Raw genomic sequence first — 112,228 nt, forward strand, 5'->3', positions numbered from 1 at the left:
CACGCCGAACTCGTCCGGGACTCCTGCGGGTACGCGGTGCCGTACATGGCCTACGACACCGACCGCGACCTGCACGGAAGCCGCTTCGCGCGGGAGGACGACGCCACGCTGAGCGCCTACTTCGAGAAGAAGGACCACATCTCGACTAGCCTGGACGGCCTACCCGGGCTGCCGCTACCGCTCCCCCCGCTTAGCGTCTGAGGCATGCGCCCAGGTGTCCTCGTCGCCCTCGCCTCCCTCTCCCTCCTCGCGTTCGGCGCCCGTCCGGCCGACGCCACCACCCCGCTGCCCGCCCAGCTGGTGGACACCGGGGGCGGCACCCAGCTGATCACCGTGCAAGCGGTCGGCACCACCTCCACGACCGGCACACTCACCTGGTGGGACCGGCGCGGCGGACAGTGGGTGCAGGCCGGCACGGCACCGGCCCGGTTCGGCGCCCGTGGTCTCGTCGAGGGACTGTCCCGCGTCCAGGGCACGAACACGACGCCGACCGGGCTGTACGACCTGCCGTTCGGCTTCGGCATCAAGGCCGCGCCGAGCGGCACGAGGGTGCCGTACCGCCCGGTGCACGACAACTCGTACTGGTGCCAGGACATCAGATCGGCGTCCTACAACCGCTGGACCGAGCCCCTCCCGGCCGACTGCCGCGCCTCCCAGTCGGAGCACCTCGCGGCCTACGGCACCCAGTACGCCAACGCCCTCGTCATCGGCTTCAACTACGCGCACCCGGTGCGCGGACGCGGCGCCGGCATCTTCCTGCACGTCAACGGGAGCGGGTCGACGGCCGGCTGCGTCTCGGTGCCCGCGGACGCCATGCAGCGGATCCTCAAGTGGGCCGACCCGGCGGCGAAGCCGCACATCGCGATCGGAACGCAGACCGGAACGACGGCGATCGTCCGGTACTGACCCGGAACTGAACACTCACCGGTCGCGGCACGTATCTGTGGGCCAAGGGTCAAGTCCCACGGAGGAACCGTGACCACCACGATCGCAGGCGGCCGTGCCGCCCGCCGCCAGACGATGCGCCGCATCCGCCCGCGCCGCTCCCCGGCCGTACCGCTGCTGCTCGCCGTGTGGGCGGGTGCCGCGGCCGTGCTGTGGCTGTGGTGGCACAACACACCGTCCATCGCCGACAACAACGGAAAAATCCTGAACGCGGGCCGGATCACCGGACTGCTCGCCGGATACCTGATGGCGCTGGTGGTGCTCCAGATGGCCCGGGTGCCCGCCCTGGAGCGGCGGGTCGGCTCGGACCGGGTGGCCCGCTGGCACGCGATGAGCGGCCGCTACACCCTCTGCCTGGTCTTCGCGCACATCTTCCTGACCATGTGGGGATACGCGCTCCAGGCGGGCAAGTCGCTCGGCGACATCGTCCAGCAGACCATCGACTCGATCACCCAGCTGCCCGACATGGGCAAGGCCGCCATCGGCACGGGACTGTTCGTCGTCATCGGGCTGAGCTCGATCGGCGCGGTCCGGCGCAGGCTGCCGTACGACACCTGGTACCACATGCACCTGTTCACGTACGCGGCGGTGTTCCTGACGTTCTGGCACCAGATCACCAGCGGCAACGACTTCGCCGTCGAACCCTCCGCGAAGACGTTCTGGTACGGGCTGTACGGCGTGGTCACCGCGTTGGTGGTCTGGTACCGGATCCTCACCCCGGTCCGGCTGAACCTGCGTCACCGCATGCGGGTGGAGGCGGTCATCGAGGAGACGCCGGGCATCGTGTCGGTGCTGATCGGCGGCCGCAAGCTGCACCGGATCGGCGCGGAGGCCGGGCAGTTCTTCCGGTGGCGGTTCCTCGCGCCGGGCATGCGGTTCAGCTCGCACCCGTACTCGCTGTCGGCGGCGCCGCGCCCGGACATGCTGCGGATCACGGTGAAGGCGATCGGCGACCACAGCGCCAGGCTGCGCGAGCTGCGCCCCGGCACCCGGGTGTGGGCCGAGGGCCCCTACGGGGCGATGACCGCCTCCCGGCGCAGCCGCGGCAAGGTCCTGCTGGTGGCCGGCGGTGTCGGCATCACACCGATGCGCGCGCTGTTCGAGACGCTGCCCGCGGCGGCCGGCGACCTGACCCTGCTGTACCGGGCCAACACCACCCAGGACCTGGCTCTGTGGGACGAGCTGGCGCTGATCGCCAACGAGCGGGGTGCCCGGCTGATGTACGCGGTGAACAGCCCGGAGGGCGAGCGGCCGGACATCTCCGCCGACAGCCTCCAGCGGAAGATCCCGGACATCGACCGGCACGACGTCTTCATGTGCGGCCCGCCCGGGTTCGCGCAGCAGGTGTTCGAGGCGCTGCGCGGCGCGGGCGTACCCGCCCGCCGCATCCACCACGAGTCGTTCGAGATGTGACAGGAGCTCACAACAGATGCGGAAGAGCCACCCCATACGGCGCGTCGTACTGGCCACCGCGGCCACCGTGTCCGGTGTCGTACTGCTGCTGTCGCTGAAGCCGTCGACGGACTCCGCGTCCGCGGCGGGCGCGGTGCCACAGCAGCCCGTGGCGGGGCAGGAGGCGCCGCAGGGCGGCGTACAGGCCCCCGGCACGGGCACGGTCACCGGTGACGCGGCCAACACGCAGTACGGGGCCGTGCAGGTACGGCTGACCGTCAGCGACGGGAAGATCACCGGGGCCGAGGCTGTGCAGGCACCCAAGGGCGGCACCAGCGACCAGAAGACCGCACTCGCCGTACCCAGGCTCAACCAGGAGGCGGTCGCCAAGCAGGGCGTGGGCGTCGACTCCGTGTCCGGGGCCACCTACACCAGCACCGGCTACAAGCAGTCGCTCCAGTCCGCGCTGGACCGGATGAAGGCGTCCGCCGGATCCGGTGGCGCCCCGTCCGGTGCCGCCGGGCAGGCCGCCAGGACCGTGACCGGGCAGGTCGCGCAGACCCAGTACGGGCCGGTGCAGGTGCGGATCACGGTCGCCGGCGGGAAGATCACCAGGGCCGAGGCTGTGCAGGCACCCAAGGGCGGCACCAGCGACCAGAAGACCGCACTCGCCGTACCCAGGCTCAACCAGGAGGCGGTCGCCGCGGGCAACGCGCGGATCGACTCGGTGTCCGGCGCCACCTACACCAGCACCGGCTACAAGCAGTCGCTCCAGTCCGCCCTGGACCAGGCCGGTGGCTGAGGCCATGGCGGAGTCCGCGGAGGCGCCCGCCGCTGAGCGGCGGGTGGCGGAGGTCATGGGGACCGTCTTCTCCTTCGACGTCCGCGGCGGGGATCCGGACGCCGTGCGGCACGCCCTCGACGAGGCGATCGCCGGACTGCGCCGGGCCGACGACGTGTTCAGCACCTACCGCGAGGACAGCCAGATGTCCCGGCTGGCCCGGGGGGAACTGGGCGTGGCCGACTGCGATCCCGAGGTCGCCGAGGTGCTGGAGCTGGGCGCCGAGGCGGAGCGGGTGAGCGACGGCTGGTTCAGCATGCGCTACGGGGGGCGGCTCGACCCGACCGGGATCGTCAAGGGCTGGGCCACCGAGCGGGCCGCGCGCCGGATCGCGGCGGCCGGGGCGAGCGGCGTGAGCGTGAACGGCGGCGGTGACGTCCAGATGTACGGCGCGCCCGAGCCGCACCGGCCGTGGCGGGTCGGGGTGGCGGATCCGCTGCGGCCGGGCGGGCTTGCGGCGGTCATCTCGTCCGGCGGAGTGCCGGAACTGGCGGTCGCCACGTCCGGTACGGCGGAGCGCGGCGCGCACATCATGGATCCGCGCACCCGGAAGCCGGCGGTCACCGACCTGGTCGCGGTGACCGTGGTCGCACCAGGCCTCACCTGGGCGGACTGCTGGGCCACTGCGGCGTTCGCGATGGGGTCCCGGGCGGGGCTGGCGTGGCTGGAGTCCCTGCCGGACGTGGAGGCGCTGCTGCTCACCGCGGGCGACGAGGTGCGGTGCACCGGGGGGCTGGCGGCGCGGCTGGGGTGAGCCGTGCCGTGTCACGCCTCCTCAGTGGCCGTTCTGGGCCAATCGCAGCAGATGTTCCGCCAGCGCCTGCCCCCCGGACGGGTCCCGGCTGATCAGCATCACCGTGTCGTCACCGGCGATGGTGCCGAGGATGTCGTGCAGTTCGGCCTGGTCGATGGCCGAGGCCAGGAACTGCGCGGCTCCCGGCGGGGTGCGCAGGACCACGAGGTTGGCGGACGCCTCCGCGGAGATCAGCAGCTCCTGGGAGAGGCGCCGCATCCGCTCCTCCTTGGCAGACCCGCCGAGCGGTGCGCGGGGGGTGCGGAAGCCGCCCTCGCTCGGCACCGCGTAGATCAGCTCGCCGTCGGTGTTGCGGATCTTCACCGCGTTCAGCTCGTCCAGGTCCCGGGAGAGCGTCGCCTGAGTGACACTCAACCCGTCGTCGGCGAGCAGCTTCGCCAACTGGCTCTGCGAACGCACCGGTTGCCGGTTGAGGATGTCCACGATCCGGCGGTGGCGTGCGGTGCGGGTCTGCGGCACGGCGGGCCCCGCGTTCTGGTCGTGGTCCTGCGCTTGGCTCATCGTCGTCTCATTCCCCGGTTCGTCCTTCCCCGCCTGCTGGTTCGCCTGCCGCGTCGAGGATGCCGGGCAGCGCCCGGAGCAGCGTCCGCGCCTCGTCGTCGCGGAGGTTCAGCGGGGGCATGAGCCGTACGACGTCGGGGGCGGGCGCGTTCACCAGAAGGCCGGCGTCCTGAGCCGCCTGCTGCACCTGGGGCGCGAGCGGCTCGGTGAGCACGATACCCAGCAGGAGTCCGGCGCCCCGGACATGGGCGACCAACGGGTGGCCGAGGGACTCGATTCCCTCCCGCAGCGCGGCGCTCTGGCGCTTGACGTTGTCCAGCAGGCCGTCGTCGGCGATGGTGTCGAGTACGGCGAGTCCGGCAGCGCAGGCCACGGGGTTGCCGCCGAACGTCGTACCGTGCTGGCCGGGCGCGAGCAGTTCGGCGGCGCGGCCGAAGGCGACGGTGGCGCCGAGCGGCAGTCCGCCGCCCAGCCCCTTGGCCAGGGTCACGATGTCGGGCAGGACGCCCTCGTGGGCCTGGTACTCGAACCAGTTGCCGGTGCGCCCGACGCCGGTCTGCACCTCGTCCAGGACGAGCAGGGTTCCGGTGGCCGCGGTGATGGCGCGGGCCGCCTTCAGATAGCCGGCCGGGGGGACCACGACCCCGTTCTCGCCCTGCACGGGCTCGATGACGACGAGCGCGGTGTCCTCGGTGACCGCGGCCGCCAGGGCCTGGGCGTCGCCGTAGGGCACATGGGTGACGTCGCCGGGCAGCGGCAGGAACGGCTCCTGCTTGCCGGGCTGGCCGGTGAGCGCCAGGGCGCCCATGGTGCGGCCGTGGAAGCCGCCGTGGGTGGCGACCATGTGGGTGCGCCCGGTCAGCCGACCGATCTTGAAGGCGCCCTCGTTGGCCTCGGTACCGGAGTTGCAGAAGAAGACCTTGCCGCTGCGGCCGAAGAGCTGGAGGAGGCGTTCGGCGAGGGCGACGGGCGGTTCGGCGACGAAGAGGTTGGAGACATGGCCGAGGGAGGCGATCTGCCCGCTGACGGCCGCCACGACGGCCGGGTGGGCGTGACCGAGCGCGTTGACCGCGATACCGCCGACGAAGTCCAGGTACTCCCTGCCGTCGGCGTCCCACACCCGCGCACCCGCGCCGCGCACCAGGGGCAGCCGGGGGGTGCCGTAGTTGTTCATGAGAGCGCCCTGCCAGCGCCGGGTCAGCTCCTCGTTCGCGCTCATGCGCCGTCCCCCTCGTGCGTGTCGGGCACGACCATCGTGCCGATGCCCTCGTCGGTGAAGATCTCCAGCAGGATCGAGTGCTGGACTCGGCCGTCGATCACCCGGGCGGTGGTGACGCCGCCCCGGACGGCGTGCAGGCAGCCCTCCATCTTCGGGACCATGCCGGAGGACAGTTCGGGCAGGAGCTTCTCCAACTGGGAGGCGGTGAGCCGGCTGATCACCTCGTCGGAGCGCGGCCAGTCCTCGTAGAGGCCCTCGACGTCGGTGAGGACCATGAGGGTCTCGGCGCCCAGTGCCGCAGCGAGTGCCGCAGCCGCCGTATCAGCATTGACGTTGTAGACATGTCCGTCGTCCTGACTACGGGCGATCGAGGAGACGACCGGAATACGGCCGTCGGCGAGGAGTGCCTCGATCGCGCCCGTGTCGATCGAGGTGATCTCACCCACCCGCCCGATGTCGATCTGCTCGCCGTCGATCTCGGGCCGGTGCCTGGTGGCGGTGATGGTGTGCGCGTCCTCGCCCGTGAGGCCCACGGCGAACGGGCCGTGCTGGTTGAGCAGGCCGACCAGTTCGCGCTGCACCTGTCCGGCGAGCACCATGCGCACGACGTCCATGGCGTCCTCGGTGGTGACCCTCAGGCCCGCCTTGAACTCGCTGACGATGCCGTGCCGGTCGAGGGCCGCGCTGATCTGCGGGCCGCCGCCGTGCACGACGACGGGTTTGAGTCCGGCGTGCCGCAGGAAGACGACGTCCTGCGCGAAGGCGGCCTTGAGCTCCTCGTTCACCATGGCGTTGCCGCCGAACTTGATGACGACGATCTTGCCGTGGTGCCGGGTCAGCCAGGGCAGCGCCTCGATGAGGATCTGGGCCTTCGGCAGGGCGGTGTGCTTGCGGGTGGGGCCGGTGCTCATGAGGAGTACGCGCTGTTCTCGTGGACGTAGTCGGCGGTGAGGTCGTTGGTCCAGATGGTGGCGGTGTCGGAGCCCGCGGCGAGGTCGGCGACGATGTGCACCTCGCGGTAGCGCATGTCGACCAGTTCGCGGTCCTCGCCGACCCCGCCGTTCTTGCACACCCAGACGCCGTTGATGGCGACGTTCAGCTGGTCGGGCTCGAAGGCGGCCCGGGTGGTGCCGATGGCGGACAGGACCCGGCCCCAGTTGGGGTCCTCGCCGTGCACGGCGCACTTGAGCAGGTTGTTGCGGGCGATGGAGCGGCCCACCTCGACGGCGTCGTCCTCGGTCGCGGCGTTGATCACCTCGACCTTGATGTCCTTGCTCGCGCCCTCGGCGTCGCGGATGAGCTGCTGTCCGAGGTCGTCGCAGACGGCTCGTACGGCGTCGGCGAACTCGCCGGGTCCGGGGGTGATCCCGGCCGCGCCGGAGGCCAGCAGCAGCACGGTGTCGTTGGTGGACATGCAGCCGTCGGAGTCGACCCGGTCGAAGGTGACCCGGGTGGCGGCGCGCAGCGCGTTGTCGAGGCTCTCGTCGTCGAGGTCGGCGTCGGTGGTGAGCACGACCAGCATGGTGGCGAGGCCCGGCGCGAGCATGCCGGCGCCCTTGGCCATGCCGCCGACGGTCCAGCCGTCCTTCGTCACGACGGACGTCTTGTGGACGGTGTCGGTGGTCTTGATGGCGATGGCGGCCTTCTCACCGCCGTGCTCGGAGAGCTGTGCGGCGGCCGTCGCGACGCCCGGGAGCAGCTTGTCCATGGGCAGTGGCACGCCGATCAGGCCGGTGGAGCACACGGCGACCTCAATGGCGCCCCGGCCGAGGACCTCGGCGACCTTCTCGGCGGTGGCGTGGGTGTCCTGGAAGCCCTTCGGCCCGGTGCAGGCGTTGGCGCCGCCGGAGTTGAGGACCACGGCCGACACCTGACCGCTCTTGAGGACCTGCTCGGACCACAGTACGGGCGCGGCCTTCACACGGTTGGAGGTGAAGACGCCGGCGGCGGCGCGGCGGGGCCCGTTGTTGACCACGAGGGCCAGGTCCGGGTTGCCGTTCTCCTTGATTCCGGCGGCGATGCCCGCCGCCGTGAATCCTTTGGCTGCCGTGACGCTCACGGTGCGACTCCGATCGTGGAAAGCCCGGTGGTCTCGTCGAGACCGAGGGCGATGTTCATGCTCTGGAGGGCGCCGCCCGCGGTGCCCTTGGTCAGGTTGTCGATGGCGCTGATGGCGATGATGCGTCCCGCGGCCTCGTCGTACGCGACCTGTACCTGAACGGCGTTGGAACCGTGGACGGACGCCGTGGCGGGCCACTGTCCCTCGGGCAGCAGGTGGACGAAGGGTTCGCCGGAGAACGCCTTCTCGTAGGCGGTGCGCACCGTCTCGGCGGTGACCCCGTCACGGGCCTTCGCGTTGCAGGTGGCGAGGATTCCCCGGGACATCGGCGCGAGGGTGGGGGTGAAGGAGACGGTCACCCGCTCGCCGGCGGCGGCGCTCAGGTTCTGGATCATCTCCGGGGTGTGCCGGTGGAGTCCGCCGACGCCGTACGGCGACATGGAGCCCATGACCTCGCTGCCCAGCAGGTGCGCCTTGGGCGTCTTGCCGGCGCCGGAGGTGCCGGAGGCGGCGACGACCACGGCCTCGGGCTCGGCGATCCCGGCGGCGTAGGCGGGGAAGAGGGCGAGGGAGACCGCGGTCGGGTAGCAGCCGGGCACCGCGACACGCCTGGTGCCCGCCAGCGCCTCACGGGCTCCCGGGAGTTCGGGCAGGCCGTAGGGCCAGGTACCGGCGTGCGGGGTGCCGTAGAACCGCTCCCAGTCGGCGCGGTCCGTGAGCCGGAAGTCGGCGCCCATGTCGATGACCAGCACGTCCGGACCGAGTTGTGCGGCCACGGCGGCGGACTGTCCGTGCGGCAGGGCGAGAAGGACGACGTCGTGCCCGGCGAGCGCCTCTGGGCTGGTGTCCGTCAGTACACGGTCGGCCAGGGGCAGCAGATGTGGCTGGATCGTGCCGAGCCGTCGGCCCGCGTTGGAGTTGCCGGTCAGGGCCCCGATCTCGACCTCGGGGTGTGCGAGGAGCAGTCGCAGGATCTCTCCGCCCGCGTATCCGCTCGCTCCGGCCACCGCAGCTCGTACCGCCATGTCACCCTCCTCCTGGATGGCATGACTATACGTTTCGCTGCACGTTTATGCAATCCTAGGCGACGCCGCTCCGGCGGGCGGCCCCCGGCAGCATGATCCAGCGGGAGACGAGGAAGGTCACCGGGATCGCCGCCGCGTAGGCGATCAGCGGGGCGAGCCGGCCGCCTCCGTGCAGGACGGTGACGATCACATACAAACCCAGGGTGATGATCAGGAAACTGACGGCGTTACTCAGGGGAAAGAGCAGGAATTTGCGCCAGGTCGGCCGTGTCCGGTAGGTGAAGCGGGCGTTCAGGAAAAAGGAGCCGGTCATGCTGAGTGTGAACGCGAGAACATGGGCGCACAGATAGGGAAAGGGGATGAGGAAAAGAAGATAGAGGCCGTAGTAGGTGCCCGTGTTGACCGCACCGACCGCGATGAAGGTCAGCATCTGCCTGGACATCAGGCGCGTCGTCGCGCTGGCCATCAGGGAATCAGGTCCTTCGTTCGTTCCACGTTGGTCGCTTTCACGAGAAAGTGCGGCCGTCTCTTCACCTCGTAGTAGATACGGCCGGTGTATTCCCCGATCACCCCGAGCATGACCATCTGGATCCCCGCGACGGCCGTGACGGCGGTGACGATGGTGACGTATCCGGGCGCCTGCACCCCGTTCACCAGCGCCGCGCCCACGATCCACGCCGTGTAGAGCATCGCGCAGGACAGCAGGGCCAGTCCCAGGTAGAGGGCGGCCCGCAGCGGCCGGTTGTTGAACGACAGCAGCCCGTCGAGCGCGTAGTTGAGCAGACCCCGCAGGCTCCAGGAACTGCGGCCGTGCTCACGGGCGGCGTTCTCGTACTCGAAGGTGGCGCTGGGAAAGCCCACCCACGCGAACAGGCCCTTGGAGAAGCGGTTGCACTCGGCCAGCGACACGACCGCGTCCACCGCCCGGCGCGACAGCATCCGGAAGTCGCCCACCCCGTCGATGAGCTCCACGTCGACCAGCCGGTTGACCAGCCGGTAGTACAGGCGGGCGGTGAAGGTACGGGTGATGGGATCCCCGTTCCTGGTACGCCTGGCGATGACCTGGTCATGCCCCTCGTCCAGCAGCTCCACCATGCGCGTGATCAGCTCCGGCGGATGCTGCAGATCCGAGTCCATGACCACCACCGAGTCCCCCGAGGCGTTGCGCAGCCCGGCCAGCAGCGCCGCCTCCTTGCCGAAGTTCCGGCTGAAGGAGACGTACCGCACGCGCGAATCCAGGTCTGCGAGCCGCTTCAGCACGGCGAGGGTGCGGTCGCAGCTGCCGTCGTCCACGTACACGAACTCCATGTCGTGCCCCTGCGGCAGGAGCCCCTCCGCCACCTGCTGGACACGCTGGTGGAAGTGCTCGATGACGGCTTCCTCGTTGTAGCAGGGCGCGACGACCGAGATGAGCATGGGTTCTCCCTGCGGCTGGGTTCTCCCGCGAAACCTAGTTCCCCCGCGCACCGCGCCCGCGTCGCCCCGGCCGGGACGGTCACCCGGGCGGCCCGCCGGCGCTGAGCCGTTCGGGTCAAGGCCATCACCCGTCCCGGAGGTTCCGAAAGCGCATCCGGTGTGGCGACGGACGGTTTTGCGAAGGCTCCATATTCTCGCTTCCGCCTTTGTCGGCGTCATGCAGCACCATTCGTCCCAGGCTGGAGAAACACGGTGGCGTTCGAATCCGCTCGACTGCGGTATGAATCCGAGATGAGTACGGCAGTGGGCCGCTTCCTCGAACCTCGCAGCGCGGAGTGTCCGTGGTGTGCCTCCACAAAGCTACGTGTCCTGCTGCGCAGCCCTGACGTCGTCCAGCAGAAGCCCGGGCTTTTCACGCTCGAGGAATGCGGGAGTTGCCGTCATGTTTTCCAGAATCCGCGGCTCACCTCGGAAGGTCTGGAGTTCTACTACCGCGACTGCTACGACGGCTACCAGGAAGCTCTCCGGGAGCGCATGTTCAAGCTCCAGCAGGCCACCTACCAGGGGCGCATCGCCTTCCTAGGCGGCCACACCACCCCCAGGGCATGGCTGGACGTGGGAGCCGGGCACGGGCACTTCTGCAGGGCGGCACGTACCCGGTGGCCGGACGCCGCCTTCGACGGTCTCGACTTCGGAGACGGGATCGACAAGGCGGTGGAGCGCGGCTGGGTGGACCGTGCCCACCGCGGCGCCTTCCCCGACATGGCCCCGGACCTCACGGGACGCTATGACGTGGTGAGCATGCACCACTACCTGGAGCACACCGTCGACCCCTTCGCGGAACTGGAGGCCGCCGCCCGGGTCCTGCGCCCCGGAGGGCATCTGCTGATCGAGGTGCCGGACCCCGAGTGGCCGCTGAGCCGGGCCATGGGATGGCGCTGGAACCCGTGGGGCCAGCCCCAGCACCTGCACATGTTCCCCATCAGGAACCTCAGAAGGGCCCTGCACGACAAGGGCCTCCACCTGGTGGCCCAGCAGCGGGGAGCGGCACACCAGGTCGGGGCCGACATCCTCATGACGACGGTGCGCGCCTGGAACACCCTGCTGCCCGACCCGGACGCCCCCTGGCTGCCGCGCCGCGGCACGCGCTACCGCCTCGTACGCAAGGCGTCATTCGCCGTGCAGGCTCCGACTCTCGCCCTGGCGGGCTTCCTCGATGTGCTGGTCCTGCTGGCGGCGCGAACGGCCAACCTCGGAAACGCCTATCGCGTGCTGGCGCGGAAGGCGCCCTGAGACGCCCCCCGGGCGCTCGTCTCCCGGGGCGCCCAGTTCGGGGACCATGATCCAGCGGGAGACCACGAAGGTCACCGGGATCGCCGCCGCGGAGGCGATCAGCGGGGCGAACCGGCTGCCCCCGTGCATGACGTCGACGATCACGTACACACCCACCGTGGTGATCACGAAATTGGCGGCATTCGTCAGCGGGAACAGCAGGAATTTACGCAGGGTCGGTCGTATCCGGTAGGTGAAGCGCGCGTTCAGGAAGAACGATCCGGTCATGCTCAGCAGAAACGCGAGAACGTGAGCGGCGAGGTAGGGGAAAGGAATGAGGAACAGGAGGTAAAGACCGTAGTAGGTGGCCGTGTTGATCACGCCGACCGCCGCGAAGGTGAGTATCTGCCTCGGCAGCGGACGGGTCGTCGCGGTGGTCGTCGCGGTGGGCATCAGGAGATCAGGTCTTTCGTCAGTTCCACGTTGGTCGCCTTCACCAGGAAGTGCGGACGCCTCTTCACCTCGTAGTAGATGCGGCCGGTGTACTCCCCGATCACTCCCAGCATGGTCATCTGAGCACCGGCGAAGGCCGTGATGGCGGTGATGATCGTCACGTAGCCGGGCGTCTCCACTCCGGTGACGAGTGCCGCGCCCACGATCCACGCCGTGTAGAGCCCCGCGCACGACAGCAGGGCCATACCCAGGTAGAGGGCGGCGCGCAGCGGCCGGTTGTTGAACGACAGCAGTCCGTCGAGCGCGTAGTTGAGCAGACCCCGCAGGCTCCACGAGCTGCGGCCGTGCTCGCGCACGGCGTTCTCGTACTCGAACGTGGTGCTCGGGAACCCCACCCATGCGAAGAGGCCCTTGGAGAAGCGGTTGTACTCGGTGAGGGCCAGTACCGCGTCCACCACCCGGCGGGACAGCAGCCGGAAGTCGCCGACCCCGTCCATCAGCTCCACGTCGACCAGACGGTTGACGAGCCGGTAGTACAGCCTGGCGGTAAGGGTGCGGGTGATCGGGTCACCGTTCCTGGTGCGCCTGGCTATGACCTGGTCGTGTCCCTGCCCGTGCAGTTCCACCATGCGTGTGATCAGCTCCGGCGGGTGCTGGAGGTCCGAGTCCATGACGACCACGGAGTCTCCCGCAGCATGCCGCAGCCCGGCCAGCAGCGCCGCCTCCTTGCCGAAGTTGCGGCTGAAGGAGACGTACCGCACACGCGCGTCGCGGTCGGCGAGCCGCTTCAGGGCGGCCAGCGTGCCGTCCCGGCTGCCGTCGTCGACGTAGACGAACTCCATGTCGTGGCCGAGTGGCAGCAGATCCTCCGCCACCTGCTGGACGTGGTGGTGGAAGAGCTCGATGACGGCTTCCTCGTTGTAGCAGGGCGCGACGATCGAGATGAGCATGGGATCTCCCTCTGGGGATCGGCCGGGGACGCGGGTCACGTGGTCGCGCGGTCGCGTGGACGGGCGGTGGGGGCGGGTGCCGGAGTGCGCCGTCTGCGGACGACCGGGACCACCCCGAGCAGGGTCAGCGCCAGCAGTGAGGCGCCGCCGACGGCGGCGCCGAGCCGCAGTCCGGGTGGATGGAACGTGCAGGTGACCCTGGTCGTGGCGCCGTCGAGCGGTACCGCCACCAGGCCGTAGAACTGGGCGGCCGGGGCGGCCCGGGCGTCGCCCGCGGCACAGCGCCAGCCGGCGATCCGGGGCACGGCGACCACCGCCGTTCCCCTGGTGCCCGTGGGGAACCGGGCGTGGATCGTGCCGTCCGAGACGCTCACCCGGACGGCGCCGGTGGTCTTCAGACGTGCCGCCGCCGTGCGCAGCCTGACGGTGTCCAGGCAGCCGACCGCCTCGTCCGGGACGATGCTCGCGGTGTCCGGGGCCAGGTAGACCCGCAGCCGTCCGGAGGCCGGCACCCGGCCCAGCGGCTCCATGGCAGCGATCTTGTTGACCTGCCGGTCGTAGTGGAACCGGCCCGTCGGGGCGTCGGCCGGGGCCTCGGCGAGGCGCGCGGTGCCCGAGAAGTACGGCGCCCACAGGTACACCTCGTTGCCGGCCGGGCAGGCGGCCGTGATGGTCGGCCCGGGTACGCCGGTCCCGGCGCGGAGGGCGGCGAGCCGCACACCGGCACGCCGGGCGGCCGCGCGGTGCGGGGTCGTGCCCTCGGCGGTGCGCACGGTCAGCGAGGGCACGGTGTAGACCTGGGCGCCCAGCACCAGTTCCTGGTTGCGGTAGGGCGAACGTCCGAAGGCGGAGACACCGGTGAGGCCCGCGGCGGCGGTGCCGGCCGGGCGCACGGTGACCAGGGGAGGTACGTCGCGGCGGGTGACGGACGTGACGCTGCCGTCCTGCGGATACCGGTTCTGGTGCGGGTCCGGCGGGGAGTGCAGACGGGCGCCGACGGAGAAGATCACGTCGGTGACCGCGTTGTCCAGGCTCTGCAGGTTGCGGGCTCGTGAGGTCCAGCCGCCGCCGAGGGCGGTGAGCAGCCGGCTGAGGACGTCGGAGGTGAGGCTGCTGTAGTACTGGGCGCCCTGGCCGCCCACCTCCAGCGGGTCGTTGCCGACGGTCTGCTCCCGGCCGGGGTCGGTGCGGTACCGGGGCCAGCCGTCGGCGTCGGCGATCAGCTCCGACTGCCGCTGCTGCCGGGGGCCCCAGGGCGCGTAGTGGTCCATGTGCCCGTACCGCTGCCGGGCCGCGACCGCGGAGTTCGCGGCGGCCTCGCCGAACTGCCCGCCGAGCAGCAGGGCCACGGCGAGCCAGACCGGCGCGGCGCGGCGCGCGCCGCCCGCGCGGGCCAGCAGGGCGAGACCGGCCAGCGCGGCCGCCGCGGCGAACAGCGTGACCAGCACGGTGAGCGGACGGTGGGTCAGCAGGCTGCCGCTCGCGAGGGCGGCGAGCAGCGCGAACAGCCCGGCCGCAGCGGCCAGCGCGCGAAGGTCCGGCGGGCCGTACGACACCGAGGTCCACGCGGCCGTCACCAGCAGCCCGCACAGCACGAAGGCCTGCCGGTACGGGCTGCCCTGCGGGGTGGCGAAGGCGTGCCAGAGCAAATGGGTCGGCTGCCACTGCATGGACAGCAGTACGGCGGCGACCAGCAGGGTCCATCCGGCGCGCACCGACCGGGGCACCGCCCGGTGGAAGGGCAGGGCGAGAGCGAGCAGCAGGGCCGCGGTCCCGACGTAGACGGCCGGGCTGGCGTAGCTGTATGTCGTCGGCAGCAGACGGGCCAGCAGGTCGTCGGTGCCGACCGGGGCGAACGGCCAGGCCCGGCCCGGGTAGGCGTGCTTGGTCCCGAAGTACACGACCGTCACCAGCGGCGCGGCCAGCCCGATGCCGAGAGTGGTGGTCAGCCCGGCCCGGCCCGCCGCCGCGAGGCGCCGACCGCGGGTGAGGTCGGACAGGAGGAGCCGGAGCAGCAGCACCAGGCCGGCGCCGAGGGTGGCCATGTAGGCCGTGTAGAAGTTGGCGATCCAGGCGACCGCCACGACCAGCGCCCCGGCGACCGGCCGCCGTCCGCTGATCGCCCACTCGCCGGTCAGGCACAGCAGCGGCAGGGCGATGAGCCCGTCCAGCCACATCGGGTTGACCGAGGCCATCGCCACGCTCCAGCCGCACAGCGCGTAGGAGGCGCCGAGGAGCCCTCCCGCCCACCAGCGGCCCGGGCGCAGGGTGAGCAGCAGCCACGCCATGGCCGCGGCGGCGCAGGCCGTCTTCAGAACGGTGATCGCATAGACGGCGAGGTCGATCTCGTCCCTCGGGAACACCGCGACGAGCAGCGCGAACGGGCTGCCGAGGTAGGTGCCGAGGTCGGGCAGGAAGCCGGCGCCGAAGCCGGACTGCCAGTTGATCAGGAGGCCACCGTCGGCCCTGCCGTGCAGCAGGTCCCACAGGTGGGCGTGGAAGGGCACGTACTGGTTGCCCAGGTCGTTGATGTCGCGTGTGCGGGGCCCGAAGGGGTAGCTGCGCGCCGCGGCGTCGCCGGCGCAGAAGGCCATGGCGGTGACTGCGGCGGCGAGCAGGGCCGCGGCCGGCCGTGGGCCGACCGACCGGGGGACCGAACGGATTCTGTATTTCACAACCTGTTCCTGTACGCCTCAAGAAACGGCGTTGGACTGATTATCGAATATCCACCGCCCTAGACAGTCCACGCCCCCGAATGGTTGCACCACTGTCCGGAAGAGAAATGAGAACAGGAATTCAGTGAACGAAAGCGAAACGGGAATTGTCTTTCATGTAATTCAAGGGTGGCGTAGGGTCGACGCCTGAAGTGATGACCAAGGGATGACGATGGGTGAGTTCTGGCCCGTGCCGGACGTGCTGGCGCATCTGGCCGGGCGCTGGAGCGCCGAGCGCCGCGTGCGGGACCTGGCGAGCGGCCATGTGGGCAGGTTCGAGGGCGTGACCGCCTTCACCCCGCTGGACGGGGGCGGACTGCTGCACGAGGAGTCCGGCACCTTCACCTGGCAGGGGGTGTCCCGGCCCGCCGTGCGGACGCTGCGGTTCCTGCCGGGGGACTCACCGGCCACGGCCGACGTCCGCTTCGCCGACGGACGGCCCTTCCACGGCCTCGACCTGTCCCGCGGGCACCACATCGCCGAGCACCCGTGTGCCGCCGACCTCTACCGGGGTGAGTTCACCGTCCGGGACCGGGACCACTGGCGGAGCGTGTGGCGGATCGGCGGCCCCGCGAAGGACCTCGTACTGACCACCGACTACGCGCGCGTGGGCTGAGGGCAGGCCCGGTCGAAGCGGAGGTTCCAGCGGCCCGCCCGGCCCATGACGGTGGTCGTGGACAGCGGACGGACGTCGATGTTCCAGTACGTCGCGGGCGGCGCCTTCAGCACGTACACGACGGCGGCCCGGATCACCGAGGGCTCCGCCACCGCGACGATGTGCCCGCCGTCCTCGGCGGGGCGGGTGTCGAGCCAGCCGCCGACCCGGGTGATGAACGAGAACAGGGACTCGCCCCCGTACGGCGTGGCCAGCGGGTCGGCGAGCCAGGCGTCGACCGACTCCGGCTCACGGGCCATCGCCTCGCCCAGCGTGAGTCCGCGCCAGCGGCCCATGTCGCAGTCCCGGAGGGCCGGCTGCACCAGTGGGGCGAAGCCCAGGGCGTCGCCGGTGGCGCGACTGCGCGGCGTCGGCGAGCAGTAGCGGAGCTCGGCCGCGGCCAGCGGCAGCAGCTCCCCCGCGGCACGCTGCACCTCGTCCCAGCCCGCCTGGTCGAGCGGCCGGTCGTCCTCGAAGCGCTCCGCGAGCCGCGGGGAGCTGCGCGCGGCGGCGACGAAGGTGAGCCGAAGTTGCATGCGGTGATGGTGTGCCGCGCGGATGGCCCGGTCAAGAGTCGTTGCCCGGGCGTTATCCGAATTTGCGCATCCTTGCCGGAAGGTCAGGATCAGCCGGACAAGCCACCCGAAAAGCGCCCGACTCCGGTTCACGGACTTCATGGAACGGATTACTCCGCTTTGCCGGAGCATCTCACCCTGGTCACCCGGGGCGGATCACCTCCTCGTACGCCGCCCGTAGCCGTCGCACCCCCTCGGCGATCTCCCCGGTCCCGGCGACCGCCGCGAAGCTCAACCGGATGTGGGCGGCCGGGGGTTCGGCGCTGAAGTACGGGCGACCGGGGGTGATCGCGACGCCCGCACGCAGGGCCGCGGCGGTCAGCGCGGTCTCCGTCACGCCCTCGGGAAGGCGGAGCCAGAGCTGGTAGCCGCCGGACGGCACATGGGGCAGGTCGACTTCCTGCAGGGACAGGCGCAGCGCGGTGACCATCGCCTCGCGCCGGGTCCGCAACTCGGCCGACACGGTCCGCAGATGGCGTGGCCAGGCGGGCGAACCGACGAGCTCGAGCGCGGCCTCCTGGAGCGGCCGCGGGACGAAGAAGCTGTCCACGACCTGGATGGCGCGCAGCCGTTCCAGCACGGGTCCGCGGGCGGCCAGGGCGCTGACCCGGAAGCTGGGCGAGGTCGCCTTGGTGAGCGAGCCGACGTGGATCACGACGCCGTCCGTGTCGTCGGCGGCCAGCGGCCGGGGCAGCGGGCCCGCGTCCGCGTGCACCAGACGCCGTACGAAGTCGTCCTCGACCACGAAGGCGCCCGCCGCACGGGCGATGCTCAGCACCTCGGCGCGCCGGTCCGGGGCGAGGACGGCGCCGGTCGGGTTCTGGAACAGGGGCTGGCAGACGAACACCCGGGCGCCGGTGGCCCGGAAGGCGTCCGCCAGCAGCTCGGGCCGTACCCCCTCGGCGTCGACCGGTACGGGCACCGGGCGCAGTCCGGCCGCGCGGGCGAGCGCCAGCATGCCGGGGTAGGTCGGCGACTCGACCAGCACCGGCGCGCCCGGCGGGGCGAGCGCGCGCAGGGCGGTGGCCAGCGCGGACTGCCCGCCCGCCGCGATCAGCACGTCGGCCGCGCCGACGGAGCCGCCGATGCTCCGCGCGAACCACTCGCGCAGTTCGGGCAGCCCCTCCAGGGGTGGGCGTCCCCACGCGCCGGGGCGTCGTCCGGCGCGGGCCAGGGCCGCGGCCATCGCGCGCTCGGGCTGGAGCGACGGGTGCAGATAGCCGCCGCTCAGCTCCAGCACACCGGGTGGCGGGGCCGCGAGTGAGACCGTCACCCCGGAGGCGTCCACGGTGCGCGGTACGAGGTCGGCCACACCGTCGGCGCTGAGGGCGACCTCCTGCCACGAGGTGTCGCCCGCCGGAGCGGTGGCTGGAGGCCGGGCGCGGAAGGCGCCGGCACCGGGGCGGGTGACCACCTGTCCCTCGGCGGCCAGCTGGGCCAGGGCGCGCGAGACGGTCACCGGGCTCACCCGGAACCGCTCGACCAGCGTCCGGCTCGACGGGAGCTTCTCACCAGGTGAGTAGCGGTCAAGCTCCTGCCTCAAGTATTTCACCAGTTCGGCGACGCTGCTACTCTCATGCATGAGAGTACAGAGTAGCGCTACTACCGAGGCCCCGATAGCGGTCACCGCCCGCCGGGCCCGCCGCCCCGACGCTGTCGGCGTCGGTACGCTCCAGGCCGCCCTCGGCGTCATCGCCTTCTCGCTGACCTTTCCGGCCACCGCGTGGGGCCTGGAGAGCTTCGGCCCATGGTCGCTCGTGGCCGTGCGCAGCGCGCTCGCGGCGCTGATCGCGGGCTGTTGTCTGCTCGCCTCGCGGGTGCGGCCGCCCGAGCGTCGGCACCTGGCGGGGCTGGCCGTGGTCGCCGCCGGAGTGGTGCTCGGCTTCCCGATGCTGACCACGCTCGCCCTGCGGACCTCGACCACCGCGCACGCCGCGGTCGTCGTGGGCCTGCTGCCGCTGACCACGGCACTCTGCTCCGCGCTGCGCATGGGCACCCGGCCCTCGCGCACCTTCTGGGCGGCGGCCCTCGCGGGCGCCGCCGCGGTACTCGCCTTCACCGTGCGGCAGAGCGGCGGCGCGCTCACGGCCGCCGACGGATATCTGTTCGCCGCGCTGCTGGTGTGCGCGGCCGGCTACACCGAGGGCGGCCGACTGGCCCGGGTCATGCCCGGCTGGCAGGTCATCGGCTGGGCCCTGGTGCTGTGTCTGCCGCTCAGCGTGCCGGCGGCCGCACTGGCGCTGTCGTACGAGCCGGTACGGCTGTCCGCGCACGGCGTGGCCGGGGTGCTCTGGGTGGCGGCCGGATCGCAGTTCCTCGGTCTGGTCGTCTGGTACCGGGGCATGGCGGCCATCGGCATACCCCGGGCCAGCCAGTTGCAGTTGGCTCAGCCGCTGCTCACACTGGTGTGGTCGGTGCTGCTGCTGGACGAGCACCTCACGGCGGCCGCTCCGCTGACCGCCGCCGCTGTGCTCGTGTGCATCGCCGTCACCCAACGTTCGCGTTCGTGAGGAGGCCCACAGATGCGCGCAACCGTGGGCGACCAGCTTGTCCAGCACGGCAGGGTGGTCGGACAGCATGACCAGGTCACCGAAGTCGTCGAGGTCATAGGCAGCGAGGGCAACCCGCCCTACCGCGTGCGCTTCGCGGACGGCCGAGAGGCCGTCATGTCCCCCGGCCCGGACTGCGAGGTCCGCCACCACCAGCAACAGGAGAGGTGAGTCGGCGCGGGGGATTCGCCGGCTGCCCGTAGTGGTCGGCGATCACCCGTGACATCGCCCCCAGCGGGTCCCTCGCGACGTCCCCGGCGGCGAAGAAGACATGACCGCTCACCTCGGGGTGGGCCGCGGCGGAGGTGAGATGGCGGGACAACTCGGCCGGGTCCTGCCATGCCTCGGGCTGGCCCGCCGCACCCGCCTTGTAAAGGGCCTCTCCCACATACAGCCTGGTCCCCGTCCCGCGGACCGTCCGAGCCCACCAGCGCACCAGCTCGGCGTAGTCGGCGAGGGCGAAGCCGAGGTGCCAGTAGACCTGTGGGACCACGTAGTCGATCCAGTGCTCACGGACCCAGGTCCGGGTGTCCGCGTGCAGGTCGTCGTACGTCTGCACACCGGCCTGTGTGACGGAGCCGCGCGGATCGGCGGCCGCGTTGCGCCACACCCCGAAGGGGCTGATCCCGAACTGGGTGCCGGGCCGGATCCGCCTGATCCGGGCGGCCGTCTCGCGCACCAGCCGGTCGATGTTGTCGCGGCGCCAGGCGGCCCGGTCCGCGAAGCCGCCGCCATGGGCGGCGTAGGCGGCGGTGTCGTCGAAGCTCTGGCCGGCGACCGGGTAGGGGTAGAAGTAGTCGTCGAAGTGAACGCCGTCGACCGGGTACTTGGCCACCGCGTCGAGCATCGCGTCCTGAACGAAGGCCCGGACCTCCGGCAGGCCCGGGTTGTAGTAGAGCCTCCCGCCGTACGGCACCACCCAGTCCGGGTGCCGCCGCGCCGGATGTCCGGCGGCGAGTCGCGACAGGTCGGCGTGCTGGGCGATGCGGAACGGGTTGAACCAGGCGTGCAACTGGAGCCCACGGGCGTGGGCCTCGGTCACGGCGGTGCCCAGCGGGTCCCAGCCCGGGGAACGCCCCTGGGTGCCGGTGAGGTACTCCGACCACGGCTCGTACGGGGAGGGCCACAGGGCATCGGCCGTCGGCCGCACCTGGAAGATCACCGTGTTGAGCCGGGCGCCGGCCGCCCGGTCGAGGTGGTCGGTCAGCTCCGCGCGCTGCTGCTCGGCGGACAGGCCGGACCGGGAGGGCCAGTCACGGTTCTGCACGGTCGCCAGCCACATGCCCCGCATCTCGGTCACCGCACGTGCGGAGCCCGGTCCCGGGAAGCCCGGTCTCGCCACGGCGCCCCGGGCCGCGCCCAGCGTGGCGAGCGCCGCCAGGGCGAAGGTACGCCGTGCCAGTCGCCCCATCCGGGCTCTCCTGTACGCTCCGGATCCGCTCCGTCACGGATCTTCCCGGGCACTAGGATGCCCCCACCCGGGCGATCGATCATCGATACCTGGGGGTAACGTGCACGATCGGAGCAGGCGCCGGGGCCCGCAGGTCACGCGTCGGTAGTGGATCAGCGAAGGGGACGATGTGACGGACATCCCTGCAGGAGACATCGCCCGCGTAGGCGTCGTGGGCTGCGGCCAGATGGGAGCGGGTATCGCCGAGGTGTGCGCCCGCTCCGGACTGGATGTGAGGGTCGCCGAGACGACCGGCGAGGCCCTGGAGTTCGGCCGCACCCGGTTGTTCAACTCCCTGGACAAGGCCGCCGAGCGCGGCAAGATCAGCGAGGCCGAGCGGGACGAGACGCTGGCGCGTCTCAGCTTCACCACCGACCTCGGTGAGTTCGCGGACCGCGACCTGACCATCGAGGCCGTGGTCGAGAACGAGCAGGTGAAGACGGAGATCTTCCAGGTGCTCGACCAGGTGATCACCCGGCCCGACGCGATCCTGGCCTCGAACACCTCGTCCATCCCGCTGGTGAAGCTGGCGGTCTCCACCTCTCGCCCGGACCACGTGGTCGGCATCCACTTCTTCAACCCGGCGCCGGTGCAGAAGCTCGTCGAGCTGATCCCGGCGCTCACCACCTCCGACGAGACCCTCGCCCGCGCCCAGCTCTTCGCCGAGAAGCTGCTCGGCAAGCACGCCATCCGCGCCCAGGACCGCTCGGGCTTCGTGGTGAACGCGCTGCTCGTGCCGTATCTGCTGTCCGCGATCCGGATGTTCGAGTCGGGCATCGCCGGCCGCGAGGACATCGACAACGGCATGGAGATGGGCTGCGCCCACCCGATGGGCCCGCTGAAGCTGTCCGACCTGATCGGCCTGGACACCATCGTGTCGATCGCCAACAGCATGTACGCGGAGTACAAGGAGCCGCTGTACGCCGCTCCCCCGCTTCTCCAGCGCATGGTCGAGGCGGGCCGGCTCGGCCGCAAGACCGGCTCGGGCTTCTACACCTACAGCTGACTACGCCAGGTAGTAACCCCGCCTCGCACGGGCCCGGCACCGGACATCGGTGCCGGGCCCGCGGCATTCACACACCGTGTGCACGCCGGGCCCGCATATGCCCTTCGCACACGCTCCCCACGTGCCCACCAGGCGAGTTGACTCTCACGCGCATGCAAGGGATGAGAGAGAACTACGGAAAGGAGCGGACTCGTGACCGCCGATCCCGAGCATCCCGTGGTCCATGGGGAACTCGCAGAGTTACGACGCCGTCTCGACGTGGCGTACGCACGTGTCGAGGGCGGACTGGCACTGCTCAGTCATCGCACCAAGGAGACCGCCAGGGAACTGGACGAGCTCAACACCCGCATGTCCTCCCTGGAGCACACGCGCTGGCCACTGCCCTCGGTCGCCGCGCTCACGGCCCTCGGGGCACTGATCGTGACGATCTGGCAGGCGTTGGGCCGCTAGCTCCTGTCGTCCGGCCCTAGACATCGGTGAGCCTGAGATGGTGCAGCAGCAGTAACGCGGCCGCCATGTTGGCGGCCGGGACCTCGCCGCGGGCGATGAGGTCGGGGACGAGCTTGAGGGGGACCCATTCCCGGCGGTCCGACTCGAAGTCGTCCACGGGATGTCCGAGGTACTCCCCGTCGTCGGCCCAGTAGATGTGGTGCCGTGCGTCGGTGAGGCCGTTGGACGGCTCCACGCTCATGAGATGGTGCAGAGGCCCCGGCCGCCAGCCGGTCTCCTCCTCGAGTTCCCTGGCGGCCGCGTCGGCGATGTCCTCGCCGTCCTCCACGACGCCGGCGGCGAGTTCCCACCCCCAGCTGTCCGTGATGAAGCGGTGCCGCCACAGCAGGAGAACCTCGTTGGCGTCGTTCACCACCGTGGCCACGGCCACCGGCCGCAGCCTGATCAGGAAGTGGTCGAGGTGCCGCCCGTCAGGCAGCTCGACATCTGCGAGATTGACGCTGAACCAGCGGTTTTCATACACAGTTTGTTCGTTCTGCTTCGTCCACTGCACGGTTCTGCCACCTTCCGCTGAGTAAGTGGCAATATCGCAGCAGGGAGGCAGGAGGCCCACAGGGCGCTTTCGAGGCGGCTACAGCGGCACGCGCAGAGCCCCGTCGATGAGTTCGGCGGCCTCGGCGGTTCCGGCGCAACCACTGCGCACCAGATACTCACGCACCGCCCGGAGTCTGTCGCGCAGCCGCTGGGACTCCATACCGCGGGCCTGTTCGGCCATCTGCACGGCCGTGGCCACCGCTTTGTCCGCGTTTCCCTGGCGGAGCTCGATCGTGCTGAGCATGGCGAGCCGGTGCACCCGGCCCCGGTCATGGGCGGGGTTGTCCACGGCGGCCGCGGCGTGCATCCGGGCGGCCGCCAGCTCCCCGAGGCTGAGCAGCGCCTCGGCCACCTGGACGTTGACCAGTCCGGGCTGGACATAGCCGGTCTCGTCGGGCTCGTATCCGCGCCGGATACGTTCGGCGGCCACCTCGGCACGCCGGATGCAGGACAGTGCGCTCGTGCCGTCACCGAGGTGCGCGTACGCCTTCGCCTGCATCGCGTACAGGTCGGACGCGAGAGCCGGGGTGATGTGCTTGCCCGCCGCCCGCAGCGCGGCCTCCGCGAAGGCGACGGCCTGACGGTACTCCCTCATGAACAGCGCCTGGTTGACCAGCAGCGCTATCACATACGCGCCGAGTCCCCGGTCCCCGCTGGCCTTCGCCAGCCGCAGCGCCTGGTGGAAGTAGCGCTGCGCGAGACCGTGCGCGTCGGAGTCGTAGGCACAGATGCCCGCGATCGCCACCAGCCCGCCCGTGGCACGGTGCAGTTGACGGCCCGTCGCGTCGGTGTATCTGCCGCGCAGCAGCGGGGCCGCCTCGGTGTTGAGGAAGCCGACGATGCGGGTGCGCATCGCCACACCGCCCGCCTTGCGGTACATCTGCTCGTAGTGGGCGCGGGCGGCGCGCAGCGTCTCGAGGTCGGCCGAGGTGACCCGGTGCCGGCCACCGCGCGAGACGTCCACGTCCTCCGGCGGGTTCTCCCACTCCCACACCGGCATCACGGCGGGGGTGCCGGTGACGGCGGGGGCGCCCAGGATGTGCGGGCGCTGCTGCTCGTCCGAGCGCCACAGCGCGGTGGCACGCTCCACGAACCCTGACAGCGAGGTGCCGTTCGGGGCCGCGGGCTCGCCGGGGACGCCCAGGCCGATGTCGTCGAGGGTGACGTGCCGGTGCAGCCGGGCCGCGAGTACCTCGCAGATCAGGTCCGGCACCTGGCCGCGCGGCCGCTGCCCCTTCAGCCAGCGCGCCACGGCGGTGTGCTCGTAACGGAGTGCGAGACCCCGCGCCCGGCCCGCCTGGTTCACATGTGCGGCGAGACCGGCGTGCGAGATGCCGGCCTCGTCCAGGATCGCGTCGAGCAGAGTGTTGGGCTGCATGGATGCCCCCCGATGGCCTGGTGACGCCAGACTAGTGGGGGTGGGTTCACACGGGGTGTGAACCGAGTACGCGAATCCGGCCCGTGTGCACGCTGTCGCACACAGTTCGCGGCCGGTTGACTGAAATGCCTCGCAAGAGGCCGGCCGGGCCGCCCGCTCCCCCTCGTACAGTGCGGTGGCCCGGCCGTCGGCCACGGCGGGGCGGCCGCTTCCGGATGTACGGACCGGAGGTACGAACACGAAAAGGGAGGGTGCCGGCCGGCGACACCCTCCCCCTGTCGGCACCTAGCTGCGCAGTGCCGCTCCGGTCCGCTCGGTGGCCAGGGCCACCGCCGCGTCGCGGGCCGCGGAGGCCTCGTCCACGGTGAGCGTGCGGTCGGCGGCACGGAAGCGGAGCGCGTAGGCGAGCGACTTCTTCTCGCCGCCCAGCTGCTCGGCGTTCTCGTACACGTCGAACAGCCGGATCGCCTCCAGCAGTTCACCGGCGCCCTCGCGCAGCGCGGCCTCGACGTCGGCGTGCGGGACCGACTTGTCGACGACCAGGGCGACGTCCTGGGTGGCGACCGGGAACGTGGAGATGCGCGGTGCCCGCACCATGCCGTTGCCGGCCTCCTCCAGCGCGTCCAGGTCGACTTCCATCGCGCAGGTGCGGTCGGGCAGCCCGAGTGCCTTCAGGACGCGCGGGTGCAGTTCGCCCGCGTGGCCCACGACCCGCTCGGTGCCGTCGGCGACGACCACCAGCTCGGCGGCGCGGCCCGGGTGCCACGGCCCGTACTGACCGCCCCGGACGACCAGCTCGGTGCCCGCCTCGCGGGCGACCGTGCGGGCGGCCTCGATCGCGTCGGCCCAGTCGGCCGGACGGCCCCTGCCCCACCAGCCGGCCTGCTCGCGGGCGCCGGTGAGGACGACGGCGACGTGGCGCGGCTGCTCGGGCAGTGCGGCGTCGAGCCCGGCCAGCTCCTCGTCGGTCGGGCGACGGTCGACGGGCAGGTTCGCGGCGACCCGCCGCTCCTCGCGCGGGTGGAAGACCAGGCCGGTCTCGAACAGCGCCTGGTCGTGCGCGCCCCGGCCGTCGTTGCGGCGCAGCGCGGCGAGCAGGCCGGGCAGCAGCGTCGTACGGAGGGCGGGCTCCTCGTCGTTGAGCGGGTTCGTCAGCCGGACGACACGGCGGGCCGGGTCGTCGGCGTCCAGGTTGAGCTGGTCGAAGACCTGCTCACCGACGAAGGGGTAGTTCGGTGCCTCCACATAGCCCGCGCCCGCCAGGGCGCGGCCGACGCGGCGGTGCAGCCGCTGCCGGTGGGTCAGGCCACGGCCCGCGGGGGGCCGGGGCAGCGTGGAGGGCAGGTTCTCGTAGCCCTCCAGGCGGATGACCTCCTCCGCCAGGTCGTTCGGCTCGGTGAGGTCGGGGCGCCAGGTCGGCACGGTGACGGTCAGCTCGTCCTGCCCGTACGCGTCGCAGCCGATCTCCTGGAGACGGCGTACGACCGTCTCGCGGCCGTAGTCGACACCCGCGACCCGGTCCGGATGGTCGGCCGGGATGGTGATGGTGCGGGGTGCGGCCGCGGCGGCCACCTCGGTGACGCCCGCGTCCGCCGTGCCCCCGGCGAGCAGCACCAGCAGGTCGACGGTGCGCTGGGCGGCGGCGGAGGCGGCCTGCGGGTCGACGCCGCGCTCGAAGCGGCGGGACGCCTCGGAGGACAGCTTGTGACGGCGGGCGGTGCGCGCGATGGAGATCTGGTCGAAGTGGGCGGCCTCGATGACGACCTCGGTGGTCGCGTTCTCGACGTCGTCGTGGTCGGCGATCTCGGTGTTGGCGCCGCCCATGACACCGGCCAGGCCGATCGGGCCGCGGTCGTCGGTGATCACCAGGTCCTCGGCGTGCAGCACCCGCTCGGTCCCGTCGAGGGTGACGAGCTTCTCGCCCTCCTGGGCGCGGCGCACCCCGATGGTGCCCTGGACCAGCTTGCGGTCGTAGGCGTGCAGCGGCTGGCCGAGCTCCATCATCACGTAGTTGGTGACGTCGACGGCGAGCGAGATCGGGCGCATGCCGACCTTCTGGAGCCGGCGCTGCAGCCAGATCGGGGAGCGTGCCTCGGGAGCCAGACCGGTGACGGTGCGGGCGGTGAAGCGGTCGCAGCCGAACGCGTCGGAGATCTGCACCGGGTAGCCGAAGGCGTTCGGGGCGGGCACGTCGATCAGCGCCGGGTCGCGCAGCGGCAGGCCGTAGGCGATGGCGGTCTCGCGGGCGACGCCGCGGATCGACAGGCAGTCGCCGCGGTTGGCGGTGACGGCGATGTCGAGGACCTCGTCGACCAGCTCGAGCAGCTCGATGGCGTCCTTGCCGATCTCGGTCTCCGGCGGCAGCACGATGATGCCGCCCGCGCCGTCGTCGCCCATGCCCAGCTCGTCGCTGGAGCAGATCATGCCGTGGGAGGTCTTGCCGTACGTCTTGCGCGCGGCGATCGCGAAACCGCCGGGCAGCACGGCGCCCGGCAGCACCACGACGACCTTGTCGCCGACGGAGAAGTTGCGGGCGCCGCAGACGATCTCCTGCGGTTCGCCGGTGCCGTTGGCGGTGCCGACGTCGACGGTGCAGAAGCGGATGGGCTTCTTGAAGCCCTCCAGCTCCTCGATGGTCAGTACCTGACCCACCACCAGCGGGCCCTTGAGGCCGTCGCCGAGCTGCTCGACGGTCTCGACCTCCAGGCCGCTGGACACGATCTTGGCCTGGACGTCACGGCCGGTTTCGGTCGCCGGCAGGTCGACGTACTCCCGCAGCCAGGAAAGCGGGACCCGCATCAGATCTCCATCCCGAACGGCCGGGTGAACCGGATGTCACCCTCGACCATGTCTCGCATGTCTTCGACGTTGTGGCGGAACATCAGCATCCGTTCGATGCCGAACCCGAAGGCGAACCCGCTGTACCTGGCGGGGTCGACGCCGCAGGCGGCCAGCACCTTGGGGTTGACCATGCCGCAGCCGCCCAGCTCGATCCAGCCCTCGGACGAACAGGTGCGGCAGGGGCGGTCGGGGTTGCCGACGGACTCGCCGCGGCAGACGTAGCAGACCATGTCCATCTCGGCGGACGGCTCGGTGAACGGGAAGAAGTTCGGCCGCAGCCGGGTCTTCATGTCCGCGCCGAACAGCGACTGGACCATGTGGTCCAGGGTGCCCTTGAGGTCGGCCATGGTGAGGCCCTCGTCCACGGCGAGCAGCTCGACCTGGTGGAAGACCGGGGTGTGGGTGGCGTCCAGCTCGTCGGTGCGGTACACGCGGCCGGGGCAGATCACGTACACCGGCAGCTCGCGGCCGAGCAGGGAACGGATCTGGACGGGCGAGGTGTGGGTGCGCAGCACGACACCGGACTCGGTGCCGCCCTCCGGGCCCTCCACGAAGAAGGTGTCGGCCTCGCCGCGGGCCGGGTGGTCCGGGCCGATGTTGAGGGCGTCGAAGTTGAACCACTCGGCCTCGGCCTGCGGGCCCTCGGCGACCTCGTAGCCCATGGCCACGAAGATGTCCTCGATGCGCTCCGAGAGCGTGGTCAGCGGGTGGCGGGCGCCGGCGGGCACGCGGTCGTGGGGCAGCGTGACGTCCACTGCCTCCTCGACCAGCACGCGCGCGTCGCGCTCGGTCTCCAGCTCGGTCTGGCGGGCGGCGAGGCCCTTGTTCACGGCGCTGCGGGCCTGGCCGACCAGCTTGCCCGCGGCGGCCTTGGCGTGCGGTGGCAGGGCGCCGATCTCGCGGTTGGCGAGGGCCAGCGGGGAGGCGGGGCCGGTGTGGGCGACCTTGGCCTCGTGGAGCGCGTCGAGCGAGTCCGCGGCGGCGAACGCGGCGAACGCCTCGTCCCGCATGCGCTCGATCACTTCCGGTTTCAACGCCTCGACCTCTACAGGGTCGTACGACTTATTCGGTGCCGACATCTCTTCCCGTGCTTCCGATTGGCTGGCGGATGTGGTCCCCGTGACCGGCTGAGGGCCGTGTGCAGGACACAAAGGTGCCAAAGGCCGAGTCTATCGGGGTTGAGGTGCTCGAAGGCGCCCGTGGGCCGTCAGGCGAGATACGCCGGTGTGGCCACGGGCAGGGTAAATCGGAACTCGGCGCCACCGCCGACGGCGCGTCCGACCGTGATGGTGCCGCCGTGGGCCTCCACGATGCCCTTGACGATGTAGAGCCCGAGGCCGGTGCCACCGCGCTTGCTGCCCCGCCAGAAGCGGGTGAAGACGCGGTTCATGGATTCCTCCGGGATGCCGGGTCCTTCGTCGCTCACCGTGACCGACGTACCGGTGTCCTCCCCCTCCCGGGGTGACGCCGACGGCGTGATGTCGATGGTGACGGTTCCCTCGCCGTGCCGCACGGCATTTTCGATCAGGTTGCTGAGGACCTGGTCGACCTTGTCGGGGTCGGCCCACAGGGCGGGCAGCGGCTGCTCGACGCGCAGCAGGAACCGGCCGGCGCACTGTCCGGCCGCGACGTACGCCTGGATGTGCCGGCCGACGGCGGCTCCCATGTCCACCGGCTGACGGCGCACCTCGAGGCGTCCGGAGTCGATCCGGGAGATGTCGAGCAGCTCGGCGATCAGCCGGGTGACCCGGTCGGCGTCTGCGTCGACGGTCTCCAGCATCAGCCGCTTCTGGTCGTCGGTGAACCGCTCCCACTTGGCGAGGAGGGTGGCGGTGAAGCCCTTGACCGAGGTGAGCGGGGAGCGCAGCTCGTGCGCGACGGTGGCGATCAGTTCGGCGTGGCTGCGCTCGGTGCGGCGCCGGGCCTCGGTGTCGCGGAGCGACACGACGACCCGGCGGACCGGTCCGGTGGGTCTGGTGCGTACGTACCGGGCCGACACCAGGAGCTCCCGGCCACCGGGCAGCAGCAGGTTCCGTTCGGGCTGTCCGGCGCGTATGGCGAGGCCGCCGTAGGGGTCGGTCAGCTGCCACCAGCGCCGGCCCTCCAGGTCCTCTAACGGCAGGGCCTTCTCCAGACGCCTGCCGAGGGCGTCGGCGGTGGGGAGGGCGGTGATCCGGGCGGCCGCCGCGTTGAAGCAGATCACGCGGCCGTGCTCGTCGGCGACCACCAGGCCGTCGGGCAGTTCGTCGGGGTCGACACCGAGTCCGGTCCCGGCGTGGTCGCCGGACCGGGGCCCGGGCAGCGGGCGTGCGTCCCGTTCCTCCGGCGCACCGCTCGTGCCGACCACACTCATCCCCGTACCCCACCTCTCAGACGGCGCAGGGCCCCCGAGTGGGTCACCTTACTAGTTCGTGGTGACGGAGCGGCACCCTCCGGGGGCGCGCTGTGCGCGGGCCGATGCGTAGAGACATACGGCGGCGGCGGTGGCGAGGTTCAGGCTCTCGGCCCTGCCGTGGATGGGGACGCTCACGACGGCGTCGGCGAGGGCGCGGGTCTCCTCGGGCAGCCCCCAGGCCTCGTTGCCGAACACCCAGGCGGTGGGCCCGCCCATGGTGCCCTTGTCGAGTTCCTCGTCCAGGTCGCGGTCTCCGGCCCCGTCGGCGGCGAGGATCCGCACCCCGGCGTCCTTGAGTGCCGCGACGGCTCGCTCGACGGGCACACCGACGGCGACCGGGAGGTGGAACAGGGAGCCGACGGAGGCGCGTACGGCCTTGGGGTTGTACAGGTCGACGGAGGCGTCGGTGAGGACGACGGCCTCGGCACCGGCGGCGTCGGCGCAGCGCAGCACGGTTCCGGCGTTGCCCGGGTCGCGGACGTGGGCGAGTACCGCGACGAGCTTGGGGCGGGCGGCGAGCACGTCCTCGAACGAGGTGTCCAGGAACCGGCAGACACCGACCAGCCCCTGCGGGGTGACGGTGGTGGAGACGTCGGCGATGACCTCTTCGGTGGCGAGGTGCACCCGGGCGCCCGCGTCACGGGCCTCCCCGACGATGTCGGCGTACCGCTCGGCCGCCTCCACTGTGGCGAACAGCTCGACCAGGGTCGCCTGCCCGTCGGACCGGTGCCCGGCGGCCTCCCGTACGGCCTGCGGCCCCTCGGCGAGGAACAGCCGGTCCTTGCCCCGGAAGTTCCGCTTGGCGAGCCGGCGCGCGGCGGCCACACGGGCGGAGCGGGGGGAGACGAGGTCTGGGGTGGCCGGGGGCATGCTCTTCACCTTCAGCAGTACGTTCACACACAGACAGCAGACACACGGACAACAAGCACACGGGCCACAGACACACGGGCAACAGACAACGGACCCGCAGGCCGGGAAGACCTACGGGTCCGTGCAGTCACGTCGGCCCGAAGCCGGCGCAGGCGTCAGGCGGCCTTCGGCGCGTTGACGTCCGACGGCAGCGCCTTCTGCGCGACCTCGACGAGCGCGGCGAACGCACCCGCGTCGTTGACGGCCAGCTCGGCCAGGATCTTGCGGTCGACCTCGACGTTCGCGGCCTTCAGACCCTGGATGAAGCGGTTGTACGTCATGCCGTTGGCGCGGGCAGCGGCGTTGATGCGCTGGATCCACAGCTGACGGAAGTCGCCCTTGCGCTTCTTGCGGTCGTTGTAGTTGTAGACCAGCGAGTGGGTGACCTGCTCCTTGGCCTTGCGGTACAGGCGCGAACGCTGACCGCGGTAGCCGGAGGCCGCCTCGAGGATCGCCCGGCGCTTCTTGTGGGCGTTGACTGCCCGCTTGACGCGTGCCACTTGTTTAACTCCTTGTAGCGGGGCCGCGGTTGTCCTCACGCGGCCCGGAAACGATTGGGTCCCGGTCCTGACGTACGGCGCAGATCGAGGGGACGATCAGACGCCGGTGCGTCACTTGCCGAGAAGCTTCTTGATCTTCGCGGCGTCGCCCGGGGCCATCTCGGCGTTGCCGGTGAGGCGGCGCGTCACGCGGGACGACTTGTGCTCAAGCAGGTGGCGCTTGCCGGCGCGCTCACGGAGCACCTTGCCGGAGCCGGTGATCTTGAAGCGCTTGCTGGCACCGCTGTGCGACTTGTTCTTCGGCATAGCGCCGTATCTCCTCGTCGGTGGCGCCCCGGTGCCCGGTCGCGAAAACCGGGCACATTGGAGCGTCGCTCTTGTTTCGGTTACTGCCTGGGGACTCGCGTCCCCCGGGATCACGCCTCGGCAGGGGCCTCGGGGGCCTCGGCGGGCTCAGCGTGCTCGAGGTCGGCGGCGTGCTCGAGGTCGGTGCCCTCGAGGTCCGTGCCCTCAAGATCCGCGGCGTTCTGCGAGCGGCCGGGGTTGGCCTTCGCTTCGGCCTTGCGGGCTTCCTGCGCCTGGCGGGCCTCGGCCATCGCCTCGGTCTTCTTCTTGTGCGGACCGAGAACCATGATCATGTTTCGGCCGTCCTGCTTCGGGTTCGACTCGACGAAACCGAGGTCCTGGACGTCCTCCGCGAGACGCTGAAGCAGTCGGTAGCCCAGCTCGGGCCGGGACTGCTCGCGACCACGGAACATGATCGTGATCTTGACCTTGTCGCCCTGCTTGAGGAACCGAACGACGTGACCCTTCTTGGTGTCATAGTCGTGCGGGTCGATCTTCGGCCGGAGCTTCATCTCCTTGATGACCGTGTGCGCCTGGTTCTTGCGCGCCTCACGGGCCTTCATGGCCGACTCGTACTTGAACTTCCCGTAGTCCATGAGCTTGCACACGGGCGGACGGGCGGTCGCCGCCACCTCGACCAGGTCCAAGTCGTACTCCTGCGCAAGCTCCAGTGCCTTGGCCAGCGGGACAATGCCCACCTGCTCGCCACTGGGACCGACAAGTCGCACCTCGGGAACGCGAATCCGGTCGTTGATGCGGGGCTCGGCGCTGATGGATCCTCCTCGGTTAGCACCACACGGCGGTCTGGCGGACAGCCGCGTATGTCTCTTATTCCGTAGACCTAACCGCGCCGGCGCATGAAAAATGCCCCGGACGATCACAGACGGGGCTCCAAAACACTGCCGGAGCACCGCCGCGAAAATCGCGGGGCGCGCATTCGGGCGACTCCACCGTCCGTACGGAACGGTGGTGGCCGCCTGACCGGGGTGACCCGCCGTCCCGGAAGACGGTCGGGTGGGAGATCGGAGCCTCCACTTGTGGGCCGGGCCTGCTCGCCGTATGGCACGCCTGTCCGGCCGGTCGTCACACAAGGTTAGCAGCATCGCGCGGGCAGGGCCAATCAGGGCCGAATGGGGCCGCCGCCCGTGGGACGCCTATCGTGTGGGCATGAGTGAGACCCCCGCCGAGCGCCCCGCCGACTTCGACGCCATGACCCGCGACATCGCCGAGGTCCCCGCTGTCGAGGTGATCGTGACGGTCGCCGTCAACCTGATGAGCGCCGCTGCCGTGAAGCTCGGACTGACCGAGGAGGGCGACAAGCACAAGGACCTGGACGAGGCCCGCAAGCTGGTGACCGCCCTCGCCGGTCTGCTGGACGCGAGCACCACCGAGATCAGCTCCTTCCACGCCGCCCCGCTGCGCGACGGCCTGAAGTCCCTCCAGCTCGCGTTCCGCGAGGCGTCGATCGTGCCGGACGAGCCGGGCCAGGGGCCCGGGGAGAAGTACACCGGTCCCGTCTACGGCTAAGTCCCCCCACCCGCACTCACCCGCGCACGTACAGGGCCTCGCCCGGAGGTGTCGTTCCGGTCGGCAGCACCGCCAGGTCGAGGCCGCGCACCAGGCGGGCCCTGAGTGTTTCGTCGGCGGCGAGGCGGGCGGCCACCGCGCGGGCGGCGTCCGCGGGCGCCGCGGCGGGGTCGAGCACCAGGGCGAGGGTGCCGTCGGCCCGGCCGGGACCGAGGTGGGCGCGGAGCACGGCGGGCTCCACGGCGACGGCGGCGCGGACCGCTTCCCGGACGGCCGGGTCGGCCAGCGGGTCGGTCGTCGTACGGCCCTCGGCGAGCGCGAGCAGCGCGGGGCCGGTCAGCTCGAACGCCACCGGGCCGGACATGTCCAGCACGACGGTGTCCGCCTTCTCGTGCGCGGCCGCCTGCAGGGCCTGGTGCAGCGGTACGGCGACGGGCCTGGCCTCCGGATCCCATCGGGCCAGTGACTCGGTGGACGTGAAGGCGGGCAGGGCGGTCCGAGAGCCCGCCTTGAGGGTGGGGACGGCCATGTCGCTGGTCTTCTCGCGGCGCAACCCGTTCTCGTCCACCTCGACCTCACCCAGCACGGCCACCACCGGTACCAGCAGCCGGGCGCCCCTGAGCGCCTCCAGAACGGGGCCCACAGCGGTGCGGTCCTCGGCCCAGGCGGCGAGCGCGGCGCTCAGCCGGGGGTCGGCGGAGCCGTCGTCGTCGGAGAAGCCGGGGTCGGGAATGTTCTTGTTCACCACGGTCACGACCCTATCGGGGCCGTATCCTCGACGGTCAGGGAGGAAGAGGATTCGGTGGCGCCCGTGACGGAACCCGCGGTGGACCGCACCGCCCTGCTGACCAGGGCCATGGCGTCGGTGAGCGTGCCGGGCTCCGCGAAGGTGTCGGCCGCGGTGCTGAACCTCGCCTCCGGTGAGAGCGCGGTCCACGGCGACGCGGCCTTCGAGACGGCGAGCATCGTCAAGGTCGACATCCTGGCGGCGCTGCTGCTCCAGGCGCAGGACGCCGGGCGGCGACTGACGGCGGCCGAGGAGTCGTACGCCAGGAAGATGATCGAGCACAGCGACAACGCCTCCGCCTCCGCACTGTGGGACACCGTCGGCCGGGCGGCCGGGCTCGACGCGGCCAACCGTCGCTTCGGGCTCACGGAGACGTCGGGCGGTGACGGCACCCTGTGGGGGCTGACCCGGACCACGGCGGCCGATCAGCTCGTACTGCTTTGGCAGGTGTTCGGGGATGACTCGAAGCTGAGCCGTGCCTCCCGGGCCTTTCTCCGGGGCCTTATGGAGGACGTCGAGGCCGGCCAACGCTGGGGGGTCTCGGCCGTGCACGGCGCTTGCCGCCCGGCGCTCAAGAACGGCTGGCTGCCGCGCAGCACGACCGGCCTGTGGGTCGTCAACAGCGTCGGGCGGGTGACGGTCGGCGACACGGACCATCTGGTGGCCGTCCTGTCGAACGGCAGCGCTTCCCAGGCCGGGGGCATCTCCCTGGTGGAGTCGGCGGCACGGGCGGCCGTGTCGGTGTTCACCGGTGTCGCCGACCGCGACGGCGACACCGTGCCCGGGTCCGGCTGACCGGGCTCAGCCGTTCCGGCCGCGGTTCAACCGTTCCGGCCGCGGTTCAACCGTTCCGGCCGCGGTTCAACCGTTCCGGCCGCCGTATCCGGCGGTGCTGTCGCGACGGCGTCCCCGCCACAGCACCACGGCGACGACCAGCAGCACGCCGCCGGTGCCGCCTGCGAGCGGACCGACCCAGCCGGCGGTGCCCCCGCTCGCCCGCGCCGCGTCGGGGCCGGGACCGAAGTACTTCTCGCCGTAACCGGCGGACTGGAGGCCCTGCGGCTTGAGGCGGCCGGCCGCCTTGATGGCGGCGGCCGGGTCCACGAGGCCGAAGCCCCGTGAGTCGTCGCGGCCGCCGCTCGGCGCGTTCCGGGCGGTGTCCTCCAGGAGCTTCTTGATCTGGGCCGGGGTCAGCCCGGGGTTGGCCGCCCTGACCAGTGCCACCGTGCCGGAGACGAAGGCGGAGGCGGCGCTCGTGCCCCAGCCCTCGTAGTACTTGTGGTCGGGGTCGGCGATCACGATGTCGACGCCGGGTGCGCTGACCGTCGCGTACCAGCGGCGGGTGGAGAAGGAGCCGCGGGTGCCGTACCGGTCGACGGCGGTGGCGGCGATGACGCCGGGGTAGGCGGCCGGATAGGAGATGTGGTCGCCCAGTTCGCCGCCGTTGCCCGCGGAGGCGACGACGACGGTGCCCTTCCTGAGCGCGTACTGCACGGCCTCGTCCTCGCTCGATTCCGGGTGCGCGGAGGAGGAGTCGTCGCCGAGGGACAGGTTGATGACGTCGGCGCCGTGGTCGGCGGCCCAGCGGATGCCCTCGGCGAGGGCGCTGCCGCGCGTCTTGCGGGCCTTGCCGCGGGCGGTGTCGCCGTCTTCGAGGATCACCCGCACGGGAAGGATCTTCGCCTCGGGCGCGATGCCCATGACTCCGTCGGCGGCGCCGGTTCCGTGGCCGTGTCCGGCGATGATGCCGGCCATGGCGGTCCCGTGCCGGGCCCAGGAGCGGTCGCCGGGCCGCGCGCCGAAGCCGATGAAGTCCTTGCCGGTCAGGACGTTTCCGACGAGGTCGGGGTGGTCGGACTCCACCCCGGTGTCCAGGACGGCGACGGTGATGCCCCGGCCCTTGGTGGTCCGCCAGGCCTCCTCGGTGCGCAGGGCGGACAGGGCCCACTGCTTGGCGCGGATGCCGTCGGCGTAGGCCGTGGTGGAGGGCAGCAGGGCCAGTGAGCCGGCCAGGAGGAGGCTCAGGGCCGCGCCGGTCCGTCGGCGGGTCATGACGGCGGCTCCGTGGCCGGGCGGACGGTCTTGCGCAGGCCGCGCTGTACACGGTCGGCGAGCCCCTGGGCCTCCTGGCCGAGGCCCGCCTGTGCGGGGGCCGTGGTGGCACCGGAGCGGATGGCGTCCGCGGCGGGCTGCGGGGTGTCGACGGTACGGCCGTCGGCCCAGCCGGACACCGCGTACGCGACGACCGGGGCGTCGGTGAGGACCGAGATGGTCCAGGAGGCGCGTTGCCGGTTGCCGAAGTCCGCGGCGACGGTGTGTTCGGCGGCGTACGGGCGGGGCATCAGGTCGGTACGGCGGTCCAGGCCCTCTTTCTTGAAGCGGGTGGCGAGGGCGGACATGGCGGCGGGGTCGGTCCTGGTGAAGAGCAGTCCGACGGTGGTCACATAGCTCTGAGTGGCGTCGGTGTAGGTGGCACGCAGCAGCCGGCGGCAGCCGGCCGGGGCGAGTACCTTGCGCAGCAGCGGGTCGAAGGCGTTCACGCAGCCGCCGTCGGGGGCGACGGCGATCCGGGTCCATGTGCGGTCGGCGCCGCCGGGTCCGGCGCCGGCGCCCTGCACGGTGGGCGGGAACAGTTCGTCGACCGGCACGCTGTGCCAGAGCCCGGCGGCCGCGGCGAAGCCGCTCACGGTCTGCCGGTCGTCGGCGTCACCGACGAGCCAACTCCCGGTCACGGCACCGCCGATGAGCCCCATCCCGAGCACGGCACAGGCCGCGGCGGTGAGGGTCCGGGCCCGTACCCGTACCCCCGGCGACCTCTGGTCGGCCTCCTCGGGCTCCCCATACGACACGACCGGCCGGACCGCGCTCCAGGAGAGCGCCGGATCGGGAGAGACGGCTGCCCCGTCCCTCGCGGCACCCGGGAACGCCACGGTGGTCACCGGCGGGACGGCCGGACGGGGCGGCACCACCTGTGCGCTGCGCGGCGAGGCCGCCTGGGCAGGCACACCGGCGGCCCGGGGCGGAGCCTCACCGCCCGCGCGCGACGAAGGCACCGGGCCCGGCACGGCCGCAGGCCGAGGCGGAATGCCGTCCACCGGGCGCGGCAGGTCGACACCCTCCGCCCTCCGCGCAGGCGCCACGACCGGCGTACCCGCGGGCCGGGGCGGCACGGCGCGCGTGGGGCGGGGCGCGGGCTGCTGGGCGGGCGCACCGGTGGGGCGGGGCGGAGCGTCACCGGCCGCGCGGGGCGAAGGAGTCGGAGTCGGCGTACCGACGCGTGATGCCGCACCTGACGTCGGTTCGGCGACCTGCTCACGGGTTCCCGGGGCTCCGGATCCGCCCGGTCGTGGCGGGGTGTCGGGAAGACGGGCCGAGGCGGAGGGCGGGGGTGCGGGCCGGGGCAGGCGGAACGGGCGCAGGGGCGGGAAGCGGGGCGGGGAGTCCTGGGTGGCGGGGCCGCCGGTGCGCGATGCGTCCTGCCCGGGCGGCGGGGTGGTGGGGCGGGGCGGCACGGGGGCCTGCCGAGCGTCACTGCTCATGCGCCCCCCGTTTCCTGGTGCCCCCGGGCCGTGCCGTTCCGTCGTGCCTGAGCGTCACTTTACGGCGTGCCGCCGGTCGAACGGGAACCAGTCCAGGAGCCTGCGGCATCTGCCCGGTACGTCCCTCTACCCTGCGGTAACCCGGTCTGGCAGGCTGCACGCATGACTGAGCGCGCCGCCGACCGGGCTCGTTACGACCGGGCCACCGCACATCTCGACGCCCCCCTCGCCATCGTGGATCTGGACGCCTTCGACGCCAACGCGGACGATCTGGTCCGCCGGGCCGGCGGGAAGCCGATCAGGGTCGCCAGCAAGTCCGTACGCTGCCGCGCCCTGCTGGAACGCGTGCTGGCCAGGGACGGCTTCGCGGGCATCATGTCCTTCACCCTCGCCGAGTCGCTGTGGCTGGCCCGCTCCGGCTTCGACGACGTACTGCTCGCCTATCCGTCGGCCGACCGCGCCGGCTATGCCGAGCTGACCGGTGATCCGAAGCTCGCGGCCGCCGTGACCGTCATGATCGACGACCCCGCCCAGCTCGAACTGATCGACGCCGCGCGCCATGGTGGCGGTGAAGTGGTGCGCGTGTGCCTGGAGTTGGACACCTCACTGAAGCTGCTCGGCGGCCGGATACGGGTGGGCGCGCGCCGTTCGCCGCTGCACTCCCCCGCCCAGGTCGCGGAGCTGGCGCGGGCGGTGGCCCGGCGCCCGGGTTTCCGGCTGGTGGGGATCATGGCGTACGAGGGGCACATCGCGGGAGTCGGTGACGCGGTCGCCGGGCGGCCGCTGCGTTCCCGCGCCGTACGTCTGATGCAGTCGGCCGCCCGCCGGGAGCTTGCCGAGCGGCGCGCGGCGGTGGTGCGGGCGGTACGGGCGGTGGCGCCGGATCTGGAGTTCGTCAACGGCGGTGGCACGGGCAGTGTGCAGCACACGGCGGCCGAGGACTCCGTCACGGAGATAGCCGCGGGTTCCGGACTGTACGTGCCTCGTCTCTTCGACAACTACACGTCGTTCACGGGCCGGCCGGCCGCCCTGTTCGCGCTGCCCGTGGTGCGGCGCCCCGGGGTGGGGGTGGTGACCGTGCTGGGCGGTGGCTATCCGGCCTCCGGCGCGGCCGGCGCGGACCGGCTGCCGGTGCCGTACCTCCCGCAGGGGCTGCGGTACGACCCGCAGGAGCAGGCCGGCGAGGTGCAGACCCCGCTGCTCGGCATGCCCGCCGACGACCTGCTCATCGGCGACCGGGTGTGGTTCCGGCACGCCAAGGCCGGTGAGCTGTGCGAGCGGTTCGACGCGCTGCACCTGGTCCAGGGCGACGCGGTGACGGCGACCGTGCCCACGTACCGGGGCGAGGGACGGACCTTCCTGTGAGGCCCGAAGGGCCGTCCCCGCGCCGGTGGCGTCCTACAGCGGCGTGACGTACGCCCCCGAGATACCGCCGTCCACCAGGAAGTCGGTGGCGTTGACGAAGGAGGAGTCGTCGCTGGCCAGGAAGGCGACGGCGGCGGCGATCTCCTCGGACTCGGCGAACCGGCCGACGGGGATGTGCACGAGGCGGCGTGCGGCCCGCTCCGGGTCCTTGGCGAACAGCTCCTGGAGCAGGGGCGTGTTGACCGGGCCGGGGCACAGGGCGTTGACCCGGATGCCCTCGCGGGCGAACTGCACGCCCAGTTCGCGGGACATCGCGAGGACGCCGCCCTTGGAGGCGGTGTACGAGATCTGCGAGGTGGCCGCGCCCATGCGGGCCACGAAGGACGCCGTGTTGATGATGGAGCCCTTGCCCTGACGGCGCATGTAGGGGATGGCGGCCTTGCAGCACAGGTAGACGGAGGTCAGGTTGACCTCCTGGACACGCTTCCAGGCCTCCAGGCCGGTCTCCAGGATGGAGTCGTCGTCCGGCGGGGAGATGCCCGCGTTGTTGAAGGCGATGTCGACGCTGCCGTAGGTGTCGAACGCGGTCTTGAACAGGGCTTCGACCTGCTCGGGGTCGGTGACGTCGACCTTGACGAAGAGGCCGGCGACCTCCTCGGCGGCGGCCTTGCCCCGGGCCTCGTCGACGTCCGCGCAGACGACGTTCGCGCCCTCGGAGGCGAGTCGTCGCGCGGTGGCCAGGCCGATGCCGCTGCCGGCTCCGGTGATGACGGCGGTGCGGCCGACGAGACGCCGGCACAGGTTCTCTGCGGTCACAGTGCGGGACCCTCCGTGCTGATGAAGACGTTCTTGGTTTCGGTGAAGGCGGTCAGGGCGTCCGGGCCCAGTTCGCGGCCGAGGCCGGACTGCTTGAACCCGCCGAACGGGGTCGAGTAGCGGACACTGGAGTGGGAGTTGACGGACAGGTTGCCGGCGCGCACGGCCCGGGAGACGCGCAGGGCGCGGCCCAGGTCGTGGGTCCACAGGGAGCCGGCGAGACCGTACGGGGTGTCGTTGGCGAGGCGGATCGCGTCCGCCTCGTCGGTGAAGGGCAGGAGCACGGCGACCGGGCCGAAGATCTCTTCGCGGGCCGCCTCGGAGTCGGGCCGCTCCCCCGTGAGTACGGTCGGCGCGAACCAGAACCCGGGCCCGTCGGGCGCGCTGCCGCGCAGTGCCTGGGCGCCGTCCGGCACGAAGGACCGTACGCGGTCCCGTTGCTGAGCGGAGATCAGCGGGCCCATCTGGGTCTTCTCGTCGGCCGGGTCGCCCACCACCACGGCGGACAGCGCGTCGGCGAGCAGGGCGTGGACCTCGTCGTACACGGACTCCTGGACGAGGATCCGGGTGCGCGCGCAGCAGTCCTGGCCGGAGTTGTCGAGGAAGGAGAAGGGGTCGACGGCGGTCTTGAGGTCGGCGTCGGCGAAGACGATGTTGGGGCTCTTGCCGCCGAGTTCGAGGGTGACCGGCTTGACCTGTCGGGAGCAGCGCTCCATGACCTCGCGGCCGGTACGGGTGGAGCCGGTGAACACGATCTTCGCGACGTCCGGGTGGTCGACCAGGGCGCGGCCGGCGACCGCGCCGTATCCGGGCAGGACCTGGAAGAGGTGCTCGGGCAGACCGGCTTCCAGGGCGAGTTCGGCGAGGCGGAGCGCGGTGAGCGGGGTGGTCTCGGCGGGCTTGAGGACGACGGCGTTGCCGGCGGCGAGGGCCGGGAAGGAGCCCCAGGCGGCGATGGGCATCGGGAAGTTCCAGGGGGCGATCACCCCGACCACGCCGAGGGGTTCCTGGAAGGTGACGTCCCAGCCGCCCGGCACGGGGATCTGCTTGCCGAGGAGGCGTTCGGCGCCGCCGGCCGAGTACAGCAGCAGGTCGCGGGCGTTGCCGGCCTCCCAGCGGGCGTTACCGAGGAGGTGGCCGGCCTCGCGGACCTCCAGCTGTGCGAGTTCGTCGACGTGGCCGTCGACGACGTCGGCGAAGCGGCGCAGCAGACGGGCCCGGTCGGCGGGAGCGGCGGCGGCCCAGGACCGCTGGGCGGCCGCCGCGCGGGCGACGGCGCGGTCCACTTCGGCCGCGTCGGCGGCGGGGACGGTGGCGACGATCTCCTCGGTGGCGGGGTTGAGGACCGTCAGCTCGTGCTGGTCGGACACGTGATGACCTTTCACAGGCGTTCGAAGGAGCGGCGCAGCTCCCAGTCGGTGACCGCGGCGTCGAAGGCCTGGAGCTCGACGCGTGCCATGTTGCGGTAGTGCGCGACGACCTCGTCGCCGAAGGCGGCCTTGGCGATGGGGCTGTTCTCCCACAGTTCGGCGGCTTCGCGCAGGGTGGTGGGCACGTGGTCGAACTCGGCGGTGTAGGCGTTGCCGGGGCAGGGTTCGGGCAGTTCCAGCTTCTGCTCGATGCCGTACAGGCCCGCGGCGACCAGTCCGGCGACGGCCAGGTGCGGGTTGACGTCGCCGCCGGGCAGCCGGTTCTCGAAGCGCAGGGAGCGGCCGTGGCCGACGACCCGCAGCGCGCAGGTGCGGTTGTCGTGGCCCCAGGCGACGGCGGTCGGGGCGAAGGAGCCGGGCTGGAACCGCTTGTAGGAGTTGATGTTGGGGGCGTAGAGGAGCGAGAAGTCCCGAAGGGCCGCCAGCTGCCCGGCGAGGAAGTGCCGCATCACGTCGCTCATGCCGTCGGGTCCGGCCATGGCGTTGTGGCCGTCGGCGTCGGCGAGGGAGAGGTGGATGTGGCAGGAGTTGCCCTCGCGCTCGTTGTACTTCGCCATGAAGGTGAGGGACACGCCCTCCTGCGCGGCGATCTCCTTGGCGCCCGTCTTGTAGATCGCGTGCTGGTCGCAGGTGACCAGGGCCTCGTCGTAGCGGAAGGCGATCTCGTGCTGGCCCGGGTTGCACTCGCCCTTGGCGGACTCGACGGTGAGTCCGGCGCTCGCCATCTCGTTGCGGATGCGGCGCAGCAGGGGTTCGATGCGGCCGGTGCCGAGCACCGAGTAGTCGATGTTGTACTGGTTGGCCGGGGTGAGGTTCCGGTAGTTGGCGTCCCAGGCGTGCTCGTAGGTGTCCTTGAAGACGATGAACTCCAGCTCGGTGCCGACCTGGGCGGTGTAGCCGAGTTCGGCGAGCCGTTCCAGCTGGCGGCGCAGGATCTGACGGGGGGCGGCGACCACCGGGGAGCCGTCGCTCCAGGCGAGGTCGGCGATGAGCATGGCGGTGCCGGCGTTCCACGGCACACGGCGCAGGGTGGTCAGGTCGGGGTGCATGGCGAAGTCGCCGTAGCCGCGGTCCCATGAGGACATGGCGTAGCCGTCGACGGTGTTCATCTCGGTGTCGACGGCGAGCAGGTAGTTGCATCCCTCGGTGCCGTGGTCGAGGACTTCGTCGAGGAAGAAGCGGGCGGCGAAGCGCTTGCCCTGGAGGCGCCCTTGCATATCGGGGAAGGCCAGGACGACAGTGTCGATCTCACCGCTTGCGACGAGGGTGTGCAGTTCCTCGACGGTCAGCGGGGGCGTGCGGTCTGCCACAGGGGGCTCCTTCAGCTGCTTGGCGCTGTTTCGGCCGGGCCGGCAGCCATAAGGTATGCCGGAGAACCATTGATTGGGAAGGGGGTACGGCCGGATGTCGCAGGACATGGAGCCGGACAGACTCGGCGACACCCTCGCGCCGGTGCTGCGACCGGTGCGCGCGGGGAACGGCTTCGAGGAGGCGCTGGAGCAGATCCTCCAGGTCGTACGGCTCGGCCTGGTGCCGGGCGGGGAGCGGCTGCCGGCCGAGCGGGAGCTGGCCGAGCGGCTCGGGATCAGCCGGGTGACGCTGCGCGAGGTGCTCAAGGTGCTCCAGGACCAGGGGCTGGTGGAGTCACGGCGCGGGCGCTACGGCGGCACCTTCGTCCTGCCGCGCACGGACGCGGGCGGCGAGGACGAGCTGCGGCGGCGGATCACCGAGGTCGACATCGAGGACGTACTGCGGTTCCGGGAGGTCCTGGAGGTGGGCGCGGCCGGTCTGTGCGCGGCACACGGGCTGACGGGTGAGCAGGCGGAGCGGCTGCGCGAGGCGCTGGCCCGGACGCACGACGCGCCGCTCGCCGACTACCGGCGACTGGACACGCTGCTCCATCTCACCCTGGCCGAGCTGTGCGGCTCGCCGACCCTGACCGCGCAGTACGCGGCGGTCCGCGCGGGCCTGAACGACCTGCTGGACTGCATCCCGCTGCTGGTGCGCAACCTGGAGCACTCGCAGCGGCAGCACATCGCCCTGGTGGAGGCCGTGCTGGACGGGGACGCGGACGGGGCGCGGGAGATGATGCGGGAGCACTGCGCGGGCACGGCCGCGCTGCTGCGGGGCTTCCTGGGGTGAGGGCTTGCACCGGAACACGGAAGCCGTAAAGGTATTCACGAACACCTTTGAGGGAGGACCCGTGACCGGACGGCCGCTGATCGGCATCAGTACGTACCTGGAGTCCCGGGCGCGCTGGGGCGTGTGGGAGCTGCCCGCGGCGCTGCTGCCCGTCGGATACCCGCGGCTGGTGCAGCAGGCGGGCGGGCTCGCCGCGATGCTGCCGCCGGACGGGCCCGAGTCGGCCGCGGCGGCCGTCGCCCGGCTGGACGGTCTGGTGATCGCCGGGGGGCCGGACGTCGAGCCGGTGCACTACGGCGCGGAGCGCGACCCACGCACCGGGCCGCCCGCCGCCGAGCGCGACGCCTGGGAACTCGCCCTGATCGACGCGGCACTGGCCGTGGGCACACCGCTGCTCGGCATCTGCCGGGGCATGCAACTGCTGAACGTCGCCCTCGGCGGCACGCTCGCCCAGCACATCGACGGCCACACCGAGGCCGTCGGCACCTTCGGACGGCACCCGGTCAAGCCGGTGCCGGGGACCCTGTACGAGAGGGCAGTACCGGAGGAGACCGCCGTACCCACCTACCACCACCAGGCAGTCGACCGGCTCGGCTCCGGCCTCGTGGCCTCCGCCCACGCCGGGGACGGCACGGTGGAGGCGATCGAGCTGCCGACCGCGACGGGATGGGTGCTCGGCGTGCAGTGGCATCCCGAGATGGGCGAGGACCTCCGGGTCATGCGCGAGCTGGTGGCAGCCGCCGCGCGCAGCCGCCCCGGCGGGGCCGCGGCACCCGGTCCGCAGGGCTGAGCGAGCCCGGCACGACCGAGCCCGCGACGGCGCTCACCCCCGGGTCAGCGACAGCAGCTCCCGGGCGGGCCCCGTCGGCCGGTGGCCCGTGGGCCAGACGGCGCGCAGGTCCCTGGCCAGGGACACCTCGTCGACCGGTACCTCGACCAGGCGGCGCAGTGCCAGTTCCTCGCGGACGGCGAGCTCGCTGAGCACCGCCGGGCCCGCGCCGCTGACCGCGGAGGCCTTGACGGCCGTGGTGGAGGACAGCTCGATGAGGGGGCGGGCGAGACCGCCGAGGGCCGTGTCGAGCACCTGGCGGGTGCCGGAGCCGCGCTCCCGCAGGATGAGGGGGGTGGCCGCCAGCTCGGCGGCCGGGAGGGGACGGGTGCGGCGGGCCCACGGGTGGGCCGGGGCCGTGACCACGATCAGGCGGTCGCGCGCGATCACCGCCGAGTCCAGGCCCGGGGGCACGGTGAGCCCCTCCACGAACCCCAGATCCGCCTCGCCCGCCAGCAGCCGCTCCGCCACCGCGGCCGAGTTCCCCGCCAGCAGGGACACCGCCGTGTCGGGGCGTTCGGCCCGCAGGGCCAGCAGCCAGCCGGGCAGCAGATACTCGGCGATGGTCATACTGGCCGCGACCCGCAGCCGCGAGTCACGGCGGTCCCGAAGTGCCTGAGCTCCCGCGTCGAAGGCTTCCGCCGCCTCCACGACCCGTCTCGCCCAGTCCGTCACCAGCGCCCCGGCGTCGGTGAGCCGGGAGCCACGCGGCGAGCGGTCCACCAGCGCCACGCCCAGCTGGCGCTCCATGGAGCGGATCCGGCTGCTGGCGGCCGGCTGGGTGATGCCGAGTGCTCGCGCGGCCGCTCCGAGACTGCCCAGCCTTGCCACCGCCAGCAGCAGTTCCAGCGCCCCCAGGTCCGGCACCCGGTGCGCCAGCGTGCCGTTCCCTCGCCGCTCCTCCATCTCGCTCATAAGACCAGCTTATGTCCCCATAGGAACAGACTCCCTGGTCACGGGCGCCCGCACGCGCGACGGTGGAGTCATGATCAGCGCAGCCGTCCGTCATCTGGGCCCCAACTGGTACGCCTCCGTCATGGGCACGGCGATCGTGGCGAGCACCGGTGCCGCGCTCCCGCCGGCCGACGGCGTCCCGCGCACCGCGTGTGCCGCCGTCTGGGCGCTGTCGTGCGCGCTGCTCGTGACCCTCCTCGCCGCACGCGCCCTGCACTGGACCCACCACCGCGACCAGGCCCGCGCCCATCTCCGCGACCCGGCGATGGTTCCCTTCTACGGCTGTCTGGCCATGGCCCTGCTGGCCGTCGGCGGCGGAACCATGACCGTCGGCCGGGACTGGACCGGAAGCGGTGCGGCGGTCGTCCTCGGCGGCGTGCTGTTCGCCGCCGGTACGGCCGTCGGGCTGGCGGCCGCCGTGGCCGTGCCGTACCTCATGGCCGTGCGCCGGCGGCTCGACCCGGCACAGGCCACGCCGGTCTGGCTGCTGCCGCTGGTCGCCCCGATGGTGTCCGCCGCCGTCGGCCCCGCCCTGGTACCGCAGCTGCCGGCCGGGCAGCCCCGCGCAACCCTGCTGTACGCCTGCTTCGCCCTGTTCGGACTCAGCCTGCTCGGCACCGCGCTGATGCTTCCGCTGGTCTTCGCGCGACTGCTCTTCCACGGGCCCCTCCCGCTCGCGCTCACCCCGACGCTGTTCCTGGTCCTCGGGCCGCTCGGGCAGTCCACCACCGCGGTCGGCAGGTTCGCCGACGTGGCGTCGGGGGTCGTCCCCGCCTCCTACGCCCGGGGCTTCGACACGCTCGCCGTGCTCTACGGCGTGCCGGCCATGGGCTTCGCGCTGCTGTGGCTCGCCCTGGCCACCGCGCACACGGTGCGGGCCCGGCGGCGCGGTATGGGGTTCACGATGACGTGGTGGGCGTTCACCTTCCCGGTGGGCACCTGTGTCACCGGGTGCGCGGCGCTCGCCCGGCGCACGGGGCTCGCCGCCTACGACTGGCTCGCGGTGGCGCTGTACGGCGTGCTCGTCCTCGCCTGGGCGGCGGCGGCCACCGGGACCGTCCGCGGACTGATCAGCGGCGAGCTGCTCGCAGCGCCTCGGACAGCACCCGCGGCGCCTCGGCCAGCGACGGTCCGTACCAGGTCAGGTGCCGTCCACTGACCAGTGCACAGCTCAACCCCGGGAACGCCTCCGGTCCGTCGTCGGACGTGAAGCGGTACGGCTCGTCCGGGAGGACGACGAGGTCCGGGGCGGCCGCCCGCAGCTCGTCGAGCGGGACCCGCGGATAGCGATCGGAATGGCCCGCGTAGAGGTGGTCGACGCCCAGGCGGGACAGGACATCGCCCGCGAAGGTGTCCCGGCCGAGCACCATCCAGGGGCGCCGCCAGATCGGTACGACCGTCGAGGCGCGGTGCCCGGGCTCCGGCAGCTCGGCCCAGGCCCGCTCCGCCCGCTCCAGCCAGCCGGGACGGGCGGGCGCGCCGCACGCGGCCAGCACCCGGGACAGCTCCGGGAAGGCCTGCGGCACCTCCCGCACCTCGGTGACCAGCACCTCCAGCCCGGCCGCCCGCAGGGCGTCCACGTCGGCGGCCCGGTTCTCCTCCTCGTTGGCGATCACCAGGTCCGGGGCGAGGGCCACGATCCGGTCGACCGCGGGATTCTTGGTGCCGCCGACCCGCACGACGTCCAGGCCGGCCGGGTGGACGCACCAGTCGGTCGCGCCGACCAGGACGCCCGGCGCGGTCACGGCCACCGTCTCGGTGAGCGAGGGAACCAGCGAGACGACCCGCGTTGTTGCCTGCCGGGGCACTAGCGAGCCCGGTCCTGGACCGCCTCGATGTGCTCGGCCACCGCCACGACGACCACCCGGGTGTCGGGCACCGTGGCCCGCCACCGGTGCCGGACGCCACCCGTGAGGTAGAGGGTGTCACCGCGGCCCAGCCGGTAGGCGCGGCCCTCCGCCTCGACCTCCACGGCACCGTCGGCGACGTACATCAACTCGTCGTTGCGGTGCTGAAATTCACGGCCGGGGTCGTGGTCGCCGGTGAACTCCGAGGCGTGCAACTGGTGGTGACCGCGCACCAGGGAGCGCACCCGGGGCGTGAAGTCCTGCTCGGCGGTGTCACCGCGCACCAGGTCGACGCTGCACGCGGGGTCCGCAGCGGCGAGCAGTTCCACGGCCGTGGTGCGCAGCGCGTCGGCCACCTTCTCCAGGGAGCTTCTGCTGGGCCGGGCCCGGTCGTTCTCGATCTGGCTGAGGAAGGGCACCGACAGCCCGCTGCGCTCGGCGACGGCGGCGAGGGTGAGCTCCAGCGCACGGCGTCGCCGCCGAACGGCCGCGCCCACCCGTACGGGCTGCTGTTCTTTGTGGTCGCCCATCGCTCCGGCTCCCTCCTTAGCTCGTCGTCCGCCGCCGGTGTGTCCACTGCCGGGGCACACCGCTCCCGATGCGTTCTCTGCACCCTACGCATGTTCGGCAAGCCGTTTCATGCGGCCGTTCACATCCATGTCCCTTCTCGTGTGTACGACCTCACGGTTCACGCCAGTGCACAGGGCACCCTCGCCCGACGCTACGCGGAAGCGCGGCCGGGTGCCGCCCGGGCGGCACGGCGCGCGATCAGCCGCTCCGGACGGCGGCCGCGGGAACCCGGGCAACGACGTAGCGCTGTGTGGTTGGCCGGATTCCGTTCGTGGCGGCCCCACCGGTCCGGCCGCCGTGTGCGTGTCGGAGCGGTGCGGCATGATGCCAGGCGTGACCGGACGACTGATGCTCCTCGACACCGCTTCCCTGTACTTCCGCGCCTACTTCGGCGTACCGGACTCCGTGAAGGCACCCGACGGCACACCGGTGAACGCGGTGCGCGGACTGCTGGACTTCATCGACCGGCTCGTCAAGGACCACCACCCGGACCGGCTGGTGGCCTGCATGGACGCCGACTGGCGGCCGCGCTGGCGGGTCGACCTCATCCCCTCCTACAAGTCGCACCGGGTGGCCGAGGAGCGCGCGTCCGGACCGGACGAGGAGGAGGTGCCCGACACACTCTCCCCGCAGGTCCCGGTCATCGAGGAGGTGCTCGACGCGGTCGGCATCGCCCGGGTCGGGGTCGCCGGATACGAGGCCGACGACGTGATCGGCACGCTCACCGCGCACGCCCGCGGTCCGGTGGACATCGTCACCGGCGACCGGGACCTGTACCAGCTGGTGGACGACGCGCGCGAAGTGCGGGTGCTGTACCCGGTCAAGGGCGTGGGGACCCTGCAGATGACCGACGAGGCCGTGCTCCGCGAGAAGTACGGCGTCGACGGGAGCGGATACGCGGACCTGGCACTGCTGCGCGGCGACCCCAGCGACGGACTGCCCGGCGTGCCAGGTATCGGCGAGAAGACGGCCGCCAAGCTGCTGGCCGAGTTCGGCAACCTGGACGGGATCATGGCCGCGCTCGACGACCCGGAGGCCAGGCTCACGCCCTCGCAGCGCAAGCGGCTGGACGAGGCCCGGCCGTATGTCGCCGTCGCGCCGAAGGTCGTACGGGTCGCCGCGGACGTCCCCCTGCCGGACGTCGACACCGCCCTTCCGCGGCTGCCGCGCGATCCGGCACGGCTCGACGAACTGGCGGCCCGCTGGGGCCTGGGCGGCTCCCTGCACCGGCTGCTGGCGACGCTGGGGGCTTGAGCCGGGCAAGCGCTTTTTCAGCAGGCTTGGCCTGGGCAGGTTTTTTTCCGGCAAAACACGTTCACCCGCTCCTGGTGAGGGGGGTGTTGACCCAGAAGGGATGCTAACTTAGGTAAACCTAACCAATGGAGTATGGAGGCCGTCATGGCAGAGCGCCCGGGAGGCAGGTCGCGGAAGCCACATTCCGCCCAGGTAGTTCGCACGGAACGGCTCACTCCGCATATGCAGCGAGTGGTTCTCGGCGGCGCCGGCCTCGCCGACTTCTCCGCCGACACCTGCACCGACCACTACGTGAAGCTCCTGTTCGGCGCCGAAGGCGTCACCTACCCGGAGCCCTACGACCTCCAGCGGATCCGCGAGGAGTTCCCGCGCGAGCAGTGGCCGGTGACCCGGACCTACACCGTGCGGAACTGGGACGCCGAGACCCGCGAGCTGACCCTGGACTTCGTGGTCCACGGCGACGAGGGCCTGGCCGGCCCCTGGGCGCTGCGGGCCCGGCCCGGCGACACCCTGCACTTCATCGGCCCCGGCGGCGCCTACGCTCCCGACGCGAGCGCCGACTGGCACCTCCTGGTCGGTGACGAGAGCGCGCTGCCCGCGATCGTCCGCTCCCTGGAGGCTCTGCCCAAGGGCTCGAAGGCCGTCGCCTTCGTGGAGGTCGCCGACGCCCGGGAGGAGCAGAAGATCGACTGCGACGTGGACGTCGTCTGGCTGCACCGCGGCGACCGGCGCTACGGCGAGGCGCTGGTCGAGGCCGTACGGGCGCTGGACTTCCCGGAGGGCCGGGTGCAGGCGTTCGTACACGGCGAGGCGGGCTTCGTGAAGGAACTGCGGCGCATGCTGCGCGTCGAGCGCCAGATCCCGCGCGAGGACCTGTCGATCTCCGGCTACTGGCGCCTGGGCCACAACGAGGACGGCTGGCAGGCCTCCAAGCAGGAGTGGAACGCCCGAATCGAAGCGGAGCAGGAGGGCGGCACCCAGGCCGCCGCCTGACCCGACGGCGCTCCCCCCGCCCCGGGTCCGCCGCGTGATCCAAACGCGACGGGCCCTACTCTGGGCCTGATGAGACGCAAGACCCGCATCCCGCCCCCTCCCCTGCCCCAGCGGCACGGGGTGGACCCGGTACGCGTGCGGCTGCCCATGGCCGGGCCGTGGTCCACGGTGGGCGAGCACCTGGTGGAGCGGCTCTCCGGGGCCGGGCCCGGGGAGGTCGAGGCGATGCTGGACGCCGGCCGGGTCGTCGCGGCCGACGGCCGGCCGGTCGCCTCCGGCGCCGCCTACGTGCCGGGAATGTTCCTCTGGTTCCACCGGGACCTGCCCGACGAGGTGCCGGTGCCGTTCCCCCTCACGGTGGTGTACCGCGACGAGCACATCGTCGTGGCCGACAAGCCGCACTTCCTCGCCACCACCCCGCGCGGCGGACACATCACCGAGACCGCGCTGGCCCGGCTCCGCCGGGACCTCGGCGTGCCCACCCTGACCGCCGCGCACCGCCTGGACCGGCTCACGGCCGGACTGGTGCTGTTCACGGTACGGCCCGAGGAGCGCGGCGCCTACCAGACCCTGTTCCGCGACCGGCTGGTGCGCAAGGAGTACGAGGCCGTGGCCCCGCACTCACCCGCGGTCGCCCTCCCGCGCACGGTGCGCAGCCGGATCCTGAAGGAGCGCGGGGTGCCGGCCGCACGGGAGGTGGCGGGCGAGCCCAACGCGGTCACCCGCGTCGAGCTGACCGACCACCGCGACAGCGACGGCCTCGCGCGCTACCGGCTCGCCCCGGCCACCGGGCAGACCCACCAGTTGCGGGTCCACATGAGCACCCTGGGCATGCCCATCCTCGGCGACCCGCTCTACCCGGAGCCGACCGCGCCCGTCCCTCCGGGCGACTTCCGCCGGCCGCTGCAACTGCTGGCACGGGGGCTGGAGTTCACCGACCCGGTGACCGGGGTGGAGCACGGGTTCACCAGCGGACGGACGCTGGAGGCCTGGTACTCACCCACCCGGTGGTCCAACGGTGTGGTCAGTGACCACGCCACCAGCGCTTGAGGCGCTGCCAGACGCCCACGGGCGGTGCCTGCGGCGACTCCGACCGCTCCGGCGGGGCGCTGACCGTCTCCGGAACCGGTGCCGGTGCGGGCTGTGCGTCTCTCACCGACGGGGCGGTGGCCGGGACCGAGCCCACGCCCACCTGCCAGTCGCTGCGCTGGGGCGGGATGGGGGCGGACGTGGGCTTGAGGCTGACGTCCTGCTGGAGCGCCGGTCCGAACCGCACCGGCAGTTCCACCAGGTGCCGCGAGGCGATGGACGCCCGCCAGCGCAACTCGTGCTCCTCGCAGTCCAGCTGAATGTCCGGCAGCCGGGTCAGCAGGGCGTCCACACCGACGTCGGCGATGGCACGCCCGAGGTCCTGGCCGGGGCATTCGTGCGGGCCGCCGCCGAAGGCGAGGTGCGAACGGTTGCCCTGCATGTTGGCCGACAGGTCCGGCCGCACCCGTGGGTCGAGATTGCCCGGGGCGGGCGCGAACAGCAGCCCGTCTCCCTTGCGGATGCGCTGGCCGCCCAGTTCCGTGTCCTGCTTGGCGAAGTAGCCGAACACCGTGCTGAACGGCGGCTCGTCCCACAGCGACTGCTCGACCGCCTCCGGCACCGTCATCTGGCCGCCGTTGAGCTGGGCGCGGAAGCCGGGCTCGGTGAGGACCATGCGCAGCGCGTTGGCGAGGAGGTTGGCGGTGGCCTCGTAGGCGGCGATCAGGACGACTCTGAGGTGCTGGCCGATCTCGTCGTCGGACAGGCGTGCCGGGTGGTTCAGGAGGTGGCTGGTGAAGTCCTCCTCGGGCCGGACCCGGCGGCGGGCGGTGAGCCGCATCAGGCAGCCCATGATGTACTCGTTGCTCGCGATCGCGGTCTCGGTGCCCTTGAGCATGTCGCGGGCGGCCTGCACGATCCGGTCGTTGTACTCCTCGGGCATGCCGAGGACCTCGCACATCACCGCCATCGGCAGGTGCTCCGCGAACTGCGAGACCAGGTCGGCCCGGCCCTTCTCGCAGAACTCGTTCACCAGGCGCTGGGTGTAGCGGCCGATGTGCCTGCGGATGCCCCGGTGGTCGATGGTCGAGATGGCGCCGGTGACCGCCGCCCGCAGCCGCTGGTGCTCGTCGCCCTCGGCGTGGGAACAGATGGGCTGCCAGGCGATGTGCGGCATGAGCGGATGGTCGGGCTTGACCATCCCTTCGAGCAGCGGGCTCCAGATGCGGCTGTCCCGGGTGTACTGCGAGGGGGTGCGCACCAGGTGCAGGTTCTCGGTGTACCCGAGGACCACCCACATGGGCACGTCGTCGTGCAGCAGCACGGGGGCCACCGGGCCGTACTTGTCCCGCAGCATCTCGTACAGGTCGCCCAGGTCGTCCGCCTCCGGGCCGTACAGCCGGTGCAGTCCGCCGGGACCGATGCCGTGGGCCGGGCAGCCTGGCGGCGCAGCCGTCACCGGGCCGTCCGCACTCGTACCTGTGCCTGTATCTGTATCTGTATCTGTATCTGTATCTGTCGGGAAGTGGGAGTCACGCGTCACAGGGTCGCTCCGAAGCTGAGGGGATCCGGGTTCCGTGGGGTCAGGCGAGCACGCCCTGCATGGCCAGCGAGTGCAGGAAGCGCATCAGGGTCATCAGGACGTCGCGGCTGGACGCCCGGCGCCGCGCGTCGCACTCCACGATGGGGATTTCCGGGGACAGGTCGAGCGCCGCACGCAGTTCCTCGATCGGGTGACGGGGCCCGTCCGGGAAGGAGTTGACGGCGACGACGAAGGGCACGCCGCGCTCTTCGAGACGCCCCACGGCGTCGAAGCTGACGTCCAGGCGGCGGGTGTCGACCAGCACGACCGCGCCGAGAGCGCCCTCGAACAACCCGTTCCACAGGAACCAGAAGCGTTCCTGGCCAGGAGTGCCGAAGAGGTAGAGCACGAGTCTCTCGGTGATGCTGATGCGACCGAAGTCCATGGCGACGGTGGTCGCCGTCTTGGAGTCGGAGCCGTAGTTGTCGTCGATCCCGACACCGGCCTCGGTCATGGTCTCCTCGGTGGTCAGCGGTCTGATCTCACTGACCGAGCCGACCATGGTGGTCTTGCCGACTCCGAAGCCGCCCACGATCACGATCTTCACCGCGGCCTGAGCCGTCTGCGGCAGGTGGTCCTCGGCCCGTGGACCGGGGACGGTGTCAGAGTTTTTGAAGTCCATGCATCACCGCTTCGAGGAGTGAACGGTCGGGGAGCGCCTGGCGGACGATAGGGACCCGTACCTGTACCAGTTCGGCCGTGATCAGCTCGGTGATCAGCACGGTCATCGCGCTGAACGGCAGATGGAGATAGGCCGAGAGCTCGGCCACCGAGAGGGGGGAGGTACAGAGCCGGAGCAGTGCGGCCTGCTCCGGGGGGACGGACGGCGGCGGGTCGGCCCCGGCCACGATGAGCGTGACCAGGTCGAGTTCGGCGCGCCCTCCGTCGGCGGCACCGGTGATGACGTACAGCCGTTCGGGATTCTTCTCGGTCTTGCCGGGTTCGCCCTGTGCGGCCTCCCCCGCCATGGGGGGCGGCGGGGGCGGTGCCGGTTGGGGGTGTTGCCGTTTGCGTTGCGGAGCGGTCATACGGTCTGCCCGTTCCGCCTGGGTGGACTCGTGAGGTGGGCACCGATACGGACGACGAGGTCACGCATCCGGCCGCTCATCCGGCCGGGCTCGCAGAGCACGTCGGCGAGCACCGCGAGATAGGCGTTGGCACCCGCCGACATCAGGTAGAAGTAGCCGCCGTCGATCTCGATGACGACCAGCTTCATGTCACCGCTGCTGCCGGGGAGCTCCTGGGCCACGGCGCCCGCCAGGCTCTGCACGCCGGCACAGGCGGCGGCGAGACGGTCGGCGGAGTCGGGGTCGCCGCCGTGGCGGGCGATGCGCAGTCCGTCGGAGGAGAGCACCACGATCATCTCGATGCCCGGAACGCCGTCGGCGAGGTCCTTGAGCATCCAATCGAAGTTGGTTCGCTGCTGGATCACTTGGGGTTCCCCTCGTCGTCGGCCTCGGTGCGGGCCGGCTTCTCGATCAGGTGCAGGTACGCGGTCGGGTTCCGGGTGAAGTCGGTCGGATCCGCGGCCGGGTTGCCTTCCTTGAGGCCGTCCCAGAACGCCTCGACCCACATGCCGGGCTCACGGTCCAACAGTTTCTGCCGCTCGGGGTCGATCTCCGGCTCGGGTTCCGGCTCGGGTTTGTGCTGCGACCAGATGGTCGGTCTGCCCTCGCGTTCGGCCTGGTCGATGGCGGCCTGCTCGGCGATCCGCTGCGCCAGCGAGGTCTTGATCTTCCGGCGCCGCTGGGGCAGGCCGTTCGCCGTCCACTCGGTGACCTCGGGGGCGTCGTCCTCCATGGAGATCCCGGCGGGGATGCGCGGGCTGGTGGGGCGTCGCTTCTTGGGCGGCCGCTTGGGGCCCTCCAGCGCGCCGAGTTCGGCCTTGGGGACACCGGTGGCGCCGATGCCGTGGGCGAGGCCGGGGGCGGGCTCGGTGGTCATCATGTTGCTGGGCACGACGAGGACGGCACGGACCCCTCCGTAGGCCGAGGCGCGCAGCGAGACCTGCATGTTGTATGTGGAGCAGAGGCGGCCGACGACGGCGAGGCCGAGGCGCGGGCTCTCACCGAGGTTGTCGAGGTCGACGCCGGCCTTGGCGCGCTCCAGCATGTTCTCGACCCGGGCGCGGGCCTCCTCGCTGAGGCTGACGCCGCCGTCCTCGATCTCGATGGCCACTCCGGTCTGCACCTCGGTGGCGGTGACGTGCACCTTGGTGTTCGGCGGCGAGTAGCGGGTGGCGTTGTCGAGGAGTTCGGCGGCGGCGTGGATGACCGGCTCGACGCAGGTGCCCTTGATGTTGACCTTGGCGATGGAGGACAGGTCGATGCGCCGGTACTCCAGGATCCGGGACATGGCGCCGCGCAGCACGCTGTAGAGGGCGACGGGGTTGGGCCACTGGCGCCCCGGGCGGCCGCCGCCGATGACGGAGATGGAGTCGGCGAGACGGCCGATCAGCGCGGTGCCGTGGTCGAGACGCAGCAGGTCGTCGAAGACCTCGGGGTTGCGGCCGTGGTCCTCCTCCATTTCCCGGAGCTCGTCCGCCTGCTGGTGGACGATCGCCTGGACACGCTGGGCGATGTTGACGAAGGAGCGCTGTGCCGCGTCCCGCGTGGACTCCTCGTCATCCACGATCTTGAGGATGAGACGGACCAAGTCACGCTGTGCGTCGGGGAGGTGCCTCAGTGCGGGGTCGGAGTCGAAGACCGTGTGCATCACCTCGCGAGGGGACTGCCCGCGACGCAGGTGACGGAGGGCGGTCGGCACGATGTCCTTGCCGAGCCGGACGATCTCCTCGTCGTGGGCGGCGAGCCGCCCCTCCAGATACGTGGTGTGACGGGCGTGCTCGGCGCGCAGGTCCGCCAGGTGACGTCCGCGCCGTACCGCCTGCGCCGCGGCGGCGGCCACCAGCAGGGTGGCGACGGCGCCGCACAGGCCTACGGCGGTCCGGGCGGACTCCGCCACCAGGGCGACGGCGGTCCCGGTCACCGCGGCCATCGCTATGGCCGGCAGCAACAGCGCACGCGCATAAAGAAGTTCACGACCGTCGGGGGGCGATTGAACACTCACCATGTGTATGCCCTCTGAGATGGATCGGCTGGGTGTCGTGGAGTGGGTGGGGGGTTGGGTGTGGGGGGTGGCGTTGAGGGGAAGAGTTCCGAAGTTGTCAGGATCTTCGTAATTTTTGCGAACAAGCGCACGATTTCACCTCAACTCGGTGCGCCGCGGGCGAGCTTAGTCCGACCGGATCATCGCCGTGTCATATTCGGGAAGCACCTGAAATCGTCCGCGCCCCAGGGGTACCCTCGGCTCCATTTGCACGCTCAGACAACATTCGCACACAGCGAGTAGCGGTGCACAGACGTGCGAAGGTAACTCACCGTTACGAGTGAGAGGGGGGCGTCGGATTGACGCCCCCCTCACGTTCCTGCCAGGTCCCGCATCACCCCACGGACGAGTACGCGACCACACCCCGCAGCAACTGATCGACCGCCTTGCGCGCGGTCCTGGCCACGGTCGAGCCCTCCGTGGCAGGGGCCGCCGCCGAGATCTGCCCCAGTACGTCGATCACCTGCTTGCACCACCGGACGAAGTCGCCGGCCGGCATCTCCGCCTCGCGCAGCACCTCGTCGAGTCCCTTGTCCGACGCCCACATGTACGCGGCCCAGGCGAAGCCGAGGTCGGGCTCACGCTGGCCCACGCCCTCGGTCTGGCTGATCCGGAAGTCTTCCTCCAGGCCGTCGAGCCGGCCCCAGATACGGACCATCTCGCCGAGCGCGGCCTTCGCCTTGCCGGAGGGCAGCTTCGGCGCCATGGCGTCGTCGCCGACCCGGGACTCGTACACCAAAGCGGAGACGCAGGCGGCGAGTTCGGCGGGTGCCAGGCCCTCCCAGACACCGTCGCGCAGACACTCGCTCGCCAGCAGGTCCAGCTCGCCGTACAGCCGGGCGAGCCGCTTGCCGTGCTCGGTGACCTCGTCGCCGCGCAGGTAGTCGAGTTCGGTCAGCAGCGCCACGATCCGGTCGAAGGTGCGCGCGATCGTGTTCGTGCGGCCTTCGATGCGCCGCTCCAGCTGCGAGGTGTCGCGCAGCAGCCGGTGGTAGCGCTCGGCCCAGCGGGCGTGGTCCTCACGGTCGTTGCAACCGTGGCAGGGGTGGGCGCGCAGGGCGGTGCGCAGCCGGGCGATCTCCCGGTCGTCGGCGGCCTGCGCCCGCTTCTTGCGAGCGCGCTCCGGCGGAATGTGCCCGGCCTTGGCGCGCAGCGCGGAGGCCAGGTCCCGGCGGGACTGCGGGGAGCGCGGGTTGAAGGACTTCGGGATCCTCATCCGCTCCAGCGGTTCGACGGGCACCGGGAAGTCCATCGCGGCGAGCCGCTTGACCTGCCGCTCGGCGGTCAGCACCAGCGGGCGCGGCCCGTCGTGCTGCTCGAAGCCGCGGTGTCCGTTGGAACGCCCGGCGGGCAGGCCCGGGTCCAGCACCAGGGCCAGGCCCGCGTACTTCCCGGTGGGCACGTGGATGACGTCGCCCGGCTTCAGCCTCTCCAGCGCCACCGCGGCCTCCGCACGCCGCTGCGTGACTCCCTGCCGGGCCAGTTCGGTCTCCCGGTCCTTGAGCTCACGGCGCAGCCGCGCGTACTCCTCGAAGTCGCCGAGGTGGCAGGTCATCGACTCCTGGTAGCCCGACAGCCCCTCCTCGTTGCGCTGCACCTGCCGGGAGATCCCGACCACCGATCTGTCGGCCTGGAACTGCGCGAAGGACGTCTCCAGCAGTTCGCGCGAGCGGTGCCGCCCGAACTGGTCGACCAGGTTGACCGCCATGTTGTACGACGGCTTGAAGCTGGAGCGCAGCGGATACGTACGGGTGCCGGCGAGTCCCGCGAGGTGCTCGGGGCTCATGCCGCGCTGCCACAGCACCACGGCGTGGCCCTCGACGTCGATGCCGCGCCGGCCCGCGCGGCCGGTCAACTGCGTGTACTCGCCGGGGGTGATGTCGGCGTGCTGCTCGCCGTTCCACTTGACCAGTTTCTCCAGCACCACGGAACGGGCCGGCATGTTGATGCCCAGCGCGAGCGTCTCGGTGGCGAAGACCGCCTTCACCAGGCCGCGGACGAAGAGTTCCTCGACGACCTCCTTGAAGGTCGGGAGCATGCCCGCGTGGTGGGCGGCGATGCCGCGCTCCAGGCCCTCCAGCCACTCGTAGTAGCCGAGAACATGCAGGTCCTCGGTGGGAATGGCGGCGGTGCGCTCCTCGACGAGGGCACGGACCTTGTCCCGCGCCTGCTCGTCGTTGAGTCGCAGACCCGCGTACAGGCACTGCTGAACGGCGGCCTCGCAGGCCGCGCGGCTGAAGATGAAGGTGATGGCGGGCAGCAGGCCTTCGGCGTCGAGCCGCTCGATGACCTCGGGCCGGCCGGGCGTCCACACCCGCGAGCGCTGTCTGCGCTCCCGCTCGCGGTCGGCCTCGCGCATCGCGCGGCCGCGCCTGCGGTCCTGGAACGACGGACGGCTCGCCTCCATGCGGGCCAGCCGCACGAGGTCGGGGTTGACGGCCTTCTTGTGGCCCTCGCCCTCCTCGAACAGGTCGTACATCCGGCGTCCGGCGAGCACGTGCTGGAACAGCGGGACCGGCCGGTGCTCGGAGACGATCACCTCGGTGTCACCGCGGACGGTGTCCAGCCAGTCGCCGAACTCCTCCGCATTGGACACGGTCGCCGACAGTGACACGAGGGTCACCGACTCGGGCAGGTGGATGATCACCTCCTCCCAGACGGCGCCGCGGAAGCGGTCGGAGAGGTAGTGCACCTCGTCCATGACCACGTAGCCGAGGCCGAGAAGGGTCTGTGAGCCCGCGTAGAGCATGTTCCGCAGGACCTCGGTGGTCATCACGACCACCGGGGCGTCGGAGTTGACGCTGTTGTCGCCGGTGAGCAGGCCCACCTTGTCCGAGCCGTAGCGGCGGCACAGGTCGGCGTACTTCTGGTTCGACAGCGCCTTGATGGGTGTCGTGTAGAAGCACTTCTTGCCCTGCCCGAGGGCGAGGTGCACGGCGAACTCGCCGACGATCGTCTTGCCTGAGCCGGTGGGGGCGGCCACCAGCACGCCCTTCCCCGCTTCGAGCGCCTGGCAGGCCTCGATCTGGAAGGGGTCGAGGCCGAAGTCGTACATCTCGCGAAAGGAGGCGAGCGCGGTGGCCTGCTCGGCTGCCCGCCTGCGGGCTGCCGCGTACCGCTCGGCCGGTGAGAGATCCTCTGTCATCGTGCTTTCGAGCGTACCGGGCCACACTGACAACAGGACGATCATTATCCCAGGAGACGACAAAGACCGGGTGCCCCCGTCCCGGTGGGACAGGGGCACCTGTTCGGCGTGTGGCGACGTGGGGTCAGGTCACGTCGTCGTATCCGTTGACCCGGTCCGTGCTCGACTGTGCGGGCAGCGCCCGGCCGGCCGGGACGGCCTCCACCGTGCCGATGTCCTCGGGGGTGAGATCCAGGTCGGACGCCTCGTCGTCGCCCGGGCCGTCGGCCTCCCGGCGGCGCCTGCGCTTGTCGTTCACCAGCGAGAAGGCGACCGCGCCGAAGTACAGCACGCAGATCGGACCGGCCAGCGCCAGCATGGACAGCGGGTCGGTGCTCGGCGTGGCCACGGCGGCGAAGATCGTGATGCCGAGGATCATGCCGCGCCACCAGCCGAGCATGCGCCGGCCCGTGATCACTCCGGTGAGGTTGAGCATGACGAGCAGCAGGGGAAGCTCGAACGAGATTCCGAAGACGAGCACCATCCGGGTGACCAGCTGAAGCAGGTCGTCGAGCGGCAGCAGGTTGGTGATTCTGACGTTCGGCGTGAACTGGATCAGTACCTCGGCCGTGGTCGGCAGCACCGCGTAGGCGAAGTAGGCGCCGCCGAGGAAGAGCGGGACTCCGGTGAAGACGAAGGCGTACGCGTACTTCTTCTCGTGCCGGTGCAGACCCGGCGCGACGAAGGCCCACAGCTGGTAGAGCCAGACCGGCGAGGCGAACACGACGCCGGCCGTCAGGGACACCTGGAGAGCCAGCGTGAACGGCGCGAGCAGACCGTTGATGGTGATCTGCGCGCACTTCTTGTCGTCACCCCCCTGGGCCAGCTCCGAGAAGGTCTTGTGACACCCGACCGAGTCCAGGATCGGCTTGGTCAGGTAGTTGATGATGTCGTTGTAGAAGAAGGCGGCGAGGATCGTCACGACGACGATGGCCAGCATCGCCTTCGCGAGCCGGTTGCGGAGCTCGCGAAGATGATCCGCGAGGGGCATCCGCCCCTCGGGATCCCTCTCCTGCTTGCGGGCAGACTTGAGCAACCCACGTCCTCATCTCGTGCGGCAGGCCGGGGCTACCGGCCGTGCGTCAGCGCTGGGTGGTGTCCGACGGCTCGTTGACCGGGCGTGAGCTGTTCACGTCGCCGGGAGACGCCTGGATGGTGCGCTGCGCCGGGGGCTGCTCGCCGGGGTTCGGCGGACCTGCCGGAGCCGAGGTGTGGCTGTCTTCCTTCATCGCCTTGGCCTCGCTCTTGAGGATGCGAGCGGACTTGCCGAGCGAGCGGGCCATGTCCGGAAGCTTCTTCGCGCCGAACAGCAGAACGATGACGACGAGGATGAGAATGATCTCGGGAGCGCCGAGCCTTCCGAACATAAGTCTTTACCTTCTCACCGAGGCGGCTGGGTGGGGTGCTGTCCGATCAGTCGGACATATGCCCGAGTGATGGTACTGACAGCGATCGTAACGCTCGGGGGTAAACGAGAAGCAATCCCCATGCGTACTCCCGGTCAGCTGCGCGGGCCTCGTTTTCCGCGCCGCGAACAGCAGCGTACCTGCCGGGACAGTCAGCATGACAGGGCGAAGTCACGCAAAACGCCATTCACAGCGCGTCCGCGGCACGCGCCACGCTGACGGACGCCCGCTCCAGGTCCTCGGCCGCGCGGTTGATGCGCCGCGCGGAGTCCGCGACCTGCGCACCCAGGCGCCGCGCCTCGAGGAAGACCCGCACCGCGAGCACACCGAGCACGGCGAGACCCACGAAACCCACAGCTACCGCGAACATCGGCCAGAACATGACGCCGAGCCTAGTGCCCCGGGCCCTGTGCACCGGCGGGGCGGTGGCGCACCCGACGCCCTCAGGCGGTGGAGTGCAGCCGCAGTGTTCTGACCCCGCCCCCGGTCAGCAGCTCCACGATGCGCTCACCGGCGGGTTTGCGGACCGTGGTCCCGCAGTCCGGGCAGGCGAAGGAGTAGAAGGTCGTACGGCTGCTGCCGCCGATGGCGAGCCGCAGTGCGCTCGCGGAGAGCTCGAAGCGTCCGCGGCAGTCCGGGCAGCCGGCCCGGAACACCACGGGGACCACGGACCGCATACCCGCGAACGCCGCCGCGACCGTCATGTCCCGCACACCGGACACCGGAGACTCGCTCAAAGCCCTCGCTCCTCTTCTTCTGGTCGTCCACCGCTCTTCGGGGCACCGCTCTTCGAGGCACCGCGGCCGGAGTCACCGCCGGGGTGGTTCACTCCGGCGTGCCGTCGGCCCCGCCCGTGTCCCCGACGCCACGCACCGCAGCCGCCTCCACCCCGTCATACGCGGCGAGCGCCTCCCGGGCGGCCCGGCGCGCGCTGTCGGCCAGCTCGGGCGGCGAGACGATCCGGCCCTCACGGCCCAGACGCAGCGCCAGCCTTCTGAGCGAGGCCGGGTCGGGGGTGCGCAGGGTGATCCGCAGCCCGCCGTCGGGGAGCTCGTCCGCGCTGTCGTGCGGGTAGTACTCCGCCACCCAGCGACCGCCGGGGCCGACCTCGACGACGACCTCCGGGTCCTCGGCGGCCGGCTGCACCAGTGCCTCGGACAGGTCCCGCGGCTCGATCTCGGGTGGTGCCGACGGCTCGTCCAGGATCCGGATCTCCGCGACCCGGTCCAGCCGGAAGGTGCGCCGCGCCTCGGACCGGCGGCACCAGGCCTCCACATAGGTGTGTCCGACGCTGACCAGGCGGATCGGGTCGATCTCGCGCTCGGTGACCTCGTCGCGGGCGGGCGAGTAGTAGCGGATCCACAGGCGGCGGCGCTCGGAGATCGCCCGGTCGACATCGGCGAAGACACCACCCTCGGACTCGAAGGTCACCGACAGACGCGAGCTGGCACCCGCCGCCTCGCCGGCCGCCGTCTCGACCTTGGCCGTCGCCCGCAGCAGCGCCTGCCGGTCACCCTCCCGCAGTCCCGGCAGCGTCGCCACGGCTCGGGCGGCCACCAGCAGTGCGGTCGCCTCGTCGGCGGCCAGCCTGAGCGGCTCGGCGGCCTCCGCGCCGAGCGCGGCCGGGTTGTGCCACCAGATCCGCTCACCGTCGGTGTCGATGTCCAGCAGATCACCGCCGCGGAAGCTGGTGCCGCACATGGGCAGCACGTCGAGGTCGGAGACCAGCTCGTCCTCGGTGATGCCGAAGGCGCGCGCGACGTCCGCGACCCGGGCGCCGGGGCGCTCCCTCAGATAGGTCACCAGGGACAGCATCCGCCGGGTCTGGTCGATGGCGTTCACTGCCCTGGCCGGTTTTCCTGCCACAGTCTTGCTCCGCTCCCCCTCAGCCCTTGGCCACGGCACACAGCCGGTCCACCACGTCCGCACGCAGCTCGGCCGGCTCCAGGACCACCACGTCGGGCCCGAACTCCACCAGCCATGCGTCCAGGCCGTGCCCGTACGGAATCTCCAACTCGTCCCAGCCGTCACCGAGTTCCCGGACCGAGGTGGCCTTCGCCCGAAGGGGGTATCCGGCGTCCGAGCGCAGCCGGATCAACGCCGAGCGGTCGGTGATCTCCCCCGCCCAGCCCGCGACCGTCTCGCGCACGGTGACCACGTCCGGCACCGGGACGGTGAAACCCGTCCCCCGGGAACGAACCTTCCCGGTGATCCTGGACAGCCTGAAGACCCGCTCGGCGCCCCGGTCGCGGTCCCAGCCCGCCAGGTACCAGTGGCCGCGCCAGCATTCGAGCGCCCACGGTTCGACATGCCGGACCTCGGGGTGGGCGGCGCTCGCCTTGCGGTAGTCGAAGACCACCGGACGGCGGTCACGGCAGGCCAGCATCAGCGGTTCGAACGCGGCCTCGTGCACCGGGATGCGCGGCTCCAGGGCGCCGTGCGCCTCATAGGGGTCGACGTCCTCGGGCAGCCCGGCCGCGCGCAGCTTCTGCAGGGCGCCACTGGCCGCACCCGCCAGCCGGGCCTGCTGCCAGACCTTCGCGGCCAGCCCCAGCGCGGCGGCCTCCTCGGCGTCCAGGGTGATGGCCGGGAGCCGGTTGCTGTCGCGGCGGGCCAGGTAACCGACCTCGCCCTCCAGGTTCTCGACGGTCTCGATGACCAGGCCCAGCTCGCGCAGATCGTCCTTGTCGCGCTCGAACATCCGGTTGAAGGAGTCGTCCCCGCCCGCATCGAGGTACGCCTCGATGGACTCGCGCAGCTCCCGCTTGCTGAGCGGTCGCCGCGTCCCCAGCAGACACAGCGCCAGGTTCATCAGCCGCTCAGCCTTGGCAATGGCCATCGACGCCCTTCGCCTTCCTGTGGTGCTTACGATCGTTGACCGTACCGTCCCGCGGTGGCGCGGCAAAAGCCGAGGGCCCATGCCCGGACAGGCATGGGCCCCGGCTGATCAACTCCGGTCGGCCTGCGATCAGACCGCGAGCAGGTCCACAACGAAGATCAGCGTCTCGCCGGCCTGGATCGCCGGCGTCGGGCTCTGGTTGCCGTAGGCGAGGTGGGCCGGGATGGTCAGCTGGCGACGGCCGCCGACCTTCATGCCCTGCACACCCTGGTCCCAGCCCTTGATGACGCGGCCGCCACCCAGCGGGAAGCGGAACGGCGTGCCCCGGTTCCAGCTGGCGTCGAACTCCTCGCCCGTGCTGAAAGCGACACCCACGTAGTGCACGGTGACGGTCTGACCCGCCTGCGCGACCTCGCCGTCACCCTCCCAGATGTCCTTGATCTCAAGGTCGGCCGGGGGCTCGCCGCCCGGGAAGTCGATCTCGGGCTTGTCGATGCTCACGTCTCTAGCTCCTGCTTGTGTACGACACGGAACCCGGACAGTCTTTCATCCCCGGCCGCCCCCACCCGCCGCGGCGGGCCGGACGCGCTGCGGCCCGGACGGCCTCTGCTACATCGCCGCCAGGATGTCCACGGAGAACACCAGCGTGGACCCCTTCTTCACCGGTCCACCGCTCGGCGGGTTGTCCCCGTAGGCCAGGTCCGGAGGCACCACGATCAGCACCCGGCTGCCGACCTTCTTGCCGGTCACACCCTGTGCCAGACCCTTGATGATCTGCTCCATCTGCGGCACCGCGAACTGGCTGAGCTTCCCCGAGCCATACGTCTCCTGGAACGTCGTACCGCCGTCCCAGACCACACCCTTGAACTGGCACAGAATCGACTGGTCCGCTGCGACCTCGGGGCCGTCGCCCTCGAGCACGTAGTTCGACACCAGCTTCTTCGGGGGGTCCGACTTCGGAATGTCGATGGACGGGGACTTGGCGTCGGTGTTGGTGCCCACCTTCGGCAGGGCCGCGTCGTCCTGCGGGACCGCCTTGCCCTGGGACGAGCTCTTGGCGTTGAAGACGTCGAGCACATCGATGACGAACACCAGCGTGTCGGTGCCCTTGATGCCCGCCTTCTCGTTGCCCGACGGGCCGTAACCCCAGGTCGGAGGAACCGCGAGCTCAACACGGCTGCCGACCTTCTTGCCCGTCAGGCCGTACCGCCAGCCGTCGATGATGCTGCCCTGAGCCAGCTGGATGAGCAGCGGCTTCTTCCGGTCGTACGAGTTGTCGAAGACCTTGGCGGTGTCCCAGATCTGGCCCAGGTAGTTCGCCTGGATGAAGTCGTTCTCCGCGACCGTCTGCCCGTTGCCCGCGATCACCGTCTTGACCGCGAGATCCGGCGACGGCTTCCCCGGACCCTTGGCGACCGTCGGCTTCTCGTTGAACTTCGTCCCCGCCGTGATGGCCGGCAGCGGCCCGTCGACGATCTTCGGCGGCGGCGGCGCGGAGGGCGAGGCGGACCCCGACGCCGACGGCGAGGCACTCGCCTTGCTGGAATCGGACTTGTCGTCACCGCATCCGGCGAGAGCAACCAGTCCGGTGGGTACGGCGGCAAGTAGAAGTGAGCGTCGGCGCACGGTCGGGCCTCGTAATCCGTCGATCTTGCAGTTGGCGTGCGCGCAACTCTACGACTTGGAAAGGGCGCCGTACGGGAAACGTACGGCGCCCGTGTGGCGTCCGCGCACTCGGGCGCACGAACGTTCCACTCTCCACACTCCGGTCACATTCCGGCGATCAGCTTCTCCACCCGGTCGTCCACCGAACGGAACGGGTCCTTGCACAACACCGTGCGCTGTGCCTGGTCGTTCAGCTTCAGATGCACCCAGTCCACCGTGAAGTCGCGGCGCTGCTCCTGCGCACGGCGGATGAAGTCACCGCGCAACCGCGCCCTAGTCGTCTGCGGCGGAACCGACTTGCCCTCGAAGATCTTCAAGTCGTTGCAGATCCGCGCCGCTTGGCCCTTCCGCTCCAGCAGGTAGTACAGGCCACGACGACGGTGGATGTCGTGGTAAGCGAGGTCTATCTGCGCGACACGCGGATGAGACATCGTCATGTTGTGCTTGGCCCGGTACCGCTCGATGAGCTTGTACTTCATCACCCAGTCGATCTCGGTGCCGATCCGGTCCAGGTCCTCGGACTCGATCGCGTCCAGCGTCCGGCCCCACAGCTCCAGGACCTGTTCCACGGTGCCGGTGCGGATTCCCCGGCGCTCGCAGAAGTCCACCGCCTTCTCGTAGTACTCCCGCTGCACCTCCAGCGCCGACGCCTCCCGGCCGCTGGCCAGGCGCACCTTGCGGCGGCCCGTGATGTCGTGGCTGACCTCGCGGATCGCCCGGATCGGGTTCTCCAGGGTCAGGTCGCGCATCACCGTGCCCGCCTCGATCATGCGCAGCACCAGGTCGGTCGCGCCGACCTTCAGCAGCATCGTCGTCTCGGACATGTTCGAATCGCCCACGATGACGTGCAGCCGCCGGTAGCGCTCCGCGTCCGCGTGCGGTTCGTCCCGGGTGTTGATGATCGGCCGGGAACGGGTCGTCGCCGAGGAGACGCCCTCCCAGATGTGCTCCGCCCGCTGACTGACGCAGTACACCGCGCCACGCGGCGTCTGGAGCACCTTGCCCGCGCCGCACAGCAGCTGCCGGGTCACCAGGAACGGAATGAGGATGTCCGCGAGCCGGGAGAACTCCCCGTGCCGCGCGACCAGATAGTTCTCGTGGCAACCGTAGGAGTTGCCCGCCGAGTCCGTGTTGTTCTTGAAGAGGTAGACGTCGCCCGCGATTCCCTCCTCGTGCAGGCGTCGCTCCGCGTCCACCAGAAGTCCTTCGAGAATGCGCTCGCCGGCCTTGTCGTGGGTGACCAATTCGATCACATTGTCACATTCGGGTGTCGCGTATTCCGGATGTGACCCCACGTCAAGATAGAGACGGGCGCCATTGCGCAGAAAGACATTGCTGCTACGGCCCCATGACACGACACGGCGGAAGAGGTACCGCGCCACCTCGTCAGGCGACAGGCGGCGCTGTCCCCTGAACGTGCACGTGACGCCGTACTCGTTCTCCAGCCCGAAAATGCGGCGGTCCATGACTGAACATTACGCCCGATCCCCTGAGCTGAAACGGGGTTCGACAGCACGATTTGGATCAGTTTCCGATGAAGCCGCAACCACCCCGCCCCCAGCGGGAGCTGCGAGGACCCGACCGGTGGCCAGCAACACCAGCAACGACACCGCACCGGCCGCCCCCGGCAGGACGAAACCCCACAGCGCGCCACCCGCCTGGACCACCGGCCCCGCCACGCCGGTTCCCACCGACGCGCCCACCGTGAACGTCGTCACGAACCACGAGAACGCCTCGGTGACCGTGCCGCCCGGCGCGTGCCGGTCCACCAGTACGAAGGCACAGGCGATCGCGGGTGCCAGAAACAGACCGGCCACCACCGAGAGCAACACCATCGGCACCGCACCCGGCATGAGCGTCAGCGGCAGGTAACACACCGCCAGGAAGCCCACCAGCACCCGCAGTCGCCGCTCCGGCGCGCCCGACCACCGCCGCGCGCCGTACACCGTGCCGCCCAGCAGCGCGCCCAGGCCCAGCCCCGCCATCAGCCAGCCGTACACCGCGTCGCCGCCATGGTCGTCGGCGTACGGCACGGAGGCCACCGTGATGGCACCCATCGCCATGCCCACGAACAGGAACGCCGCGAGCAGCACCAGCAGGCCCGGCGACCGCAGCGCGCCCAGCCAGTGCGCCTCGCGCGGTGCCGAACGCCAGGCACGCGAGGGCGGCGAGAGGACCACGGACAGCGCCCCCAGCACACCGACGGCGCTCAGCACCAGCAGCGCGGCCCGCTCGGACCACAGCGACACGCAGAGCGTCACGAGCAACGGCCCCACGGTGTACATCACTTCCTGGGCGACCGCGTCCATGGCGTACGCCGTGTGCAGCCGGTCGTCCTCGTCCCCGTCCCGCAGCACCGACGGCCACAGCGCACGCAGACCGCCCTCCAGCGGCGGCGTGAACAGACCGGCCGCCGCGATGGCCGCGTAGGCGAGCGGCAGCGGGTCGGTGCCGACGCAGGCGAAGAGGGTCATCGCCAGGGCGGCCAGTACCGCGGCGGGCAGCTGCACCCGCGGCTGTCCGTGCAGGTCCACCAGCCGCCCCAGCACGGGCTGCCCCACCGCGTTGGCCACCCCGTAGACGGCCGCGAGCGCCCCGGCGAGGCTGTAGCTGCCGCCTTCCGCGCGGACGAACAGCAGCAGCGCGATCGCGGCCGTGGCGTTCGGCAGCCGTCCCACCAGCGTGCCCACCAGCAGCCGGGCCGCATGTCTGGTCCTGAGGATCTCCAGGTATCCCGCGGCCATGTCCCACCTTCACGTGTTACGTATAACGTCCACTCCCATACGTACCATGTGCGCTGTTCACCAGTCCAGACGGCGAACCCCACAGCACCGCACGAAGGAGCACCCCACGGTGGCACGCAGCAGCACGCGCCCGACAAGCCGGGACGTCGCACAGGCCGCCGGCGTGTCCCAGGCCGCCGTCTCCCTCGTCCTCGGCGACAAATGGCGCGGCCGCGTCTCACAGGCCACCGCCGAACGCGTCCGCGAAGCCGCCCGCGACCTCGGCTACCGCCCCAACCTCGCCGCCCGCAACCTGCGCCTCGGCCGCACCCGCACCGTCCTGCTCGTCGTCCCCGCGCTCACCACCGAGTTCTTCGCGGGCGTCTACACCGGCGCCGCCCGCGTCGCCGCCCAGCACGGCTTCGGCGTCGTCCTGTACCCCTCGCCCGAAGGCATCGGCCCCGCCCGGGACCCCTTCGCCTCCGCCCAGGCCGCCCTCGACGGCGTCATCGCCTCCTCCATGGCCGCCGACGCCCTCACCGCCATCCGCGGCGACCAGCTCCCCCTCGTCATGCTCGACAGCGACCCCGCCGGCAGCCTCGGCGCCGCCACCGTCAACCTCGACATCGCCGACGGCGTCCGCCAGGTCGCCGACCACCTCCTCGGCCTCGGGCACCGCCGCTTCCTGCACCTCGCCGCCGATGTGGCCTCCTGGACCTTCGAGGTACGCACCCACGAACTGGCCGCACGGCTCGAGCCCGTCCCCGGCACACACATCCGCACCGTGCGCGCCCCCATCTCCATCGAAGGCGCCCGCACCGCCACCGAGGCGGCGCTCGCCGCACCCGGCCCCCGCCCCACCGCACTCGTCTGCGACGACGACAAACTCGCCGCCGGCGCCTACAAGGCCCTCCGCCGGCTCGGGCTGCGCGTCCCCGACGACATCTCCGTCACCGGCCTCGACGACCTCGCCCTCGCGACCGCCATCGACCCCGAACTCACGACCGTACGTCTCGACGCGGAGCTCTTCGGTGAACGCGGCATGGAAGCCCTCCTGGCCGTCCTGGAAGCCCGCGAGCCCCAGCACGGGGACATCCCCGTCGAACTCGTCGTACGAGGCTCCACAGCGCCGCCACCGGCCTCCTGACCCCGGAAAGACCGAACCCCGGCCGGTGGCAACCGGCCGGGGCACACAGCACGCGGACCACGCGATACGACGGACTACTCCTCCTCGGAGCTCTCCGCCTCGGTCGCCGCCCCGTCCGCCTCCAGCAGACGCGCCAGCTGACGGCCCACGATCCGCTTGAACTTACGCTTCTGCGGCCGCGTCCGGTCCAGCACGGCGACCTCCAGCCGCTCCGCGGGGATCTCCCGCTCCGTACCGTTCGTGTCCCGCGACAGGGCCTGTACCGCCAGCTTCAGCGCCTCCGCGAGACTCATTCCGTCCCGATGCCGCTGATCGAGGAAGCCACTGATCTGCTCGGCGTTGCCGCCCACCGCGACCGAACCGTGCTCGTCCACGATCGACCCGTCGTGCGGCAGCCGGTAGATCTGGTCGCCCTCCGGGGTGTCACCGACCTCCGCCACGACCAGCTCCACCTCGTACGGCTTCTCGGCCGCGCTGGAGAAGATCGTGCCCAGCGTCTGGGCATAGACGTTGGCCAGACCGCGGGCGGTCACATCGTCCCGGTCGTAGGTGTAACCACGCAGATCGGCGTAGCGCACACCGCCGATGCGCAGATTCTCGTACTCGTTGTACTTACCTGCCGCCGCGAAACCGATCCGGTCATAGATCTCGCTGAACTTGTGCAGCGCGCGGGACGGGTTCTCACCGACGAACACAATGCCGTCGGCATACTGGAGCACAACCAGGCTCCGGCCACGGGCGATGCCCTTGCGGGCGTACTCCGCCCGGTCGGCCATCGCCTGCTGAGGTGAGACATAGAACGGCGTCGACACCGGTTATCCGTCCCTTTCTGTCGAGGTCACTGCGATCACCTGCACAAACCGACTCCGGTACTACAGAAGCGCGGCCCGCGGGCCGTCCGGCTCCTCCAGACGCCGCGCCAGCACCGCACGGGCGATCTCGGACGACTCGTCCTCGGTCAGCCGGCGGAAACCGTCCTCGGTGATCACGGTGACGATCGGGTAGATCCGGCGGGCGACATCGGGACCACCGGTCGCCGAGTCGTCGTCTGCCGCGTCGTAGAGAGCCTGCACCACCAGGGTCAGCGCCTGGTCCTCGGTCAGGTCGTCACGGAACAGCTTCTTCATCGCACCGCGCGCGAACAGCGAGCCCGAACCCGTCGCCGCGTAGCCGTGCTCCTCGGAGCGGCCGCCCGTCACGTCGTACGAGAAGATCCGCCCCTTGTCGCGGTCGACGTCGAACCCGGCGAACAGCGGGACGACCGCCAGGCCCTGCATGGCCATCCCCAGGTTGGACCGGATCATGGTCGACAGGCGGTTCGCCTTGCCCTCGAGTGACAGCTGCGCGCCTTCGACCTTCTCGAAGTGCTCCAGCTCCAGCTGGAAGAGCTTGACCATCTCCACGGCCAGACCCGCCGTGCCGGCGATGCCCACCGCCGAGTACTCGTCCGCGGGGAACACCTTCTCGATGTCCCGCTGGGCGATGATGTTGCCCATGGTGGCCCGGCGGTCACCGGCGAGCACGACGCCGCCCGGGAAGGTCACGGCGACGATGGTCGTGCCGTGGGGCGCCTCGATCACACCCTGGGTGGGTGGCAGCTGCCGCTTGCCGGGCAGCAGCTCGGGCTGGTGCTCGGCGAGAAAGTCCATGAATGAAGCAGACCCTGGCGTCAGGAAGGCAGCTGGTAGACGCCCGGTGCCACGAGTATTGGCTTCCACGAGGTTCCTTCCGGATAGGCGGCGGCCCGGCGGACGGCGTCGGGACTGTCACCCAACTTGCCGATGGCCGAATTGCAGTTGAAGCACAGTACGCCACGGACCCTACCCGTCTTGTGGCAGTGATCCACGTGCACGGGAGAAGCAGCCGGACAGTTCACGCAAGCCGCGTCCGGGAGGCGACACGGCGGCGCGCTCGGCCTCGGTGAGGCCTCGGTCGCGCTTCGGGTGGCGCGCGCCCCTCACCGATTCGCGAACGCTGCCCGCGGCTTGTGCTCCCTGCACCGCGAGCAACGCTTCACACCCTCTTCGTTTTCCAGCCCAGGGCCGGCCCGCCGAGTGACCTTCGATCCGAAGGCTACTCGCCCCCCTTCTGAACGAATCCACGCACGAAGTCCTCGGCGTTCTCCTCCAGGACATCGTCGATCTCGTCCAGAACGGAGTCCACGTCGTCGCTCAGCTTCTCGTGGCGCTCCTTGAGGTCCTCGGAAGCCTGTGCGTCCTGTGTCTGCTCCTCGACCTCTTCCGTGGTGCGCGTCGCCTTCTGCTGGCCGCCCTCGGTGTCCTTGGTCGCCATAACCCTCACCCCGCTCAGTTCGCCCGACATGGTCGACAGGTCGGCATTTCTGCCGATCGGTGATGATCAGACCCTACAAGCCAGGTCCGACATCGGCCCCGCAGTTCGTGCAACGTGCGGGGGCCACCTCGATGATTCCCGGACGCCGGGATTTCCACCCTCGCGCCCGCCGCGCCCCGGATGCCCGCTCAGCCTCCGGAGAGGACCTTGACCAGGTCTTCCGCCGTGCGACAGCGGTCCAGGAGCTCCTTGACGTGATTTCGCGTTCCGCGTAGTGGTTCCAGGGTTGGGACGCGCTGGAGGCTGTCGCGTCCGGGGAGGTCGAAAATGACCGAATCCCAGGAGGCCGCGGCGACGTCGTCGGCGTACTGCTCGAGGCAGCGGCCGCGGAAGTAGGCGCGGGTGTCCTCCGGGGGCTTTGTGCGGGCCCGCTCGACCTCGGTCTCGTCCAGGAGCCGCTTGATGCGTCCGCGGGCCGCCAGACGGTTGTAGAGGCCCTTGTCGGCCCGTACGTCGGCGTACTGAAGGTCGACCAGGTGCAGCCGGGCGGCGTCCCAGTCGAGGCCGTCGCGGCGGCGGTAGCCCTCCATGAGTTCCCGTTTCGCCACCCAGTCCAGTTCCCCGGCCAGGCTCATCGGGTCGTTCTCCAGCCGGTTCAGGGTGTCCTCCCAGCGCGCGAGGACGTCCTTCGTCTGTTCGTCGGCGTCGGCGCCGTAGCGCTCCTCGACGTACTTGCGGGACAGCTCGAAGTACTCCATCTGCAGCTGGATCGCGGTGAGCGTCCGGCCGCTGCGGAGGGTGACCAGGCGCTTGAGGGAGGGGTCGTGGGAGACCTGGTGGAGGGTGCGTACCGGCTGGTCGACGGCCAGGTCGACGGCGATGAAGCCGTCCTCGATCATGGACAGGACCAGCGCGGTGGTGCCGAGCTTCAGATAGGTCGAGATCTCGGAGAGGTTGGCGTCGCCGATGATCACGTGGAGCCGGCGGTACTTCTCGGCGTCGGCGTGGGGCTCGTCGCGGGTGTTGATGATGGGCCGCTTGAGAGTGGTCTCCAGGCCGACCTCGACCTCGAAGTAGTCGGCGCGCTGGCTGAGCTGGAAGCCGTGTTCGTGGCCGTCCTGGCCGATGCCGACGCGGCCGGCTCCGGCGAAGACCTGGCGGGAGACGAAGAAGGGCGTCAGGTGGCGCACGATGTCCGAGAAGGGGGTCTCCCGCTTCATCAGGTAGTTCTCGTGTGTGCCGTAGGAGGCGCCCTTGTTGTCGGTGTTGTTCTTGTAGAGGTGGATGGGCTGGGCGCCGGGGAGCTGGGCGGCTCGCTCGGCGGCTTCCGCCATGATGCGTTCGCCGGCCTTGTCCCAGAGGACGGCGTCACGCGGGTTGGTGACCTCGGGAGCGCTGTATTCGGGGTGTGCGTGGTCCACGTAGAGCCGGGCGCCGTTGGTGAGGATCACGTTGGCGAGGCCGATGTCCTCGTCGGTGAGCTGGCTCGAGTCGGCGGCCTCACGGGCGAGGTCGAAGCCGCGGGCGTCCCGCAGCGGGTTCTCCTCCTCGAAGTCCCAGCGGGCCCGGCGGGCCCGGTGCATCGCCGCCGCGTAGGCGTTGACGATCTGGGACGAGGTGAGCATGGCATTGGCGTTGGGGTGGCCGGGGACGGAGATCCCGTACTCCGTCTCGATGCCCATTACTCGCCGTACGGTCATGCGGCCCTCCTTGCCCGGCGGCGCCCTCGGTCATGGGTGCCGCTCAAGTACCGCTGGCGCTCCGGTGCGTGTGCGGTGCCCGTCCCCGCACTGCGCGACTCGGCGGTAGGAAAGAGCCTAGAACGCCTCTGCGCCGGTGGGGAGATCATTTGCGTCATTGCGTGGTCCGGCGGTGACCGGGGAAAGCAATCGGCTGCGGGTACCCGGTGGGGACCCGCAGCCGACCTGCGTCTTACAGGTACTGGCCGGTGTTGGCCACCGTGTCGATGGAACGTCCGGTGTCGGCGCCCTGCTTTCCGGTGATCAGGGTGCGGATGTAGACGATCCGTTCGCCCTTCTTTCCGGAGATGCGGGCCCAGTCGTCCGGGTTGGTGGTGTTGGGCAGGTCCTCGTTCTCCTTGAACTCGTCCACACAGGCTTGGAGCAGGTGGGAGACGCGGAGACCCTTTTGTTCGTGTTCCAGGAAGTCCTTGATGGCCATTTTCTTGGCGCGTCCGACAATGTTTTCGATCATGGCGCCGGAGTTGAAGTCCTTGAAGTACAGGACTTCCTTGTCACCGTTGGCGTACGTCACCTCGAGGAAGCGGTTTTCCTCGGATTCCGTGTACATGTGCTCGACCGCGGTCTGAATCATGCTCTGGACGGTGACGCCCTTGTCGCCGCCGTGCTCGCCGAGGTCGTCGGAGTGCAGCGGAAGGCGTTCGGTGAGGTATTTGCCGAAGATGTCCTTGGCCGCTTCGGCGTCCGGGCGCTCGATCTTGATCTTCACGTCGAGGCGGCCGGGGCGCAGGATGGCCGGGTCGATCATGTCCTCGCGGTTCGAGGCGCCGATGACGACCACGTTCTGGAGGCCCTCGACACCGTCGATCTCGGCGAGCAGCTGGGGGACGATGGTGTTCTCGACGTCCGAGCTGACGCCGCTGCCGCGGGTCCGGAAGAGCGATTCCATCTCGTCGAAGAAGACGATCACGGGGGTGCCCTCGCTGGCCTTCTCCCGTGCGCGCTGGAAGACGAGGCGGATCTGCCGCTCGGTCTCGCCGACGTACTTGTTCAGGAGCTCGGGGCCCTTGATGTTGAGGAAGAAGCTCTTGCCCTGGGCCTGGCCGGTCACCTCGGCGACCTTCTTGGCCAGCGAGTTGGCCACGGCCTTGGCGATGAGCGTCTTTCCGCATCCGGGAGGCCCGTACAGCAGGACGCCCTTGGGCGGCCGCAGTTCGTGCTCCTTGAACAGGTCGGGGTAGAGATACGGGAGCTCGACCGCGTCGCGGATGGCCTCGATCTGGTTGCCGAGGCCGCCGATCTGCTCGTATCCGATGTCGGGGACTTCTTCGAGGACGAGTTCCTCGACCTCGCTCTTGGGCACGACCTCGTAGACGTAGCCGGAGCGGGGTTCGAGCAGGAGGGCATCGCCGGGACGGATGGTGACGTCCAGCAGCGGCTCGGCGAGCCGCACCACCCGTTCCTCGTCGGTGTGCCCGAGCACCAGGGCGCGCTCGCCGTCCTCAAGGATCTCCTTGAGGGTGACGATGTCCCCGACCCGCTCGTACTGCATGGCCTCGACCACGTTGAGGGCCTCGTTGAGCATGACTTCCTGGCCGCGCCGGAGGTCCTCGAGGTCAACGCTGGGGCTGACGTTCACCCGGAGCTTGCGGCCCCCGGTGAAGATGTCGGCCGTGCCGTCCTCGATGGCCTGCAGGAAGACTCCGAAGCCGGCCGGCGGCTGAGCGAGGCGGTCAACCTCTTCCTTGAGGGCCACGATCTGGTCTCGGGCCTCGCGGAGAGTATTGGCGAGTCGCTCGTTCTGGGCGGATACGCCGGCCAGATTCGTCTGCAGCTCGACGATCCGCTCTTCGAGAATCCTCGTGTGTCGCGGAGAGTCGGCGAGCTTGCGTCGCAGGACGGCGATCTCCTGCTCAAGGTAGGCGATCTGCCCGGCGGGGTCGTCGGACCCTCGTCCCGGGCGGATGCCGCGGTTCATGTCGTCGTCGTGGGCTGCCACGGTCCTCACCTCCTCCAAGGGGAGCTGGACGCTTCCAGACCCTACCTGGGTGGGTGTCGATTGAAACCCCTAGATCACAAAGACTGTCAAGGAGTGTCCGATCTTCACCCTTGCGCTCTCCCTCACGCCAGGGGAATACCCACCGAACATGATTGGAAAGCCGCCGGAGGTAGGCTCAACTTGTTCAACACCCGTCAGAGCTGGCCGGATTCCCGTCGGCTCGGACAGATACGGCAGGAGAGGTGACCGTGCGGCAGGAGGCCCCGACCGGCGCGGAGGCGCTGGAGGTCTGGATCGATCAGGACCTGTGTACGGGCGACGGGATCTGCGCCCAGTACGCGCCCGAGGTGTTCGAGCTGGACATCGACGGGCTGGCGTACGTGAAGGCGGCGGACGACGTGCTGTTGCAGGACAAAGGGGCTGTGACGCCCGTGCCGTTGCCCCTTCTGACGGATGTGGTGGACTCGGTTCGGGAGTGTCCGGGCGAGTGCATTCACGTGCGTCGGATTTCGGACCGGGTGGAGGTCTACGGCCCGGACGCGGACGCGGAGTGACTTTCCGACCACCTGTCGTGATGGTTGTCTGCTTCCTCACACACTGTGAGCGTCTGCGGGGGTGGAGCGGACGAACGCGCCGCCCTTCCAGTGCCACTTGGCCTGGGTCCTGAGGTCGGGACAGCAACTGGGCACGTCGGCCGAGGAGTAGCCGAGGAGGGTCGCGGTGACGGCTCCGGCACGGACGGTGAAGTCGGTGACGTTGAGCCGGTCCTCGGGGTCGACGAGGGTGGCGACTATTCGGGCACGGCCGGTGTCGGCGGCGCGGGTGAGGATGTAGACACCGTCGGGCGGGGTGCCCATGGGGGCGTCGCAGCGTACGACGGCGACCGTCTCCGGCCGGCCGTCGCCGTCGAGGTCACCGGTGGCCTGCTTCTGGACCCTGACCTTCTGGGGGCCGCAGTTCAGGGGGAAGTGGACGTCCGTGGTGGCGGGCGGTGCGACGGCCGCGGGCGCGGATCTCGCCTCGGTGCCGGCGGCGGGCTGGGCGGCGGTGGCCGAGCCGGGCTGGACGACGGAGGAGAGCGCCACGACGCCGGCGACAGCTGTCGCGGTGGCGAGCCAGTGGATGGGGTGGGTGTGCGTGTGTGCAAGTTCCGGGACCGCGGGGTGCTGCACTAGGAGTGTCTCCTGTGATGGCTGTGCCGGTGTGCCGAGGGGGGGTGGCCAGCATGGTGCCACACGTCACAGCGCGGGGGAACGGGGGGGTGGGAATCCCTGCGGGCGGCGGGACGGTGGTGGGCGTGCGGTCGTGCGGCGCGGCCGCGGCGGGGTGGGCTCGCCCGGGACCGCGCTGGGCAGCGTTGCCGCGTCGGACTGGTCGCGCCGAGGGGAGCCCTGTCAACACGGCGGCGCCGCGGCCCAGTTCCGGAGTGGTCCGGGAACTCGACGGCGGCGCCGGAGCGTTGTGTTTCGCACACGCCCGTGGACGGCGTGGCGGGGTGGTGCCTAGCGGGCGGCGCCTCCGTCGGCGTTGGGGCCTGCGTAGTCCTCGCCGTAGGCGCCCTTGGCCGGGCGGCGACGGCGCATCGGGGGCTCGACACCGTCGGCGAGGCGGCGGGCGGTGAGGAGGAAGCCGGTGTGGCCGATCATCCGGTGGTCGGGGCGGACTGCCAGGCCCTCGATGTGCCAGTTCCGGATCATCGACTCCCAGGCGGTCGGCTCGTTGAAGCAGCCGATCTCCCGGATGGACTCGACGGTGCGGGCGAGCTGGGTGGTGGTGGCGACGTAGCAGCAGAGGATGCCGCCCGGCACCAGTGCCTTGGAGACGGCCTCCAGGCATTCCCAGGGAGCGAGCATGTCGAGGATGACTCGGTCGACGTCGGTGTCGGACAGGTTGTCCTGGAGGTCGCCGACGGTGAGCTGCCAGGCCGGGTGGGAGCCGCCGAAGTACCGCTCGACGTTCTGCCGGGCGATGTCTGCGAAGTCCTCGCGGCGCTCGTAGGAGTGCAGCATGCCCTGGTCCCCGATGGCCCTCAGCAGGAAGCTGCTGAGCGAGCCGGAGCCGACACCGGCCTCCACGACGCGCGCGCCGGGGAAGATGTCGGCGAAGGCGAGGATCTGCCCCGCGTCCTTCGGGTAGACGACGGCTGCCCCGCGGGGCATGGACAGGACGTAGTCGGGGAGCAGGGGGCGCAGCGCGAGGTAGGCGACGTTTCCGGTGGTGCGGACAACGCTGCCCTCGGGAGCGCCGATCAGTTCGTCGTGCGGGAAGGATCCCTTGTGGGTGTGGAAGTTCTTCCCGGCTTCGAGCGTGAACGTGTAGTGGCGGCCCTTGGGGTCGGTCAGCTGTACCTGGTCCCCGACCTTGAAGGGCCCGCGCCTGCGGGCGGCACCGGTCGGTTCGGACATGTGAACAGCCTACCGGCGTTTTGGGAGGCCGCCGACCATGGTGGCCGTACAGGTACTAGGAGGTGGGGCGGGCCATGGCCTTGACGAAGGCGCGCTCGACGTCGGCGGCGGACAGGACGCCGTAGATCTCCCCGGTCTCCTCGACGACCAGGTATTCGGTGGCAGGGGTGGCGCGCATGACGTCGAGGAGCTCCTCGCCCGCCAGTTCGGCGGAAACGCGCATGCCGTCGGTGAGTTCCTGGGCGAGGCCGCTGACGGAGACCCAGGGGCGGCGGTGTTCGGGCACGCCCGCGATGGCGGCCTCCCGGACCAGGGCGAGCGGGGTGCCGTCGGCGTCGACGACGACGAGGGCGCGGGCCCCGGCGGCGTTGGCCCGGCGCAGGGCTTCGGAGAGGGGGGTGTCGGTCTCCACGGGGACGGCGCGGCGGGTGAGGGCGCGGGCGCGCAGTTCGGGAAGGTGCTCGCGCAGCCGGGCCACGCGGAGGCTGTTGCCGGCGCCGGTCCAGATGATCGCGGCGAGGATGGCGGCGAGCAGGGCGTCGGTGACGGTGTCCATGCCGCTGAGCTCTTCGTTTCCGGAGCCGAGGACACCGGACTGGTTCAGCAGCGGGAGGCCGACGAGGACCGAGAGAGCGAGGGCGCGGCCGAACCAGGCGGCGGCGACGGTGCCGGTCATGGGCTTGCCGGTGATCTTCCAGACGACGGCGCGGAGCATGCGTCCGCCGTCGAGGGGGAGGCCGGGCAGGAGGTTGAAGGCGGCGACGATCAGGTTGGAGATCATCAGGCCGGCGAGCAGGACGCCGGGGACGGTGCCGGGGCGCACGGGTTGCATGGCGAGGTAGAACAGCCCGGCCAGCACGAGGGAGAGCAGGGGGCCGACGAAGGCCAGGACGAATTCCCGTCCGGGGGTCTCGGCCTCCTTCTCGATCTCGGAGACGCCGCCGAAGAACTGGAGCTGGATGCGGCGGACCGGGAGTCCGAAGCGGATGGCGGCGACGGTGTGGGCCAGTTCGTGGACCAGGACGGAGGCGTAGAAGGCGATCGCGAAGAACAGGGACACGAGGTAGCGGGCGGCGCCGAGTTCCGGCAGGACGCGGTCGAGTTGGCCGCCGAACACCCAGGTGATCAGCGCGGCGACGAGGAACCAGCTGGGCGCGACGTACACGGGCACCCCGAAGGGCCTGCCCATGAGCAGTCCCCCGCCAGGTTCCCTGGGCCGCCGCGGTGGACGCCCCTTGGCCATGTCGGAGTGCGCGTGGGCGCGCTCGGCGTGGCCGGGACCCGGGTCCGCACCGGAGCGGCCGGGACCCTCCGGGTGTTCGTCCGCATGCGGCGCCGGGGACGCGGTCGGGTCCGCATCCCCGGCCGGGCTCGAACTCGGGCGCCCCTCCGGGGTCGCGGAGTCGGCCGGCGCTGAGGGCTTCCGCGGGGTGGAGGAATGGTCGTCGCCCGGGGCACGGGAGGCGTCCGGGGCCGGGGCCGCAGGCGTGTCCGAGTGCCGGGCCGGATCCGGCTGGCCCTCCGGGGTCGCGGAGTCGGCCGGCGCTGAGGGCTTCCGCGGGGTGGAGGAATGGTCGTCGCCCGGGGCACGGGAGGCGTCCGGGGCCGGGGCCGCAGGCGTGTCCGAGTGCCGAGGCGTGTCCGAGTACCGAGGTGTGTCCGAGGGCGGGGCCGGATCCGGGTGGCCCTTCGGGGTCGCGGAGTCGGCCGGCGCCGAGGGCTTCCCCGGGGTGGAGGAGTGGTCGTCGCCAGAGGTGCGGGAGGCGTCCGGGGCCTGATCCGAGTGGTGGTTCGGGGGTGTTGGCTCGTGGGCGTTCTCGGCGGGGGGCTCGGCCCTCGTGTTCCGGTCCCGGGCAGGGGCGTCCGGGGGCGCAGGGACCGCGGGGTGCTCGGTCGGCGGTTCGTTGCCGGACCGCGGTTGCCCGCTGCCGCCACTCACGTCCACGGTGTCCCCTCGTTCGAATGTCTTCCGCGCCGGGCGGGCGAAAGGGTCTGGGGTCGATGGTATGCGGCCATCGTGAGGCGTTCCGCCCCGGCACCCCCCGCGGCTGGGTGACTGTCAGTGGCGGGCCGTATGGTCTGTGGTCATGGACAGCAGTATCGAGGGCGGGGAAGCGGTTCCACCGGGCGTGGCCGGGGAGGTGGCGGTGGCGGCAGCCGGTGAGCGTGCCGTGGTGGCGCCGTCGTCCTTGTCGCCGTCGCGTGCCAGTGACTTCATGCAGTGTCCGCTGCTGTACCGCTTCCGGGTGATCGACCGGCTGCCGGAGAAGCCGAGCGCGGCCGCCACCAGAGGGACGCTGGTGCACTCGGTGCTGGAGCGGCTGTTCGACGCACCCGCCGCGGAGCGGACCGCGCCGCGGGCGGCGTCGCTGATTCCCGGTCAGTGGGACCGGCTGCGGGAGTCACGGCCGGAGGTCGTGGAGCTGTTCGCGGACGATCCGGAGGGCGAGCGGCTGGCGGGGTGGCTCGCCGAGGCGGAGCAGCTGGTGGAGCGGTGGTTCACGCTGGAGGATCCGACCCGACTGGAGCCCGCCGAGCGAGAGCTGTTCGTGGAGACCGAGCTGGAGTCGGGCCTGCGGCTGCGCGGGATCATCGACCGGGTGGACGTGGCTCCGACGGGTGAGGTGCGGATCGTCGACTACAAGACGGGCAAGGCGCCGCGGCCGGAGTACGCCGAGGGCGCGTTGTTCCAGATGAAGTTCTACGCCTTGGTGGTGTGGCGGCTGAAGCAGGTGGTGCCGCGGCGGTTGCAACTGGTGTACCTCGGCAGTGGTGACGTGCTGACGTACGACCCGGTGCCGGCCGATCTGGAGCGGGTCGAGCGCAAGCTGTTGGCGTTGTGGGAGGCGATCCGGCGGGCGACCGAGACGGGTGAGTGGCGGCCGCGGCCGACCAAGCTGTGCGGCTGGTGCGATCACCAGGCGCACTGCCCGGAGTTCGGTGGTACTCCCCCGCCGTACCCCTTGCCGGTGGGAGCCGGTCCGGAGGCGCAGGGCAGAATGGGCCCGGACTAGGCGAAGGAGACTCACGTGGCCATCCGCGTCCTACTGGTCGACGACCAGCCGCTGCTGCGTACCGGATTCCGGATGATCCTGGAAGCCGAGCAGGACATCGCGGTCGTCGGCGAGGCCGGAGACGGCCTCCAGGCGCTCGACCAGGTGCGGGCTCTGCAGCCCGATGTGGTTCTGATGGACATCCGTATGCCACGGATGGACGGTGTGGAGGCGACCCGGCAGATCACCGGGCCCGGCCGGGACGGTCCGGCGAAGGTGCTGGTGCTGACCACGTTCGATCTGGACGAGTACGTGGTGGAGGCGCTGCGGGCCGGGGCGAGCGGCTTTCTGCTGAAGGACGCGCCGGCCAACGAGCTGGTCCAGGCGATCCGGGTGGTGGCGGCAGGCGAGGCGATGCTCGCGCCGAGCATCACGCGGCGGCTGCTCGACAAGTACGCGACGCATCTGCCGTCGGGCGACGAGCCGGTGCCGGACACGCTGCACACTCTGACGGACCGCGAGGTCGAGGTGCTGAAGCTGGTGGCGCGCGGGCTGTCGAACGCGGAGATCGCGGCGGACCTGTTCGTGAGTGAGACGACGGTCAAGACGCACGTCGGTCATGTGCTGACCAAGCTGGGGCTGCGCGACCGGGTGCAGGCGGCGGTGTACGCGTATGAGAGCGGGCTGGTGCGCCCCGGCGCGCAGTAGGCGGTCCGCGTCGCGGCCCGCGCGGCGGGTGTCGTACGACGGCGAAGGGCGCCCCCGCTCCAGTGGAGCGGGGGCGCCCTTCGGTTTGCGGTGCCTGCGGTCGTCAGCTGCCGGTGCCGCGGCTGAGCTCCCACAGCTGCATCGTGGAGGAGGAGTTGAGGACGTACGCGGTGCCCGTGATGTCGTTACGGGCGGCGACGTACTGCTTGCCCTGCCACAGCGGGATGACCGGGATGTCGTTGGCGACGATGTCCTGGATGTCGGTGAGGCTGCTGGACGCGGTCAGCCGGTCGGCCTGACGGCGCGACTGCGGGATCAGGGTGCCGATGATCTTGGCGTTGGCGTACGGCGAACCGAGGAAGTTGTCCTTGTCCAGGAACGGCGCGAGGAAGTTGTCGGCGTCGGGGAAGTCGGGGAACCAGCCCATGCCGTAGACGTCGTAGACGCCCTTGCGCTCGGCGTTCTGGTAGCTCTCCCAGGGCGTGCCCTTGATGTCGACGACGAACAGGCCGCTGTTGTTGAGCTGCTTCTGGAGCACCTCGAACTCGTCCTTGGTGGCCGCACCGTAGTGGTCGGTGGTGTAGTGCAGGGTGAGCTTCACCGGGGTGGTGACGCCGGCCTGCGTGAGCGTGGCCTTGGCCTTGGCGATGTCGGGGTCGCCGTACTTGTTGAAGAACGAGTTGGAGTGACCCGTGATGGTCGCCGGGACCAGGGAGTACAGCGGCTCGGCCTGGGTGCCGTAGACCTTGGAGACGAGTTCGCCGCGGTTGATGACCTGGGCCATGGCCTGGCGGACGGCCTTGTTCTTGACCGTGGGCGCGTTGGTGTTGAAGCCGAGGTAGCGGATCTCGAGGCCCGGCATCTCCACGAGGTCGACGTCGGGGTCGGTGCCCGCGTCGAGCTTCTTGATCTGCGACGGCGTCATGCTGCGGGTCATCACGTCGATGTCGCCCTTGTCGATGGCGGCACCCATCGCCTCGGGGTCCGTGAAGGACCGCAGGACGACCTTGTCGTTGCTCACCTTCAGGCTGCCCTTGTAATCGGGGTTCTTGGAGAAGGTGGCGGTGACGATCGAATTGTTGCTGACGTCGGCCTGGACGGTGTACGGACCCGATCCGTCGATGTCGAAGCCGTCGCGCAGCTTGTCCTTGGCGTAGTCCTTCGGGTTGATGATGCCCGCGACCGGGGTGGACAGCTTGTACGGGAAGGTCGCGTCCGCGGTCTTGAGGTGGAAGATCACCTCGCGGTCGCCCTGGGCCTCGATGGTGTCGACGGTGGACAGCAGCGCGAAGACACCGCTGTCGGCCTTGATGCGCAGGGCGCGCTCGATGGAGTACTTGACGTCCTTGGCCGTCACGGGGTCGCCGTTCGAGAACTTCAGGCCGTCGCGGAGCTTGCAGGCGTAGCGTTCATTGCCGCTGTCGGTGAAGCCGCAGCTTTCGGCGGCCTCGGGCACCGGGTCGCCTTCGCCCTTGGGCTGGATCATCAGGGTCTGCACGCTCTGGCGCAGGATGTTCCAGGTGCCGACGTCGTAGGCGTAGGCGGGGTCGACCGGCGCCGGAGCGTCCTTGGTGGCGGTGAACCGGTCCGTGGTGCCGACGACGATCGCGTCGCCGCTCGTGCTCCCGCTGCCGGATCCACCGCAGGCGGCGAGAACCGGCGCGAGCAGGCCGACGACGGCCGGCAGCACCAAATGCTTACGGTTCATGCTCGAAGTTCTCCAGAGCTGTTCGTGTCCGTGTACCCGGCATGCAGGGGTGTCGCGGCGGATCACGGGGAAATGGTGACGTTCTAGCGGATGAGATTAGTCCGCACCCGCACGAGGGTTCACCGTGGCCGGAGTTGGGCCGCCATCACGGAGGGGAACCGGGTGCGGACGCACCGAACACCCGACAGTGGCAGGATTAGTGCAGCGTCTCCTCAATCGGGACACAAGGGTGCCGCGTTCCCCCTCGAAGAGGGGTGACCTGCACACCAGGACATCGTTGTCGAGACCCGCACGCGTGGTGAACCTCACATGGGCGCGCCGGTGAAGCGGCAGCGCAATTCGACCTGCGAGTGCAGTGGAAATGGCCCAGGGTGAACACCGGGATACTTCCGCGGAATAGGCTGGCACGCTGGGTGAGCGGCTATCCCACTTCTGTCATGAGGCCGCGCAGGAATGCCAGGTCGACCTCTTCGAGGGAGGTCACCACGGTGCGCCGCCCGTTGGGGACGATGGGAGCCACGGACGGTACCGCGACCACGCGGCAGCCCGCGGCTTCGGCCGCCTCGACGCCGGTGGCGGTGTCCTCCACGACGGCGCATCTGGCCGGATCGGCGCCGAGCCCGGCGGCGGCGAGCAGATACGGGTCGGGGTAGGGCTTGGTGCGTGACACCTCGTCGCCGGCGATGGACAGGGCGAAGTGCTGGGGGCCCAGGGAGGCCAGCACGCGGTCGATGATGCGGCGGTGCGAGGCGGAGACCAGGGCGGTGGGGATCTGGTGCTCGTACAGCTCGGCGAGCAGCCTGGCGGCGCCCGGCATCAGCGGCAGGGTGGTGCCGATGCGGGCCTCGAAGCCGTCGTTCAGCAGCAGGGACAGTTCGGCGAGCGTGATGTCGGCGCGGGTGGCCTCGATGAGGAAGCCCGCGCTGCGGGTCATGGGACCGCCGACCACGACGTGGCGCCAGGAGTCGTCCAGGGTGTGACCGAGGGCCGCGAAGACCTCGACCTCGACGTCCCACCAGAATCCCTCGGTGTCCACGAGGGTGCCGTCCATGTCGAGGAGTACGGCCTGCAGTGCTGAGCCTTCGGCCGTTCGGGTTCCTGGCGCTGGGACCGTACTGGTCATCCGGGCGCACCTCCTTCAGGGACGACCAGGCCGGTTCCCCATCGGGGAACCGGCCTGCGGTGGATCGACCAGTGTACGACTCCGGCTGGTGAAACGCCTGGGCTCGACGCTCGGGCGGGTTCAGCGGGCGTTGAAGTACTTCGCCTCCGGGTGGTGGATCACGATCGCGTCGGTGGACTGCTCCGGGTGGAGCTGGAACTCCTCGGAGAGGTGGACACCGATGCGCTCGGGGCGCAGCAGCTCGGCGATCTTGGCCCGGTCCTCCAGGTCGGGGCAGGCGCCGTAGCCGAGGGAGAAGCGGGCGCCCCGGTACCTGAGGGCGAACATGTCCTCGATGTCGGCCGGGTCCTCCCCGGCGAAGCCCAGTTCGGAGCGGACCCGGGCGTGCCAGTACTCGGCGAGTGCCTCGGCCAGTTGCACGGAGAGTCCGTGCAGTTCGAGGTAGTCGCGGTAGGAGTCGGAGGCGAAGAGCCGGGCGGTCTCCTCGCCGATCCGGGAGCCGACGGTGACGACCTGGAGCCCCACGACGTCCGTCTCCCCCGACTCCTCCGGGCGGAAGAAGTCGGCCAGGCACAGGCGGCGGCCGCGCCGCTGGCGGGGGAAGGTGAAGCGGGTGCGTTCGTTGCCCCGCTCGTCGAGGATGATCAGGTCGTCGTCCTTGGACACACAGGGGTAGTAGCCGTAGACGACAGCGGCTTCGAGGAGGTTGTCCGTCTGGAGCCGGTCGAGCAGTCCGCGCAGGCGGGGGCGGCCCTCGGTCTCGACGAGGTCCTCGTAGGCCGGGCCCTCGCCGGTGCGGGCCTGCTTCAGGCCCCACTGGCCCTTGAAGAGGGCGCCCTCGTCCAGCCAGCTCGCGTACTCCTTGAGCTGGATGCCCTTCACGATCCGGGTGTCCCAGAACGGCGGGGTGGGCACCGGGTTGTCGGTGGCGACGTCCGAGCGGACGTGGCCTTCCTCCGGCCGTTCCTCGATCACGGCGGTGGCCGCCGGGCGGACCCGGCGCTGCCTGAGTTCGGGCAGGCTCGCCCCGGGCAGGCCGCGCTTGACGCCGATGAGGGCGTCCATGAGGCGCAGTCCCTCGAAGGCGTCGCGCGCGTAGCGGACCTCGCCCTCGTACAGCTCGTGCAGGTCCTGTTCGACGTAGGCGCGGGTGAGGGCCGCTCCGCCGAGGATCACGGGGTAGTCGGCGGCCAGTCCGCGCTGGTTCAGTTCCTCCAGGTTCTCCTTCATGATCACCGTGGACTTGACCAGGAGCCCGGACATGCCGATGACGTCGGCCCGGTGTTCCTCGGCGGCGTCCAGAATCGCGGAGACCGGCTGCTTGATGCCGAGGTTGACCACGTTGTAGCCGTTGTTGGACAGGATGATGTCCACGAGGTTCTTGCCGATGTCGTGCACGTCCCCGCGCACGGTGGCGAGCACGATGGTGCCCTTGCCCTCGGTATCGGACTTCTCCATGTGGGGTTCGAGGTGGGCGACGGCGGCCTTCATGACCTCGGCGGACTGGAGGACGAACGGCAGCTGCATCTGGCCGGAGCCGAAGAGTTCACCGACGACCTTCATGCCGTCCAGGAGGGTCTCGTTGACGATGTCCAGGGCGGAGCGCTCCTGGAGGGCCTCGTCCAGGTCGGCCTCCAGGCCGTTGCGCTCGCCGTCGATGATGCGGCGCTTGAGGCGCTCCTCCAGGGGCAGCGCGGCCAGTTCCTCGGCCTTGCCCGCCTTGAGGGACTTGGCGGTGGCACCCTCGAACAGGGCCATCAGCTTCTGGAGGGGGTCGTAGCCCTCGGCCCGGCGGTCGTAGACGAGGTCGAGGGCGGTCTGTACCTGCTCCTCGTCGAAGCGTGCGATCGGCAGGATCTTCGAGGCGTGGACGATCGCCGAGTCCAGGCCCGCCTTGACGCACTCGTCGAGGAAGACGGAGTTGAGCAGGATCCGGGCGGCCGGGTTGAGACCGAAGGAGATGTTGGACAGGCCGAGGGTGGTCTGCACGTCGGGGTGGCGCCGCTTGAGTTCGCGGATGGCCTCGATGGTGGCGATGCCGTCGCCGCGGGACTCCTCCTGGCCGGTGCAGATGGTGAAGGTGAGGGTGTCGACGAGGATGTCCTCCTCGCGGATGCCCCAGTTCCCGGTGAGGTCGGCGATCAGCCGTTCGGCGATCTCGACCTTCTTCTCGGGGGTGCGGGCCTGACCCACCTCGTCGATGGTCAGCGCGATCAGGGCGGCACCGTGCTCCTGGGCCAGCCGGGTGACCTTGGCGAAGCGTGAGTCGGGGCCGTCGCCGTCCTCGTAGTTGACCGAGTTGATCACGGCACGACCGCCGAGCTTCTCCAGACCCGCCTGGATGACGTCGACCTCGGTGGAGTCGAGGACGACGGGGAGGGTGGAGGCGGTGGCGAAGCGGCCGGCGAGTTCCGCCATGTCGGTGACGCCGTCCCGGCCGACGTAGTCGACGCACAGGTCGAGCATGTGGGCGCCTTCGCGGATCTGTTCGCGGGCGATCTCGACACAGTCGTCCCAGCGGGCGTCCAGCATGGCCTCGCGGAACTTCTTGGAGCCGTTGGCGTTGGTGCGCTCGCCGATGGCCAGGTAGGAGGTGTCCTGGCGGAACGGGACGGTCTGGTAGAGGGAGGCGGCGCCGGGTTCGGGGCGGGGGCTGCGCTCGGCGGGCACGGCGCCCCGGACCCGCTCCACGAGCCGGCGCAGGTGCTCGGGGGTGGTGCCGCAGCAGCCGCCGATCAGGTTGAGGCCGTAGTCGCGCACGAAGGTCTCCTGCGCGTCGGCCAGGCCCTTCGCGTCGAGCGGGAAGTGGGCGCCGTCCTTGGTGAGGACCGGCAGACCGGCGTTGGGCATGCACAGCAGCGGGGTGCGGGAGTGGCGGGCGAGATAGCGCAGGTGCTCGCTCATCTCGGCGGGCCCGGTGGAGCAGTTCAGGCCGATCATGTCGATGCCGAGGGGCTCCAGGGCGGTGAGCGCGGCGCCGATCTCGGAGCCGAGCAGCATGGTGCCGGTCGTCTCGAAGGCCATGGAGACCAGCAGCGGGACGTCGGTGCCGGTGGCCTCCATCGCGCGCCGGGCGCCGAGGATGGACGACTTCGTCTGGAGGAGGTCCTGGGTGGTCTCCACGATCAGGGCGTCCGCGCCACCGGCGAGCAGGCCCTCGGCGTTGGCCTGGAAGCCGTCGCGGAGCGTGCCGTAGGCGATGTGGCCGAGGGTGGGCAGCTTGGTTCCGGGTCCGATGGAGCCGAGCACCCAGCGCTGTCGGCCGTCGCGGGCGTCGAAGGCGTCGGCGGTCTCGCGGGCGATCCTGGCGCCCGCCTCGGACAGCTCGTACACGCGGTCGGCGATGTCGTACTCGGCCATGGCCGAGTGGTTGGCCCCGAAGGTGTTGGTCTCGACGCAGTCGACGCCCACCGCGAAGTACGCCTCGTGGACCGAGCGGACGATGTCGGGGCGGGTGAGGTTGAGGATCTCGTTGCAGCCCTCGAGGTCCTCGAAGTCCTGAAGGGTGGGGTCCTGCGCCTGGAGCATGGTGCCCATGGCTCCGTCGGCGACCACCACGCGGGTGGCGAGGGCCTCTCGGAGCGCGGACGCGCGGGTCCGGCTGTCGGCGGAAGGGGACGGTGGCAACGAGGCCATGGAAGGGCTCCCTTTGAGTGCGACGGCTGTCGGCTTTGCGGCTTCCCGGACGGACCGGACGGACGCACGGCGTCAGCGTAACCGGGAGCGGGCCCGGATGGGCGGGGGCGTCCACTGGGCGGACGGGTGAGGCGCGGATCGGCGGGGGCGGCCGCCGGGCGGCCGGGTGAGGCGCGGGGTCGACGCGGACGGCCACGGCGGGGATCGGCCCCGCCGTGGCCGTCACACACGGGCGTGGCGCCGGGCGCCGCCTGGGACGACGTGGAGCCCTACGGCGGGCGGCCGGACCAGGGCCGGACGGCGGCATGGGACCCGCCCCCCTGGAGCGGGATACGGCGGGGCAGGCCCCGCCGGGGGGGGGACGCCCTGGGACGACGCGGCGCCGTACGGCGGGCGGCCGGGTCAGGGACGTACGGCGGAAGCGGGACCCGCCCCCGGAGCGGGATACGGCGCGGATCGGACCCGCCGTGGCCCTCACACGGGCGCAGCGCCGCCAGGTGGACGCCCCGAGACGACGCGGCGCCGTACGCGGCGGGTGTCCGGGCAGGGCCGGACGGGGGGATGGACCCGTCCCGTGGAACCCGCTCCCGCGTGGGCGAACCTGTGGCGCGCGGCGGTCTCCGGCACGGGTGAATGCGGCGTCGGCGTCACGCGCGGGTCTCGTGTGATGTAACAAGTGCTGACCAACCATTAGCGGGAGGTCGGCATGGACCGGTATCGTTCGGCATTGCCGAACGATGGTTAACGACCGAATGCCGGTCGAACGACAACCGGCGACACCGCGTCGGCGGCGGTCGAAGGGGACGGAGGCGGTACGGGGATGGCACGGAACATCCAGTCTCTCGAACGGGCGGCCGCCATGCTGCGGCTGCTCTCGGGCGGCGAGCGGCGTCTCGGCCTGTCGGACATCGCCTCTTCCCTCGGACTGGCGAAGGGCACGGCCCACGGCATATTGCGCACCCTCCAGGCCGAGGGCTTCGTCGAACAGGACGACGCCTCCGGGCGGTATCAGCTGGGCGCCGAGCTGCTGCGCCTGGGCACGACCTATCTGGACGTGCACGAGCTGCGGGCGCGGGCGCTGGTGTGGACGGACGATCTGGCCCGCTCCAGCGGGGAGAGCGTCCATCTGGGTGTGCTGCACCAGCAGGGGGTGCTGATCGTGCACCACGTCTTCCGGCCGGACGACAGCAGGCAGGTGCTGGAGATCGGGGCCATGCAGCCGCTGCACTGCACGGCCCTGGGCAAGGTGCTGTCGGCGTACGACCCGGTGGCGCACAGCGAGGCGCTGGACTCGGACCGCAAGGCGTACACGGATCGCACGGTGTGTGATCGGGAGGGCTTCGAGCACGTACTGGACCTCACACGCGCGCGGGGATTCGCCGCCGACGTGGAGGAGACCTGGGACGGCGTGGCGTCGGCCGCCGCACCGGTGTACGACCGGCGGCGCATGCCGGTGGGCGCGGTCGGCATCACCGGGGCGGTGGAGCGGCTGTGCCGGGACGGTGAGCTGCGCCCCGAGCTGATCGCGGCGGTGCGGGACTGCGCCCGCGCGGTGTCGCGCGATCTGGGCGCCGGGCGGTTCTGACAAGGGCAACAGGGGACCGGGGCGCTGAGCGGCGTTCCGGCTCTCGCCATACCCTGAAACGGACATACAACAACAAACTGTGCGTTCAGTATCGAAGATCAATAACCAGCCGCGATCAGTAACGATCAGATTTTCGATAACAGAACTCTTGACGCACACGTAACGCCGGAGCAAGACTCCCGTCCATCGGTCGGCATTGTCGAACACCTACCGGCAATACGCGCTAGAGTGTGGCAACGCCAAGGACCGGCATCGCTCTCACCCCCGAGGGCGCTGATCCCCCGGCGGGACCCTGGGGATCGGCTTTCCCTGGACGAAGGACAAAGGAGTCGCGGGTGTCCAGCTCCGACATCTTCATCGGCGAGACCATCGGTACCGCCATACTCATCCTGCTCGGCGGCGGCGTCTGTGCCGCCGTCACGCTGAAGGCCTCCAAGGCCCGTAACGCCGGCTGGCTCGCCATCACCTTCGGGTGGGGTTTCGCCGTCCTCACGGCGGTCTACACCTCGGCACCGCTCTCCGGTGCCCACCTGAACCCGGCCGTGACGCTCGCGCTCGCGATCAAGGACAACGACTTCAGCAACCTGCCGACCTACTGGGGCGGCCAGGTCCTCGGCGCCATGATCGGCGCGACCCTGGTGTGGGTCGCCTACTACGGCCAGTTCCACGCGCACCTCACCGACCGCGAGATCGTCGGCGGTCCCGGCGCGCAGGCCACCACGGCCAAGGCGGTCGAGGCGCAGGAGAAGGGCGCTGGTCCTGTCCTCGGCGTCTTCTCCACCGGTCCTGAGATCCGTAACGTCGTGCAGAACCTCGCCACGGAGATCATCGGTACGGTCGTCCTGGTCCTCGCGGTCCTGACTCAGGGCCTGAACGACAAGGGCAACGGCCTCGGCACCCTGGGCGCCCTCGTCACCGCGCTGGTGGTGGTCTCCATCGGTCTGTCGCTCGGCGGCCCGACCGGTTACGCGATCAACCCGGCCCGTGACCTCGGTCCGCGCATCGTGCACGCACTTCTGCCCCTGCCCAACAAGGGCGGCTCCGACTGGAGCTACGCCTGGATCCCGGTGGTCGGTCCGCTGATCGGCGCCGCCATCGCCGCAGGCATATACAACGTCGCGTTCGCATAGCGAGCACCGCATCCCCGCAAGCGCCGTACGTACAGCCTCAACCTCGGAATCCCACGGAATCCCCAGGAGCACACAGTGACCGACGCCCACACCGCCGGCCCGTTCATCGCGGCGATCGACCAGGGCACCACGTCCAGCCGCTGCATCGTCTTCGACCGGGACGGCCGCATCGTCTCCGTCGACCAGAAGGAGCACGAGCAGATCTTCCCGAAGCCGGGCTGGGTCGAGCACAACGCGAACGAGATCTGGACCAACGTGAAGGAGGTCGTCGCCGGAGCCATCCAGAAGGCCGGCATCACCCGCGACGACATCAAGGCCATCGGCATCACCAACCAGCGCGAGACCACCGTGCTGTGGGACAAGAACACCGGTGAGCCCGTTCACAACGCCATCGTCTGGCAGGACACCCGCACCGACGGCCTGTGCAAGGAGCTGGGCCGCAACGTCGGCCAGGACCGCTTCCGCCGTGAGACCGGCCTGCCGCTCGCGTCGTACTTCTCCGGCCCGAAGGCCCGCTGGCTGCTCGACAACGTCGAGGGCCTGCGCGAGCGCGCCGAGGCCGGCGACATCCTCTTCGGCACCATGGACACCTGGGTCATCTGGAACCTGACCGGCGGTGTCGACGGCGGCAAGCACGTCACCGACGTGACCAACGCCTCCCGCACCATGCTGATGAACCTGCACACCATGAAGTGGGACGAGAAGATCGCCGAGTCCATCGGCGTCCCGCTGGCGATCCTCCCCGAGATCCGGTCCTCCGCCGAGGTCTACGGCGAGGTCACCGGCGGCAGCCTCGGCGACCTGCTCGGCGGCATCCCGGTCGCCTCCGCGCTCGGCGACCAGCAGGCGGCCCTCTTCGGCCAGACCTGCTTCTCCGAGGGCGAGACCAAGTCCACGTACGGCACCGGCACGTTCATGGTGATGAACACCGGCGACAAGATCATCAACTCCTACGCGGGGCTGCTGACCACGGTCGGCTACAAGATCGGCGACCAGCCGACGGTGTACGCCCTCGAAGGCTCGATCGCCGTGACCGGCTCCCTGGTGCAGTGGATGCGCGACCAGATGGGCCTGATCTCCACCGCCGCCGAGATCGAGACGCTCGCGCTCTCGGTCGAGGACAACGGCGGCGCCTACTTCGTGCCGGCCTTCTCCGGCCTGTTCGCCCCGCACTGGCGCTCCGACGCCCGCGGTGTCATCTCCGGCCTGACCCGGTACGTCACCAAGGCGCACCTGGCCCGTGCCGTCCTGGAGGCCACCGCCTGGCAGACCCGGGAGATCGCCGACGCCATGACCAAGGACTCGGGCGACGAGCTCGTGACCCTCAAGGTCGACGGCGGCATGACCTCCAACAACCTGCTGATGCAGACCCTGGCGGACGTCCTGGACGCACCGGTGGTGCGCCCGATGGTCGCCGAGACCACCTGTCTCGGCGCCGCCTACGCCGCCGGTCTCGCCGTCGGCTTCTGGTCCAGCACCGACGAGCTGCGCGCCAACTGGCGCCGGGCCGCCGAGTGGACCCCCCACATGGACGCGGAGACCCGCGACCGTGAGTACAAGAACTGGCTCAAGGCCGTCGACCGGACCATGGGCTGGATCGAGGACGAGGAGTAAAGACCCGACATGACCAGTCAGCCCACCCTGCAGTCCGTGCCTGCCCTGGGGACGCACCCGGCCTCCGGCTCCAACCCGAGCCGTGCCGAGACCCGGGAGCAGCTCTCCAAGGCGTCGTACGACCTCCTCGTGATCGGCGGCGGCATCCTGGGCATCTCCACCGCCTGGCACGCCGCGCAGTCCGGCCTCAGGGTGGCTCTGGTCGACGCCGGCGACTTCGCCGGCGCCACCTCGTCCGCCTCCTCCAAGCTCCTCCACGGCGGTCTGCGCTACCTGCAGACCGGCGCGGTGAAGCTGGTGGCGGAGAACCACTTCGAACGCCGTGCGGTCTCCCGCCAGGTGGCTCCCCACCTGGCGAACCCGCTCACGTTCTACCTCCCCGTGTACAAGGGCGGTCCGCACGGCGCGGCGAAGCTCGGAGCGGGCGTCTTCGCCTACTCCGCGCTGTCCGCCTTCGGTGACGGGGTCGGCCACCTGCTCAGCCCCTCGAAGGCGGCGCAGGACGTGCCCGAGCTGCGCACCGAGAACCTCAAGGCCGTGGCCGTGTACGGCGACGACCAGATGAACGACGCGCGCATGGCGCTGATGACGGTCCGCGCGGCCGTCGAGTCGGGCGCCGTGGTGCTCAACCACTCCGAGGTCACCGGCCTGCGCTTCACCCAGGGCCGGGTCACCGGCGCCGACCTCCGTGACCGGGTGTCCGGTGACGAGTTCGGGGTCAACGCCCGCCTGGTGCTGAACGCGACCGGTCCCTGGGTCGACCACCTGCGCCGCATGGAGGACCCGGCCGCCGCGCCGTCCATCCGTCTGTCGAAGGGCGCCCACCTGGTGCTGAAGCGGACGGCGCCGTGGAAGGCCGCGCTCGCGACCCCGATCGACAAGTACCGCATCACCTTCGCCCTCCCCTGGGAGGACATGCTGCTGCTCGGCACCACCGACGAGGAGTACGAGGGCGACCCGGCGGACGTCGCGGTCACCGAGAAGGACACCGCCCAGATACTCGACGAGGCCGCCTTCTCCATCCGCGACCAGCAGCTCGACCGCGATCTGATCACCTACGCCTTCGCGGGTCTGCGGGTGCTGCCGGGCGGCCCCGGCAGCACCGCCAAGGCCAAGCGGGAGACCGTGGTGACCGAGGGCAGGGGCGGCATGCTGTCCGTCGCGGGCGGCAAGTGGACCACCTTCCGGCACATCGGCCGGACCGTGATGAAGAAGCTGGAGTCGCTTCCCGGCCACCCGCTGGGCGACGACTTCGAGCCCATCTCGGCGCTGCCGAAAAAGCTGCCGCTGCCCGGCGTCGCGAACCCGCGTGCCGTCGCACACCGGCTGCTGGTGGACGGTCCGGCGCCCGGCCCGCGCATGTCCGCCGACACCGCCAAGCACCTGGCCACGCACTACGGTTCGCTGGCGTTCGACATCGCGCGCATCGCCAACGAGCACCCGGAGCTGGCCGAGCGTGTCCACCCGGACGCGCCGGAGATCTGGGCGCAGGTCGTCTGGGCCCGTGACCACGAGTGGGCCGAGACGGCGGACGACGTGCTGCGCCGCCGTACGACGCTGACGATCCGCGGTCTGGCCACGGACGAGGTCCGTGCCAAGGTCCAGGACCTGCTCGGCAAGAAGTAGGCGCCCGGCATCCGGCCCACCCCCCCTGACCGGGGCCGGATCCGAGGCAGGGGCGGCTCCACGCCGATGGAGCCGCCCCTGCCTCTGTCTTCCCGCTGTCTTCCCGCCCCCGCGTTCCGTCTCCATGATGTGGCCCAGACATCGGATGTCCCGGGGACGGGGAGGCACGCCGTGGCGGTCACCGACGAGGCCATCGAGAAGATCAAGGACCTGATCGTCTCCGGTGCGCTCGGGCCCGGGGACCGGTTGCCCAGGGAGCACGATCTGGCCGCCGGGCTGGGGCTGTCGCGCAACTCCCTGCGGGAGGCGGTGCGCGCCCTGTCGCTGCTCCGGATCCTGGACGTGCGGCAGGGCGACGGCACATACGTCGGCAGCCTTGAACCGGGTTCGCTGCTGACGGCGACGGGTTTCGCCGTCGATGTCCAGCGCGACGGCACGGCGCTGGAGTTCCTGGCGGTACGGCGGGTTCTGGAGCCGGCCGCGACGGCGATGGCGGCGGCCCGGATCAGCGAGCGGCGGCTGGACCTGCTCGGCGACCGGTTGGACGCGCTGGGCGCCGAGTCCCCGGTGGACGAACTGGCCTCCTGCGACCTGGAGTTCCACCGCACGATCGCGTGGGACGCGGGCAACTCGGTGCTGAGCGCGCTGCTCGACGCCCTGGCGGCGCCCGCCGCCCGGGCCCGGGTGTGGCAGGGCACGACCCAGGAGGGCGCGGTCGGCCGGGTGTTGGACGAGCACCGGTCGATCGTGGCCGCGCTGCGCGACCGGGACGCGGAGGCGGCGCGTTCGTGGGCCACCGTGCATCTCGCCGGAGTGGAGCGGTGGCTGCGCGGTTCGGTCTGAGGTGTTCGCTCCGAGGTGTTCGGTCCGACGTGTTCGACGGCGGAGATCGGGGCAGTGATCAGTTCACCCGCCCGTGCAAGGGGGCTGCGGGCGTTCCCGCCGGACGCCGTAAGGTTGGGACGTACGCGAGGGCACGTCGGAAGGAGGCGCTGGGTGATCGAGCTGGAGGGAGTTCCCGAGCTGATCGACCCAGTCATGGTGGCCGCGTTCGAGGGGTGGAACGACGCAGGTGACGCCGCCTCCACCGCGGTCGCCCACCTGGAGCGGGAGTGGAAGGGCGAGGTGTTCGCGGCGCTGGACGCCGAGGACTACTACGACTTCCAGGTGAACCGCCCCACGGTGTGGATGGACGCGGGTGTCCGCAAGATCACCTGGCCGACGACGAGGTTGTCGGTGGTCCGGGTCGGCGGTGCGAAGCCGCGCGATCTGGTGCTGGTCAGGGGCATCGAGCCATCCATGCGCTGGCGTTCGTTCTGCAACGAGCTGCTCGGCTTCGCGCACGAACTGGGCGTGGAGCTGGTCGTCGTCCTCGGCGCGCTGCTCGGCGACACCCCCCACACCCGCCCGGTGCCGGTCAGCGGGGTCACGTCGGACGCCGACCTGGCCCGGCGGATGGACCTGGAGGAGACCAAGTACGAGGGCCCGACGGGCATCGTCGGCGTCCTCCAGGAGGCGTGCACGCACGCTGGCGTGCCGGCGGTGTCGCTGTGGGCCGCCGTGCCGCACTACGTGTCGCAGCCGCCCAACCCGAAGGCGACGCTGGCGCTGCTCAACCGGCTGGAGGACCTGCTCGACCTGCATATCCCGCTGGGCGAGCTGCCGGAGGACGCGCGGGCCTGGCAGGTGGGCGTGGACCAGCTGGCCGCCGAGGACAGCGAGGTCGCCGAGTACGTCCAGACGCTGGAGGAGGCCCGGGACACCGCCGAGCTGCCGGAGGCGTCGGGCGAGGCGATCGCCCGCGAGTTCGAGCGCTATCTGCGGCGACGGGACGTCAGCCCGCCGGGCGGCCACGCCACGGCGGACGGCGGGGACGGGACGCCCTATCTGCGGGACAACCCGAGCGGCCGGACCCGGCCCCCGAAACCGCCCAAGGCCGGCGGCACCGGGAACCCGGGGACGTCCGGGGGCACAGGGCCGGACGCCCCCGACGGCGAGGACACATCGGAGGACTGAACCAGGGCGCGGTACGCGAGCGGCGTACCGCGTCGCCTGTTTCGGGTGGGGCCCGTGCCTCACGTGCCGCGTGACGGTTTGCTCCCGCTACCCGCTTCAAATTCCAACCAAACCGAGTTGCCGAAACCAGTCTGTACGGCTCGCTCCTCGAGTGGTTGGTTGTGCTGCGTGGCGGCCCGCACGGACCGAAGGGAGCGGTACCGATGACCGATCAGGCAGCGCAGGCACAGGGCCCGGGTACTTCCGGGCCGGGACCGGACGGAGCGGGGTTCACCTACCGCGGAGCCGAGGCGGAGCTGATCGTCGTCGCCCGCCCCGAGGCACGGCTGCGGGCGAGTGCCGACGGCGTCCGCTCGGCGGCGGCCGCCGACCTGTCGGCCCTCGCCATGTTCCTCGGTGACGAACAGCTCGCCCTGGAGCCGCTGTTCGGCAACGAGGAGCGGGTCGGACAGTCCGGGGCCGAGGGCGTACCCGACCTCACCCTGTTCTACCGGGTGCGCGGCGGCCGGGACCGTGCCGAGGAACTGTGCGCCCGGATGGCCGCGTTGCCGGGGATCGACACGGCGTACGTCAAACCGGGCGCCGTACCCGCCTCGGTCGCCGACGACGACCGCAGGCACAAGGAGGGCGCCCCGGTCACCCCCGACTTCACCGGCCGGCAGGGATACCTGCGCCCGGCGCCCGAGGGGATCGACGCCCAATGGGCCTGGCAGCGGCCCGGCGGCGGCGGACAGGACGTGACGGTGATCGACGTCGAGGGGGCCTGGCAGCTCGGACACGAGGACCTGACCGCCAAGCTGGCCGGGGTCGTTGTCGGCACACCGCTGACCGATCTGGCCTGGCGCAACCACGGCACCGCCGTGATCGGGGTGCTGGGCGGCGACCGCGGCGAGTACGGCGTCACCGGCGTCGTACCGGACGCGGTGACCGCCGCAGCGTCCGTGCACGGCGTCGGCACGGCCTCGGCGATCCACGCTGCGGCCGACCGGCTCGGTCCCGGCGACCTGGTACTGGTCGGCCTGCACCGGCCGGGACCGCGATGCGAGTTCGCGGCGCGCGACGACCAACGCGGCTACCTCCCCCTCGAGTGGTGGCCGGACGACTTCGCGGCCATCCGGTACGCCGCCTCCCGGGGCGTCATCGTCGTGGCGGCCGCCGGCAACGGCGGCGAGTCCCTGGACGACGCGCTGTACGAGCGCCGCCCGAACGGCTTCCCGGCCTGGTGGCGCAACCCGTTCAACCCCGCCAACCCCTCCTCCGGCGCGGTCCTGGCCGGTGCCGGGGCGCCGCCGCCCGGCACACACGGCCGCGACCACGGACCGGACCGGTCACGGCTGGCGTTCTCCAACTACGGCGCCCGCGTGGACGCCCAGGGCTGGGGGCGCGAGGTCACCACCACCGGCGGCTTCTGGGACCGGCCCGGCGACCTCCAGGGCGGTCCGGAGGAGATCGCCTGGTACACGGACACGTTCTCCGGGACGTCCTCCGCCGTGCCGGTGGTGGCGGGCGCGCTCGCCGCGCTCCAGGGCATGCTCCGGGCGGCCTCCCAGCCGCCGATGATGCCGGAGCGCGCCCGCGAGGTGCTGCGGACCACCGGCTCCCCGCAGCAGGACGCGCCGGGCCGGCCCGCCTCCCAGCGGATCGGCAGCCGGCCCGACGTCAGGGCGGCGGTCGCCCGTCTGCTTCCGCAGGCGGTCGGCTCGGGCCGCGCGGAGCGGTACTGGGACGAGCTGCTCCCCTACCCCGGTGAACTCCCGCCCAGGCTGAGGCTGTTCGTGGCCGGATCCTGGCGGAACCTGAACCGTCCGTCCCCCGAGATCCGTCAGGCGGTACACGCCTCGTTCGCGGGAGGACGGCCCGACGTCCGCGTGTGGTTCGCGGACGACGAGATCGTCGGCCTGGTCGTCGCGGGCTGACGGATCACCAACCGGGCCCGCCCGGGACCACCCGGCGGAACCGGCGACAACCGAACAGCACATCCATCAAGGGAAGGTGACACCTCATGAGCACCACCCCGCAGATGAACCAGCAGATGGGGCAACCGGGACAGCAGTTCCCGAGCACCGCGCCGCAGGCGCAGCCGTACGGCATGAGCGGTCCGCTGGAGCAGCTCCAGCAGCTCGGGCAGCAGCAGCCGTACCAGCAGCTGGCACAGCAGCTCGGGCAGCAGCAGACGCAGCAGCCGTACCAGCAGTTCGGGCAGCAGCAGACGCAGCTGCCGTACCAGCAGATGGGTCAGCAGACCGGCCAGCACATCGGTCAGCAAAGTCATCAGACCGGCCAGCAGATCGGTCAGCACATCGGCCAGGGCGAGCAGCAGATCCAGCAGCAGCTCCAGCAGATCACCCAGACCGCGATCCAGCAGTCCGCGGCGCAGGTGCTGCACGCCGGTGTCGCCACCGGCTTCATCGACATCGTGCAGCCGCTGCCCGGTCAGCCCCGACAGCTCTTCCTGCGCTTCCCGGACGGCTTCCGGGTCCTGAACAACCCGACCCAGCAGGCCCACGACCGGATCCAGGAGGCGTTCGCCCTCGGCCACCAGGTGATCGGCGTCTGGGACGGCACGTCACCGGCGATCCTGCGCAGCGTCCGGGTGCAGAAGCTCTGACCCACGGATGAGAGCGGGGCGGTTCCTCCGGCGGGAGGAACCGCCCCCTTCCCTGTCTAGAGGGCCACGCCCAGCAGGGCGTCCACGGCGCGCGAGACGACGCCGGGGGCACCGGTGTCCGTGCCGCCCCGCTCCTGCTGGAGTGCCACCCACCGGTCCACGGCGGCCAGGGCGGTGGGCGCGTCCAGGTCGTTCGCGAGGGCCTCGCGGACCTCCTCGACCATGGCCTCGGCGGGCGGGCCGTCGGGCCGGGAGACGGCAGCCCGCCAGCGGCCGAGCCGGGCCTCGGCGTCGGTGAGGTCCTGGTCGGTCCACTCCCAGTCGGCCCGGTAGTGGTGGGCGTGCAGGGCGAGCCGGACGGCCGCCGGGTCGACGCCTGCGCGGCGCAGCGCGGAGACGAAGACCAGGTTGCCCCGGGACTTGGACATCTTCTCGCCGTCCAGGGCGACCATGCCGGCGTGCACGTACGCCTTGGCCATGGGGAAGTCGCCGGTGAGCACCTGGGCGTGCGAGGCGCCCATCTCGTGGTGCGGGAAGACCAGGTCGGAGCCGCCGCCCTGGATGTCGAAGCCCATGCCGAGCAGGTCAAGGGCGATGGCCACGCACTCGATGTGCCAGCCGGGGCGGCCGGGGCCGAGTGAGCCGCCGTCCCAGCTGGGCTCGCCGTCACGGGCGGCCATCCACAGCATCGGGTCGAGCGGGTTCTTCTTGCCCGGACGGTCCGGGTCACCGCCGCGTTCGGCGGACAGCAGCCGCATCGCGGCGGCGTCGAGGTTCGAGACCTTGCCGAAGTGCGGGTCGGACTCGACGGAGAAGTAGACGTCGCCCTCGAGGTCGTAGGCGGCGCCGAGATCGCGCAGCCGTTCGACGAGCGGAACGATGCCGGGTATCGCCTCGACGGCGCCGATGTAGTGCCGGGGCGGGAGCATCCGCAGGGCGGTCATGTCCTCGCGGAAGAGGGCCGTCTCCTTCTCGGCGAGGCCGACCCAGTCGACGCCGTCCCGCTGCGCTCGTTCCAGCAGCGGGTCGTCGACGTCGGTGACGTTCTGGACGTAGTGGACCTGCCGCTTGGTGTCGAGCCACACGCGCTGCACGAGGTCGAACGCGTTGTAGGTCGCCGCGTGCCCCATGTGGGTCGCGTCATACGGGGTGATGCCGCAGACGTAGATACGGGCGACGGGACCGGGGTCGAGGGTGACGGGGCCGCCGGTCGCGGTGTCGTGGATCCTCAGGTCGCGGCCCTGACCAGGCAGGGCGGGGACCTCGGAAGCGGGCCAGGCATGCATGTACATGAGCCTAACCGGCCTCAAGTTCGGTACACGAACCGGACCGGACCGGATGGCCCGAAAGGCGATCTCGTGGTCCGCCGGCCGGTGTGCCTCCCGGCGTGCCGCCCCGTGTGCCGTTCCGGTGAGCTGGGCCGGGTCAGACCGGTGGCCAGGGGATCGCGGGCCATTCGCCGCTCGGCTCCGGGTGTCTGCCGGAGGCGAGCAGCTCGTCGACCCGCGCGCGGGTGGCGTCCAGTTCGGCGGCGGTGATCAGGTCGGCGAGCCGGGTGCCGAGCGGGCCGCCGTCGGCAAGGCTGCCGCCGAGGTCCTTGAGGACGCCGACGGCCTCGGCGGTGAGCGGCTCCCCCGCCCAGCCCCACAGGAGGGTCCGCAGTTTGTTCTCGGCGTTGAAGGTGACGCCGTGGTCGATGCCGTAGAGCCGGCCGTCGGCGGTGGGCAGCAGGTGGCCGCCCTTGCGGTCGGCGTTGTTGATCACGGCGTCGAGGACGGCCAGCCGCCGCAGCCGGTCGTCGTCGGCGTGGACCAGGAGCGCGGTGCGGCCCTCACCGACCTCGGCGAAGCCGATGGCCTTCCAGCCCGGCCCGGCTTCCTCGCCGTCCACCAGGGCGAGGAGTTCGCTCTCGGGCGTCGCGTCGATCCACAGCTGGCACATGCCCTCGCCGTACGGCCCGTCACGCAGCACGGTGGGCGGCACCAGGTCCCAGCCGGTGGCCTCGGCGACCGCGTAGGCGGCGACCTCGCGCTCGGCCAGGGTGCCGTCGGGGAAGTCCCACAGCGGGCGCTCCCCGGCGACCGGCTTGTACACGCAGGACGCCTCCTGCCCGTCGTACGCGACCGTGCAGAACAGGGCCGCGTTGGACGCCTCGCGGATGCGGCCGCGCACCTTCAGCTCACCGCGGGCGAGCAGCTCGGTGGCGGTCACGCTCCGCGGCGGTATCCGTTCTGGCGCGGACATACGTGTCCTTCCGGGTCCAGGGGGAGGCTGCACAGCGGGCACGGCGGACGGCCGGCGTTGACGACGTCCAGGGCACGCTTGGCGAAGGCCCTGGCCTGCATGCCGGTGAGGCGGACCCGCAGCATCGGGGGGCCGTTCTCCTCGTCCTGAAGAAGCCTTTCCTCTGCTTCGGCGAGGTCCTCGTCGGTGTCGGCGTCCAGCTCGACGAGGGCCTGCGCCTCGACGATCATGCGCTCTTCGTCGCCGTCCCAGGCCAGGGCCATGGTGCCGACGCGGAACTCCTCGTCGATGGGGGTGTCGAGCGGCGCCGTGTCGGCGACTTCCGTGGGCGCCATCGCGGGCACGGCCGCGTTGCCACCGGTGCGGCGTACGACCTCGTCGAGCAGCTCGTCCATGCGCTCGGCGAGCGCGGCAACCTGGGTCTTCTCCAGAGCCACGCTGGTCACCCTGGGGCCGGCGGTGGCCTGGAGGAAGAACGTACGGCGTCCGGGCAGTCCGACCGTGCCGGCCACGAAGCGGTCCGGCGGATCGTAGAGGAACACCTGACGGGACACGTCCTGTCTCCATTGAATCGAGCGGAATCGAAAGGTCGCTTCACCCTACTGCGGCCGACGATCACGGTGCGCCCGCACCACCCCCGACCGGTGCGTCTTCTCCCGGCGGTGCCGCGCGCGGGGCGAGTGAGGCGAAGTCGCCGGTGTCGCCGAGCCGGACGAGAAACGGCCTGAGGCGGGTGTAACGGATCGCGGTGATGGAACACGGTTCGACGGAGATCCGTTGGAAGAGGTCGAGATGAAGACCGAGAGCGTCCGCGACGAGGGACTTGATGATGTCACCGTGCGAGCACATGAGATAGACGGCGTCCGCGCCGTGGTCGCGCTCGATACGGGCGTTCCACTCGCGTACGGCCTCGGCCGCGCGGGTCTGCATGGCGCGCATGGACTCCCCGCCGGGGAACGCGGCCGCCGACGGATGCGACTGGACGACCTTCATCAGCGGCTCGTCCATGAGTTCGGCGAGTTTACGGCCGGACCAGTCGCCGTAGTGGCATTCGCCGATGCGTTCGTCGGTGTGGGCGCGCAGCCCGGGGCGGGCGTCGAGCAGGGGCCGGAGTGTCTCCTGGCAGCGTTGCAGCGGGCTGGTGACCACCTCCGAGATCGGCAGCTCGGCGAGCCGTCCGGGCAGCGCCGCGGCCTGCGCGGTGCCGCGCTCGTCGAGGGCGACTCCCGGCGTCCAGCCGGCGAGCACTCCGGCGGTGTTGGCGGTGGAACGTCCGTGCCTTACGAGGATGAGCGTGGGCATGCGGCCCAGGGTAGGCGCAGACAAGGGTGCGCCGAACGGCATGCGAGGGGAGAATACGCCGCGTGATCGTCGACTGCGCCATCTATCGCGACGGGCACCGCTGGGAGGGGCCGAAGGACATGTCCGACGCCCTGGCCGAGGCGCGTGCCCGGGGCGACAGCTTCCTCTGGATCGGGCTTTACGAGCCGACCGAGGAGGAGTTCCATCTGGTCACCGAGGAGTTCGGGCTGCATCCACTGGCCGTGGAGGACGCGCTGAAGGCGCACCAGCGGCCCAAGCTGGAGGTGTACGACGACTCGCTGTTCCTGGTGCTGAAGCCGGTGACGTACGACACGGAGAACGACCGGGTGGTCCCCGGCGAGGTGATGGTGTTCCTCGGCGACTCCTTCGTGGTGACCGTACGTCACGGGGAGAGCTCGCCGCTCAGGAGTGTGCGGCGCGCCCTGGAGGAGCAGCCCGGGATGCTGCGGCACGGTCCGACAGGGGTGCTGTACGCGATCACGGACTCGGTGGTCGATCACTATCTGGAGGTGGCCACCGAGCTGGGGACCGATCTGGAGGAGCTGGAGACGGAGGTGTTCTCGCCGTCGTTCGGCGCCTCTCGGTACACGGCCTCGCGCATCTACGCCTTCAAGCGCCAGATCCTGGAGTTCCGGCGGGCCACCGTGCCGCTGGGGGTGCCGATGAGCAAGCTGGCGGGGCTGGGGCCCACGGGCGGCTCGGTGCCGTTCGTGGCGGAGAAGGCCCGCCCCTTCTTCCGGGACGTCAACGACCATCTCACCCGGGTGAACGAGTCCGTGGAGGGCCTGGACCGGCTGGTGTCCGACATCCTGTCGGCGCATCTGGCGCAGATGAGCGTCCGCCAGAACGACGACATGCGCAAGATCTCGGCGTGGGCCGCCATGGCCGCGGTACCCACCCTGATCGCCGGGATCTACGGCATGAACTTCGACAACATGCCCGAGCTCCGCTGGCGGTGGGGCTACCCCACCGTGCTCGCGGTGATGTGCACGCTGGAATTCTTGCTGTACCGGCTGTTCAAGCGGCGCGGGTGGTTGTGAGGCGAGGAGGACGGACCCCGGGTCAGACGAACTCGGGAGCCGTGGTCGCCGGGCCGCCGAGGGCGTCGCGGTGCGCGGGCATGCGGAGGGAGACCATCCGGCGCCAGCCGGCGACGCGCTCCCAGGCGTAGGCGGCGTGGATGCCGGCGGCGAGGAGCGTGGATCTGGTGCGCGGCCAGCCGAGGATGCGGCGCATGTGGGACATGACGGCGAGGCTGACGTCGCGGTGGATGCGGATCTCGGCCAGCGCGCACTCGCGCAGGGTCCGCTGGATGGCGGGGCCGTGGCCGGCGCGGGCGAGGCGCAGGAGTTCCTCGTGGCAGTAGGCGAGGTGGTTGTCCTCGTCCTGGGCGATCATGCGTACCGCGCGGCCGATGCCGGGGTCGTCCCCGAAGTGCTTGCGCAGCAGCCGCATCTGCTCGGACGCCCGCTGCTCGGTGACCCGGCTGTGGGCGAGGTAGGTGACGATGTCCGGGACGGTCAGCTGCCTGTCTGCGGTGAGCTTGTCGTGGGTGAGCCCGATGCCGTGGCGTTCGAGGAGCTTGGTGTAGTCGGTGTCGGGCGGGACCGGGAGGGGGCGCAGTCCACGCTTGTTGAGCAGGGCGTTGAAGATGCGCCCGTGTTTGTCCTCGTCCGCCCCGTGCCGGGCGATCTTGGCGGCGAGTCCGCGCTCGCTCTCCGGCACCAGCGCGGCGATCCGGCCGTTCTCCCAGCCGCCCTGGGCCTCCCCGCTGGCCGCGATGGAGCAGAAGAGCCGGAAGGACTCGTCGTTGTCGACGATCTCCTGGAACAGACTCTTGGCCGAAAGCATGGTGGGCCCCTCTCCGCCGGACGCGTTCCGAGTCAAATGCGGCACCGCGCGCGGTGCAACAGGTGCGTCGGACCACTGGGCCGAAAGAAGGAGTGCCGACGTCGCGCCGAGGGCGTAACCGCCCGGGCGCGGACGCGTTGTTCCCTGTGACGGCCGTGGCGGGGAAGACCCCCGAGCCCCCACCACGGCCGCAGAGAACTCCTTCGGGGTCATCGCTCCCCGGTCACACCAGCCCGGCCCGCTCGGCGGCCTCCGCGCCCGCGCGCAGGGAGGCGAGACGCTCGTCGAGCGTGAAGCCCGCGGGGGCGAGGGTGAGGTTGGTGACCCCCACCGCGGCGTAGGCCTGCATGCGGTCGGCGATGCGGTCGACGGACCCGAGCAGGGTGGTCTGGTCGATCAGCTCCTGGGGGACGGCGGCCGAGGCGCCCTGCTTGTCACCGGACAGGTACTTGTCCTGGATCTCGGCGGCCTCCTTCTCGAAGCCCATGCGCTGTGCGAGGTGGTTGTAGAAGTTCTGCTTGCGGCTGCCCATGCCGCCGACGTAGAGCGCGGTGTAGGGCCGGAAGGTGTCGGCGAGCCGGGGAACGTCCTTGTCCTCGCCGACGGCCAGCGGCAGGGTCGGGCAGATGTCGAAGCCGTCGAGGGTCTTGCCGGCCTTCTCCCGTCCCGCGCGCAGGTACTTCACGGTGGTTTCCTCGAGGTGCTCCGCGGAGGGGAAGATGAGCAGGACGCCGTCGGCGATCTCGCCGGTCTGCTCCAGGTTCTTGGGCCCGATGGCGGCGATGTAGACCGGGATGTGCTCACGCTGCGGGTGGACGGTCAGCTTGATCGGCTTGCCGGGGCCGCCGGGCAGCGGCAGCGTCCAGTGCTCGCCCTCGTACGACAGGCGCTCGCGGGTCATGGCCTTGCGGACGATCTCGACGTACTCGCGGGTCCGCGCGAGCGGCTTGTCGAACTTGACGCCGTACCAGCCCTCGGAGACCTGCGGCCCGGAGACGCCGAGGCCGAGCCGGAAGCGGCCGCCCGACAGCGTGTCGAGCGTGGCGGCGGTCATCGCGGTCATCGCGGGCTGGCGGGCCGGGATCTGGAAGATGGCCGAGCCGATGTCGATGCGCTCCGTCTGGGCGGCGACCCAGCTCAGCACGGTGGCCCCGTCCGAGCCGTACGCCTCGGCGGCCCAGCACACGTCGTAGCCCAGCCGCTCGGCCTCCTGGGCCACGGCCAGATTGTCCGCGTCCATTCCGGCGCCCCAGTAGCCGAGGTTGATCCCGAGCTGCATGACCGATCCCCTTACCCGTGAGTAACGTCCCTGTTGCGGAGACCTTAGCGCGGGGGCGACCGCCGCGGGGAGACCGGTTGTCCACAGGCAACACACCGCAGCAGTTCTGGCCAGTAATCTCGGCGGATGGAGCAGAGGCATCTCGGCCGCACCGGCCTGCGCGTGTCCCGGATCGGGCTCGGCACCCTCACCTGGGGCCGGGACACCGACGAACACGACGCCGCGGACATGCTGAAGGCGTTCTGGGAGGCCGGCGGGACCCTCGTCGACACCGCGGACGTGTACGGCGACGGGGAGGCCGAGTATCTGCTCGGGCAGCTCATGGAAGGCCTCGTGCCGCGCCGGGACCTGGTCATCTCGACGAAGGCGGGCAGCGTGCCCGACCCGGAGCGCCGCTTCGACGGCTCGCGCGGCCATCTGCTCGCCGCACTGGACGCCTCCCTCGCCCGCCTGGGCACGGACCACGTCGACGTCTGGCACGTGCACGCCTACGACCCCTACACCCCGTTGGAGGAGACCCTCCAGGCCCTCGACCTCGCGGTGAGCAGCGGCCGGGCCCGCTACGCGGGGGTGTCCAACTACTGCGGCTGGCAGCTCGCCAAGGCGGCGACCTGGCAGCTCGCGGCGCCGGGCATCCGCACCCGGCTGGCGAGCACACAGATGGAGTACTCCCTGCTTCAGCGCGGTGTCGAAAGAGAGGTGCTGCCCGCCGCCCTCGACCTGGGCGTCGGCCTGCTGCCCTCCTCGCCGCTCGGCCGGGGCGTGCTGACCGGCAAGTACCGTCAGACCACTCCCCCGGACTCCCGTGGGGCCTCGGAGTTTCTGGCGCCCTTCGTGGCGCCGTATCTGGACGACACGGCGTCGCGCATCGTGGACGCGGTGACGACGGCCGCCGACGGGCTGGCGGTGACCCCGCTCCAGGTGGCCCTCGCCTGGGTCCGCGACCGGCCCGGCGTGACCGCGCCGGTCATCGGCCCGCGCAACGCGCAGCAGCTCACGGCGGCATTGTCAGTGGAGGCCCTTAGTCTTCCTGACGAGATCTGCCGGGCGTTGGACGATGTGTCGGCGCCCCTGCACCGCTATCCCGATCACGACTGGAGCACGCTGTGAGCACGGAGCCGGAGACCACGGAGGAAGCCGAGCCGGGGCTGCCGGACGTCACGGACACCCCTGACGGCGACAACGCCCCGGAGGGCGACGGCACGACGGAGGGTGACGGCACCACGGAGGCGGCGGCCGGACTGTCCGAGGCGGCGGCCGAGCTGGCGGCCCAGAAGGTAGAGCGGGAGCGGATCGAGCGGCGCAGGTCCGAGCGGCCGTCACCGATCGACAGCGGCGCGGGCCTCAGCGGCAAGGCGGCCGAGTTGCTCGCGGCCGTGCGCGCGGTGGAGAGCGGCGAGAAGCCGACGGCCACCGCCTTCGACGACCCGGCCCCCGCGCCCCGCCGCCCGGCGCCGCCGGATCCCACGCCACGGCCGCAGCCCGTCGTCCCGGCCGCAGCGCCCGCGGCGCCCGCCGCGGGCGTGATCGACGCCGTGCGCGCGGTGCTGGCCGCGGGCGGCGCACCCGAGACTCTCGCGGCCCAGGCGGCCGCGGCCCTCGGCGAGGGGGCGGACGAGCGGCTGCGGGCCGACCCCTGGCAGTTGCTGCGGGTCACCGGTGTGCGGCTGGAGCAGGCCGACGGGTTCGCGCGGGCGCTGCTCGGCGCGGAGTGCGGCCCGGACGACGAGCGGCGCCTGCGGGCGGTGACCGGCTGGCTCCTGGAGCAGGCGGCCCTCGCCGGGCACACCGCCCTCGAACTCCCCACCCTGACCGCCGCGCTGGCCCAGCGCGGGGTGCCGGATCCGGACCAGGCCGTGCACAGCGCCCTCACGGAGGGCGAGGCCCTGGTCTTCCAGGACGCCCTGGCCGAGGAAGCGGGAAGCGTCCGGGCCGAGGCGCCCGACGGGGCCGGTGAAAGCGGCGTTGACAGCGAAGGCGGCGAGGAGCGGCCCGTCCGGGTGCTGGTCGGCCTGGAGCGGTACGCGCTCGCCGAGGAGAGCCTCGCCGACGGCCTGGCCCGCCTGATCAACTCCGTGCCGAAGGAGGGCGGTCCGGCCGAGGCCTGGGAGGCGGCGGCCGCCGGTGCCGGGGGCTCCGCCGCCGAGCTGATCCGGGCGGTGGCGACGCACAGCCTGGTGCTGCACACCGGCGGGCACGCGTCCCTCGTGGACCCGGCGCGCCTGCTGCACGGGGCGCCGGGCGCGGGGCAGCGCGCCTGGGCGGTGGCGCACACCGACAGCGGTCGGGCCGATTTCGCCGCCCTGCTGGACCGCTTCGACAGCCCGGACGGCCCGAGCGGGCATCCCGGCCGCGGAGCCGCCACCGTCGCGGGGCTGCTGTCCGGTGCCGAGGGCCCCGGGCGGGACCCGGACGGCGCGCTCTGCCTCGACCTGCTGATCGTGCTCGACGCGCCGCGGCTGGACGTCGAGACGGCCGCACTGATCGTCGAATCGCTGCCGGACGGCGCCCGGCTGGTGCTGGCCGGCGATCCGGCGGTGCTCTGGTCGGCGGGACCGGGCCGGGTGTTCGCGGACCTGCTGGCGTCGCGGGTGTGTCCCCGGATCGCCTCGCGGGTGCCCGATCCCGGGCCGCTCGGCGAGCTGGTCTCCGGCATCGGCGTCGGTGATCTGACCCAGGTCGAGGCGCCGGGCAAGGAGGTCGTCGTGGTTCCGGTGCGGGACGCGGGCGAGGCCGTGCACCGGACCGTGCAACTGGTCGCGGACTCCGTTCCACGGGCCCTCGGCGTCCCGGCCGACCAGACGGTGGTGATCACCCCGGGGCACGGCGGGGCCGCGGGCACCCGGGCGCTCAACGCGGCGCTCAAGGAGCGGCTCAACCCGGGTCCCGGACGCTTCGGCGGCTTCGACCCGGGTGACCTGGTGGTCTGCACCCCGGCACCGGGACGGGTGGTTCCGGGCCGGGTGGTGGGCGCCGACGCCGAAGGGCTGCACCTGTCGTGCGCGGGCGCCCCCGTCGTCGTACCCAGGGAGCGGGTCGAGCAGTCCGTGCGGCACGGGTGGGCACTGACCGCGCACCAGGCCGCGGGCGGCTGGTGGCCGGCGGCGGTGGTGGTACTGCCCGGAGACGCCGTGCAGGCGCTCAGCCGGCCCTGGGTGTACACGGCCTTCAGTCGTGCCACCCGCCATCTGTCCGTGGTGCACGGCGTCGAGCAGGCGCTGCCACGGGCGGTGGCGGAGATCGCGGCCAAGCCGCGCACGACCCGGCTGCCGACCTTGCTGGGGGCGCAGGTACCGGTGTCCGGCTGACGGCCGGTGCCGGACGGGGCTCGTCCCCGCCCGGCACCGGGACCCGCACCGGGACCGATGTGGCGTCGGCGTGGACCGGCGGCCGAGGTCAGCGATCCGCTTCCAGCGGTTCCAGGTCCTCGTCGCCGTCCAGGTCGAGTTCGCTGTCCAACTCGTCGTCGGCCTGGTCCGGGAGGCCGCCGATCACCTCGATCGCCTCGATGTCGTCGATCTCATCGAGGTCGTCGATGTCGTCGGCCTCGTCGTCGAAGACCGCGCTGACGTCGAACCGGCAGACCACCCGTTGCGGTTCGACCTGGTCGAACGGAGTCTCCAGCCACTCGCCGGGCTCGGCCGGCTCGTCCGCGGCGATCACCCACAGCGTGGAGTCGCCCTCCTCCAGCCCGAACTCCTTGTGCCGGGATGCGATCTCGTCCGGTTCGAACTCGCCGAACAGGACCCCGAGCGCCCCGGGCACCGTGTCCGAGGCGTCCGTGTCCGCGCCCTCCCCGAACTCCGCCGCCTCGACCCGCCGGGCCTGGGCGAGCAGACGCTGCGGTTCCGCCACCGAGTAGTCGCGGCGGATCAGCACACTCACCGCGTGCGGCTCCTCGGGACCGGCGTACGGGGGCAGCGCGTCTTCCGAACCGGGGATCTCGAACGGGGTGACCTCGTCATGACGGTCGTAGAGCAGTTCGTCGTACGCCTCGGCGGCCGCGGCCAGCTCGTTGAAGGCCTCGTAGACGGCCGGGTCGTCCTCCCCGGACCGGCCTTCGACCGCCGCCAGGTGACGGTCGAGCGCGGTCTTGACCGCCTCGGCGGCGGCGCGTACCTCGGCAGCGGTGGGCTGCGCAGCATCAGACATAGTGCAGACGCTATCCGTACCGGGGCCCAGCCCGCACAATAGATGCGATGCCGGAATACGAATTTGTCGACGTGTACGTACCGCGCGGAGTGTCCCGCAAGGATGCGACACGTCTGCTCACCGACCATGCCGAGTACGGACACTGGGAGTTGGACCGACTGAGCCTGATGCGCGACGGCAGCCGCCGGGTGCGGTTGCGCCGGCGGATCATCCGCCAGGTGCGCGCCACCTGGTAGCGCGGGAAGCATGACGGGAGCGGGCCCCGCAAGAGTGGGGCCCGCTCCCGTTTCGCGCCGTTCTCCGGCCGGGGCCGGTCATGGCTGTGTCGACTTATGCCGAGGCGCGTGCCTTGCGGTACAGCAGCGCGCCGGCGAGCAGCGCTCCCGCGCCCGCGGGCAGTGCGATGCCGATCGGCAGTTCGCTGCCGGTGTGAGCCAGCTGCCCGGTGGGGGGCATCTGGGCGGCAGCGGCTACGGAGCCGGCTCCGTGTCCGCCCGTCGCGGGCGGGGTGCTCGGGTTGTGCGGTGTGGTGGGCGTACCGGGCGTGGTGGGCGTACCGGGAGTGCCGGGGTTACCAGGATTGCCGGGGTTCCCCGGGTTTCCGGGATTGCCAGGAGTACCCGGGTTGCCCGGGTGTCCTGGATGCCCAGGGTGTCCCGGGTGTCCCGGGTGCCCAGGGTGTCCCGGCGGCTGGTGGTGGCCGCCCCCGGAGCCGCCGTTGGCGCAGCCGTTGCCCAGAGCCGCGTTGGCGACCCCCACGACGTTGACGCTGTTGCCGCACACGTTGACCGGTACGTCGACCGGAACCTGGACGGTGTTGCCCGACCCGACGCCGGGTGAGTGACCGGTGTGCCCCGCGGCCTGGGCGCCGCCGTGGCCGCTGGCCCCGCCGCCCCCGGGATTGGCGCACTTGTTGCCCACGGCGGGGTTCAGCAACCCGATCACGTTCACCGTGTTGCCGCACACGTTCACCGGCACATGGACCGGCACCTGCACGGTGTTGCCGGACAGTACGCCGGGTGAGTGCGCGGCGGAGCCGCTCGCGCCGGAGTCGGCGTGGGCGTAGCCGCCCGCCGCCGCGATCACTCCGGTGGCGGCCGCCATGGTCATCAGACCCTTGCGGGTGCTCTGTCGCATTGGTGGATTCCCCCCTGCCTTTGATTTCCTGCGGTACTGCGTGAATGCGTGAAATCGAACTCTCGAACTTTCGAATTCACGGAGAGAGCCGTCGGCCCCGCAGCGCATGGCGTGCGCTCCGGGGCCGACGGAAAGGACGCCTTCTCGAGGAGTCGGCGTCAGTGGTTCACGCAGGTGTTGCCGAAGGCGGGGTTCAGCAGCCCGATCACGGAGATCGTGTTGCCGCAGACGTTCACCGGGACGTGCACGGGCACCTGGATGACGTTGCCGGAAAGGACACCCGGGGAGTTCACAGCGGCACCCTGGGCACCCGAGTCGGCGACGGCCAGGCCCGCGCCCGCGAGAACCAGACCACCGGTGGCAGCCGCAGCGGCGACGACCTTCTTGAGCATTGTTCCTCCTAGTTGGCAATGCGATCCCAAGCAGCTGATCGCATCACCAGTAACGAGGAAGGACCAATGGAGCTACGAGCCTATCGTCGCATTCACTCTTCCTGATGATCTCCGCACACGCGGTCGAATACCGGGTGCTTTTCGGGAGGGTCCTTCAGGAAGCGTCGATGAACCGGTCGAGCACCCGGACACCGAACTGGAGTCCGTCCACCGGAACCCGTTCGTCGACACCGTGGAACATGCCGGCGAAGTCCAGCTCCGGGGGCAGCTTGAGCGGAGCGAAGCCGAAGCCGCGGATGCCGAGCTCGTCGAAGGACTTGGCGTCGGTACCGCCGGAGAGCATGTAGGGGATCGCCTTGGCGGCCGGGTCCTCGGCGAGCAGCGCGGACTGCATGGCCGCGACGAGCGGGCCGTCGAAGGTGGTCTCCAGGGCCTTGTCGGCGTGGTCGGCCTCGCGTCGTACGTTCGGGCCGAGGAGGCGGTCGAGGTCTGCGAGGAACTCCTCCTCGTACCCGGGCAGGAACCGGCCGTCCACGTGCGCGGTGGCCTCGCCGGGGATGACGTTGACCTTGTAGCCGGCGTTCAGCTGGGTGGGGTTCGCCGTGTTGCTCAGGGTGGCGCCGATGAGCTTGGCGATGCCGCCGAGCCTGGCCAGGGTGGACTCCATGTCCTCCGGGTCCAGCTCGGTGCCGAGCGCGTCGCCGAGTTCGTCGAGGAAGGCGCGGGTGGTCTTGGTGACCCGGACCGGGAACTTGTGCCGGCCGACCCGGGCGACGGCCTCCGACAGCTCGGTGATCGCGTTGTCGCGGTGGATCATCGAGCCGTGCCCGGCGGTGCCGGACACCTTCAGCTTCATCCAGTGCATGCCCTTCTCGGCCGTCTGGATCAGATAGAGCCGCCGCTGCTCACTCACGGTGAACGAGAACCCGCCGACCTCGCTGATCGCCTCGGTGCAGCCCTCGAACAGCTCGGGGTGCTCATTCACCAGCCAGCGGGCGCCGTAGGTGCCGCCCGCCTCCTCGTCCGCGAGGAAGGCGAGCACGATGTCCCGGGGCGGCTTGCGCCCGCTGCGCAGCCGGTCGCGCACGACGGCCAGCGTCATGGCGTCCATGTCCTTCATGTCGACGGCGCCGCGTCCCCACACACAGCCGTCCGCGACCTCGCCGGAGAACGGATGGTGGGTCCAGTCGTCGGCGTTGGCCGGCACGACGTCGAGGTGGCCGTGGATCAGCAGCGCGGGCCGGGAGGGGTCCGCGCCCTCGATCCGGGCCACGGTCGAGGCGCGCCCCGGGTGCGACTCGAAGATCTTCGGTTCGAGGCCCACCTCGGCGAGCTTCGCGGCGACGTACTCGGCGGCCTTGCGCTCGCCCGGGCCCGAGTGGTCGCCGTAGTTGCTGGTGTCGATCTGGATCAGCTCGCGGCAGAGGTCCACCACCTCGTCCTCGCCGGCGACATGCCTGGCCGTGTCCGTCTCGCTCACGCTGCTTCCTCCCACTGCTGGCGGTCAGGTGCTGCTGCTTCCTCCCCATCCTCCCCCCGGACGGGGTGTGATCGGCCACCCAGGAAAGCCTGGTAAAGTTTCCTTCGTCGCCGCGGGGAAACCCGCACGACAGACACCTTGTCCGGGTGGCGGAATGGCAGACGCGCTAGCTTGAGGTGCTAGTGCCCTTTATCGGGCGTGGGGGTTCAAGTCCCCCCTCGGACACCAACGAAGACCCCAGAGCATCTGGGGTCTTTCTGTTTGTCCGGCTGTTTGTCCGCGTCAGCTGTTCGTCCGCGTCAGCGCGGCTGGAGGTCGCGGACCGGGCGCTCCTCCGCCGTGCCGCTGGGCATGGCGGGGTGCAGGCCGAGCAGGACGATGCCCGCGACCACTGCGGCGAGGCCCGCCGCCTCCCACGCCAGCGCGCCGGTGTCGGTGCGCAGCCGGTCGCCGAGGAAGCCCACTCCGCACAGGATCCCGGCGAGCGGCTGGGCGGCGGTCAGGGCGGGCAGCGACATGCGCAGCGGCGCGGTCTCGAAGGCGCTCTGCACCAGGACCAGCCCGGTGACGCCGAGCGCCAGCACGCCGTACGGCTGCCAGCCGGTGAGCACCTCGACGAGACCGCCGGCGGCGAAGCGCTGGCCGCTCACCCGGGTCAGGGCGTCCTGGACGCCGTAGAGCAGGCCGGCTGCCAGCGCCAGCAGCACCGGACCCCAGCTGAGCCGGGAACGCTTGGCGTAGGTCGTGAGCAGCAGGGCCAGGCCGACCGTCACGCCGATGATCAGCCAGTGGCGCAGCGGGTCGTTGATGGCGTGCCCACCGCGCGGCTGGCCGGCCAGGATGAACGTGGTCACACCGCCCGCGAGCAGCGCGAGCCCCGCCCAGCCCTGACGGCCGAGGGACTGTTTCGTCTGGTGTCGCGAGAGGGCGAGGGCGAACAGCAGGTTCGTCGCGAGCAGCGGCTCGACCAGGGAGATCTCCCCGTGCCCCAGGGCGATCGCACCGAGGACCATGCCGGCCACCATCAGCCCTATGCCGCCCAGCCAGCGCGGTACCCGCATCAGGTCGAGCAGCAGCCGGAACGACAGGAAGTCGCTGAGCGGTGCCTTCTGGGCGGCGTTCTGCTGGAGCACGAACCCGAAGCCCAGACAGCAGGCCGCGCTCACGGCGAGAATCAGAACCAGAATCGACACGCTGCGTACCTCGATCATCCGGCCGGGCCACGGGGTGCGTCAGTGGCCGA

104 protein-coding genes, 1 tRNA gene and 2 pseudogenes (1 of these 107 cut by a window edge) are annotated in these 112,228 nt (G+C 71.1%); 37 read left to right on the forward strand and 70 right to left on the reverse strand.

Annotation, left to right across the window (positions count from 1 at the left end):
* The 5 genes from ACIPK3_RS19060 to ACIPK3_RS19080 form a co-directional block, all read left to right on the forward strand.
* On the forward strand, window positions 1–201 hold the 3' end of the coding sequence (locus ACIPK3_RS19060; RefSeq protein ID WP_402571050.1) for a pyridoxamine 5'-phosphate oxidase family protein. Its footprint begins 387 nt before the window's first position; 201 of the gene's 588 nt are visible here — the last part of the coding sequence; the start codon falls outside the window, past its left edge; the stop codon is at window positions 199–201.
* Window positions 202–204: 3 nt separating this feature from the next.
* The gene (locus ACIPK3_RS19065; RefSeq protein WP_402571052.1) at window positions 205–906 is read left to right on the forward strand and encodes a L,D-transpeptidase; all 702 of its coding nucleotides are present in this window, start codon (window positions 205–207) and stop codon (window positions 904–906) included.
* 69 nt (window positions 907–975) lie between these two features.
* Window positions 976–2,358 carry a ferric reductase-like transmembrane domain-containing protein gene (locus ACIPK3_RS19070; protein ID WP_402571054.1) on the forward strand — a complete coding sequence of 461 codons (1,383 nt, stop codon included), beginning with the start codon at window positions 976–978 and terminating at the stop codon, window positions 2,356–2,358.
* A 16-nt stretch (window positions 2,359–2,374) separates the two neighbouring features.
* Entirely contained in the window at window positions 2,375–3,139 is a 765-nt protein-coding gene (locus ACIPK3_RS19075; protein ID WP_402571056.1) for an FMN-binding protein, read from the forward strand.
* Between the two features lie 4 nt (window positions 3,140–3,143).
* Complete coding sequence (locus ACIPK3_RS19080; protein ID WP_402571396.1) at window positions 3,144–3,932, forward strand: FAD:protein FMN transferase; 789 nt, start codon at window positions 3,144–3,146, stop codon at window positions 3,930–3,932.
* Between the two features lie 21 nt (window positions 3,933–3,953).
* Here the strand turns inward: ACIPK3_RS19080 and ACIPK3_RS19085 are convergent, their stop codons facing one another.
* The 7 genes from ACIPK3_RS19085 to ACIPK3_RS19115 are packed head-to-tail and all read right to left on the reverse strand — an operon-like array spanning window position 3,954 to window position 10,212.
* Window positions 3,954–4,493 carry an arginine repressor gene (locus tag ACIPK3_RS19085; protein ID WP_402571058.1) on the reverse strand — a complete coding sequence of 180 codons (540 nt, stop codon included), beginning with the start codon at window positions 4,491–4,493 and terminating at the stop codon, window positions 3,954–3,956.
* Window positions 4,494–4,500: 7 nt separating this feature from the next.
* Window positions 4,501–5,712 (reverse strand): acetylornithine transaminase, encoded by a 1,212-nt coding sequence (locus tag ACIPK3_RS19090; RefSeq protein ID WP_402571060.1) that lies wholly within the window; start codon window positions 5,710–5,712, stop codon window positions 4,501–4,503.
* Complete coding sequence (argB, locus tag ACIPK3_RS19095; protein WP_402571062.1) at window positions 5,709–6,623, reverse strand: acetylglutamate kinase; 915 nt, start codon at window positions 6,621–6,623, stop codon at window positions 5,709–5,711. Before argB ends, ACIPK3_RS19090 begins: the two co-directional genes overlap by 4 nt.
* Entirely contained in the window at window positions 6,620–7,771 is a 1,152-nt protein-coding gene (argJ, locus tag ACIPK3_RS19100; protein ID WP_402571064.1) for a bifunctional glutamate N-acetyltransferase/amino-acid acetyltransferase ArgJ, read from the reverse strand. The genes argB and argJ overlap by 4 nt, the downstream gene beginning before the upstream one ends.
* Window positions 7,768–8,796: an N-acetyl-gamma-glutamyl-phosphate reductase gene (gene argC, locus ACIPK3_RS19105; RefSeq protein WP_402571066.1), complete on the reverse strand. Its 1,029-nt coding sequence runs from the start codon at window positions 8,794–8,796 to the stop codon at window positions 7,768–7,770. The genes argJ and argC overlap by 4 nt, the downstream gene beginning before the upstream one ends.
* A gap of 55 nt (window positions 8,797–8,851) precedes the next feature.
* Window positions 8,852–9,262, reverse strand: coding sequence for a GtrA family protein (locus ACIPK3_RS19110; RefSeq protein ID WP_402571068.1), 411 nt, complete (start codon window positions 9,260–9,262; stop codon window positions 8,852–8,854).
* Window positions 9,262–10,212 (reverse strand): glycosyltransferase family 2 protein, encoded by a 951-nt coding sequence (locus tag ACIPK3_RS19115; protein ID WP_402571069.1) that lies wholly within the window; start codon window positions 10,210–10,212, stop codon window positions 9,262–9,264. Before ACIPK3_RS19115 ends, ACIPK3_RS19110 begins: the two co-directional genes overlap by 1 nt.
* Before the next feature lie 291 nt (window positions 10,213–10,503).
* Between ACIPK3_RS19115 and ACIPK3_RS19120 the strand changes: the two genes are divergently transcribed.
* Window positions 10,504–11,505, forward strand: a complete 1,002-nt coding sequence (locus ACIPK3_RS19120) for a class I SAM-dependent methyltransferase (RefSeq protein WP_402571071.1) — start codon at window positions 10,504–10,506, stop codon at window positions 11,503–11,505.
* A gap of 15 nt (window positions 11,506–11,520) precedes the next feature.
* Here ACIPK3_RS19120 and ACIPK3_RS19125 read toward each other — a convergent pair.
* The 3 genes and pseudogenes from ACIPK3_RS19125 to ACIPK3_RS19135 all read right to left on the reverse strand — a co-directional run.
* Window positions 11,521–11,937 (reverse strand): annotated as a pseudogene (locus ACIPK3_RS19125) (GtrA family protein); the annotation flags it as partial.
* Window positions 11,937–12,887 (reverse strand): glycosyltransferase family 2 protein, encoded by a 951-nt coding sequence (locus tag ACIPK3_RS19130; RefSeq protein WP_402571073.1) that lies wholly within the window; start codon window positions 12,885–12,887, stop codon window positions 11,937–11,939. The gene ACIPK3_RS19130 and the pseudogene ACIPK3_RS19125, both read right to left, overlap by 1 nt.
* Window positions 12,888–12,922: 35 nt before the next feature.
* A complete protein-coding gene (locus ACIPK3_RS19135) occupies window positions 12,923–15,481 on the reverse strand; it encodes a YfhO family protein (protein ID WP_402571398.1) in 2,559 nt (852 codons plus the stop codon).
* 292 nt (window positions 15,482–15,773) lie between these two features.
* On the opposite strand from ACIPK3_RS19135, the gene ACIPK3_RS19140 reads away from it, so the two are divergent.
* Window positions 15,774–16,217, forward strand: a complete 444-nt coding sequence (locus tag ACIPK3_RS19140; RefSeq protein ID WP_402571074.1) for a DUF6314 family protein — start codon at window positions 15,774–15,776, stop codon at window positions 16,215–16,217.
* On the opposite strand, the gene ACIPK3_RS19145 is transcribed toward ACIPK3_RS19140, so the two are convergent.
* Together ACIPK3_RS19145 and ACIPK3_RS19150 are read right to left on the reverse strand one after the other, a co-directional pair.
* Complete coding sequence (locus ACIPK3_RS19145; RefSeq protein ID WP_402571076.1) at window positions 16,199–16,792, reverse strand: histidine phosphatase family protein; 594 nt, start codon at window positions 16,790–16,792, stop codon at window positions 16,199–16,201. The two genes, ACIPK3_RS19140 and ACIPK3_RS19145, sit on opposite strands and share 19 nt — an antisense overlap.
* Window positions 16,793–16,973: 181 nt before the next feature.
* Window positions 16,974–18,413, reverse strand: coding sequence for a PLP-dependent aminotransferase family protein (locus ACIPK3_RS19150; protein WP_402571078.1), 1,440 nt, complete (start codon window positions 18,411–18,413; stop codon window positions 16,974–16,976).
* On the opposite strand from ACIPK3_RS19150, the gene ACIPK3_RS19155 reads away from it, so the two are divergent.
* Together ACIPK3_RS19155 and ACIPK3_RS19160 are read left to right on the forward strand one after the other, a co-directional pair.
* Complete coding sequence (locus ACIPK3_RS19155) at window positions 18,412–19,341, forward strand: DMT family transporter (RefSeq protein ID WP_402571080.1); 930 nt, start codon at window positions 18,412–18,414, stop codon at window positions 19,339–19,341. The two genes, ACIPK3_RS19150 and ACIPK3_RS19155, sit on opposite strands and share 2 nt — an antisense overlap.
* Window positions 19,342–19,353: 12 nt before the next feature.
* Complete coding sequence (locus tag ACIPK3_RS19160; protein ID WP_402571082.1) at window positions 19,354–19,551, forward strand: DUF1918 domain-containing protein; 198 nt, start codon at window positions 19,354–19,356, stop codon at window positions 19,549–19,551.
* Here ACIPK3_RS19160 and ACIPK3_RS19165 read toward each other — a convergent pair.
* Complete coding sequence (locus ACIPK3_RS19165; RefSeq protein WP_402571084.1) at window positions 19,496–20,791, reverse strand: glycoside hydrolase family 10 protein; 1,296 nt, start codon at window positions 20,789–20,791, stop codon at window positions 19,496–19,498. The two genes, ACIPK3_RS19160 and ACIPK3_RS19165, sit on opposite strands and share 56 nt — an antisense overlap.
* A 169-nt stretch (window positions 20,792–20,960) precedes the next feature.
* On the opposite strand from ACIPK3_RS19165, the gene ACIPK3_RS19170 reads away from it, so the two are divergent.
* Both ACIPK3_RS19170 and ACIPK3_RS19175 read left to right on the forward strand, forming a co-directional pair.
* Window positions 20,961–21,836 carry a 3-hydroxybutyryl-CoA dehydrogenase gene (locus ACIPK3_RS19170; protein ID WP_402571086.1) on the forward strand — a complete coding sequence of 292 codons (876 nt, stop codon included), beginning with the start codon at window positions 20,961–20,963 and terminating at the stop codon, window positions 21,834–21,836.
* A gap of 192 nt (window positions 21,837–22,028) precedes the next feature.
* Window positions 22,029–22,286, forward strand: coding sequence for a hypothetical protein (locus ACIPK3_RS19175; protein WP_402571088.1), 258 nt, complete (start codon window positions 22,029–22,031; stop codon window positions 22,284–22,286).
* Between the two features lie 16 nt (window positions 22,287–22,302).
* Here the strand turns inward: ACIPK3_RS19175 and ACIPK3_RS19180 are convergent, their stop codons facing one another.
* From ACIPK3_RS19180 to infC, 9 genes and pseudogenes are all read right to left on the reverse strand, one after another.
* Window positions 22,303–22,839, reverse strand: a complete 537-nt coding sequence (locus ACIPK3_RS19180; protein WP_402571089.1) for an NUDIX hydrolase — start codon at window positions 22,837–22,839, stop codon at window positions 22,303–22,305.
* Window positions 22,840–22,917: 78 nt separating this feature from the next.
* The gene (locus ACIPK3_RS19185) at window positions 22,918–24,258 is read right to left on the reverse strand and encodes a transcriptional regulator (protein WP_402571091.1); all 1,341 of its coding nucleotides are present in this window, start codon (window positions 24,256–24,258) and stop codon (window positions 22,918–22,920) included.
* A 285-nt stretch (window positions 24,259–24,543) separates the two neighbouring features.
* On the reverse strand, window positions 24,544–27,057 hold the full coding sequence (gene pheT, locus ACIPK3_RS19190; RefSeq protein WP_402571093.1) for a phenylalanine--tRNA ligase subunit beta: 2,514 nt from the start codon (window positions 27,055–27,057) through the stop codon (window positions 24,544–24,546).
* On the reverse strand, window positions 27,057–28,178 hold the full coding sequence (gene pheS, locus ACIPK3_RS19195) for a phenylalanine--tRNA ligase subunit alpha (RefSeq protein ID WP_402571095.1): 1,122 nt from the start codon (window positions 28,176–28,178) through the stop codon (window positions 27,057–27,059). Before pheS ends, pheT begins: the two co-directional genes overlap by 1 nt.
* 128 nt (window positions 28,179–28,306) lie before the next feature.
* Window positions 28,307–29,452 carry an ATP-binding protein gene (locus ACIPK3_RS19200; protein ID WP_402571097.1) on the reverse strand — a complete coding sequence of 382 codons (1,146 nt, stop codon included), beginning with the start codon at window positions 29,450–29,452 and terminating at the stop codon, window positions 28,307–28,309.
* A 51-nt stretch (window positions 29,453–29,503) separates the two neighbouring features.
* Window positions 29,504–30,364 carry a TrmH family RNA methyltransferase gene (locus ACIPK3_RS19205; RefSeq protein WP_402571400.1) on the reverse strand — a complete coding sequence of 287 codons (861 nt, stop codon included), beginning with the start codon at window positions 30,362–30,364 and terminating at the stop codon, window positions 29,504–29,506.
* A 155-nt stretch (window positions 30,365–30,519) separates the two neighbouring features.
* A complete protein-coding gene (gene rplT, locus ACIPK3_RS19210) occupies window positions 30,520–30,903 on the reverse strand; it encodes a 50S ribosomal protein L20 (protein ID WP_363120294.1) in 384 nt (127 codons plus the stop codon).
* 111 nt (window positions 30,904–31,014) lie between these two features.
* Complete coding sequence (gene rpmI / locus ACIPK3_RS19215; protein WP_003977225.1) at window positions 31,015–31,209, reverse strand: 50S ribosomal protein L35; 195 nt, start codon at window positions 31,207–31,209, stop codon at window positions 31,015–31,017.
* 110 nt (window positions 31,210–31,319) lie between these two features.
* Window positions 31,320–32,046: pseudogene (infC, locus tag ACIPK3_RS19220) on the reverse strand (translation initiation factor IF-3).
* A 369-nt stretch (window positions 32,047–32,415) separates the two neighbouring features.
* Between infC and ACIPK3_RS19225 the strand changes: the two are divergent.
* The gene (locus tag ACIPK3_RS19225; RefSeq protein ID WP_402571100.1) at window positions 32,416–32,775 is read left to right on the forward strand and encodes a DUF1844 domain-containing protein; all 360 of its coding nucleotides are present in this window, start codon (window positions 32,416–32,418) and stop codon (window positions 32,773–32,775) included.
* A 16-nt stretch (window positions 32,776–32,791) separates the two neighbouring features.
* Here ACIPK3_RS19225 and ACIPK3_RS19230 read toward each other — a convergent pair whose 3' ends face one another.
* Window positions 32,792–33,523: an SseB family protein gene (locus tag ACIPK3_RS19230; protein ID WP_402571102.1), complete on the reverse strand. Its 732-nt coding sequence runs from the start codon at window positions 33,521–33,523 to the stop codon at window positions 32,792–32,794.
* Between the two features lie 108 nt (window positions 33,524–33,631).
* On the opposite strand from ACIPK3_RS19230, the gene ACIPK3_RS19235 reads away from it, so the two are divergent.
* Window positions 33,632–34,357: a serine hydrolase gene (locus ACIPK3_RS19235; RefSeq protein ID WP_402571402.1), complete on the forward strand. Its 726-nt coding sequence runs from the start codon at window positions 33,632–33,634 to the stop codon at window positions 34,355–34,357.
* A gap of 66 nt (window positions 34,358–34,423) precedes the next feature.
* Here ACIPK3_RS19235 and mycP read toward each other — a convergent pair whose 3' ends face one another.
* Complete coding sequence (mycP, locus tag ACIPK3_RS19240; protein ID WP_402571104.1) at window positions 34,424–35,614, reverse strand: type VII secretion-associated serine protease mycosin; 1,191 nt, start codon at window positions 35,612–35,614, stop codon at window positions 34,424–34,426.
* Window positions 35,611–37,101 (reverse strand): hypothetical protein, encoded by a 1,491-nt coding sequence (locus tag ACIPK3_RS19245; protein WP_402571106.1) that lies wholly within the window; start codon window positions 37,099–37,101, stop codon window positions 35,611–35,613. The genes mycP and ACIPK3_RS19245 overlap by 4 nt, the downstream gene beginning before the upstream one ends.
* Before the next feature lie 162 nt (window positions 37,102–37,263).
* Here ACIPK3_RS19245 and ACIPK3_RS19250 point away from each other — a divergent pair, with 162 nt between their 5' ends.
* A complete protein-coding gene (locus ACIPK3_RS19250; protein WP_402571107.1) occupies window positions 37,264–38,466 on the forward strand; it encodes an amino acid deaminase/aldolase in 1,203 nt (400 codons plus the stop codon).
* Between the two features lie 33 nt (window positions 38,467–38,499).
* On the opposite strand, the gene ACIPK3_RS19255 is transcribed toward ACIPK3_RS19250, so the two are convergent.
* The 3 genes from ACIPK3_RS19255 to ACIPK3_RS19265 are packed head-to-tail and all read right to left on the reverse strand — an operon-like array spanning window position 38,500 to window position 42,022.
* The gene (locus ACIPK3_RS19255; protein ID WP_402571109.1) at window positions 38,500–39,282 is read right to left on the reverse strand and encodes a 3-oxoacyl-ACP reductase; all 783 of its coding nucleotides are present in this window, start codon (window positions 39,280–39,282) and stop codon (window positions 38,500–38,502) included.
* Complete coding sequence (locus tag ACIPK3_RS19260) at window positions 39,279–40,652, reverse strand: aldehyde dehydrogenase family protein (protein ID WP_402571110.1); 1,374 nt, start codon at window positions 40,650–40,652, stop codon at window positions 39,279–39,281. The genes ACIPK3_RS19255 and ACIPK3_RS19260 overlap by 4 nt, the downstream gene beginning before the upstream one ends.
* An 11-nt stretch (window positions 40,653–40,663) precedes the next feature.
* Entirely contained in the window at window positions 40,664–42,022 is a 1,359-nt protein-coding gene (locus ACIPK3_RS19265) for a glutamine synthetase family protein (RefSeq protein WP_402571111.1), read from the reverse strand.
* A 94-nt stretch (window positions 42,023–42,116) separates the two neighbouring features.
* On the opposite strand from ACIPK3_RS19265, the gene ACIPK3_RS19270 reads away from it, so the two are divergent.
* Together ACIPK3_RS19270 and ACIPK3_RS19275 are read left to right on the forward strand one after the other, a co-directional pair.
* On the forward strand, window positions 42,117–42,854 hold the full coding sequence (locus tag ACIPK3_RS19270; protein WP_402571113.1) for a FadR/GntR family transcriptional regulator: 738 nt from the start codon (window positions 42,117–42,119) through the stop codon (window positions 42,852–42,854).
* 61 nt (window positions 42,855–42,915) lie between these two features.
* Window positions 42,916–43,644 (forward strand): gamma-glutamyl-gamma-aminobutyrate hydrolase family protein, encoded by a 729-nt coding sequence (locus ACIPK3_RS19275; RefSeq protein ID WP_402571115.1) that lies wholly within the window; start codon window positions 42,916–42,918, stop codon window positions 43,642–43,644.
* Window positions 43,645–43,677: 33 nt separating this feature from the next.
* Here the strand turns inward: ACIPK3_RS19275 and ACIPK3_RS19280 are convergent, their stop codons facing one another.
* Complete coding sequence (locus ACIPK3_RS19280) at window positions 43,678–44,598, reverse strand: LysR family transcriptional regulator (RefSeq protein WP_402571117.1); 921 nt, start codon at window positions 44,596–44,598, stop codon at window positions 43,678–43,680.
* Window positions 44,599–44,668: 70 nt separating this feature from the next.
* Between ACIPK3_RS19280 and ACIPK3_RS19285 the strand changes: the two genes are divergently transcribed.
* A complete protein-coding gene (locus ACIPK3_RS19285; protein ID WP_402571118.1) occupies window positions 44,669–45,796 on the forward strand; it encodes a TDT family transporter in 1,128 nt (375 codons plus the stop codon).
* On the opposite strand, the gene ACIPK3_RS19290 is transcribed toward ACIPK3_RS19285, so the two are convergent.
* Together ACIPK3_RS19290 and ACIPK3_RS19295 are read right to left on the reverse strand one after the other, a co-directional pair.
* Window positions 45,708–46,445: a helical backbone metal receptor gene (locus ACIPK3_RS19290; protein ID WP_402571120.1), complete on the reverse strand. Its 738-nt coding sequence runs from the start codon at window positions 46,443–46,445 to the stop codon at window positions 45,708–45,710. The genes ACIPK3_RS19285 and ACIPK3_RS19290 overlap by 89 nt on opposite strands.
* Window positions 46,445–47,014, reverse strand: a complete 570-nt coding sequence (locus tag ACIPK3_RS19295; protein ID WP_402571121.1) for a helix-turn-helix domain-containing protein — start codon at window positions 47,012–47,014, stop codon at window positions 46,445–46,447. The genes ACIPK3_RS19290 and ACIPK3_RS19295 overlap by 1 nt, the downstream gene beginning before the upstream one ends.
* Before the next feature lie 364 nt (window positions 47,015–47,378).
* Here ACIPK3_RS19295 and ACIPK3_RS19300 point away from each other — a divergent pair, with 364 nt between their 5' ends.
* The 3 genes from ACIPK3_RS19300 (at window position 47,379) to ACIPK3_RS19310 (ending at window position 50,351) form a co-directional block, all read left to right on the forward strand.
* On the forward strand, window positions 47,379–48,308 hold the full coding sequence (locus ACIPK3_RS19300; RefSeq protein WP_402571404.1) for a 5'-3' exonuclease H3TH domain-containing protein: 930 nt from the start codon (window positions 47,379–47,381) through the stop codon (window positions 48,306–48,308).
* Between the two features lie 144 nt (window positions 48,309–48,452).
* Complete coding sequence (locus ACIPK3_RS19305; protein ID WP_402571123.1) at window positions 48,453–49,301, forward strand: siderophore-interacting protein; 849 nt, start codon at window positions 48,453–48,455, stop codon at window positions 49,299–49,301.
* A 69-nt stretch (window positions 49,302–49,370) separates the two neighbouring features.
* The gene (locus ACIPK3_RS19310) at window positions 49,371–50,351 is read left to right on the forward strand and encodes an RluA family pseudouridine synthase (RefSeq protein WP_402571125.1); all 981 of its coding nucleotides are present in this window, start codon (window positions 49,371–49,373) and stop codon (window positions 50,349–50,351) included.
* Here the strand turns inward: ACIPK3_RS19310 and ACIPK3_RS19315 are convergent.
* From ACIPK3_RS19315 to ACIPK3_RS19390, 16 genes are all read right to left on the reverse strand, one after another.
* Window positions 50,326–51,873: a cytochrome P450 gene (locus tag ACIPK3_RS19315; protein ID WP_402571127.1), complete on the reverse strand. Its 1,548-nt coding sequence runs from the start codon at window positions 51,871–51,873 to the stop codon at window positions 50,326–50,328. The genes ACIPK3_RS19310 and ACIPK3_RS19315 overlap by 26 nt on opposite strands.
* Before the next feature lie 40 nt (window positions 51,874–51,913).
* Window positions 51,914–52,534, reverse strand: a complete 621-nt coding sequence (locus ACIPK3_RS19320) for a GTP-binding protein (RefSeq protein ID WP_402571129.1) — start codon at window positions 52,532–52,534, stop codon at window positions 51,914–51,916.
* Window positions 52,515–52,940, reverse strand: a complete 426-nt coding sequence (locus ACIPK3_RS19325) for a DUF742 domain-containing protein (RefSeq protein ID WP_402571131.1) — start codon at window positions 52,938–52,940, stop codon at window positions 52,515–52,517. Before ACIPK3_RS19325 ends, ACIPK3_RS19320 begins: the two co-directional genes overlap by 20 nt.
* A complete protein-coding gene (locus ACIPK3_RS19330; protein WP_402571132.1) occupies window positions 52,937–53,344 on the reverse strand; it encodes a roadblock/LC7 domain-containing protein in 408 nt (135 codons plus the stop codon). Before ACIPK3_RS19330 ends, ACIPK3_RS19325 begins: the two co-directional genes overlap by 4 nt.
* Window positions 53,341–54,984, reverse strand: coding sequence for a sensor histidine kinase (locus ACIPK3_RS19335; RefSeq protein ID WP_402571134.1), 1,644 nt, complete (start codon window positions 54,982–54,984; stop codon window positions 53,341–53,343). The genes ACIPK3_RS19330 and ACIPK3_RS19335 overlap by 4 nt, the downstream gene beginning before the upstream one ends.
* Before the next feature lie 370 nt (window positions 54,985–55,354).
* Window positions 55,355–58,210, reverse strand: a complete 2,856-nt coding sequence (locus tag ACIPK3_RS19340; protein WP_402571136.1) for a DEAD/DEAH box helicase — start codon at window positions 58,208–58,210, stop codon at window positions 55,355–55,357.
* A gap of 79 nt (window positions 58,211–58,289) precedes the next feature.
* The gene (tatC, locus tag ACIPK3_RS19345; protein ID WP_402571137.1) at window positions 58,290–59,240 is read right to left on the reverse strand and encodes a twin-arginine translocase subunit TatC; all 951 of its coding nucleotides are present in this window, start codon (window positions 59,238–59,240) and stop codon (window positions 58,290–58,292) included.
* A 46-nt stretch (window positions 59,241–59,286) separates the two neighbouring features.
* Window positions 59,287–59,571: a Sec-independent protein translocase subunit TatA gene (tatA, locus tag ACIPK3_RS19350; protein ID WP_402571139.1), complete on the reverse strand. Its 285-nt coding sequence runs from the start codon at window positions 59,569–59,571 to the stop codon at window positions 59,287–59,289.
* Window positions 59,572–59,797: 226 nt separating this feature from the next.
* Window positions 59,798–59,992, reverse strand: coding sequence for a hypothetical protein (locus tag ACIPK3_RS19355; RefSeq protein WP_402571140.1), 195 nt, complete (start codon window positions 59,990–59,992; stop codon window positions 59,798–59,800).
* 61 nt (window positions 59,993–60,053) lie between these two features.
* On the reverse strand, window positions 60,054–60,347 hold the full coding sequence (locus tag ACIPK3_RS19360) for a hypothetical protein (RefSeq protein ID WP_402571142.1): 294 nt from the start codon (window positions 60,345–60,347) through the stop codon (window positions 60,054–60,056).
* A gap of 88 nt (window positions 60,348–60,435) precedes the next feature.
* Complete coding sequence (locus tag ACIPK3_RS19365) at window positions 60,436–61,476, reverse strand: helix-turn-helix transcriptional regulator (protein ID WP_402571143.1); 1,041 nt, start codon at window positions 61,474–61,476, stop codon at window positions 60,436–60,438.
* 19 nt (window positions 61,477–61,495) lie between these two features.
* Window positions 61,496–62,449 (reverse strand): helix-turn-helix transcriptional regulator, encoded by a 954-nt coding sequence (locus ACIPK3_RS19370; protein ID WP_402571145.1) that lies wholly within the window; start codon window positions 62,447–62,449, stop codon window positions 61,496–61,498.
* A 129-nt stretch (window positions 62,450–62,578) separates the two neighbouring features.
* Window positions 62,579–62,950 carry an FKBP-type peptidyl-prolyl cis-trans isomerase gene (locus tag ACIPK3_RS19375; RefSeq protein WP_402571146.1) on the reverse strand — a complete coding sequence of 124 codons (372 nt, stop codon included), beginning with the start codon at window positions 62,948–62,950 and terminating at the stop codon, window positions 62,579–62,581.
* 108 nt (window positions 62,951–63,058) lie between these two features.
* On the reverse strand, window positions 63,059–64,075 hold the full coding sequence (locus tag ACIPK3_RS19380; protein WP_402571148.1) for an FKBP-type peptidyl-prolyl cis-trans isomerase: 1,017 nt from the start codon (window positions 64,073–64,075) through the stop codon (window positions 63,059–63,061).
* Window positions 64,076–64,218: 143 nt separating this feature from the next.
* On the reverse strand, window positions 64,219–65,580 hold the full coding sequence (gene pafA / locus ACIPK3_RS19385; RefSeq protein ID WP_402571150.1) for a Pup--protein ligase: 1,362 nt from the start codon (window positions 65,578–65,580) through the stop codon (window positions 64,219–64,221).
* A gap of 9 nt (window positions 65,581–65,589) precedes the next feature.
* Window positions 65,590–66,858, reverse strand: a complete 1,269-nt coding sequence (locus tag ACIPK3_RS19390; RefSeq protein ID WP_402571152.1) for an MFS transporter — start codon at window positions 66,856–66,858, stop codon at window positions 65,590–65,592.
* A 109-nt stretch (window positions 66,859–66,967) separates the two neighbouring features.
* Here ACIPK3_RS19390 and ACIPK3_RS19395 point away from each other — a divergent pair, with 109 nt between their 5' ends.
* Window positions 66,968–67,984, forward strand: a complete 1,017-nt coding sequence (locus tag ACIPK3_RS19395) for a LacI family DNA-binding transcriptional regulator (protein ID WP_402571154.1) — start codon at window positions 66,968–66,970, stop codon at window positions 67,982–67,984.
* Between the two features lie 74 nt (window positions 67,985–68,058).
* Here the strand turns inward: ACIPK3_RS19395 and prcA are convergent, their stop codons facing one another.
* From prcA to arc, 6 genes are all read right to left on the reverse strand, one after another.
* Entirely contained in the window at window positions 68,059–68,796 is a 738-nt protein-coding gene (gene prcA, locus ACIPK3_RS19400) for a proteasome subunit alpha (protein WP_402571156.1), read from the reverse strand.
* Between the two features lie 60 nt (window positions 68,797–68,856).
* Window positions 68,857–69,702 carry a proteasome subunit beta gene (gene prcB / locus ACIPK3_RS19405; protein ID WP_402571158.1) on the reverse strand — a complete coding sequence of 282 codons (846 nt, stop codon included), beginning with the start codon at window positions 69,700–69,702 and terminating at the stop codon, window positions 68,857–68,859.
* A complete protein-coding gene (locus ACIPK3_RS19410) occupies window positions 69,654–69,860 on the reverse strand; it encodes an endonuclease VII domain-containing protein (RefSeq protein ID WP_402571159.1) in 207 nt (68 codons plus the stop codon). The genes prcB and ACIPK3_RS19410 overlap by 49 nt, the downstream gene beginning before the upstream one ends.
* A 197-nt stretch (window positions 69,861–70,057) precedes the next feature.
* The gene (locus tag ACIPK3_RS19415; RefSeq protein WP_402571161.1) at window positions 70,058–70,276 is read right to left on the reverse strand and encodes a ubiquitin-like protein Pup; all 219 of its coding nucleotides are present in this window, start codon (window positions 70,274–70,276) and stop codon (window positions 70,058–70,060) included.
* 188 nt (window positions 70,277–70,464) lie between these two features.
* Window positions 70,465–71,976, reverse strand: coding sequence for a depupylase/deamidase Dop (gene dop / locus ACIPK3_RS19420; protein WP_402571162.1), 1,512 nt, complete (start codon window positions 71,974–71,976; stop codon window positions 70,465–70,467).
* Window positions 71,977–72,208: 232 nt separating this feature from the next.
* Window positions 72,209–73,975: a proteasome ATPase gene (gene arc / locus ACIPK3_RS19425; RefSeq protein WP_402571164.1), complete on the reverse strand. Its 1,767-nt coding sequence runs from the start codon at window positions 73,973–73,975 to the stop codon at window positions 72,209–72,211.
* A gap of 242 nt (window positions 73,976–74,217) precedes the next feature.
* Between arc and ACIPK3_RS19430 the strand changes: the two genes are divergently transcribed.
* The gene (locus ACIPK3_RS19430; RefSeq protein ID WP_402571166.1) at window positions 74,218–74,529 is read left to right on the forward strand and encodes a ferredoxin; all 312 of its coding nucleotides are present in this window, start codon (window positions 74,218–74,220) and stop codon (window positions 74,527–74,529) included.
* 36 nt (window positions 74,530–74,565) lie between these two features.
* Here ACIPK3_RS19430 and ACIPK3_RS19435 read toward each other — a convergent pair whose 3' ends face one another.
* The 3 genes from ACIPK3_RS19435 to ACIPK3_RS19445 form a co-directional block, all read right to left on the reverse strand.
* Complete coding sequence (locus ACIPK3_RS19435) at window positions 74,566–75,147, reverse strand: hypothetical protein (RefSeq protein WP_402571168.1); 582 nt, start codon at window positions 75,145–75,147, stop codon at window positions 74,566–74,568.
* Window positions 75,148–75,477: 330 nt separating this feature from the next.
* The gene (locus ACIPK3_RS19440) at window positions 75,478–76,380 is read right to left on the reverse strand and encodes a tRNA (adenine-N1)-methyltransferase (RefSeq protein ID WP_402571170.1); all 903 of its coding nucleotides are present in this window, start codon (window positions 76,378–76,380) and stop codon (window positions 75,478–75,480) included.
* A gap of 55 nt (window positions 76,381–76,435) precedes the next feature.
* Window positions 76,436–78,325: a site-2 protease family protein gene (locus ACIPK3_RS19445; protein ID WP_402571172.1), complete on the reverse strand. Its 1,890-nt coding sequence runs from the start codon at window positions 78,323–78,325 to the stop codon at window positions 76,436–76,438.
* A gap of 142 nt (window positions 78,326–78,467) precedes the next feature.
* Between ACIPK3_RS19445 and ACIPK3_RS19450 the strand changes: the two genes are divergently transcribed.
* Both ACIPK3_RS19450 and ACIPK3_RS19455 read left to right on the forward strand, forming a co-directional pair.
* The gene (locus tag ACIPK3_RS19450; protein ID WP_402571174.1) at window positions 78,468–79,394 is read left to right on the forward strand and encodes a RecB family exonuclease; all 927 of its coding nucleotides are present in this window, start codon (window positions 78,468–78,470) and stop codon (window positions 79,392–79,394) included.
* A 15-nt stretch (window positions 79,395–79,409) separates the two neighbouring features.
* Window positions 79,410–80,081, forward strand: a complete 672-nt coding sequence (locus ACIPK3_RS19455) for a response regulator transcription factor (protein ID WP_020141342.1) — start codon at window positions 79,410–79,412, stop codon at window positions 80,079–80,081.
* A gap of 103 nt (window positions 80,082–80,184) precedes the next feature.
* Here the strand turns inward: ACIPK3_RS19455 and ACIPK3_RS19460 are convergent, their stop codons facing one another.
* The 3 genes from ACIPK3_RS19460 to metH all read right to left on the reverse strand — a co-directional run bounded on the left by ACIPK3_RS19460 (window position 80,185) and on the right by metH (window position 86,548).
* Window positions 80,185–81,789, reverse strand: a complete 1,605-nt coding sequence (locus ACIPK3_RS19460; RefSeq protein WP_402571175.1) for an ABC transporter substrate-binding protein — start codon at window positions 81,787–81,789, stop codon at window positions 80,185–80,187.
* Between the two features lie 421 nt (window positions 81,790–82,210).
* A complete protein-coding gene (locus ACIPK3_RS19465; protein WP_402571176.1) occupies window positions 82,211–82,912 on the reverse strand; it encodes an HAD family hydrolase in 702 nt (233 codons plus the stop codon).
* 120 nt (window positions 82,913–83,032) lie between these two features.
* Window positions 83,033–86,548, reverse strand: a complete 3,516-nt coding sequence (gene metH / locus ACIPK3_RS19470; RefSeq protein WP_402571177.1) for a methionine synthase — start codon at window positions 86,546–86,548, stop codon at window positions 83,033–83,035.
* An 820-nt stretch (window positions 86,549–87,368) separates the two neighbouring features.
* Here metH and ACIPK3_RS19475 point away from each other — a divergent pair.
* The 8 genes from ACIPK3_RS19475 (at window position 87,369) to ACIPK3_RS19510 (ending at window position 97,127) form a co-directional block, all read left to right on the forward strand.
* A complete protein-coding gene (locus tag ACIPK3_RS19475; RefSeq protein WP_402571179.1) occupies window positions 87,369–88,133 on the forward strand; it encodes an IclR family transcriptional regulator in 765 nt (254 codons plus the stop codon).
* Window positions 88,134–88,468: 335 nt separating this feature from the next.
* Window positions 88,469–89,263 carry an MIP/aquaporin family protein gene (locus ACIPK3_RS19480; protein ID WP_402571181.1) on the forward strand — a complete coding sequence of 265 codons (795 nt, stop codon included), beginning with the start codon at window positions 88,469–88,471 and terminating at the stop codon, window positions 89,261–89,263.
* 75 nt (window positions 89,264–89,338) lie between these two features.
* Entirely contained in the window at window positions 89,339–90,877 is a 1,539-nt protein-coding gene (glpK, locus tag ACIPK3_RS19485) for a glycerol kinase GlpK (RefSeq protein ID WP_402571183.1), read from the forward strand.
* 9 nt (window positions 90,878–90,886) lie between these two features.
* On the forward strand, window positions 90,887–92,503 hold the full coding sequence (locus ACIPK3_RS19490) for an FAD-dependent oxidoreductase (RefSeq protein ID WP_402571185.1): 1,617 nt from the start codon (window positions 90,887–90,889) through the stop codon (window positions 92,501–92,503).
* A 171-nt stretch (window positions 92,504–92,674) separates the two neighbouring features.
* Entirely contained in the window at window positions 92,675–93,346 is a 672-nt protein-coding gene (locus ACIPK3_RS19495) for a FadR/GntR family transcriptional regulator (protein ID WP_402571187.1), read from the forward strand.
* Between the two features lie 153 nt (window positions 93,347–93,499).
* Window positions 93,500–94,519 carry a PAC2 family protein gene (locus tag ACIPK3_RS19500; protein ID WP_402571189.1) on the forward strand — a complete coding sequence of 340 codons (1,020 nt, stop codon included), beginning with the start codon at window positions 93,500–93,502 and terminating at the stop codon, window positions 94,517–94,519.
* Between the two features lie 203 nt (window positions 94,520–94,722).
* On the forward strand, window positions 94,723–96,435 hold the full coding sequence (locus tag ACIPK3_RS19505) for a S8 family peptidase (protein ID WP_402571191.1): 1,713 nt from the start codon (window positions 94,723–94,725) through the stop codon (window positions 96,433–96,435).
* Between the two features lie 86 nt (window positions 96,436–96,521).
* Window positions 96,522–97,127 carry a hypothetical protein gene (locus tag ACIPK3_RS19510; protein WP_402571193.1) on the forward strand — a complete coding sequence of 202 codons (606 nt, stop codon included), beginning with the start codon at window positions 96,522–96,524 and terminating at the stop codon, window positions 97,125–97,127.
* A 56-nt stretch (window positions 97,128–97,183) separates the two neighbouring features.
* Here ACIPK3_RS19510 and mshC read toward each other — a convergent pair whose 3' ends face one another.
* The 4 genes from mshC to ACIPK3_RS19530 all read right to left on the reverse strand — a co-directional run bounded on the left by mshC (window position 97,184) and on the right by ACIPK3_RS19530 (window position 100,673).
* A complete protein-coding gene (mshC, locus tag ACIPK3_RS19515) occupies window positions 97,184–98,413 on the reverse strand; it encodes a cysteine--1-D-myo-inosityl 2-amino-2-deoxy-alpha-D-glucopyranoside ligase (RefSeq protein ID WP_402571195.1) in 1,230 nt (409 codons plus the stop codon).
* Between the two features lie 139 nt (window positions 98,414–98,552).
* Window positions 98,553–99,371 (reverse strand): SCO1664 family protein, encoded by an 819-nt coding sequence (locus ACIPK3_RS19520; RefSeq protein ID WP_402571197.1) that lies wholly within the window; start codon window positions 99,369–99,371, stop codon window positions 98,553–98,555.
* Entirely contained in the window at window positions 99,335–99,925 is a 591-nt protein-coding gene (locus ACIPK3_RS19525) for a DUF3090 domain-containing protein (protein WP_402571199.1), read from the reverse strand. The genes ACIPK3_RS19520 and ACIPK3_RS19525 overlap by 37 nt, the downstream gene beginning before the upstream one ends.
* 61 nt (window positions 99,926–99,986) lie before the next feature.
* Entirely contained in the window at window positions 99,987–100,673 is a 687-nt protein-coding gene (locus ACIPK3_RS19530; protein WP_402571201.1) for a histidine phosphatase family protein, read from the reverse strand.
* A gap of 62 nt (window positions 100,674–100,735) precedes the next feature.
* On the opposite strand from ACIPK3_RS19530, the gene corA reads away from it, so the two are divergent.
* Window positions 100,736–101,734: a magnesium/cobalt transporter CorA gene (corA, locus tag ACIPK3_RS19535; protein WP_402571203.1), complete on the forward strand. Its 999-nt coding sequence runs from the start codon at window positions 100,736–100,738 to the stop codon at window positions 101,732–101,734.
* Window positions 101,735–101,756: 22 nt separating this feature from the next.
* Here corA and ACIPK3_RS19540 read toward each other — a convergent pair whose 3' ends face one another.
* Complete coding sequence (locus ACIPK3_RS19540; protein WP_402571205.1) at window positions 101,757–102,545, reverse strand: ferritin-like domain-containing protein; 789 nt, start codon at window positions 102,543–102,545, stop codon at window positions 101,757–101,759.
* A gap of 223 nt (window positions 102,546–102,768) precedes the next feature.
* Window positions 102,769–103,824 carry an LLM class F420-dependent oxidoreductase gene (locus tag ACIPK3_RS19545; RefSeq protein WP_402571206.1) on the reverse strand — a complete coding sequence of 352 codons (1,056 nt, stop codon included), beginning with the start codon at window positions 103,822–103,824 and terminating at the stop codon, window positions 102,769–102,771.
* 126 nt (window positions 103,825–103,950) lie between these two features.
* On the opposite strand from ACIPK3_RS19545, the gene ACIPK3_RS19550 reads away from it, so the two are divergent.
* Entirely contained in the window at window positions 103,951–104,934 is a 984-nt protein-coding gene (locus tag ACIPK3_RS19550) for an aldo/keto reductase (RefSeq protein WP_402571208.1), read from the forward strand.
* Complete coding sequence (locus ACIPK3_RS19555; RefSeq protein ID WP_402571210.1) at window positions 104,931–107,132, forward strand: helix-hairpin-helix domain-containing protein; 2,202 nt, start codon at window positions 104,931–104,933, stop codon at window positions 107,130–107,132. The genes ACIPK3_RS19550 and ACIPK3_RS19555 overlap by 4 nt, the downstream gene beginning before the upstream one ends.
* Window positions 107,133–107,220: 88 nt before the next feature.
* Here ACIPK3_RS19555 and ACIPK3_RS19560 read toward each other — a convergent pair whose 3' ends face one another.
* Window positions 107,221–107,976 carry a hypothetical protein gene (locus tag ACIPK3_RS19560; protein WP_402571212.1) on the reverse strand — a complete coding sequence of 252 codons (756 nt, stop codon included), beginning with the start codon at window positions 107,974–107,976 and terminating at the stop codon, window positions 107,221–107,223.
* A gap of 47 nt (window positions 107,977–108,023) precedes the next feature.
* Between ACIPK3_RS19560 and ACIPK3_RS19565 the strand changes: the two genes are divergently transcribed.
* The gene (locus tag ACIPK3_RS19565; RefSeq protein WP_007380901.1) at window positions 108,024–108,212 is read left to right on the forward strand and encodes a DUF5703 family protein; all 189 of its coding nucleotides are present in this window, start codon (window positions 108,024–108,026) and stop codon (window positions 108,210–108,212) included.
* A gap of 94 nt (window positions 108,213–108,306) precedes the next feature.
* Here the strand turns inward: ACIPK3_RS19565 and ACIPK3_RS19570 are convergent, their stop codons facing one another.
* From ACIPK3_RS19570 to ACIPK3_RS19580, 3 genes are all read right to left on the reverse strand, one after another.
* Window positions 108,307–109,113, reverse strand: coding sequence for a chaplin (locus ACIPK3_RS19570; protein ID WP_402571214.1), 807 nt, complete (start codon window positions 109,111–109,113; stop codon window positions 108,307–108,309).
* Window positions 109,114–109,271: 158 nt separating this feature from the next.
* Window positions 109,272–109,505 carry a chaplin ChpH gene (chpH, locus tag ACIPK3_RS19575; protein ID WP_402571216.1) on the reverse strand — a complete coding sequence of 78 codons (234 nt, stop codon included), beginning with the start codon at window positions 109,503–109,505 and terminating at the stop codon, window positions 109,272–109,274.
* 154 nt (window positions 109,506–109,659) lie between these two features.
* Window positions 109,660–110,985: a M20/M25/M40 family metallo-hydrolase gene (locus ACIPK3_RS19580; protein ID WP_402571218.1), complete on the reverse strand. Its 1,326-nt coding sequence runs from the start codon at window positions 110,983–110,985 to the stop codon at window positions 109,660–109,662.
* 140 nt (window positions 110,986–111,125) lie between these two features.
* On the opposite strand from ACIPK3_RS19580, the gene ACIPK3_RS19585 reads away from it, so the two are divergent.
* A tRNA-Leu gene (locus ACIPK3_RS19585) sits at window positions 111,126–111,213 on the forward strand.
* A gap of 71 nt (window positions 111,214–111,284) precedes the next feature.
* Here ACIPK3_RS19585 and ACIPK3_RS19590 read toward each other — a convergent pair.
* Window positions 111,285–112,178 carry a DMT family transporter gene (locus ACIPK3_RS19590; protein WP_402571219.1) on the reverse strand — a complete coding sequence of 298 codons (894 nt, stop codon included), beginning with the start codon at window positions 112,176–112,178 and terminating at the stop codon, window positions 111,285–111,287.
* Window positions 112,179–112,228 lie beyond the last annotated feature (50 nt).

Source organism: Streptomyces sp. NPDC086787, from assembly GCF_044745865.1.
In the GTDB taxonomy this organism is placed as follows: domain Bacteria; phylum Actinomycetota; class Actinomycetes; order Streptomycetales; family Streptomycetaceae; genus Streptomyces.

Excerpts from the sequence above, each read along its gene's own strand:
- ACIPK3_RS19155 (WP_402571080.1), top strand. The coding sequence starts at position 18,412 with ATGAGAGTACAGAGTAGCGCTACTACCGAGGCCCCGATAGCGGTCACC.
- ACIPK3_RS19370 (WP_402571145.1), bottom strand. The coding sequence starts at position 62,449 with ATGGCCATTGCCAAGGCTGAGCGGCTGATGAACCTGGCGCTGTGTCTG.
- mshC (WP_402571195.1), bottom strand. The coding sequence starts at position 98,413 with ATGCATGCCTGGCCCGCTTCCGAGGTCCCCGCCCTGCCTGGTCAGGGC.
- rpmI (WP_003977225.1), bottom strand. The coding sequence starts at position 31,209 with ATGCCGAAGAACAAGTCGCACAGCGGTGCCAGCAAGCGCTTCAAGATC.
- argB (WP_402571062.1), bottom strand. The coding sequence starts at position 6,623 with ATGAGCACCGGCCCCACCCGCAAGCACACCGCCCTGCCGAAGGCCCAG.
- ACIPK3_RS19450 (WP_402571174.1), top strand. The coding sequence starts at position 78,468 with ATGGACAGCAGTATCGAGGGCGGGGAAGCGGTTCCACCGGGCGTGGCC.
- ACIPK3_RS19490 (WP_402571185.1), top strand. The coding sequence starts at position 90,887 with ATGACCAGTCAGCCCACCCTGCAGTCCGTGCCTGCCCTGGGGACGCAC.
- ACIPK3_RS19505 (WP_402571191.1), top strand. The coding sequence starts at position 94,723 with ATGACCGATCAGGCAGCGCAGGCACAGGGCCCGGGTACTTCCGGGCCG.
- ACIPK3_RS19550 (WP_402571208.1), top strand. The coding sequence starts at position 103,951 with ATGGAGCAGAGGCATCTCGGCCGCACCGGCCTGCGCGTGTCCCGGATC.
- ACIPK3_RS19390 (WP_402571152.1), bottom strand. The coding sequence starts at position 66,858 with ATGGCCGCGGGATACCTGGAGATCCTCAGGACCAGACATGCGGCCCGG.
- ACIPK3_RS19165 (WP_402571084.1), bottom strand. The coding sequence starts at position 20,791 with ATGGGGCGACTGGCACGGCGTACCTTCGCCCTGGCGGCGCTCGCCACG.
- ACIPK3_RS19185 (WP_402571091.1), bottom strand. The coding sequence starts at position 24,258 with ATGCAGCCCAACACTCTGCTCGACGCGATCCTGGACGAGGCCGGCATC.
- ACIPK3_RS19545 (WP_402571206.1), bottom strand. The coding sequence starts at position 103,824 with ATGCAGCTCGGGATCAACCTCGGCTACTGGGGCGCCGGAATGGACGCG.
- ACIPK3_RS19355 (WP_402571140.1), bottom strand. The coding sequence starts at position 59,992 with ATGTTCTGGCCGATGTTCGCGGTAGCTGTGGGTTTCGTGGGTCTCGCC.
- ACIPK3_RS19510 (WP_402571193.1), top strand. The coding sequence starts at position 96,522 with ATGAGCACCACCCCGCAGATGAACCAGCAGATGGGGCAACCGGGACAG.
- ACIPK3_RS19520 (WP_402571197.1), bottom strand. The coding sequence starts at position 99,371 with ATGTCCGCGCCAGAACGGATACCGCCGCGGAGCGTGACCGCCACCGAG.
- ACIPK3_RS19310 (WP_402571125.1), top strand. The coding sequence starts at position 49,371 with ATGAGACGCAAGACCCGCATCCCGCCCCCTCCCCTGCCCCAGCGGCAC.
- tatA (WP_402571139.1), bottom strand. The coding sequence starts at position 59,571 with ATGTTCGGAAGGCTCGGCGCTCCCGAGATCATTCTCATCCTCGTCGTC.
- ACIPK3_RS19205 (WP_402571400.1), bottom strand. The coding sequence starts at position 30,364 with ATGCCCCCGGCCACCCCAGACCTCGTCTCCCCCCGCTCCGCCCGTGTG.
- ACIPK3_RS19085 (WP_402571058.1), bottom strand. The coding sequence starts at position 4,493 with ATGAGCCAAGCGCAGGACCACGACCAGAACGCGGGGCCCGCCGTGCCG.
- ACIPK3_RS19415 (WP_402571161.1), bottom strand. The coding sequence starts at position 70,276 with ATGGCGACCAAGGACACCGAGGGCGGCCAGCAGAAGGCGACGCGCACC.
- ACIPK3_RS19110 (WP_402571068.1), bottom strand. The coding sequence starts at position 9,262 with ATGGCCAGCGCGACGACGCGCCTGATGTCCAGGCAGATGCTGACCTTC.
- ACIPK3_RS19465 (WP_402571176.1), bottom strand. The coding sequence starts at position 82,912 with ATGACCAGTACGGTCCCAGCGCCAGGAACCCGAACGGCCGAAGGCTCA.
- ACIPK3_RS19130 (WP_402571073.1), bottom strand. The coding sequence starts at position 12,887 with ATGCTCATCTCGATCGTCGCGCCCTGCTACAACGAGGAAGCCGTCATC.
- ACIPK3_RS19295 (WP_402571121.1), bottom strand. The coding sequence starts at position 47,014 with ATGGGCGACCACAAAGAACAGCAGCCCGTACGGGTGGGCGCGGCCGTT.
- ACIPK3_RS19565 (WP_007380901.1), top strand. The coding sequence starts at position 108,024 with ATGCCGGAATACGAATTTGTCGACGTGTACGTACCGCGCGGAGTGTCC.
- ACIPK3_RS19080 (WP_402571396.1), top strand. The coding sequence starts at position 3,144 with ATGGCGGAGTCCGCGGAGGCGCCCGCCGCTGAGCGGCGGGTGGCGGAG.
- chpH (WP_402571216.1), bottom strand. The coding sequence starts at position 109,505 with ATGCTCAAGAAGGTCGTCGCCGCTGCGGCTGCCACCGGTGGTCTGGTT.
- pheS (WP_402571095.1), bottom strand. The coding sequence starts at position 28,178 with ATGTCGGCACCGAATAAGTCGTACGACCCTGTAGAGGTCGAGGCGTTG.
- ACIPK3_RS19245 (WP_402571106.1), bottom strand. The coding sequence starts at position 37,101 with ATGAGCAGTGACGCTCGGCAGGCCCCCGTGCCGCCCCGCCCCACCACC.
- ACIPK3_RS19270 (WP_402571113.1), top strand. The coding sequence starts at position 42,117 with ATGTCGCAGGACATGGAGCCGGACAGACTCGGCGACACCCTCGCGCCG.
- ACIPK3_RS19225 (WP_402571100.1), top strand. The coding sequence starts at position 32,416 with ATGAGTGAGACCCCCGCCGAGCGCCCCGCCGACTTCGACGCCATGACC.
- dop (WP_402571162.1), bottom strand. The coding sequence starts at position 71,976 with ATGACCGTACGGCGAGTAATGGGCATCGAGACGGAGTACGGGATCTCC.
- ACIPK3_RS19075 (WP_402571056.1), top strand. The coding sequence starts at position 2,375 with ATGCGGAAGAGCCACCCCATACGGCGCGTCGTACTGGCCACCGCGGCC.
- argC (WP_402571066.1), bottom strand. The coding sequence starts at position 8,796 with ATGGCGGTACGAGCTGCGGTGGCCGGAGCGAGCGGATACGCGGGCGGA.
- ACIPK3_RS19320 (WP_402571129.1), bottom strand. The coding sequence starts at position 52,534 with ATGGACTTCAAAAACTCTGACACCGTCCCCGGTCCACGGGCCGAGGAC.
- ACIPK3_RS19300 (WP_402571404.1), top strand. The coding sequence starts at position 47,379 with ATGCCAGGCGTGACCGGACGACTGATGCTCCTCGACACCGCTTCCCTG.
- ACIPK3_RS19325 (WP_402571131.1), bottom strand. The coding sequence starts at position 52,940 with ATGACCGCTCCGCAACGCAAACGGCAACACCCCCAACCGGCACCGCCC.
- ACIPK3_RS19235 (WP_402571402.1), top strand. The coding sequence starts at position 33,632 with ATGGCGTCGGTGAGCGTGCCGGGCTCCGCGAAGGTGTCGGCCGCGGTG.
- ACIPK3_RS19475 (WP_402571179.1), top strand. The coding sequence starts at position 87,369 with ATGGCACGGAACATCCAGTCTCTCGAACGGGCGGCCGCCATGCTGCGG.
- mycP (WP_402571104.1), bottom strand. The coding sequence starts at position 35,614 with ATGACCCGCCGACGGACCGGCGCGGCCCTGAGCCTCCTCCTGGCCGGC.
- ACIPK3_RS19440 (WP_402571170.1), bottom strand. The coding sequence starts at position 76,380 with ATGTCCGAACCGACCGGTGCCGCCCGCAGGCGCGGGCCCTTCAAGGTC.
- ACIPK3_RS19145 (WP_402571076.1), bottom strand. The coding sequence starts at position 16,792 with ATGCAACTTCGGCTCACCTTCGTCGCCGCCGCGCGCAGCTCCCCGCGG.
- pafA (WP_402571150.1), bottom strand. The coding sequence starts at position 65,580 with ATGGACCGCCGCATTTTCGGGCTGGAGAACGAGTACGGCGTCACGTGC.
- ACIPK3_RS19135 (WP_402571398.1), bottom strand. The coding sequence starts at position 15,481 with ATGGCCTTCTGCGCCGGCGACGCCGCGGCGCGCAGCTACCCCTTCGGG.
- ACIPK3_RS19090 (WP_402571060.1), bottom strand. The coding sequence starts at position 5,712 with ATGAGCGCGAACGAGGAGCTGACCCGGCGCTGGCAGGGCGCTCTCATG.
- ACIPK3_RS19115 (WP_402571069.1), bottom strand. The coding sequence starts at position 10,212 with ATGCTCATCTCGGTCGTCGCGCCCTGCTACAACGAGGAAGCCGTCATC.
- ACIPK3_RS19540 (WP_402571205.1), bottom strand. The coding sequence starts at position 102,545 with ATGCTTTCGGCCAAGAGTCTGTTCCAGGAGATCGTCGACAACGACGAG.
- ACIPK3_RS19140 (WP_402571074.1), top strand. The coding sequence starts at position 15,774 with ATGGGTGAGTTCTGGCCCGTGCCGGACGTGCTGGCGCATCTGGCCGGG.
- metH (WP_402571177.1), bottom strand. The coding sequence starts at position 86,548 with ATGGCCTCGTTGCCACCGTCCCCTTCCGCCGACAGCCGGACCCGCGCG.
- ACIPK3_RS19285 (WP_402571118.1), top strand. The coding sequence starts at position 44,669 with ATGATCAGCGCAGCCGTCCGTCATCTGGGCCCCAACTGGTACGCCTCC.
- ACIPK3_RS19335 (WP_402571134.1), bottom strand. The coding sequence starts at position 54,984 with ATGGTGAGTGTTCAATCGCCCCCCGACGGTCGTGAACTTCTTTATGCG.
- ACIPK3_RS19340 (WP_402571136.1), bottom strand. The coding sequence starts at position 58,210 with ATGATCGTCCTGTTGTCAGTGTGGCCCGGTACGCTCGAAAGCACGATG.
- ACIPK3_RS19120 (WP_402571071.1), top strand. The coding sequence starts at position 10,504 with ATGAGTACGGCAGTGGGCCGCTTCCTCGAACCTCGCAGCGCGGAGTGT.
- ACIPK3_RS19305 (WP_402571123.1), top strand. The coding sequence starts at position 48,453 with ATGGCAGAGCGCCCGGGAGGCAGGTCGCGGAAGCCACATTCCGCCCAG.
- ACIPK3_RS19280 (WP_402571117.1), bottom strand. The coding sequence starts at position 44,598 with ATGAGCGAGATGGAGGAGCGGCGAGGGAACGGCACGCTGGCGCACCGG.
- ACIPK3_RS19560 (WP_402571212.1), bottom strand. The coding sequence starts at position 107,976 with ATGTCTGATGCTGCGCAGCCCACCGCTGCCGAGGTACGCGCCGCCGCC.
- ACIPK3_RS19460 (WP_402571175.1), bottom strand. The coding sequence starts at position 81,789 with ATGAACCGTAAGCATTTGGTGCTGCCGGCCGTCGTCGGCCTGCTCGCG.
- pheT (WP_402571093.1), bottom strand. The coding sequence starts at position 27,057 with ATGCGGGTCCCGCTTTCCTGGCTGCGGGAGTACGTCGACCTGCCGGCG.
- ACIPK3_RS19530 (WP_402571201.1), bottom strand. The coding sequence starts at position 100,673 with ATGCCCACGCTCATCCTCGTAAGGCACGGACGTTCCACCGCCAACACC.
- ACIPK3_RS19160 (WP_402571082.1), top strand. The coding sequence starts at position 19,354 with ATGCGCGCAACCGTGGGCGACCAGCTTGTCCAGCACGGCAGGGTGGTC.
- ACIPK3_RS19250 (WP_402571107.1), top strand. The coding sequence starts at position 37,264 with ATGACTGAGCGCGCCGCCGACCGGGCTCGTTACGACCGGGCCACCGCA.
- ACIPK3_RS19065 (WP_402571052.1), top strand. The coding sequence starts at position 205 with ATGCGCCCAGGTGTCCTCGTCGCCCTCGCCTCCCTCTCCCTCCTCGCG.
- ACIPK3_RS19570 (WP_402571214.1), bottom strand. The coding sequence starts at position 109,113 with ATGCGACAGAGCACCCGCAAGGGTCTGATGACCATGGCGGCCGCCACC.
- ACIPK3_RS19200 (WP_402571097.1), bottom strand. The coding sequence starts at position 29,452 with ATGAGTGTGGTCGGCACGAGCGGTGCGCCGGAGGAACGGGACGCACGC.
- ACIPK3_RS19150 (WP_402571078.1), bottom strand. The coding sequence starts at position 18,413 with ATGCATGAGAGTAGCAGCGTCGCCGAACTGGTGAAATACTTGAGGCAG.